The sequence below is a fragment of the Methylomonas sp. DH-1 genome (genome assembly GCF_046097555.1).
GTDB lineage: Bacteria > Pseudomonadota > Gammaproteobacteria > Methylococcales > Methylomonadaceae > Methylomonas > Methylomonas koyamae.
Map to the genome: position 1 here is coordinate 3,090,836 of NZ_CP143089.1, position 115,343 is coordinate 3,206,178.

General features: G+C 58.3%; 89 protein-coding genes and 3 pseudogenes (2 of these 92 running past the window's edge). 56 read left to right on the forward strand and 36 right to left on the reverse strand.

The genetic code is table 11. The features are described from left to right. The 6 genes from VXJ35_RS14130 to VXJ35_RS14155 form a co-directional block, all read right to left on the reverse strand. Positions 1-662, reverse strand: partial view of a GGDEF domain-containing protein gene (locus VXJ35_RS14130; protein ID WP_064022052.1) — the 5' portion only. The gene continues 226 nt to the left of window position 1, outside the view; 662 of the gene's 888 nt are visible here — the first part of the coding sequence; its start codon is at positions 660-662; its stop codon lies beyond the left edge, outside the window. Positions 663-815: 153 nt separating this feature from the next. Then, positions 816-1,364 carry a putative Fe-S cluster assembly protein SufT gene (gene sufT, locus VXJ35_RS14135; RefSeq protein ID WP_064022053.1) on the reverse strand — a complete coding sequence of 183 codons (549 nt, stop codon included), beginning with the start codon at positions 1,362-1,364 and terminating at the stop codon, positions 816-818. Between the two features lie 8 nt (positions 1,365-1,372). Further along, positions 1,373-2,101 (reverse strand): SDR family NAD(P)-dependent oxidoreductase, encoded by a 729-nt coding sequence (locus VXJ35_RS14140; RefSeq protein ID WP_064022054.1) that lies wholly within the window; start codon positions 2,099-2,101, stop codon positions 1,373-1,375. Beyond that, the gene (locus tag VXJ35_RS14145; RefSeq protein WP_064022055.1) at positions 2,092-2,763 is read right to left on the reverse strand and encodes an HAD family hydrolase; all 672 of its coding nucleotides are present in this window, start codon (positions 2,761-2,763) and stop codon (positions 2,092-2,094) included. The genes VXJ35_RS14140 and VXJ35_RS14145 overlap by 10 nt, the downstream gene beginning before the upstream one ends. 2 nt (positions 2,764-2,765) lie before the next feature. After that, positions 2,766-3,473, reverse strand: coding sequence for a bifunctional 2-polyprenyl-6-hydroxyphenol methylase/3-demethylubiquinol 3-O-methyltransferase UbiG (gene ubiG / locus VXJ35_RS14150; RefSeq protein WP_064022056.1), 708 nt, complete (start codon positions 3,471-3,473; stop codon positions 2,766-2,768). Positions 3,474-3,585: 112 nt separating this feature from the next. Then, positions 3,586-4,896: a TRZ/ATZ family hydrolase gene (locus tag VXJ35_RS14155; protein WP_064022057.1), complete on the reverse strand. Its 1,311-nt coding sequence runs from the start codon at positions 4,894-4,896 to the stop codon at positions 3,586-3,588. A gap of 116 nt (positions 4,897-5,012) precedes the next feature. Here VXJ35_RS14155 and VXJ35_RS14160 point away from each other — a divergent pair, with 116 nt between their 5' ends. Genes VXJ35_RS14160 through cysZ form a run of 5 tightly spaced genes read left to right on the forward strand, consistent with a single transcriptional unit; the run spans position 5,013 to position 13,902 of the window. Continuing rightward, on the forward strand, positions 5,013-6,122 hold the full coding sequence (locus VXJ35_RS14160) for a two-component system response regulator (protein WP_064022058.1): 1,110 nt from the start codon (positions 5,013-5,015) through the stop codon (positions 6,120-6,122). 27 nt (positions 6,123-6,149) lie between these two features. Next, a complete protein-coding gene (locus tag VXJ35_RS14165) occupies positions 6,150-10,445 on the forward strand; it encodes a PAS domain S-box protein (RefSeq protein ID WP_064022059.1) in 4,296 nt (1,431 codons plus the stop codon). A gap of 17 nt (positions 10,446-10,462) precedes the next feature. Further along, positions 10,463-12,109, forward strand: a complete 1,647-nt coding sequence (locus VXJ35_RS14170) for a bacteriohemerythrin (protein ID WP_064022060.1) — start codon at positions 10,463-10,465, stop codon at positions 12,107-12,109. 18 nt (positions 12,110-12,127) lie between these two features. After that, entirely contained in the window at positions 12,128-13,165 is a 1,038-nt protein-coding gene (mtnA, locus tag VXJ35_RS14175) for an S-methyl-5-thioribose-1-phosphate isomerase (RefSeq protein ID WP_064022061.1), read from the forward strand. Then, the gene (gene cysZ, locus VXJ35_RS14180; protein ID WP_064022062.1) at positions 13,159-13,902 is read left to right on the forward strand and encodes a sulfate transporter CysZ; all 744 of its coding nucleotides are present in this window, start codon (positions 13,159-13,161) and stop codon (positions 13,900-13,902) included. The genes mtnA and cysZ overlap by 7 nt, the downstream gene beginning before the upstream one ends. Positions 13,903-14,106: 204 nt before the next feature. Here cysZ and VXJ35_RS14185 read toward each other — a convergent pair whose 3' ends face one another. Beyond that, positions 14,107-16,551: a TonB-dependent siderophore receptor gene (locus tag VXJ35_RS14185; RefSeq protein WP_064022063.1), complete on the reverse strand. Its 2,445-nt coding sequence runs from the start codon at positions 16,549-16,551 to the stop codon at positions 14,107-14,109. A gap of 328 nt (positions 16,552-16,879) precedes the next feature. On the opposite strand from VXJ35_RS14185, the gene VXJ35_RS14190 reads away from it, so the two are divergent. Further along, a complete protein-coding gene (locus VXJ35_RS14190; protein ID WP_054762100.1) occupies positions 16,880-17,089 on the forward strand; it encodes a DUF1289 domain-containing protein in 210 nt (69 codons plus the stop codon). A 17-nt stretch (positions 17,090-17,106) separates the two neighbouring features. On the opposite strand, the gene VXJ35_RS14195 is transcribed toward VXJ35_RS14190, so the two are convergent. The 3 genes from VXJ35_RS14195 to nhaD are packed head-to-tail and all read right to left on the reverse strand — an operon-like array spanning position 17,107 to position 20,843. Continuing rightward, positions 17,107-17,805 carry a response regulator gene (locus VXJ35_RS14195; RefSeq protein WP_064022064.1) on the reverse strand — a complete coding sequence of 233 codons (699 nt, stop codon included), beginning with the start codon at positions 17,803-17,805 and terminating at the stop codon, positions 17,107-17,109. Beyond that, the gene (locus tag VXJ35_RS14200) at positions 17,802-19,364 is read right to left on the reverse strand and encodes a DUF4118 domain-containing protein (RefSeq protein WP_082880929.1); all 1,563 of its coding nucleotides are present in this window, start codon (positions 19,362-19,364) and stop codon (positions 17,802-17,804) included. Before VXJ35_RS14200 ends, VXJ35_RS14195 begins: the two co-directional genes overlap by 4 nt. A 30-nt stretch (positions 19,365-19,394) precedes the next feature. Further along, positions 19,395-20,843, reverse strand: a complete 1,449-nt coding sequence (gene nhaD / locus VXJ35_RS14205) for a sodium:proton antiporter NhaD (RefSeq protein WP_157198187.1) — start codon at positions 20,841-20,843, stop codon at positions 19,395-19,397. A 379-nt stretch (positions 20,844-21,222) separates the two neighbouring features. Here nhaD and VXJ35_RS14210 point away from each other — a divergent pair, with 379 nt between their 5' ends. Continuing rightward, a complete protein-coding gene (locus tag VXJ35_RS14210; protein WP_064022065.1) occupies positions 21,223-22,503 on the forward strand; it encodes an Nramp family divalent metal transporter in 1,281 nt (426 codons plus the stop codon). A gap of 12 nt (positions 22,504-22,515) precedes the next feature. Here the strand turns inward: VXJ35_RS14210 and VXJ35_RS14215 are convergent, their stop codons facing one another. Then, positions 22,516-24,924, reverse strand: a complete 2,409-nt coding sequence (locus VXJ35_RS14215) for a TonB-dependent receptor (RefSeq protein WP_064022066.1) — start codon at positions 24,922-24,924, stop codon at positions 22,516-22,518. A gap of 306 nt (positions 24,925-25,230) precedes the next feature. On the opposite strand from VXJ35_RS14215, the gene VXJ35_RS14220 reads away from it, so the two are divergent. Both VXJ35_RS14220 and VXJ35_RS14225 read left to right on the forward strand, forming a co-directional pair. Further along, positions 25,231-26,085: a ribonuclease T2 family protein gene (locus tag VXJ35_RS14220; protein ID WP_064022067.1), complete on the forward strand. Its 855-nt coding sequence runs from the start codon at positions 25,231-25,233 to the stop codon at positions 26,083-26,085. A 37-nt stretch (positions 26,086-26,122) separates the two neighbouring features. Beyond that, positions 26,123-26,344 carry a hypothetical protein gene (locus VXJ35_RS14225; protein WP_157198188.1) on the forward strand — a complete coding sequence of 74 codons (222 nt, stop codon included), beginning with the start codon at positions 26,123-26,125 and terminating at the stop codon, positions 26,342-26,344. Between the two features lie 459 nt (positions 26,345-26,803). Here the strand turns inward: VXJ35_RS14225 and map (VXJ35_RS14230) are convergent, their stop codons facing one another. From map (VXJ35_RS14230) to VXJ35_RS14240, 3 genes are all read right to left on the reverse strand, one after another. After that, a complete protein-coding gene (map, locus tag VXJ35_RS14230; RefSeq protein WP_064022069.1) occupies positions 26,804-27,550 on the reverse strand; it encodes a type I methionyl aminopeptidase in 747 nt (248 codons plus the stop codon). An 828-nt stretch (positions 27,551-28,378) separates the two neighbouring features. After that, positions 28,379-29,125, reverse strand: a complete 747-nt coding sequence (gene map / locus VXJ35_RS14235; RefSeq protein ID WP_064022070.1) for a type I methionyl aminopeptidase — start codon at positions 29,123-29,125, stop codon at positions 28,379-28,381. Between the two features lie 560 nt (positions 29,126-29,685). Next, positions 29,686-30,042 (reverse strand): hypothetical protein, encoded by a 357-nt coding sequence (locus tag VXJ35_RS14240; protein ID WP_064022071.1) that lies wholly within the window; start codon positions 30,040-30,042, stop codon positions 29,686-29,688. A 305-nt stretch (positions 30,043-30,347) separates the two neighbouring features. Here VXJ35_RS14240 and VXJ35_RS14245 point away from each other — a divergent pair, with 305 nt between their 5' ends. Continuing rightward, entirely contained in the window at positions 30,348-31,445 is a 1,098-nt protein-coding gene (locus VXJ35_RS14245) for an IS5 family transposase (RefSeq protein WP_064022072.1), read from the forward strand. Positions 31,446-31,793: 348 nt separating this feature from the next. After that, on the forward strand, positions 31,794-33,437 hold the full coding sequence (gene gpmI / locus VXJ35_RS14250; protein WP_064022073.1) for a 2,3-bisphosphoglycerate-independent phosphoglycerate mutase: 1,644 nt from the start codon (positions 31,794-31,796) through the stop codon (positions 33,435-33,437). Positions 33,438-33,561: 124 nt separating this feature from the next. Here the strand turns inward: gpmI and VXJ35_RS14255 are convergent, their stop codons facing one another. The 3 genes from VXJ35_RS14255 to VXJ35_RS14265 all read right to left on the reverse strand — a co-directional run bounded on the left by VXJ35_RS14255 (position 33,562) and on the right by VXJ35_RS14265 (position 37,946). Further along, positions 33,562-35,091, reverse strand: a complete 1,530-nt coding sequence (locus VXJ35_RS14255; protein WP_064022074.1) for a hypothetical protein — start codon at positions 35,089-35,091, stop codon at positions 33,562-33,564. A gap of 100 nt (positions 35,092-35,191) precedes the next feature. After that, positions 35,192-36,028: an HDOD domain-containing protein gene (locus tag VXJ35_RS14260; protein WP_064022075.1), complete on the reverse strand. Its 837-nt coding sequence runs from the start codon at positions 36,026-36,028 to the stop codon at positions 35,192-35,194. A 19-nt stretch (positions 36,029-36,047) separates the two neighbouring features. Beyond that, on the reverse strand, positions 36,048-37,946 hold the full coding sequence (locus tag VXJ35_RS14265; protein ID WP_064022076.1) for a GspE/PulE family protein: 1,899 nt from the start codon (positions 37,944-37,946) through the stop codon (positions 36,048-36,050). Positions 37,947-38,158: 212 nt separating this feature from the next. On the opposite strand from VXJ35_RS14265, the pseudogene VXJ35_RS14270 reads away from it, so the two are divergent. From VXJ35_RS14270 to VXJ35_RS14290, 5 genes and pseudogenes are all read left to right on the forward strand, one after another. Next, positions 38,159-39,138, forward strand: a pseudogene (locus tag VXJ35_RS14270) (IS5 family transposase). A 477-nt stretch (positions 39,139-39,615) separates the two neighbouring features. After that, positions 39,616-40,128: a hypothetical protein gene (locus tag VXJ35_RS14275; RefSeq protein ID WP_064022077.1), complete on the forward strand. Its 513-nt coding sequence runs from the start codon at positions 39,616-39,618 to the stop codon at positions 40,126-40,128. 219 nt (positions 40,129-40,347) lie between these two features. Further along, the gene (locus VXJ35_RS14280; protein WP_064022078.1) at positions 40,348-42,123 is read left to right on the forward strand and encodes an ATP-binding protein; all 1,776 of its coding nucleotides are present in this window, start codon (positions 40,348-40,350) and stop codon (positions 42,121-42,123) included. Positions 42,124-42,145: 22 nt separating this feature from the next. Further along, entirely contained in the window at positions 42,146-43,144 is a 999-nt protein-coding gene (locus VXJ35_RS14285; protein WP_082880931.1) for an HD domain-containing phosphohydrolase, read from the forward strand. A gap of 76 nt (positions 43,145-43,220) precedes the next feature. Continuing rightward, entirely contained in the window at positions 43,221-44,183 is a 963-nt protein-coding gene (locus VXJ35_RS14290; protein WP_064022080.1) for a GNAT family N-acetyltransferase, read from the forward strand. A 749-nt stretch (positions 44,184-44,932) separates the two neighbouring features. Here the strand turns inward: VXJ35_RS14290 and VXJ35_RS14295 are convergent. Beyond that, entirely contained in the window at positions 44,933-45,556 is a 624-nt protein-coding gene (locus tag VXJ35_RS14295; protein ID WP_064022081.1) for a glutathione S-transferase family protein, read from the reverse strand. Continuing rightward, positions 45,550-46,011, reverse strand: coding sequence for a hypothetical protein (locus VXJ35_RS14300; RefSeq protein WP_064022082.1), 462 nt, complete (start codon positions 46,009-46,011; stop codon positions 45,550-45,552). The genes VXJ35_RS14295 and VXJ35_RS14300 overlap by 7 nt, the downstream gene beginning before the upstream one ends. Before the next feature lie 399 nt (positions 46,012-46,410). Here VXJ35_RS14300 and VXJ35_RS14305 point away from each other — a divergent pair, with 399 nt between their 5' ends. Beyond that, entirely contained in the window at positions 46,411-48,012 is a 1,602-nt protein-coding gene (locus tag VXJ35_RS14305; protein WP_064022083.1) for a diguanylate cyclase domain-containing protein, read from the forward strand. 101 nt (positions 48,013-48,113) lie between these two features. On the opposite strand, the pseudogene VXJ35_RS14310 reads toward VXJ35_RS14305, so the two are convergent. Beyond that, positions 48,114-49,093 (reverse strand): annotated as a pseudogene (locus VXJ35_RS14310) (IS5 family transposase). A 22-nt stretch (positions 49,094-49,115) separates the two neighbouring features. On the opposite strand from VXJ35_RS14310, the gene VXJ35_RS14315 reads away from it, so the two are divergent. After that, complete coding sequence (locus tag VXJ35_RS14315) at positions 49,116-49,877, forward strand: bifunctional diguanylate cyclase/phosphodiesterase (protein ID WP_082880932.1); 762 nt, start codon at positions 49,116-49,118, stop codon at positions 49,875-49,877. A gap of 135 nt (positions 49,878-50,012) precedes the next feature. On the opposite strand, the gene VXJ35_RS14320 is transcribed toward VXJ35_RS14315, so the two are convergent. After that, positions 50,013-50,468, reverse strand: coding sequence for a hypothetical protein (locus tag VXJ35_RS14320; RefSeq protein ID WP_064023525.1), 456 nt, complete (start codon positions 50,466-50,468; stop codon positions 50,013-50,015). 522 nt (positions 50,469-50,990) lie between these two features. On the opposite strand from VXJ35_RS14320, the gene VXJ35_RS14325 reads away from it, so the two are divergent. From VXJ35_RS14325 to VXJ35_RS14350, 6 genes are all read left to right on the forward strand, one after another. Then, the gene (locus VXJ35_RS14325; RefSeq protein ID WP_064022085.1) at positions 50,991-55,910 is read left to right on the forward strand and encodes a response regulator; all 4,920 of its coding nucleotides are present in this window, start codon (positions 50,991-50,993) and stop codon (positions 55,908-55,910) included. Positions 55,911-55,913: 3 nt separating this feature from the next. Beyond that, the gene (locus VXJ35_RS14330; protein WP_064022086.1) at positions 55,914-56,912 is read left to right on the forward strand and encodes an HD-GYP domain-containing protein; all 999 of its coding nucleotides are present in this window, start codon (positions 55,914-55,916) and stop codon (positions 56,910-56,912) included. Positions 56,913-57,101: 189 nt separating this feature from the next. Further along, positions 57,102-58,559 (forward strand): FAD-linked oxidase C-terminal domain-containing protein, encoded by a 1,458-nt coding sequence (locus VXJ35_RS14335; RefSeq protein ID WP_064022087.1) that lies wholly within the window; start codon positions 57,102-57,104, stop codon positions 58,557-58,559. Next, positions 58,559-59,608, forward strand: a complete 1,050-nt coding sequence (glcE, locus tag VXJ35_RS14340; protein WP_064022088.1) for a glycolate oxidase subunit GlcE — start codon at positions 58,559-58,561, stop codon at positions 59,606-59,608. The genes VXJ35_RS14335 and glcE overlap by 1 nt, the downstream gene beginning before the upstream one ends. A 4-nt stretch (positions 59,609-59,612) precedes the next feature. Continuing rightward, positions 59,613-60,821 carry a glycolate oxidase subunit GlcF gene (gene glcF / locus VXJ35_RS14345; RefSeq protein ID WP_064022089.1) on the forward strand — a complete coding sequence of 403 codons (1,209 nt, stop codon included), beginning with the start codon at positions 59,613-59,615 and terminating at the stop codon, positions 60,819-60,821. A 261-nt stretch (positions 60,822-61,082) separates the two neighbouring features. After that, a complete protein-coding gene (locus tag VXJ35_RS14350) occupies positions 61,083-62,156 on the forward strand; it encodes an SGNH/GDSL hydrolase family protein (RefSeq protein ID WP_064022090.1) in 1,074 nt (357 codons plus the stop codon). Positions 62,157-62,313: 157 nt separating this feature from the next. Here VXJ35_RS14350 and VXJ35_RS14355 read toward each other — a convergent pair whose 3' ends face one another. Continuing rightward, positions 62,314-62,604: a hypothetical protein gene (locus VXJ35_RS14355; RefSeq protein ID WP_064022091.1), complete on the reverse strand. Its 291-nt coding sequence runs from the start codon at positions 62,602-62,604 to the stop codon at positions 62,314-62,316. 145 nt (positions 62,605-62,749) lie between these two features. Between VXJ35_RS14355 and VXJ35_RS14360 the strand changes: the two genes are divergently transcribed. Genes VXJ35_RS14360 through VXJ35_RS14380 form a run of 5 tightly spaced genes read left to right on the forward strand, consistent with a single transcriptional unit; the run spans position 62,750 to position 66,209 of the window. Further along, a complete protein-coding gene (locus VXJ35_RS14360) occupies positions 62,750-62,935 on the forward strand; it encodes a hypothetical protein (protein ID WP_064022092.1) in 186 nt (61 codons plus the stop codon). After that, on the forward strand, positions 62,932-64,518 hold the full coding sequence (locus VXJ35_RS14365; RefSeq protein ID WP_064022093.1) for an Eco57I restriction-modification methylase domain-containing protein: 1,587 nt from the start codon (positions 62,932-62,934) through the stop codon (positions 64,516-64,518). The genes VXJ35_RS14360 and VXJ35_RS14365 overlap by 4 nt, the downstream gene beginning before the upstream one ends. Next, positions 64,515-65,432 (forward strand): XamI family restriction endonuclease, encoded by a 918-nt coding sequence (locus VXJ35_RS14370; protein ID WP_064022094.1) that lies wholly within the window; start codon positions 64,515-64,517, stop codon positions 65,430-65,432. The genes VXJ35_RS14365 and VXJ35_RS14370 overlap by 4 nt, the downstream gene beginning before the upstream one ends. A 40-nt stretch (positions 65,433-65,472) precedes the next feature. Beyond that, positions 65,473-65,706, forward strand: coding sequence for an alpha/beta fold hydrolase (locus VXJ35_RS14375; protein WP_082880933.1), 234 nt, complete (start codon positions 65,473-65,475; stop codon positions 65,704-65,706). After that, positions 65,703-66,209, forward strand: a complete 507-nt coding sequence (locus tag VXJ35_RS14380) for an alpha/beta fold hydrolase (RefSeq protein ID WP_082880934.1) — start codon at positions 65,703-65,705, stop codon at positions 66,207-66,209. The genes VXJ35_RS14375 and VXJ35_RS14380 overlap by 4 nt, the downstream gene beginning before the upstream one ends. 32 nt (positions 66,210-66,241) lie before the next feature. Here the strand turns inward: VXJ35_RS14380 and VXJ35_RS14385 are convergent, their stop codons facing one another. After that, a complete protein-coding gene (locus VXJ35_RS14385; protein WP_064022095.1) occupies positions 66,242-70,705 on the reverse strand; it encodes a PAS domain S-box protein in 4,464 nt (1,487 codons plus the stop codon). Between the two features lie 221 nt (positions 70,706-70,926). On the opposite strand from VXJ35_RS14385, the gene VXJ35_RS14390 reads away from it, so the two are divergent. From VXJ35_RS14390 to VXJ35_RS14400, 3 genes are all read left to right on the forward strand, one after another. Then, on the forward strand, positions 70,927-72,639 hold the full coding sequence (locus VXJ35_RS14390) for an exo-beta-1,3-glucanase (protein WP_064022096.1): 1,713 nt from the start codon (positions 70,927-70,929) through the stop codon (positions 72,637-72,639). Then, complete coding sequence (locus VXJ35_RS14395) at positions 72,636-72,803, forward strand: hypothetical protein (RefSeq protein WP_172680372.1); 168 nt, start codon at positions 72,636-72,638, stop codon at positions 72,801-72,803. Before VXJ35_RS14390 ends, VXJ35_RS14395 begins: the two co-directional genes overlap by 4 nt. A 122-nt stretch (positions 72,804-72,925) precedes the next feature. Then, a complete protein-coding gene (locus tag VXJ35_RS14400; protein ID WP_064022097.1) occupies positions 72,926-73,357 on the forward strand; it encodes a desulfoferrodoxin family protein in 432 nt (143 codons plus the stop codon). A gap of 129 nt (positions 73,358-73,486) precedes the next feature. Here the strand turns inward: VXJ35_RS14400 and eutC are convergent, their stop codons facing one another. Continuing rightward, entirely contained in the window at positions 73,487-74,266 is a 780-nt protein-coding gene (gene eutC / locus VXJ35_RS14405) for an ethanolamine ammonia-lyase subunit EutC (RefSeq protein ID WP_064022098.1), read from the reverse strand. Beyond that, complete coding sequence (locus tag VXJ35_RS14410; RefSeq protein ID WP_064022099.1) at positions 74,266-75,645, reverse strand: ethanolamine ammonia-lyase subunit EutB; 1,380 nt, start codon at positions 75,643-75,645, stop codon at positions 74,266-74,268. The genes eutC and VXJ35_RS14410 overlap by 1 nt, the downstream gene beginning before the upstream one ends. 592 nt (positions 75,646-76,237) lie before the next feature. On the opposite strand from VXJ35_RS14410, the gene VXJ35_RS14415 reads away from it, so the two are divergent. Beyond that, the gene (locus VXJ35_RS14415; RefSeq protein ID WP_197495838.1) at positions 76,238-77,239 is read left to right on the forward strand and encodes an IS110 family transposase; all 1,002 of its coding nucleotides are present in this window, start codon (positions 76,238-76,240) and stop codon (positions 77,237-77,239) included. 444 nt (positions 77,240-77,683) lie between these two features. On the opposite strand, the gene VXJ35_RS14420 is transcribed toward VXJ35_RS14415, so the two are convergent. From VXJ35_RS14420 to VXJ35_RS14435, 4 genes are all read right to left on the reverse strand, one after another. Continuing rightward, positions 77,684-79,363 (reverse strand): DUF3732 domain-containing protein, encoded by a 1,680-nt coding sequence (locus VXJ35_RS14420; protein WP_197495840.1) that lies wholly within the window; start codon positions 79,361-79,363, stop codon positions 77,684-77,686. Between the two features lie 596 nt (positions 79,364-79,959). Then, positions 79,960-80,412, reverse strand: a complete 453-nt coding sequence (locus tag VXJ35_RS14425; RefSeq protein ID WP_082880935.1) for a three component ABC system middle component — start codon at positions 80,410-80,412, stop codon at positions 79,960-79,962. Further along, positions 80,409-81,545 carry a hypothetical protein gene (locus VXJ35_RS14430; protein ID WP_064022100.1) on the reverse strand — a complete coding sequence of 379 codons (1,137 nt, stop codon included), beginning with the start codon at positions 81,543-81,545 and terminating at the stop codon, positions 80,409-80,411. Before VXJ35_RS14430 ends, VXJ35_RS14425 begins: the two co-directional genes overlap by 4 nt. A gap of 224 nt (positions 81,546-81,769) precedes the next feature. Further along, a complete protein-coding gene (locus VXJ35_RS14435) occupies positions 81,770-81,973 on the reverse strand; it encodes a hypothetical protein (RefSeq protein WP_064022101.1) in 204 nt (67 codons plus the stop codon). Here VXJ35_RS14435 and VXJ35_RS14440 point away from each other — a divergent pair. The 8 genes and pseudogenes from VXJ35_RS14440 to VXJ35_RS14475 all read left to right on the forward strand — a co-directional run bounded on the left by VXJ35_RS14440 (position 81,957) and on the right by VXJ35_RS14475 (position 97,042). Then, positions 81,957-82,169, forward strand: coding sequence for a DUF6447 family protein (locus VXJ35_RS14440; protein ID WP_054763010.1), 213 nt, complete (start codon positions 81,957-81,959; stop codon positions 82,167-82,169). The two genes, VXJ35_RS14435 and VXJ35_RS14440, sit on opposite strands and share 17 nt — an antisense overlap. Positions 82,170-82,192: 23 nt before the next feature. Next, positions 82,193-83,032 carry an endonuclease/exonuclease/phosphatase family protein gene (locus VXJ35_RS14445; protein ID WP_064022102.1) on the forward strand — a complete coding sequence of 280 codons (840 nt, stop codon included), beginning with the start codon at positions 82,193-82,195 and terminating at the stop codon, positions 83,030-83,032. A 104-nt stretch (positions 83,033-83,136) separates the two neighbouring features. Then, a complete protein-coding gene (locus tag VXJ35_RS14450; protein WP_064022103.1) occupies positions 83,137-83,676 on the forward strand; it encodes a hypothetical protein in 540 nt (179 codons plus the stop codon). A gap of 417 nt (positions 83,677-84,093) precedes the next feature. Then, positions 84,094-89,115, forward strand: coding sequence for a PAS domain S-box protein (locus VXJ35_RS14455; RefSeq protein WP_064022105.1), 5,022 nt, complete (start codon positions 84,094-84,096; stop codon positions 89,113-89,115). An 18-nt stretch (positions 89,116-89,133) separates the two neighbouring features. Then, complete coding sequence (locus tag VXJ35_RS14460; RefSeq protein ID WP_157198189.1) at positions 89,134-93,348, forward strand: EAL domain-containing protein; 4,215 nt, start codon at positions 89,134-89,136, stop codon at positions 93,346-93,348. Positions 93,349-94,174: 826 nt separating this feature from the next. Continuing rightward, a complete protein-coding gene (locus VXJ35_RS14465) occupies positions 94,175-95,197 on the forward strand; it encodes a PIG-L deacetylase family protein (protein ID WP_064022107.1) in 1,023 nt (340 codons plus the stop codon). Positions 95,198-95,220: 23 nt separating this feature from the next. After that, a complete protein-coding gene (locus VXJ35_RS14470) occupies positions 95,221-96,336 on the forward strand; it encodes an acyltransferase (protein ID WP_064022108.1) in 1,116 nt (371 codons plus the stop codon). A gap of 263 nt (positions 96,337-96,599) precedes the next feature. After that, positions 96,600-97,042: pseudogene (locus tag VXJ35_RS14475) on the forward strand (transposase). A gap of 176 nt (positions 97,043-97,218) precedes the next feature. On the opposite strand, the gene VXJ35_RS14480 reads toward VXJ35_RS14475, so the two are convergent. Both VXJ35_RS14480 and VXJ35_RS14485 read right to left on the reverse strand, forming a co-directional pair. Beyond that, on the reverse strand, positions 97,219-97,797 hold the full coding sequence (locus tag VXJ35_RS14480) for a D-alanyl-D-alanine carboxypeptidase family protein (RefSeq protein ID WP_064022109.1): 579 nt from the start codon (positions 97,795-97,797) through the stop codon (positions 97,219-97,221). Positions 97,798-98,088: 291 nt separating this feature from the next. Then, the gene (locus VXJ35_RS14485) at positions 98,089-99,954 is read right to left on the reverse strand and encodes a sigma 54-interacting transcriptional regulator (RefSeq protein WP_064022110.1); all 1,866 of its coding nucleotides are present in this window, start codon (positions 99,952-99,954) and stop codon (positions 98,089-98,091) included. A gap of 288 nt (positions 99,955-100,242) precedes the next feature. On the opposite strand from VXJ35_RS14485, the gene VXJ35_RS14490 reads away from it, so the two are divergent. The 10 genes from VXJ35_RS14490 (at position 100,243) to VXJ35_RS14535 (ending at position 106,369) form a co-directional block, all read left to right on the forward strand. Continuing rightward, positions 100,243-100,518 (forward strand): DUF2282 domain-containing protein, encoded by a 276-nt coding sequence (locus VXJ35_RS14490; RefSeq protein WP_064022111.1) that lies wholly within the window; start codon positions 100,243-100,245, stop codon positions 100,516-100,518. Between the two features lie 12 nt (positions 100,519-100,530). After that, positions 100,531-101,412 (forward strand): DUF692 domain-containing protein, encoded by an 882-nt coding sequence (locus VXJ35_RS14495; protein ID WP_064022112.1) that lies wholly within the window; start codon positions 100,531-100,533, stop codon positions 101,410-101,412. Next, positions 101,396-102,163: a DNA-binding domain-containing protein gene (locus VXJ35_RS14500; RefSeq protein ID WP_064022113.1), complete on the forward strand. Its 768-nt coding sequence runs from the start codon at positions 101,396-101,398 to the stop codon at positions 102,161-102,163. The genes VXJ35_RS14495 and VXJ35_RS14500 overlap by 17 nt, the downstream gene beginning before the upstream one ends. 14 nt (positions 102,164-102,177) lie before the next feature. After that, complete coding sequence (locus VXJ35_RS14505; protein ID WP_064022114.1) at positions 102,178-102,654, forward strand: DoxX family protein; 477 nt, start codon at positions 102,178-102,180, stop codon at positions 102,652-102,654. Positions 102,655-102,657: 3 nt separating this feature from the next. After that, positions 102,658-103,068, forward strand: a complete 411-nt coding sequence (locus VXJ35_RS14510) for an SDR family NAD(P)-dependent oxidoreductase (protein ID WP_064022115.1) — start codon at positions 102,658-102,660, stop codon at positions 103,066-103,068. Between the two features lie 78 nt (positions 103,069-103,146). After that, complete coding sequence (msrP, locus tag VXJ35_RS14515; protein WP_064022116.1) at positions 103,147-104,079, forward strand: protein-methionine-sulfoxide reductase catalytic subunit MsrP; 933 nt, start codon at positions 103,147-103,149, stop codon at positions 104,077-104,079. Positions 104,080-104,082: 3 nt separating this feature from the next. Continuing rightward, positions 104,083-104,721 (forward strand): sulfite oxidase heme-binding subunit YedZ, encoded by a 639-nt coding sequence (locus VXJ35_RS14520; RefSeq protein WP_064022117.1) that lies wholly within the window; start codon positions 104,083-104,085, stop codon positions 104,719-104,721. Between the two features lie 19 nt (positions 104,722-104,740). Beyond that, positions 104,741-105,154 carry a gamma-glutamylcyclotransferase gene (locus tag VXJ35_RS14525; protein WP_064023527.1) on the forward strand — a complete coding sequence of 138 codons (414 nt, stop codon included), beginning with the start codon at positions 104,741-104,743 and terminating at the stop codon, positions 105,152-105,154. Then, positions 105,151-105,603, forward strand: coding sequence for a D-aminoacyl-tRNA deacylase (dtd, locus tag VXJ35_RS14530; RefSeq protein ID WP_064022118.1), 453 nt, complete (start codon positions 105,151-105,153; stop codon positions 105,601-105,603). Before VXJ35_RS14525 ends, dtd begins: the two co-directional genes overlap by 4 nt. Positions 105,604-105,799: 196 nt before the next feature. Beyond that, positions 105,800-106,369: a hypothetical protein gene (locus VXJ35_RS14535; protein WP_064022119.1), complete on the forward strand. Its 570-nt coding sequence runs from the start codon at positions 105,800-105,802 to the stop codon at positions 106,367-106,369. Between the two features lie 275 nt (positions 106,370-106,644). Here VXJ35_RS14535 and VXJ35_RS14540 read toward each other — a convergent pair whose 3' ends face one another. Next, complete coding sequence (locus VXJ35_RS14540) at positions 106,645-107,040, reverse strand: CBS domain-containing protein (protein ID WP_054760291.1); 396 nt, start codon at positions 107,038-107,040, stop codon at positions 106,645-106,647. A gap of 219 nt (positions 107,041-107,259) precedes the next feature. Between VXJ35_RS14540 and VXJ35_RS14545 the strand changes: the two genes are divergently transcribed. From VXJ35_RS14545 to VXJ35_RS14555, 3 genes are all read left to right on the forward strand, one after another. Continuing rightward, a complete protein-coding gene (locus VXJ35_RS14545; RefSeq protein WP_064022120.1) occupies positions 107,260-107,550 on the forward strand; it encodes a hypothetical protein in 291 nt (96 codons plus the stop codon). After that, the gene (locus VXJ35_RS14550; protein WP_157198190.1) at positions 107,547-109,220 is read left to right on the forward strand and encodes a right-handed parallel beta-helix repeat-containing protein; all 1,674 of its coding nucleotides are present in this window, start codon (positions 107,547-107,549) and stop codon (positions 109,218-109,220) included. Before VXJ35_RS14545 ends, VXJ35_RS14550 begins: the two co-directional genes overlap by 4 nt. Positions 109,221-109,292: 72 nt before the next feature. Continuing rightward, positions 109,293-109,559: a hypothetical protein gene (locus VXJ35_RS14555; RefSeq protein ID WP_064022121.1), complete on the forward strand. Its 267-nt coding sequence runs from the start codon at positions 109,293-109,295 to the stop codon at positions 109,557-109,559. 16 nt (positions 109,560-109,575) lie between these two features. Here the strand turns inward: VXJ35_RS14555 and VXJ35_RS14560 are convergent, their stop codons facing one another. From VXJ35_RS14560 to VXJ35_RS14575, 4 genes are all read right to left on the reverse strand, one after another. Further along, a complete protein-coding gene (locus tag VXJ35_RS14560; protein WP_157198191.1) occupies positions 109,576-110,523 on the reverse strand; it encodes an alpha/beta hydrolase in 948 nt (315 codons plus the stop codon). 292 nt (positions 110,524-110,815) lie between these two features. Next, positions 110,816-112,237 (reverse strand): sigma-54 dependent transcriptional regulator, encoded by a 1,422-nt coding sequence (locus VXJ35_RS14565; RefSeq protein WP_064022123.1) that lies wholly within the window; start codon positions 112,235-112,237, stop codon positions 110,816-110,818. Continuing rightward, the gene (locus VXJ35_RS14570; protein ID WP_064022124.1) at positions 112,230-113,690 is read right to left on the reverse strand and encodes an ATP-binding protein; all 1,461 of its coding nucleotides are present in this window, start codon (positions 113,688-113,690) and stop codon (positions 112,230-112,232) included. Before VXJ35_RS14570 ends, VXJ35_RS14565 begins: the two co-directional genes overlap by 8 nt. A 403-nt stretch (positions 113,691-114,093) precedes the next feature. Further along, complete coding sequence (locus VXJ35_RS14575) at positions 114,094-114,669, reverse strand: hypothetical protein (RefSeq protein WP_064022125.1); 576 nt, start codon at positions 114,667-114,669, stop codon at positions 114,094-114,096. A 184-nt stretch (positions 114,670-114,853) separates the two neighbouring features. Between VXJ35_RS14575 and VXJ35_RS14580 the strand changes: the two genes are divergently transcribed. Beyond that, positions 114,854-115,321: a hypothetical protein gene (locus VXJ35_RS14580; protein WP_064022126.1), complete on the forward strand. Its 468-nt coding sequence runs from the start codon at positions 114,854-114,856 to the stop codon at positions 115,319-115,321. 15 nt (positions 115,322-115,336) lie between these two features. Beyond that, positions 115,337-115,343: the start of a hypothetical protein gene (locus tag VXJ35_RS14585; RefSeq protein ID WP_064022127.1), read on the forward strand. Its footprint extends 359 nt past the window's final position; only the first 7 of its 366 coding nucleotides appear in the window; its start codon is at positions 115,337-115,339; the stop codon falls past the right edge of the window.

Genomic DNA, 115,343 nt, shown 5'->3' on the forward strand with positions numbered 1-115,343 from the left:
AGCAGAATCACGAATTCCTCGCCACCGTAGCGGTAAACCGCGTCGCTGCCGCGCACGCTCTCTTTCAGCCAAGCGGCCACCGAGGCCAAGGCCAAGTCGCCGCATTCGTGGCCATATTGGTCGTTGATCGATTTGAAATGGTCGACGTCGACGAAGATCAACGACAAATGGCTGCCGCTGCGGTGAGCGCGTTTGATCTCGCGCAGTAGACTGTCGTTGAACGCGGTACGGTTGTTGGCCTTGGTCAACGGGTCGGTGAAGGCCATTTTCAACGCTTGTTGAAACAGCGTGGCGTTGCGCAGCGGGTAGATCAAACAGCACAACAGGCTTTCCAGCAGTTTCAGCTCGTCCTTACTGAAACGTTGGCTGCGGGTTAACTTCAACTCGCCCAGTTGTTGTTCTTCCACTTTTAACGCATAAGAGCAGGAATGGCGGGCCAATACGCCGCGTTTGTATTCCAAGTCGAATTCAGGATTGGTATATTCGACGCCGTTATGCGGTATGGTGTGCTGAATCTTGTTGCAAAATATCGCGATCAGCTCGTCGAACTCCAAAGTGGTCTGCAACGCGCTACTGATATCGTAGTGGTGCAGATTAACGGCTGTCGACGCGGCAAAGGTTTTGTTGCTGACAACGGCTAATTCGGCGGCTTTCTCTTTCATGACGCTTCCTCGAATCTGGAATCAATGCTCGAGACCAATCAAGCCAACACCGTGCCAACACTATTTATTTTTTTAAAAACAAATAGTTAAACAAAATATATCCACCTCAAAAAAACGCAGCGGCAATTTTCCGCCGCTGTATATCTCGGCCGGTTAAAACAAGCCCAATTGGACCTGAGCCACTTCCGACATCATGTCCCGCGACCAGGGCGGATCCAGGACCACTTCGACCTGCACCGAGCTGACGCCGGGTAAAGCGCGGATCGATTTCTCGACATCGCTTTGAATCACCGGCCCCATGCCGCAACCGGGCGCAGTCAGCGTCATTCGGATATGCACGTCGTTACCGCCCGCGGCGTTGCCGGTGACTTCGCAACCGTAAACCAGACCCAAATCGACGATATTGACCGGAATTTCCGGGTCGTAGACGGTTTTCATGACTTCCCAGCAATTCTGTTCCACCGCCTGGCGGTCGGTTTCCGATACCAGGGTTTGCAGATGTTGCGGTTCCTTGCCCAACGCATCGGCATCGCTGCCGGCGATGCGGACCATGTGGCCGTAGTCGGTTACGACTGTGTAATTGCTGCCGAGCGATTGGTGTATCGTCACTTCCTGGCCCTTTTGCAAGGTACCGTGGTTGCCGTCCGGTATCGTGACGATATTGACGTCCCGGGTTAGAAAAACAACTTCTCTGTCTGCCATAACGATTCTTAAGGTTTGAAAGTCTGCGCGTCAATAATTTGACCGGTCACGCCGATACTGGCATCGCCGAATAGGTAAAGGTATAGCGGTTCCAGACTGGACATCGGCGGAATCGCGGTTTTGTCTTCCGCCGGATACGCCCGCTTCCGCAACGGCGAATCGACCGGTCCGGGACACAAGGTATTGACTCTAATCTTTTGCCCCGCCTCCAGCTCGGCTGCCAGGATCGCGGCGAAACCTTCCAACGCGATTTTCGACACGCCGTAAGCGCCGGAATAGGCTTGCGCCTTGCGCGCGGCCGAATCGCTGGTGAAGACGATGGCGGCATGCCGGCTGAGTTGCAACAACGGCAACAACACCCGGCACAGAATGAACGGTGCGTTCAGGTTGACGTTCAGCGCATGCCCCCAATCCTTGGTCTTGTAACTGGCGATCGGGCTGAAGGCGCTGAATTCGACTGCCGAATGCAGTAAACCTTGCAAGCTGCCGTATCGTTGCTCGATCGCGTCGGCCATTTCCTGATACTGCGCCTCGCTGGCGCCGGCCAGATCGAACGGATACATCACCGGTTCCGGCGCACCGGCCGCGACAATCGCATCGTAGATCCGTTCCAGCTTCGGAATATTCTTGTCCAGCAAAATAATTTGTGCACCGTGCCGGGCCAAAGCCAAGGCCGCAGTCGCGCCCAAGCCGCCGCCGGCGCCGGTGATTAAAATGACGTGGTCTTTTAACGGCATATCTGAGCCTGTATCCATTCCATCAGTTGTTGCGGCCGCTCGATCAAGCCATCGGCGCCCCAGGATTCGGGGACGTCGTCGGTTTTCAGATAACCGTAGACGGCGGCCAGCGTTTTCATGTTCGCGCGCTTACCGGCGGTAATGTCGTGGGCGGCATCGCCCAGGTAAACGCAATTTTCCGGCGCCACCCCGGCCTCGCGGCAGGCGGCGAACATCGGCTCGGGATCAGGTTTGCTACTCGGCGTCGAGTCGCCGCTGATCACGCAAGCTGCGCGTTGGCGCAGCCCCAAAGCCGCCAACAAGGGTTCGGTGAAACGGCGTTTTTTGTTGGTCACGACGCCCCATTTCAAACCCTTAGCCTCGATAGCCTGCAGACTGTCCGCCAAACCGTCGAACAGCCGGCTGTAATCGGCGATGTTGTCCTCGTATTGGTTCAACATGAATTCCAGCATCCGCTCGGCTTCGGCCTGATCCACCTCGGCACAGTGCCGGATCATCGCCAATGCGCCGTGGGAAATCAGCGGCCGCACGCCGTCTGCGGCCGCTTCCGGAAAACCGTGCGCCGCCAAGGTCCGGTTCAAACAGGCAATCAGATCCGGCGCGGTATCCACCAGGGTGCCGTCCAGATCGAACAATACGCAATCGAGCTTGAAACCGGCCATATCTAATCGGCGCGTTTGAAAGCGGCGATGTAATTGACCGAAACGTCTTTGCCCAAGTAAAACGCCTTGCTGAACGGGTTGTATTCGATGCCGACCATGCCCTGCAATTCCAGACCGGCCGCACGCGCCATCCGCCCCAACTCCGACGGCTTGATGAAGGTTTTGTAATCGTGGGTTCCTTTCGGCACCATTTTCAGCAAATGCTCGGCGGCAACGATGGCTAACAACCAAGCTTTCGGTTCGCGGTTCAAGGTCGAAAAAAACACCGTGCCGCCGGGCTTGACCAGCGTGGCACAGGCCGAGACGACCGACGCCGGGTCGGGGACGTGCTCCAGCATTTCCATGCAGGTCACGTGGTCGAAACCGGCCGGCTGCTCTGCGGCCAATTGTTCGGCGCTGATCTTGCGGTAACTGGCGGCAACACCGGTTTCCAGGCCGTGCAGATCGGCCACGTCCAGCAAATCCTGGCTTAAATCGATGCCCAGCGCGTCGGCGCCCAGCTTGGCCAAACCTTCGGTCAAAATGCCGCCGCCGCAACCGACGTCGACCACCTGCTTGCCGCGGATATCGGCGTATTCGCCGACGAACTGCAAACGCAGCGGATTAGCCTGGTGCAATGTCTTGAATTCGCCCTCGGTATCCCACCAACGCTCGGCCAAAGAGCCGAACTTGTGAATTTCGTGCGGATGAACGTTATCTGCTGTCGCCATAATGCCAAACCCTATCTAAGTGCCTATAGTTTACTGTATTACTAGGTTATTCGTCATGAGCTTTGCGCGCCAACGGCAACGCATTGTCGAGTACCGTAACGGAAACGGGGAGTTAACTGTGTAAACGCTGCTGCCAGACCGCAACCCGCTCATTGAGCGCGGCCAGATCCATCGTGGTCAACTGCCGGTTTTTCAACAGTTGCCGGCCGGCGACCCAGACGTCGCTGACTTGGCGGCGGTCCGCGGCATAGACGATTTGCGCCAGCGGATTGAACAAAGGCTGGGTTTCCAGTTCGCTCAAATCGATCGCGGCAACATCGGCTTGCTTACCGACGGTCAACGAGCCGATTTCCGCGTCCAAACCCAGCGCTTTGGCGCCGTTCAGCGTTGCCATCCGCAAAGCGGTGGCCGCCGACACCGCCCCGGCGTCGCCGGCCACCGCTTTGGCCAGTAACGCCGCCGTGCGCATTTCCGAGACCATGTCCAGATCGTTGTTGCTGGCGGCGCCGTCGGTACCCAAAGCCACGTTGATACCCGCCGCCAGACATGCCGCAACCGGGCAAAAGCCGCTGGCCAATTTCAGATTCGATTCCGGACAGTGCACGATATGGGCGCCGGTCTCGGCATAGGCCGCGATATCGGCGGCGGCCAGTTGCGTCATATGCACGCCGATGAAGGCCGGCGTCAACAATCCCAACTGCCGCAAGCGCTGCAACGGGGTTTGGCCGGTCTTTTGTCGCTGTGCTTCGACTTCGTGCGCGGTTTCGTGCAGATGCATATGCACGGTCAAATTCATTTCGTCGGCATAGGTCAGCACGCTGCGCAACGGCGCGTCGGACACGGTATACGGCGCGTGCGGCGCGAACGACAGGCTGAGCAGACTTTCGTGGCGCAGTTTTTCGTGCAAAGCCAGACCTTTGGCCAGATAGGCGTCGGCATTTTCGGCCCAGACCGTCGGAAAATCGAATACGATCAAGCCGATATTGGCGCGCATACCGTGTTGCACCGCCTGTTGCGCGGCAATTTCCGGAAAGAAATACATGTCGTTGAAGCACGTCGTGCCGCAGCGCAGCATCTCGGCAATCGCCAGGTCGACGCCGTCGCGGACGAAGGCTTCGCCGACCCATTTTTGCTCGGCCGGCCAGATGTGGTTTTGCAGCCAATCCATTAACTGCAAATCGTCGGCGATGCCGCGCAACAAGGACATCGCGGCATGGGTATGGCAGTTGACCAAACCCGGAATCAAAGCATGCCTTTCCAGAATCTCCAGTTGGCGCGGCTTATATTTCGCCGCTGCATCGGCAGCGGGCAGCAAATCGATGATCCTGCCGTCGTGCACCACCAGACTGGAATGCTCGAAAATTTGGCCCGCGGGTTCGACCGGAATTATCCAGCGCGCCTGAATCACGAGATCGACTTGCATATTCTGCTCCGGGTAATAAATCGGCGATTATACCCGTTAAGCCGGCGTCCTCGCCTGTTCGGCAAAAAACCATCTACAATGTAACACTATTGCCCCCGGCCGCCTCCCGACCAGCCATGACCCAACTCTACCCGACTCCAGCCCAGCCGGTAATCCTGATTGTCGACGACACACCGGAAAACATCACCGTGCTGGGCGAACTGCTACAACCGTATTACACGGTGAAAGTTGCGACCGACGGCCGGCGCGCGCTGGCTTCGGCTATGAAGCCGCCGCGCCCCGACCTGATACTGCTAGACGTGATGATGCCTGAGCTGGACGGCTACGCGGTGCTGGCCCGGCTGCGGGAATCTGCCGAAACCCGCGATATCCCGGTGGTGTTCGTCACCGCGCTGGACGCCAGCGAAGACGAGAGCCGCGGCCTCGAGCTGGGTGCCGCGGATTACATCACTAAACCGATTCGGCCGCCGATTGTGCTCGCCAGAGTCCGCGCCCAACTGGAACTGAAACAAGCCAGGGACCGCCTGCGCGACCAAAACCAATGGCTGGAAGGCGAAATCGCCCGGCGGCTGCAGCAAAACCAGAAAATCCAGGACGTCAGTATCCGCGCCTTGGCCAGTCTGGCGGAAACCCGCGATAACGAAACCGGGAACCATATCCTGCGTACCCAAGGTTACGTCGGCGTGCTCTGCGACGAACTGGCCGGCAGCCATTTTTCCGGCCGGCTCGACGCCCGCACGGTGGACTTGATTACCAAGGCCGCGCCGTTGCACGACATCGGCAAGGTCGGCATTCCCGACCACGTCCTGCTCAAGCCGGGCAAGTTGAACGACGACGAGTGGCAATTGATGCGCACCCACGCCAAACTGGGCGCGGAAGCGATCAGCCGCGCCATTCGCGGCGAACCCGACCAATCCTCGTTCGACTTTTTACATACCGCAATCGAGATCGCCCATTACCACCACGAAAAATGGGACGGCAGCGGCTACCCGGACGGCCTGTGCGGCGATGCGATACCGTTACCGGCCAGATTGATGGCGCTGGCCGACGTATTCGACGCCCTTATCAACCGCCGCTGTTACAAAGCGCCGATGGCAATCGAACAGGCCGCCGCCATCATCGCCGACGGCAAGAACAGCCATTTCGACCCGCGAGTGGTCGACGCATTCGCCAACCGCCTCGACCAATTCGCCACCATCGCCGAACGTTATGCCGACAAGAACTGAAATCGGCCGCCGACGCGCGGAAACAGCATGGCCGGCCAACCTGCAGTAGGGCCGGCCAAGCTGGCGCTGATTGCCGCGCTGTACGCGGCCGGCGGCAGCCTGTCGTTGTCTTATTTCACTTCCGCCGGCGCATCCAGCCTGTTTTTCATTCCCAGCGGTTTGGCGCTGGCCTGCGTACTGTTACTCGGCGAGACCTGCCTGTGGGCGATTTTCGTCGGCGCCCTCGCGCTGAATACCTGGCAATACGGCTCGATTTTGCTCGCGGTGCCGATTGCCGCCGGCAGCAGCGCGGCCGCCTGGCTGGGCGCCCGCCTGATCCGCGCCGATCCCGAGTTCAATCCGGATCTACCGCGCCTGCGCGACTACCTTGCGTTGGTCGCGCTGGGCGGCTGCCTGGCCAGCCTGGTATCGGCCTTATCCAGGACGCTGGCGCTCTCGCCGAGCGGCGCCAACATTCTTGACAGCCTCGGCCGCGGCGGACCATGGTGGATGGGCGACACGTTGGGCGTCGTATTGATCGCACCGCTGATTCTGGCCTGGAGCCGTCCGCTGCCGCAGCTAAGCCCACGGCAAGCGGTGGAAGCGGCGTTTTTGCTCGGTGCAAACGCGCTGGTCGGACAAATGGTATTCCTGAATTTATTCGACGGCGGCATCGGCGATTACGCCATAAGCCACTCGGCATATCTGTTTGTCACCTGGTCCGCACTACGCGGCGGCCCACGCCTGACCACGCTGGTGTTGGCCGTCCTCGCCGCCCAGGCCGCCGCCAGCTTGCACTGGCGGCGTTGGGCGTTTTCCGCTCCCGGCCTAGGCGACGATCCTCTGCTCGATTATTGGGCATTCATGGCCGCGCTGGCGCTGGTCGGCATGGCATTCAACTGCTACGTCAGCGAGCGCCGGCGAACGCTGGCAAGCTTGAGCGCAAAAGAGGCGTTATTCCGGACCCTGCTCGACTCGATGCCGGACGTGGTCTGGCTGAAAGATCCCGACGGCGCCTTTGTGCTGTGCAACCGCAGCTTCGAACGGCTATGCCGACTGCCGCGCGCCCAAATCGTCGGCAAGACCGATTACGAACTGATCGGCGCGGAACTGGCCGAGCGCTTTCGCCGCCAAGATCTGGATGCCATCGCCGGCGGCATGCCGCTGGCCAACGAACAATGGCTGGACCATCCCGACGGCAATCGGCAAGCCCTGTACGAAACCGTCAAAACGCCGGTAGCGGCGGCCGACGGCGGCTTGATCGGCGTGCTGGGTGTGGCGCGCGACATCACCCGGCTACGCAATGCCGAAACCGCGCTGGCCAACGAGCGCGAACGCCTGCAAGCCATTATCGACGGCACCCATGCCGGTACCTGGGAATGGAATCTGCAAACCGGCGCCGCGCTATTCAACGAGCGCTGGGCCGAAATTTTCGGTTACCGTCTGGCGCAATTGCAGCCGTTCACGACCCGTACCTGGGAGAAATTCGTGCATCCGGACGATTTGAAACGCGCCAATGCCCTGCTGAAAAGGCATTTGGCCGGCGAGACCGATTACTACGAGTGCGACCTGCGCATGCGCCACCAACAAGGCCATTGGGTCTGGATTGCCGACCGCGGCCGGGTCACCCGGCGCGATGCCGACGGCAAACCGGTGTTGGTCAGCGGTACCCATATGGACATCACCGAACGCCACCGGGCCGAGGAACGGCTGCGGCAAAGCGAGGAGCGATTCCGCCGCTTGTTCGAAGAAACCAAAGAAGCCGCGCTGCTGATCGAAGACGGTTATTTCGTCGACGCCAACCGGGCGGCGCTGCAGATGTTGGGCATGCAGGATTTTGCCGAGATCGCACCGCTGGCGCCGGCGCAAATCTCGCCGGAATTCCAAGCCGACGGCCAATTATCCAGCGTTAAAAGCCAGGAAATGATGCGAATCGCCGAGGCCTGCGGCGCCCACCAGTTCGAATGGGTACATCTGACCGCCCGCGGCGAGCCTTTCGATGCCGAAGTATTGCTGACCGTGATCCGGCAACAGGACAAAAATCTGTTGCACGTAGTCTGGCGCGACATCACCGAAAAAAAACGCGCGCAGCGCGAGCTGGACAACTACCGGAAACATTTGGAAGAACTGGTCGCCGAGCGCACCCAGGCGCTGGATGCCGCCAACCGCCAGCTCAAACGCAGCCAGGAATTGTACCGGTACGCGCTCGCTGCCAGTAACGACGGCATCTGGGACTGGAATATCGCCGACAACAGCAACTTCTGCAGCCCGGCCTATTTCGCCATGCTCGGCTACCGGCCCGACGAACTGGCCGGGGATGCCGACAGTTGCTGGCTGAATTTGCTGCATCCGGAGGATAAAGAGTCGATTCCGGCCCAAGCCAGACAAAAACTGGCCGCACAGGGCGGTTACGAACTGGAATTCAGAATGCGTACCCGCGACGGCGGCTACAAATGGATCCTGAGCCGCGGCAAAGTTGTCGAGCGCGACCAAGCCGGCAATCCGTTGCGCGCGGTCGGCACCCACACCGACCTGACCGCCCGCAAGCAACTGGAAATCGAATTGCGCCAGGCCAAGGACCAGGCCGAAGCCGCCAACCTCTCCAAAAGCGCGTTTTTGGCCAACATGAGCCACGAAATCCGCACGCCGATGAACGCGATTTTGGGACTGTCCGCGCTGTTGCAACGGGAATTGAACGATACGGCGCAATTGGAAAAGCTCGACAAAATCATGGCTGCCGGCAAACATCTGCTGGGCTTGATCGACGACATTCTGGATCTGTCCAAAATCGAGGCCAAGCGCCTGAAGATCGAACAAACCCCGCTCAACCTGGCCGCGATTCAGGACCGGGTCTGCAGCATGGTTTACGAAAAGCTGCGCGGCAAAGATTTGGCGCTGGTCAAGGACTTGGCGCCGGGTTTGGACAAGCTGGCCTTGTTGGGCGACCCGTTGCGCATCGGCCAAATCTTATTGAACTACCTAAGCAATGCCGCCAAATTCGCCGATAGCGGCCGGATCGTGTTCAGCATCCGCATCGAATGGGAAACCGAGTGCGAGCTCGGGGTGCGCTTTTCGGTGCAAGACAGCGGCATCGGCATTGATGCGGAACAGCAACAGCGCATTTTCGAAGCCTTCGAACAAGGCCAAAGTTCCACCTCCCGCCGCTACGGCGGCACCGGACTGGGCTTGGCTATCAGCCGGCATCTGGCGCAGATGATGGGCGGCGAAGTCGGCGTCGACAGCGAACCGGGCCGCGGCAGCACCTTCTGGCTGACCTTGGCGCTGAAACGCGACCCGCACCCGCAGCAACCGGCGTTAGCGGCCGCCGCCGGCGATTATCGCCGCGACGCCCGGATATTGCTGGTGGAAGATAACGAGATCAACCAGGAAGTCGCCCGCCGTCTGCTGGAAGCGGCCGGATTGCAGACCGACGTCGCCAACCACGGCGGCGAGGCGCTGGAGATGGCCCAAGCCCAGCGCTACGATTTGATCTTCATGGACATGCAAATGCCGGTCATGGACGGCCTGGAAGCCTGCCGCCGCCTCCGCCGACTGCCGGCTTACACCGGAACGCCGATCCTGGCGATGACCGCCAACGCCTTTATCGAAGACCGCGAAAACTGTCTGGCGGTGGGCATGGACGACTTTCTGCCGAAACCGGTCGATCCGGATTTGTTGCTGGCCGCGTTGGCGCGCTGGCTTCCCGCCCCCGCATGGCCGGACGCCGCCGCTGCCGCACCGCTGCCGCCCAATCCGGGCAGCGGACACCGGCAACCGGCGGCGCACCTGCTGCGCCACTTCCGCACCCGCCATGCGGCCGACGCCGGCAAGATAGCCGCCGCACTCGGCGCCGGCGACCTGGCACAGGCCAAGCTGCTGGCGCATGCGCTGCGCGGCGTCGCGGCGAATCTGGGTCTGGAACGAATCCAAGCCCAAAGCGCCGAGATCGAGACCGCCATCGGCCATTCGCCCGCCAGCAGCTTGGAACTGGATGCCCCTCTGGACGAACTGGCCCGGCTACTGGCCGCCCAGGCCGCCGAGATCGAAATCGGCGCAGAGCAGGCGGCCGGCTCCGGCGCGCTGCCGGACGCCGCCGAACTCGAACGCGATTTGGCCGCATTGCAAGACCTGCTGGCCGCCGACAACCTCGCCGCCACCCCAACCTGGCGCCGCCTGAAACCGGCACTGGCCGCAACGGTCGGCGAAGCCGCCCTTGCCGGCTTGTCCGAACAAATCGAGAATTACGATTTGCCGAATGCGCTGCTAAGCTTGCGCCGGCTATTGCAAACCCATCCCGGCTGGTCCGGCAACGTCAGCCAATCCGCCAAGCCTGCCGCCACCTGAATCCGAACGGACCGCTTATGACCTTCATGACCTGGAGCGACAATTACCTGACCGGCATCGAAGCGATAGACCGGCAACATAAAACGCTGGTCGCCATGATCAACGACGCCGCGCCGGAACTGGCCGCCAGCCCGGCATTGGACATCGAGGTGGCCTTGCCGCTGCTCGACGGTCTGCTGGATTACGTCGCGGGCCATTTTCAGACCGAGGAGCGGATCATGGCCAGCTCCGGCATCGATAGCCGCCATCTGCAACACCATCAAGCGATGCATGGCGAATTCCACCGGCAAGTGCTGGCGTTACGCCGGCGGGTGGAATCCGGCGACGATATCGACGGCACCGAAGTACTCAGGTTTCTGTCCAATTGGCTGGCGTTCCACATTCTGGGCGAAGACCAGCGCATGGCCCGCGAATTGGAAGCCATCGGCGCCGGCATTGCGGCCAACGAGGCCTACGAAAGCACCGAAGGCAGTAAGGCCGAAATCCTGCAAGGCGCCAACGACGTACTGGTCAATGCCCTGGTCAACCTGTTCAGCCAGATGACCGAACAGAACCGGGCGCTGGCCGAAAAGAACGCCGTATTGCAAGCCGCGCACCGGGAATTGGACAACTACCGCCGCACGCTGGAACAACAGGTGGAAATCCGCACCGCCGAACTGCGCCAGGCCAAGGAAGCCGCCGAAGCCGCGTCCCACGCCAAAAGCCGTTTTCTCGGCACGGTCAGCCACGAACTGTTGACGCCGTTGAACGCGATCCTCGGTTTCGCCCATTTGCTGGAGCAAGCCGAGATTCCGCCGAAAGCCAAGGAACAGGCAAACCGCATCGGCGCCGCCGGCAAGCGGCTGCAGGCCTTGCTCGGCGACGTGTTGCAGTTTTCCCGGCTGGAGGCCGGCGAAGTCAATATCGACTATGCGCCGTTCCAGGCCGCGACGCTGTTGGCACGGCTGCGGGAGCGCCTGGCCAAGTCGGCCTACCAGAAAGGCTTGACCTTGACCTGCGACTGCGCCCCGGCCCTGCCGGCGCTGCTCGGCGACCAGCATCTGTTGGGACTGGCGCTCGAAGCGCTGGCCAACAACGCCGTCAAATTTACCGAATCCGGCGCAGTGCAACTGCGGGCACGGCTGCTGGACCGTAACAACAACCGGCTGCTGCTGGGCTTCGAAGTCGAAGATACCGGCGGCGGCATTGCCCCGGAACGGCAACACCAGCTATTCGGAGCGTTCGAGCAACTCGACGCCACCACCAGCCGCCGCTTCGAAGGCATCGGATTGGGCCTGGCGATTGCCTCGCGCCTGGCCAAGTTGCTGGGCGGCGAGTTGACGCTGGACAGCACGTCCGGCGGCGGCAGCGTGTTCCGCATCAACCTGTGGCTGGCGGCGATCGACGAACAGGCCGTCCCGGCCGGCTCCGACACCGGCCGGGACTGGGACGCTACCAGCACGGTGCTGAACCAGCTTAAAATGGAGCTGAGCCAGGGCAATATCGTCGCCCGCAAACGTTTCGGCGACTTGCGGCCTTTTCTGAGTACGCTCGATGCCGCAGCCGCGCAAACCATGGCGCAGCAGATCGATAACTACGCTTTCGACGATGCCTTGCTGACTTTGAACCGAATCACCGCCGCGCTCGGGCCCACCCCGCCCGCCGACGGCCCGGCGGCCCCCTAACCATACCAACCGACCTACATGAGCCCAACATCGCAATTATCGGTCCAAGCCCTGCAATGGACCGGACACAGCCTGAAAGTGCTGGACCAGCGCGCGCTGCCACAAACCATCGCTTACGACGAATACCGCGACGCCGCCGGCGTTGCCGCAGCCATCGCCTCGATGCGGGTGCGCGGCGCACCGGCGATCGGCATCGCCGCCGCCTACGGCGTGGTTTTATCGGCCAAACAACATTATCCGCAAACCGATTGGCAAGCTGCGGTCGGCCGCGATATCGAGCAACTGGCCGCCTCGCGGCCAACCGCCGTCAATCTGTTCTGGGCCTTGGACCGGATGCGCGGCTTGCTGGCGGGCGACCCGGCCGACCCGGTCGCGGCCTTAACCGAACTGGCGCAAACCATCCACGCCGACGATTTGGCCGCCAACCAAGCCATGGGCGAACGCGGCGCCGACCTGATCGGCAAAGCCGCGACCGTGTTGACCCACTGCAATGCCGGCGCCTTGGCCACCGGCGGTTACGGTACCGCGTTGGGCGTAATCCGTAGTTTGCATCGCCGCGGCCAGTTACTGCGGGTTTATGCCGACGAGACCCGGCCTTGGCTGCAAGGCGCCCGGCTAACGGTGTGGGAATTGGCGCAGGACGGCATCCCGGCCACGCTGATCGCCGATTCGGCGGCGGCTTGGCTGATGAAGTCCGGCCGGATCGACTGGATCGTGGTCGGCGCCGACCGCATCGCCGCCAACGGCGACGTCGCAAATAAGATCGGCACCTATTCGCTGGCGGTGCTGGCCAAGCAACACGGCGTCAAAGTCATGGTCGCCGCGCCCTCCTCCACCTTCGATTTCAGCTTGGAAAACGGCGCCGGCATCGAAATCGAACAGCGCGATCCGCGCGAATTGCTGGCAGATTGCTATTTACACGAAGGTTCGCTGGTCGGCGCCTGGAATCCGGTGTTCGATGTGACGCCGGCCGAGCTGATCGACGCGATCGTCACCGAACGCGGCGCCGTTACCGATCCCGGCAAGCACGGCGTCAGGAGTCTGCAACCATGTTGAATTTGAAAAACGGCAACAGTCCGCTGTTTGCGGTGCAATGCCTTTGGGAAGGCGTGCGCATGCTGGCACGCCCGGAATTGCGCAATTACCTGCTGATTCCGTTGTTCATCAACATGGTACTGTACACCGGCGGTTTCGTGCTGGGTTACCACATGGTATCGGCCCTGATCCACCAGTTCATCCCGGACTGGCTGTCCTGGCTGAACTGGATTCTGTGGCCGCTGTTTTTCGTCAGTTTCCTGGTGGCCGGCTTTTTCAGTTTCGCGTTGCTGGCCAACCTGATCGCCGCACCGTATTACAGCCGGCTGTCCGCCAAAACGCTGGCCCTGATCAGCGGCCAACCGCTGCCGGCGGCGGAATTGGCCTGGGACAAAGTATTCTTCGGCGAACTGCACCGCATCGGCTACCTGCTGCTGCGGCTGTTGCCGTTATTGCTGTTGTTCGCGATACCGGTTGTGAACTTGTTGGCGCCGCTGTTATGGGCCGGGTTCGCCGCCTGGGGCATGGCGCTGGAATTCATGGCCTACCCGCTGGAACAGCGCGGCCTGGCGTTTGCCGGGCAAAAGCAGTTTTTACAGCAAGTGCGCTGGGGGGCGTTGAGTTTCGGCGGCCTGACCAGCCTGGGCCTGACGCTGCCGCTGGTGAATCTGCTAATCGGCCAAGCCGCCGTGATCGGCGCGACGATTTACGTCTACCGGCTTTCGGCGCCGGCTATCGAGTCCGCCGCCGGTTCCTGAGCACCGCAAAATATCGTTAAATTCAGCGTGCCGGTTCCGGCAGGGATAGCCTCAGGCGCAGACCGCGAAGCGAATCCGGCTCGCAGGATAGGTGGAGACGGCGTCATCCGTGGCAACTGGTCCTCCGCATTCCCTGCCGGGGTGACGTGCAGCTGTTAACTTACGGCAAAACCTGCCGGCATTACGCCGGCAGCCGCCAATCCGTCAATACTTAATCGTAACGCCGACGAAAGCCGAGCGGCCCATACCCGGCACGTTTCGGCCCCAAGGCACCGTGACGTTGGGGGCGGCGGTCGGATTCATGCCGTAACGGTCGCCGAGATACGAGCCGGCCAACGGATGGAAATATTGTTTATCCAGTACGTTGTCCAAACCCACGTCCAGCCTGAAATTGCCCCACTCGTAACCGGTTCTGGCATTGAGCAGAATATAGGACGGCGTCTGAACTTCGTTGCGGATTTGCTGGACATGGGATTTGCCGTCGACGAATTGCATTTCCAGCGCGCTTTGCCAACTGCTCAAACGATGGTCCAGGCTCAGTTTCATGTTGAACGGCATCATGTGGTACAGGTTGCCGCCGTCCATGCGTTCGCCGCGGACATAGCTCATCGTGGTATGGGCAGCAAATTCGCCGAGCGTTTGGTCTTTATACAGGCGGGTGCGGCCCGACACGTCCATACCCCACAGCCGCGCATCGTGGTTGGCGTATTGTAAATAGACGTACTGATTGTCCACCGTCAAGTTATTGATGGTGGGCCCGCCGGTATATGACGTTGCCGCGGTGCGGCAGCCGTTGGCATCGCGAGCCGGATTGGTGTTTACCAGACAGCGATCCGCATCGATGAAATTATTGACATAAGTGAAATAAGGCGTGACGTTGACTTCCCACAAATTGTTTTGCGGCTCGTGAAAGGCTGCGGTCAAACTGACGGTATGGGCGGTTTCCTCGGTCAAATCCATATTGCCGACATAGCCGTTGCCGTCGCCGAACCAGCCTATCATCGCCATATCCATTTTCCGCGCGCCCCACACGTAACGCTCGTATAAGTTCGGTGTACGGTTCTTGCGGGCATAACCCAATTCATACTGGCTCATGTCGTTAGGCGTAAACTGCACCAGAGCCGTCACATCGAAAGTGTCGTTGGTCCGCCCTTTATCGCGGGCATTAAAAGCGTTGGCCGCCGTCAAGGCTAACTTCGCCCCCGCCGGATCGGGATTGTTCGCCAGATTGCCATTGGTGCCGAGCAGATTCGGGTTGTAGGGGCTGACGTTACCAGTATCGGTGCTGGTGTGTTCGTAGCGCAAACCCAGCAAGCTTTTCCATTGTTCGTTCCAGCGCGCTTCCCATTCGCCGAAAAAGGCAACCCGCTCCTTCTCCGCATTGTTTAAATTGATGTAATTCTGCGGCGCCATCATCCAGTATGCCGGATTCGGTGTGGGGTTGGCCGGTCCGGGGTCGTTATGCACCGCCGGCCAGTAATCGTTCAGCTTGTTGGCGTGGTATTCGTTGCCGATTCTGAAGGTATCGCGCTTGCCGTAGGGGATTTCCGCCAGAATCTTGTAACCCAGGTTGCGGCCGCGGGTTTCCATCGGCATCCTGTCGTTCGGAAAAGCAAAACCGCCGCCGGCCGGGGTGCCGTCCAGATAGCGGTTGTGCTTGTCGTCGCCGATGTCCATGCTGTGTTGGGTCGATTCGAAGTAGAACTTACTTTCCAGCGTGCCCCAATCGAAACTGCCCTTGTGCATGATGTTGCCGAAGATGCTGTCGTTATTGGTCAGGTCCATGCGCTGGTTCGGGAACAGCTGGTACGGCATGTGCTGCTGCCCGCCGCGGACCACGACCAAATGATTGTCGGATTTAAAGGACAACGCAGCGGAATGGTTCTGGTTGACGTAAGCGGTGGAGTTGACGATTTGGCCGTTGCCGTCGTTGTAATTCATGCTTTCGGTATGCGAGCCGGTGTAGTCCAGCCGCACGTTCTGCGTAGCCACCCCGGCCGCGATACTGCCGCCGAAGGCGTCGCCGTTGCTGCGGTAAAACGACGATACTGACCCGTCCAGCAAAATATCCTTGCCCGGTTCGGCGAACACCGGCTCCGGGGTTTGTACCGAAATCGTGCCGCCGATGCTGTCGCCGCCCAGGCTGACCGGTGTGACGCCGGTCAAAATCGTGATTTTGCCGATATTGCTGCGGTCGATATACGACAACGGCGGATTCATGTGGTTGGCACAAGCCGAGCTCAAGGTCATGCCGTTGATGTCGATTTTGACCCGGTCGTCGTTCATACCGTGAATGACCGGCAGACTGGACACGCCGCCGGCCCCGTACAAACTGACGCCCGGCGTGTCCTCCAATAACTTGGCGGTATCGCTGACTGCGGCACGCTTACTTTCCAGAATATCGGCTTCCATTTCCGATGCGCCCAGGTTCTTAACGCTGGGAAACTTGTCGGTCACGATCACTTTTTCCAACACCACCTCGGTCTCGGTTCCGGCCGGTTCCGGCGCGGTCTCGGCAGCCAACGCCGAAGCTACGAAACAGAGCGATACCGTGCCGAGCCATGTTTCGCAACGCAGCCGGCTGCCGGATGGGTTAGCCGTGGGAGGGTTCGGAAAATCCGCCGAGAAATTTGAATTGAAATTGTTCATTGCTTGCCTTTCGAAAGTCTGAAATCGGGGCGAACGCCAGGGTTCGGCCAAAATTAAGTCAAGCAACAAGCGCACCAAATTGTAAGGCTTTGTAATATTATAAATTTCTAATTTAATGCTTTATGAATTCTCCGAAACTATGCTATTTGCCACACCCAAAATAGGTGATATGCCGCAACTCCGGCCGAAAGTTTCGGCTGCCTTGCGGCCCTGCCCGTGCAATCGCGCCGGTCGCAAAAGCAAATGGCCACGAAGCCGACTTTGCCGGAAACGGCGACGCAGACTTACAATAGCGCGCCTTCAATCACCTAATTTTTCGGAAAATACTATGAAATACAGCCCTTGCGTCGACCAATGCACCACCGACGGCACTCATTGCTCAGGCTGCGGCCGTTCGCACCAGGAAATCGCCGAAACCAAACAGTTGGTCAAATCGGTAGTGGATTTCATCCAAAAACAGGGTTACGACAACCCGGAACAGTTTGTCGACCGCATCGGCAAAAGCATTCTGAAAAAGCTGCAAAAAGCCAACGGCTGAGCGGCTGCCCGCCAGCGTCAGCCGCCGTCGGCAGCCAGGCGGTAACCGACGCCGACTTCGGTCAACAGGTAGCGCGGCCGGGCCGGATTGACTTCCAGCTTGTGCCGCAACTGGCCCATGTAGATGCGTAGATAATGCTGATCGTGAACATGCTCGGCACCCCAGACTTCGCCGAGTAATTGGCGGTGGGTCACGACCAGGCCGGCATGGCGCACCAGGATGCCGAGCAGGCGGAATTCGATCGGCGTAATCCGCACTTCGTTACCGGCGATGAATACTTTACGCCGCGCCAAATCGATTTTTAATTGCCCGGTTTCGAAGCTTTCGCTGGCCGCCGCACTGCGCGCAACCCGGCGCAACAGGGCCTGCAAGCGAGCGTGCAATTCGCCGCTGCCGAACGGTTTGGTCAGATAATCGTCGGCGCCGGCGTCCAGCGCCATGATCTTGTTCTGTTCCTGGCTGCGGGCCGACAACACCAGCACCGGCAAATCGGACAATTGCCGCACACGGCGCACCACAGCGATACCGTCCATGTCCGGCAACCCCAAATCCAGGATCACGCAATCGGGTTGCTCGCTTTTCAGCAGCGCCAGCCCGGTTTTGCCGCAATCGGCTTCGGCGATGCGCCAACCGCGGTTGGCCAGGCTGGTTTTCAGAAAACGCCGGGTCTGGCTGTCGTCCTCCACCAGTAAAATCAACGGCGCCGCCTGGTTCATCCGCCACGCTCCTCCGGCTCGCTCCAATCCAAAGCCGGCGGCTCGCGCAGCGGCAATTCGATGACCAGCGACGCGCCTTTGCCGGCAGCATTACTGGCCCGAATCCGGCCGCCGTGGGCGGCGACGATAGTCCGGCACAAAGCCAGACCCAATCCGACGCCGCCGGGTTCGGTTTCGCCGCCCAGCCGGTAAAATTTGTCGAAGATTTTGTCCTGCATGCCGTCCGGAATACCGGCGCCGTAATCGGTGACGGCCAATTGCAGGCCGTCCGCCGCCAGTTCCGCGCCGATATCGATCGGACTGCCGGGCGGCGTATATTTGATGGCATTTTCGATCAGATTGGCCAACACCTGCTCGAACAATACCGCATCGACCCAAAGCAACGGCAGACTGTCCGGAATTTGGATGCGCACCGGCCGTTCCCGCAACGCCTTATCGAGCCGGGCCAACGCGCTGCCGACGATTTCCTCCAGCGCATTCCATTCGCAATGCAGCGTAATTTCGCCGCTGCTGAGCCGGGCCATGTCCAGAATCTTGCTGGTCAATTCGGCCATCCGTTGCGCCTCGTCCAATACCGCCCGGTAAAACTCCTGGCGCTCGGCCGCGCTTAAGCGGTCGGCATTGTCGATCAACGCGCCGGCGGCGCCGCTAATCCGGGTCAGCGGCGTGCGCAGGTCGTGGGAAATCGCACTGAGCAAGGCGTTGCGCAACGCCTCGGCCTGCACCTGCAAGCCGGCTTCGCGGGCGCACTCTGCCAGATACAGCCGCTCCAAAGCCTGGCCGATCAGATTGCGGAAGGTTTCGAACAAGGCCAACGCTTCCGGATGCGCCGAACGGGTGAAGGGCTCGGCCTTGACCAGCAACACGCCGAATACGGCCTGCGATCCGGCCAGCGGGTAATAGACTGTGTCCCGGCACTGGCGCAGCGCGTTGGCCGCGAATGTCTGCCGGGCCGATTCCGGATCGAAATCCGGCCATGCCGCGAATGGCGACAGCGGCAGACTGCGGTTATCGTCGGCCGCCAGGATGGCCGCTGCGGTAGCGAATTCGTCGCGAATCCGCGCGGCGGCCAACGCCGCAATCGCCTCGCGGCTGTGGGCATCGGCCAGAGCCCGGCTTAACCGGTACAAGGCGTTGGCCCGGTTTTCCCGTTGCCGGGCAATTTCAGCTTGGCTGCGGGCGCGGTCCAACAAGTTGCTGGTCAGGCTGGCAACGACGATCATCACCGCCAAACCGACAATGTTCTCCAGATCGGAAATCGCAAACGAAAAAATCGGCGGCGCGAAATAATAGGCAAACACCGGCGGACTCATCAGCGAAGCGGTCAGCGACGGGCCGCGGCCGTAACGGCTGGCGACCAGGAACACGCCCAGCATGTAGCTCATCAGGATGCTGGCCGGTTCCAACACGCTACGGAACGGCCACGCGGCCAGCGTGCAGACAAACGGCGCGGCGACACCGCAAGCGTAACCGGTGACACGTTCGCGCCGGGTTCTGGCCGGCAATTGCGCGTCCGGGCCGAATTTGCCCGGCCACCGCCTGTTACCGCTAGCGAACATCGCCCTCACCCTTGCCGCCGGCCATCTGCGTCAGAAAGAATGGGCGTTGACCAGAAAATGCACGCCGATACTGGCGAAATAACCGAGCAGAATCACCGGACACCATTTCATGTGGTTGCTGAAGGTATATTGTCCCTTGGCCTGGCCCAACAAGCCAATCCCCGGTGCCGAACCGATCGCCAACAGGCTGCCGCCGACGCCCAGCGTCAACGTCAACAGCAGCCATTGGCCTTGGGTAATATCCGGGTGCATGGTCAGGATCGCGAACATCAGCGTGCCGTTATCGACGAAGGCCGAGCACAAGCCGATCGCGATATTGGCCAGGGTCGGGCTGAGTTGGCCGTAAAGCTGGTGGGAAACGGCATCCAGATAACCGATGTAACCCAAACCGCCGATACCCATCATCGCCCCGTAAAAAAACAATAGCGTGTCCCATTCCAGGCGGCCGACCTTTTCGAAAATATCGAAGCGGACCGCATTCGCCGTAGCGGCGTGGATATCGCCGCCGCCGAAAAACAGCGAGAACTCCGACTGGCTCAACGCTTGCGCTTTTTCGGTTTTACGCAGGTAGAAATAAAAGAACTGCAACAACGACAAACCGGCCATCATGCCGGCGGCGGCCGGCAAATGCAGTTGCATATCGAACACCACGGCCAACGCGATTGTCACGCCGAACAGGAGTAACAAGCGCTTGGCGCCGCGCGGCAGCTCGACCTGGGCCATTTCGATGCTGGGAATTTCCTTGGGCAGCGCAAAATGCATCGCCAGTGCCGGCACCAGGAAATTGGCCAGGCACGGTAAAAACAGTTTGAAGAATTCGGTGAAACCGAGGATGCCGTGTTGCCAGACGAACAAGGTCGAGATCCCGCCCAACGGGCTGAACGAACCGCCGGCATTGGTCGCGATGACGATGTTGATGCACGCCAACGACACGAAGCGCGGGTTGTCTTTACCGACCGCCACCGCCACCGCGCCCATCAGTAGGCCCGCGGTCAGGCCGTTGACGACGCAAGACAGGAAGAACACCAAAAACCCGGTAATCCAGAACAATTGCCGGTAACTCAAATGCTTGGTGACCAGCCAGACTTTCAACGCATCGAATATGCGCATGTCTTCCATCGCATTCAGATAGGTCATCGACACCATGATGAACAGCAACAGCTCGATGTAAGTTTGCAGGTTGCCGCGAAACGCGGCGACCGCCAGCTCGTCGCGGCCCTGTTCCCGGTAAGCCAGCACGATGACGAACCAGATCAAAGCCGCCGCCAGCAGCATCGGCTTGGATTTGCGCAGCTCGGTCACTTCTTCCAGCATCGCCGCGACATAAGCGGCCACCATAACCACCAGCGAAATGTAACCCGCCCAATGGCCGGTCAAATCCAAAGGTTGTAGACTTTGCGCCGCCTGGCCGGTATCCGCGGCGGCAGCCAATGCCGGCATCGCCAAGGCCGCCAGTCCCAGCAGGCCCGATATCATCATCCGCACTCATTTCTCCTTACGCTGCTTTGCAACCGATCCGAACAAGCGGACCGTTCCGCTAACCCCGGCGCGCCATCCGCCTTAATTTTTCCGCGGCTATCGCCGACGAATTCTAAGCAGGCGGGCGTAAAAAAAGCGTAAAGACCGAGCCCGGCAAGCCGGCGCGGTATGCGAGATTTGCCAAATCCCGGCAAATTTGCGGAAATGGGCGGTTTTTAGCCCGCACCGATAGTCAACACGATGAAAAACAAAGCCCTTGCCGACCTGCCCCGCCACAACGTCCCGGCGTTTCCCGGCTGGTGGGCCGCCTTGGGGCCCGGCGTGGTGTGGATGGCGCTGGCCCAGGGCAGCGGCGAACTAATCTGGTGGCCGTATATGTATGGTCGCCAAATACGGCCTGACTTTTCTGTGGCTGTTGGCGCCGGCCTGTTTGCTGCAATACCCGTTGAACCTGGAAATCGGCCGCTACACGCTGTTGACCGGCGAAAGCATTTTTCACGGCTTCATCCGCTTGAACCGCGGCTTCGGCGTGTTTTTGTGGCTGCTGATGACCGTGTCGTTTTTATGGTTCGGCGCGTTTGCCTCGGCCGGCGGCACGGCGATGGCCGAGCTGACCCATTGGCCGCAGGGCTGGAGCCAGCGCGGGCAAAGTCTGTTCTGGGGCTATGTCTCGATTGCGGTATTCGTTACGGCGATTCTGGCCAGCGGCGTGGTCTATACCCTGATCGAACGCTTCATGAAGTTGGTTGCCGTCGTCACCGTAGTCGGCCTGTTGTCGGCCTGCCTGCAAGCCGACGTATTGAAAGCCTTGCCGGAATTCGGCCAGGGCCTGTTCGGCCCGGTCGGCGACATGCCCCGGCCTTGGGATAACCAAGACGCCAGCAAATTGCTGACCGCCATCACCTTCGCCGGCCTCGGCGGCTTCTGGATATTGTTTTACTCGTACTGGCTGCGCGACAAGGGCGCCGGCATGGCCGGCTTGGTCGGCCGCATCACCGGCCTGGGCGGCGCCGAGGAAGCGGTGCTCAGCGACGGTTTTTTACCGGCAGATGCCGAACGCAGCGCGCAAAACTGGAAATCCTGGCGCCGGTTTTTGAGCGCGGACATCCTGGTCGGCATCGTCGGCAATCTGTTGACCACATTGATGACCTGCCTGCTGGCCTACGCGCTGCTGTTCCCGAAAGGCTTGCTGCCGCAGGAATACGAATTGGCCGTCGTGCAAAGCCAGTTCTTTGCCGTCAGTTGGGGCGAAATCGGCCGGCTATTGTTTCTGGTGGTAGCCGCGGCGTTTTTGACCGATACCTGGCTGGCAACGGCCGACGCGGTCAGCCGGATTCAAGCCGATATCGTATTGACGCTGTTTTCCAAGGCCCAGCGTTGGCCGGCCCGGCGCTGGTATTACCTGTTTCTGGCGCTGCTGACCGTAATCACCTCGTTTACCATGCTGCTCGACGCGCCGGGGCCATTGATTCTGACCAGCGCCGTGATCGGCTTCGCCGGCACCATCATGTTTCCGCTGGCTTTATATCTGTTGAATTACCGGCTATTGCCTCCGCACCTGCCGGCCTGGGCCCAACCCAAGGGCCGGCCCTGGCTGCTGGCATTGAGCTTTGTCGTGTATCTGCTGCTGGCGCTGCTGTATCTACGCGCCAGCTGGTAACGGCCAACCGGTTTAAAACTCGTATTTCAACGAACCCAATACATTGATCGGCGCGCCGGGGATCACGCCGAGATTGCTGCCGGCCGAGTTGGCGTAGTATTCCTTGTCCAACAGGTTGTTGATGTTCAACTGGGCGGTCAAACGGTGTTCGCCAACTTTGTGGGTATAAGCCGCCATCGCATCCAAGCGCACGTAACCGGGCAGCATGTAGCTGTTGTCGGAATCTCCCGGCCGCGGCCCGACCGCAACCGCGCCTAGCCCGGCCTTGAAGGCCTGGTTAAACTGCCAAGTGCCCCACAGGCTGCCCTGGTGGCGCGGCACGTTCTCCAGCCTGTGGCCTTGCAGCCCGTCGAAATCCTGGGTGTAATTGACCTGGGTATACGCATAGGTCCCCAACAAATGCAGCCGGTCGGTGACCTGCCCGGCCAGATCGAACTCGATCCCGCGGCTTCTGATTTGTCCCGCCAGGATTTGGAAATTGGGATCGGCCCGGTTCGGGTCGTCGGTCAACATATTGCTCTTGGTCAAATAGAAGAACGCCAACGTCGACGAAAAACGCTGGTCCGCCGACTCGGTTTTAATCCCCAATTCGTATTGCTTGCCGCGTTGCGGGTCGAATTTCTCGCCGCTGGCGCTGACGCCGTTATTCGCGCTGAACGATTCGCTGTAACTGCCGTACAGCGACAGCCAATCCTGCGCCCGGTACAACAGCCCGGCCCGCGGGCTGAAGGCGTCGTCGTTGGCGGGTCTGCGCCCCAATTCGGCTGCGGGCAACGAGACCGGCGAAAAATTCGCGCCGGTGGTAACGCTGTCGTAACGGCCGCCCAGTAAAATGTGCAACCGGTCGAACAAGGTGATCTGGTCCTGTAGATAGGCGCCGGCCCAGGATTCGCGCCGGTAAAAGAAGGCGTTCTCTCTGGCCAACGCATCGAAATCGACTTGGCCGTAGACCGGCGCGTAAATGTCGATCGGCGCGGTCGGCGCTTGCGCGGAATGGGCGTTGGTCAAGGCATGGAAGCCGTCGAAGCCGACCAGCAGATTATGTTTGCTGCCGAATATTTCGAACTTGCCGTTCAGGTCGATATTGCCGGAATGGGTCATGACGTCCTGCACTCCTTTCGACGCCACTCGGTCCAGCGTGCGCAAATCGGCACGCAGTCCGGCGAAGTTGAACAAGGTCGGCCCGCTCAAGCTCCAGTCCTTGAACAAATAACGCTGGGTAATTTTCCAGTCGTCGTTGAAACGGTAGGTCCAATCCACCGCAACCGAGGTGCTTTCCAGGGTTTGGCGGTGGAAGCCGTCCTTCAGATTGCGGGTGATCGGAATCGGCGCCGGCCGGCCGTTGATGGCCGGAATGCCGTAATCGGCATTGAATTGATCGTGTTTGTATTCCAGATCGACGTTGGTTTCGAAACGGGCATTCGGCCGCCAGGTCAAGCTGGGGGCGACGAAAAAGCGCTGGTTGCCGACGAAATCGCGAAACGATTGTTGGTCGGTATACGACGCATTCAACCGGTATAGTAAGGTCTTGCCGGCATCGAGCGGGCCGGTGGCGTCGAGCAAGGTGCGGTACTGGTCGAAGGAACCGAACTGCTGCTGCAACGAGTAATACGCGGTATCCAGCGGTTTCTTGGTCACGTAATTGACCAAACCGCCCGGCTCGATCCGGCCGTACAGCATCGCCGCCGGCCCTTTCAGAATTTCGATTTGTTCGATGTTGGCGATATCGTAAATGTCTTGGCGGTTGAACAGACCGTTGCGGTAGGCGTCGCCGAAGCCGGAGCCGGCCAAACCGCGGATCACGAAGTTGTCGTACAGATAACCGCCGCCGGTACGCCCCAACACGCCGCTGACGTGGCCGTTGACGGCGTCCGGCAAGGTCATGGTCTGTTTGTCGGCCAACACCGCTTTCGGCACGATCTGGATCGAGATCGGCGTTTCCATCACCGGCGTGTCGGTCTTGGTGGCCGTGGTCGCGTTGGGCCGGTTGTAATCCGGATTGTCCGGCGCGTTCCAGGCATAGACCGGCTTGCCGACCACGGTCATCGCCGGCATCAGCTCCGGGTGGGTTTGATTGTGCAATTCCGCCGGCCGCGGCTGGATCGTCACGGTGCCGTCGCCGGTGGTCTGCGCCCGCAGCGGCGAATCGGCCAACAGCAGATTCAGCGCTTCGGCGTCGGTATAGTCGCCTTGCACCGCCCGGCTACGCCAATGCTCGGCGACGTCGGTGCCGTAAATCAAGGGCTGCCGGCTCTGCTTGCCGAACTGCAACAACGCCTGGTTTAAAGCTTGGGCCGGAATGTCGAAATAATGTTTGGCGCCGACGTTTTCCGCCTGCGCCGCCGGGGCCAATGCCAGGGCCACCGACGCGACTAGCGAACGGCAGATAATAAGCGAACGGCAATACGTTGCGTGGGACATGAACACTCCTGATTTCGTCTCGGTTACGGGGCCGCACTGCGGCTGGTAACGGTAAAGACGGAATCGGCGCAAAAATCCACATTGGCCCGGCGTTAAATTCTGCTGCCAAGCGGCTAGCCGTATCCGGCTGCGACAACTTGCCCCGCACGGAACGCCCGGCTAGATAGGTGCGGGTAAATCACTTCAGCCCAACCTTTGGGCGGGAAAAAGTCTTCAAATTGTCGCGGCCTCTACGGCATAATCGACCTAGCGCGCGTCGTGCTGCGCTGCCGGCTTATACCTAAAACCATAATCAGGAGCGCCCCCATGTCCGGAACCAACCTGCTTGCCTGTATTTGCCTGACGCTCGCGGCCCTCACTGCCCGTGCCGACTGCGTCGACCCGAAAGACACTTACCAGGCCTACAACGAGGTCGCCGACGCCGTGCAAGACCGGCCGTCCGAATTTTACGTATTGTCCTACTCCTGGGCGCCGCGCTACTGCGCCGAGAAAGGCGAGAAACGCGGCCCCGGCCAAAAAGACTATCTGCAATGCGGCAGCAAAGCCCGTTTCGGTTACATCCTGCACGGTTTGTGGCCGCAAGGCACGCTGGCCAAACCCAACGACTACCCGCGAGCCTGCGCCGGCGACCAGCCCAAAATCGACCGCGCGTTGATGGCGAAATATTTGTGCATGACGCCCAGCGCCTGGCTGTTGCAACACGAATACGAGAACCACGGCACCTGCATGATCGACCAAAATTTGCGCACGCCGCAGGCTTATTTCGACAAAGCGCTGGCGCTGCATAGCGCGCTGCACCTGCCTAACCAACAAATCACCAACGAAACCAAAGGCAAAGCCTGGTTCGCGCAAAACAATCCGCAACTGTCTGAGGACAGCGTCTACTTCGACAACAAAACTAAGGAATGGCGGGTCTGCTACGACCGCAATTTCGCCGCCTTCGCCTGCCCCCGTCCCGGCGGCCACAACGGCGGCGGCGATTCGAACGGCGATAGCGGCGCCTGTCCGATCAAAGGCAACATCTCCGGCAAGAACCGCAAACTCTACTTCGACCGCTCGCATCCTGGCTATGCCGGCGTGGTAATCGACTTCAGCAAAGGCGAACGCTGCTTCGACACGGCCCAACAAGCGCTTGCGGCCGGCTGGGAAAAGGCGCCTTGATATATACGGGTTTTTGGCGTTTCCGGCGAGCCGAGGTTTGCCGGAAACGCTGCCGCTTATTCCGGCCTACGGAACTAACGAATGGCAGGTCTGCTACGACCGCAATTTCGCCGCCTTCGCCTGCCCCCGTCCCGGCGACCAAAACGGCGGCGGTTCGAACGGCGATTTCCTAGTTACCACGCGCCGCGTGGTAATTCAGATTCGCCGCGCTGCGGCGAATAGCAACCGCGGCGCGGGCAAGCCGAGGGTTCCCACGTAGCACGTGGGAACCAGAAAATGGTGTCGCTATCGCGACGGATGCTTTTTAATGCCGGTTCCCGCACCGGCAAGCGGAATACTTTTCTTTGCTTGTCCAAAGAAAAGTATCCAAAAGAAACGACACCCGGCATTCCGCCCTAATCCTGCGCTTCTCGATTTTGCCGAGGGTTTTCCGAAGGGGCTTCCCGCCCCTGCGGAAAACGCGATGCATCCATGCATCGCCCCTTCGGGCTAATCTCGTCAAAATCTGCGATGCTCGGGGCGGAATAACGGGAGGGAACCCCTCACCAAGTTTCGCGGTAGCCAGCGAATTGTTGAACAAGCCATTAAAGCCGGATAGTTGCTCCAAATCAGTATTGTTTATCCGGCCAAAATACGCAGCGCGCCTTGCCCTCCCCCGGCTGCGGCGAATTGCACCGCAGCGGCGGTCGGCTGGGACGAAGGATTAGGCCCCAAACATCTAGTGCTGCGTGACAACTATGGGCGCTCCCTTCGTAATGACCATTGTGTGCTCGTACTGCGCTGAAAGATTTCCGCGTACGCCAGCGAGCGTCCAGCCATCTGCCGTTTCAGTTACGACGCGGCTCTTCGTCGACAGGAACGGTTCAATCGTAATCACCATTCCTTCCTGAAGAATACGCTTGTCAGCCGGGTCGAAGTAGCCCGCAATGTGCTCGGGCTCCTCGTGCAGCGCACGGCCGACCCCATGGCTGCCGAGATTCTCAATGACCTTGAAGCCATAAGCCTTCGCTGTACGCTCTATGGCGGCACCGATCCCGTTGATCGGCTGACCGACTCTTGCTCTTTTCATCGCTTCCGCCAGAGCTACGCGAGTAGCGTGGCATAGGCGGGTCTTCTGAGGAGTTGTAGGGGGAACGATAGTGGTTCCGCCGGTATCGGCGAAATATCCGTCCAACTCCGCGGAAACATCGATGTTCAGAACATCGCCAGCTCTAACTATTCGACCGCCGGGAATTCCGTGCGCGGCCTGTTCGTTAATGCTGATGCAGGTCGTTCCGGGGAAGTTATATGTCAGCTTGGGAGCCGACCGGGCGCCATGCTCTCCTAGCAACCGTTCGCCAAGCATGTCGAGTTCCCGAGTGGTAATTCCGGGTTCTGCGGCATCAAGCATGCGCTGAAGTACCAATGAAACTATTCGGCCGATACGTTTCAGGCCGACAATGTCGTGCTGAGTTTGGATAGTCATGTGGAGCCTTGTGAAGAAAGGAAAGTAAGGGAGGATTCTGGCTCCCTAGTTACCACGCGCCGCGTGGTAATTCAGATTCGCCGCGCTGCGGCGAATTGCACCGCGGCGCGGGCAAGCCGAGGGTTCCCACGTAGCACGTGGGAACCAGAAAATATACAGGGTTTGGGCGTTTCCGGCGAGTCGAGGTTTGCCGGAAACGCTGTCGCTTATTCCGGCCTACGGCGCTCCAGCCGACATGTTGGCTTACGCTTCGCTATACAGTGTCGTTTCCTAGTTTTCCTAGTTACCACGCGCCGCGTGGTAATTCAGATTCGCCGCGCTGCGGCGAATAGCACCGCGGCGCGGGCAAGCCGAGGGTTCCCACTTAGCACGTGGGAACCAGAAAATGGTGTCGCTATCGCGACGGATGCTTTTTAATGCCGGTTCCCGCACCGGCAAGCGGAATACTTTTCTTTGCTTGTCCAAAGAAAAGTATCCAAAAGAAACGACACCCGGCATTCCGCCCTAATCCTGCGCTTCTCGATTTTGCCGAGGGTTTTCCGAAGGGGCTTCCCAGCCCCTGCGGAAAACGCGATGCATCCATGCATCGCCCCTTCGGGCTAATCTCGTCAAAATCTGCGATGCTCGGGGCGGAATAACGGGAGGGAACCCCTCACCAAGTTTCGCGGTAGCCAGCGAATTGTTGAACAAGCCATTAAAGCCGGATAGTTGCTCCAAATCAGTATTGTTTATCCGGCCAAAATACGCAGCGCGCCTTGCCCTCCCCCGGCTGCGGCGAATTGCACCGCAGCGGCGGTCGGCTGGGACGAAGGATTAGGCCCCAAACATCTAGTGCTGCGTGACAACTATGGGCGCTCCCTTCGTAATGACCATTGTGTGCTCGTACTGCGCTGAAAGATTTCCGCGTACGCCAGCGAGCGTCCAGCCATCTGCCGTTTCAGTTACGACGCGGCTCTTCGTCGACAGGAACGGTTCAATCGTAATCACCATTCCTTCCTGAAGAATACGCTTGTCAGCCGGGTCGAAGTAGCCCGCAATGTGCTCGGGCTCCTCGTGCAGCGCACGGCCGACCCCATGGCTGCCGAGATTCTCAATGACCTTGAAGCCATAAGCCTTCGCTGTACGCTCTATGGCGGCACCGATCCCGTTGATCGGCTGACCGACTCTTGCTCTTTTCATCGCTTCCGCCAGAGCTACGCGAGTAGCGTGGCATAGGCGGGTCTTCTGAGGAGTTGTAGGGGGAACGATAGTGGTTCCGCCGGTATCGGCGAAATATCCGTCCAACTCCGCGGAAACATCGATGTTCAGAACATCGCCAGCTCTAACTATTCGACCGCCGGGAATTCCGTGCGCGGCCTGTTCGTTAATGCTGATGCAGGTCGTTCCGGGGAAGTTATATGTCAGCTTGGGAGCTGAGCGGGCGCCATGCTCTCCTAGCAACCGTTCGCCAAGCATGTCGAGCTCCCGAGTGGTAATTCCGGGTTCTGCTGCATCAAGCATGCGCTGAAGTACCAATGAAACTATTCGGCCGATACGTTTTAGGCCGACGATGTCGTGCTGAGTTTGGATAATCATGTGGAGCCTTGTGAAGAAAGGAAAGTAAGGGAGGATTCTGGCTCCCTAATTACCACGCGCCGCGTGGTAATTCAGATTCGCCGCGCTGCGGCGAATTGCACCGCAGCGCGGGCAAGCTGAGGGTTCCCACGTAGCACGTGGGAACCAGAAACTATTCGGCCGATACGTTTCAGGCCGACGATGTCGTGCTGGGTTTGGATAGTCATGTGGAGCCTTGTGAAGAAAGCAAAGTAAGGGAGAATGCTGGCTCCCTAGTTACCACGCGCCGCGTGGTAATTCAGATTCGCCGCGCTGCGGCGAATAGCACCGCAGCGCGGGCAAGCTGAGGGTTCCCACGTAGCACGTGGGAACCAGAAAAGTGTCAGTGGCGTCAGAAATTTGGCATGCGTAGGGGCGAGAAGAACACCATCCCCGAGGTCGACTGATTCAGTCGCAAGCTCAAGGCCAGTCAAACCTGCGTGCAGATCGGCGTCGTCGAGTGGATGCATTGCAATGTTTAACGCCAGCGTAACGGGCCGGTTTGAAGCGCCAGCGGAAAACCGGTCACGTTGACGCAATCGTTAGGCATTTTTGTACTCCTTTACCAATTCAAAAAATCTAATAACAGATGATCTATGCTGCTCTTCTGTAACATTACACGAATATCCTTCCCATTTGATATTTGTTGGCGATAAACCTATTTCGATTGCTAGGATCATGTTTTGCCAACCAGCAGTAGATTCATAAAAGCCGAATTTCTTTGCAACCCAGTCATGAAACCCCTGAAAATTGCTCAGAAAATCTATTAGGGTTGTTTCATTCTCAACCGCAAAAGTATACCCATCCAAAAATGAACGAACATTAGATAACTTGCACTCTCCCGTATACATTGCAGTACGCGTGCTTATTAGTTCTATCAGTTCGTAAATATTTTTCATGCTTAATTTTGGTGCCTAACTAGTTATTAGAAAGATCTGTATATCCACCGCAAAATAATCTTCGACACGATAATTTATCGATCAGCATATGGTATTCCTTTCTGTATACCCTTCGGCGGAGCAATAATGACCGTTAACGGCCGGACTGCTGCCATTGAATCAGATCGGGCGATAGTCCGCAACGGGTCCAATTTCGCCATTCGCTGCCCTAACAGGCTGGTGAAAAACTCCCAAAGCTGCAGTCATCAAGGCGCATAGCCTCAGCAAACAAGTAAAATAGCGCATCTAAATTGGAGAAGCCCTCCATGCGCGGACACGATGCCATTCAAAATAGCTGGTTCAGCTACGTTAGCCTGGAAGACCGTATTCCCAAACAGCATCCGTTGCGTCGTTTACGGCTACTCGTCGATGGCGTATTGGCCTCTATGGATGCGGTCTTTGCCGAATGCTACTCCCATACTGGCCGCCCGTCGATTGCGCCCGAAAAACTGCTGCGCGCCTTGCTGTTGCAAGTGCTGTACACCGTTCGTAGCGAACGCCAGTTGATGGAACAGCTGGACTACAACCTGCTGTTTCGCTGGTTTGTCGGTCTGGGCATCGACGATGCTGTCTGGGAACGCAGCGTGTTCAGCGCCAACCGCGAACGGCTGCTGTCCGAAGCGCTGAGTCGCGAATTTTTTGAGCGGGTACTGGCCATAGCCGAATGGCAAAACCTGGTGTCCGACGAACACTTCAGTGTCGACGGCAGCCTCATTGAAGCCTGGGCCTCGCACAAAAGCTTCGTTAAGAAAGACGGCAGCGGCCCGGACAAACCCGCCGGCCGCAATCCCGAGGTCGACTTCAGCGGCGAAAAGCGCAGCAACGCCACCCACCAAAGCACGACAGACCCGGAAGCGCGGCTCTACAAGAAAGGCGAATACACCGAGGCCAAACTGCGTTACATCACCCATGCCTTGTCCGAGAATCGCAACGGCCTGATTGTCGATGTCGAAACCACCCAAGCCACCGGCACCGCCGAAATCGAAGCCGCGCAAACAATGATCAAACGCCGTGTGCCCAAAGGCGGTAGCGTCGGTGCCGACAAAGGCTATGACCAACCGGCTTTCGTCAACGGACTCAAGGCGCAAGACATCAAAGCCCATGTGGCCCGGAAAAAGACCGGCAGTGCCGTCGATGGCCGCACCGCTCGCGGCAAAGGCTATGCCCAAAGCCTCAAGCGCCGCAAAATCGTCGAAGAAGCCTTCGGCTGGATCAAGACCGTCGGGGGCCTGCGCAAAACCCGCCACATCGGCTTAGCCAAAGTCGCAGGTCAGGCCTTGTTTTGCTTTGCCGCCTACAACCTGACGCGCTTGCTCAACCTATTGGTGTTCACGCCGAAACCGGCGTGGAGTGCGCCCACCTAGGGCGAAGTGCGCCTGAAAACCGTCCACAGACGGCTTCAGGCGAATAAAAAGCCCTTGAAACAGGGGCAAAACGGTTGAAACTCGATGTCATGACCGATTTCAACACGAAAAAATCACGGAAACCGTGGGTAAGGGGAAATATCGGTGGGTTTTTCACCAGCCTGCTAAACCGACACTCGCACCAACCCAGCAGCCATCATCCCCTTCCCGATTTCCTTGATAGCGCTATCGGAGTTACCATATCCGGCTTGTTTGCTGGAGCGGTATCGTTCGGCAAACGGCTAGCCCGGCATGACGCCGGGCACCCTATTCCAACCGGTTTCTTTTTTCCATCGATCCGACAACAGTATGAAATTAGTAAAATCTTCCCGATTCTCCCCTTGCCCCGGCCCGGTCGTCACTATCGTGCTGGACGGCGTCGGCATTTCGCCGCGCGACGACGGCGATGCGGTCAAAGCCGCGCGCACGCCGATGCTGGACAAGCTGATGACAAACTTTCCGATGACGAAATTATTGGCGCACGGTAAGGCCGTCGGCATGCCCAGCGACGAAGACATGGGCAATAGCGAGGTCGGCCACAACGCCATCGGCGCCGGCCGCGTGTTCGCCCAGGGCGCGAAACTGGTCGCCGAATCCATCGCCAGCGGCCATCTGTGGCAAGGCCACGCTTGGCAGGAAGTGGTCGCCACCGCTAAACAGGGCGGCACGCTGCACTTTTTGGGGTTGTTTTCCGACGGCAACGTGCATTCCCACATCGACCATCTGACAGCGATGATCGAACGCGCCAAACAGGAAGGCGTCGGCAAGGTTCGGCTGCACATCCTGCTCGACGGCCGCGACGTCGGCGAAACCTCTGCTTTGGATTACGTCGATCCGTTCGAAGCCTATCTGGACGGCCTGCGTAGCGCCGATTTCGACGTGGCCATCGCGTCCGGCGGCGGCCGGATGAAAATCACGATGGACCGCTACGAAGCGGATTGGAGCATGGTGCAGCGCGGCTGGGACATCCACGTCAAAGGCGAAGGCCGCCAGTTTGCCAGCGCCCACGAAGCCATCGAGACCTACCGCAACGAACTGGGCGTGATCGACCAGGACTTGCCAGGCTTCGTCGTTGCCAAAGACGGCCAGCCGCTGGGTAAAATCGGCGACGGCGATGCCATGGTGTTTTTTAATTTCCGCGGCGACCGCGCCATCGAGATTTCCCGCGCCTTCACCGAAGAAACCTTCTGTCCGTTCCAGCGCGGCCTGCTGCCGAAAGTCACCTACGCCGGCATGATGCAATACGACGGCGACACCAAATTGCCGCCGCGCTTTTTGGTGGAACCGCCGGCAATCAGTCGGACCATGGGCGAATACCTGGCCAAAAACGGCGTGGCGCAATACGCGATCAGCGAAACCCAAAAATACGGCCACGTCACTTATTTCTGGAACGGCAACCGCTCCGGCAAATTCGACGACGCGTTGGAAACCTATGTTGAAATCCCCAGCGATGTGGTGCCGTTCGAGCAACGGCCATGGATGAAATGCGCCGAAATCACCGACGCGCTGATCGCTGCGATCCGTAGCGGCCAATACAAATATCTGCGGGTCAACTACGCCAACGGCGACATGGTCGGCCACACCGGCAATTTCGAAGCGGCGGTCACCGCGATGCAGGGTCTGGATTTGCAATTGGCACGCTTGATTCCGGCGATTATCGAAGCCGGCGGCGTGGCGCTAATCACTGCCGACCACGGCAACGCCGACGAAATGTACGAGCTGGACAAGAAAGGCAACGTCACCCGCGACGCCGAAGGCCGGACCAAGGCCAAGACCTCGCACACGCTGAATCCGGTGCCGTTCGTTTTGGTGTCCGGCGAGGCCGATCCGGCCTACAAACTGCGCAGCGATCTGGCGGCGCCGGGTTTGTCCAACATTGCCGCGACGGTGTTGAATTTGTTGGGCTACGAGGCGCCGGAAGATTACGATCCGAGTTTGATCGAGCCGGCATAAGACTCGGCGCCAATCGCTGCGGGCCAGCCGTTGTGCCCCGCAGCGGCAGCCATAGCGTTGGATAAGCTGCCGAGCTTAGCCACGCGCAAATGAAAAGGGCCGGAATTCCGGCCCTTTTTGTCGATTAGTCGGTTGCCGTCTTGAACCGGGCCGCGGCCCCCAACAAGCCGGTGACGAAGAAAGCCGTACCGACCAGAGTAAAGCGCAGATTCAGTTTCTCCAGCGCCAGATCGTCGGTCGCATACAGCATGAAAATCACGGCGATCCCGCCCCAGGCCAGAAAGCGCAACGCGGCGGCGATGGCGGTTTGGCTCAGGGTTTCCGCATCGCTGGCCGGCGCATCCATCCGGTAGGCGACGAAACCGCTGATCAGCGCCGGCATGATGCCCCAACGGGCATGGTCGAGGAAGCTGTCCAGAAACTTGAAATCGTCGCGGTGGTAAAAGGTCAATTCCAGGATGAAGGTCGAAATCGAGGTACTGACCACGAAGCCGACGAACATCATCGCCATGTAAAAACCGTAGTAGCGGTCGGCCGGTTCCTGCTGGTGGCGGAAGGCGACGCTGCGCAACACGAACACCAGCGCGATGGGCAGCACGTAAATCGCAATCGAATAGGCGATCCAGCGCAAGGTGGTATAACTGAAATGCGGCAACGGCTTGTCCGGAAACAGAAACACGTTGTGCAGCGCCACCGACACCTCGCGCCCCAAAATCACGCCGAACGCCGTCGCCGCCGCGAAAATCAGCAAGTACTTGTAGGTATGCTTCAGCCGCGCCTCGTGCACGTTTCCGCCCAATTCCTTGACGGTGGCCCAGATCTCGTTCTCGTTGGCGCTGCCGAATACGACCAGCGCGGCCAGCAATCGACACAGCAAACCGCTGAGCCGGTCCAGGTCCTTCAATAAATTGACGGTCTTGGTGTAGTGCGGCTCGGCTTCCTTCCACACCGCGACCTTTTCCGACATTGCGTTGTAGGAAATGCAGATTTCACCCCATTTCAACGACGGTTCGCTGAACAGCCGCCGGTACGACGACTGGTCGGCGTAATGCTGGATGCGGTCGAACAACAGGCTGTTATGGGCCCATTTGTATTCGACCGTGGCGCCGGCCTTGTCGAAATCGCCGGCGTCTACGCTTTGTACCAGCAGGCGGTCGGCGATTTGGCCCTTGATTTTGTCGTCCACCGCCGACAGCCGGGATTTGATCAAGGCGTTGTAGACTTCGACCGCTTTGGTCGGAATCGCAAACGCATCGTGAATGCTATCGCGCAAAATCAGCAGCGGGTTGAACGCACTTTCCCACGCGATCAAAAACAGTATGGTGCCGGCGGCGATCAGCGGCAACAGCTTATTGCCGTCCAAACCGGACAGCAGTTCGACCAGGCTGCCGGCCCGCAAATGGCTGACAATCAAGGTCACCAACGGCTCCAGCGGCAGCCATTGCCAAGTCAGCAAACAAAACAAAGCCGCCATCAACGCACAGTACAAGCCGATTCCGGTCCAGTACGTGCTGCGGCGGATGAAATATTGCGGCAGGGTCGGTTCCGCACCGAGCTGGATCCGCCGCTTTTGAAACGAGCGATAGGCCAGTACCGCAGCGGCGGCGGCACCCAGCAACTGAATCGCAAAATTAATCAGAAATTCGATGGTCATTGTTCCTACGGGTTGGTAGAGAGATGGAGCCGCGGCCTCATCCGCGGGCTATCGCGCATTCTAATGCAAAGCCGCCTTGGTTAGCGACCGTGTCGGCGTTTCAGGCCGACAGGGCCAACGAATCTTCCAGCGCGATTTCCAATTCGGCCAGCGCGATTTCCGACAAACCGAGCCGGGCCGCTTCCTCGCTGCTCGATACCACCAAATCCGGCTGCGGCCGGGCGGCGATACCCAACTTGTAAGCCACCATATCGGCCACCCGCACCACCAACTCGACGGTACCGGTTTCCTCGCTGACCGGCTGGTGGTGCGATTCGGCAACGCGGCAATACACTTCCGGCAAATTCCAGGAACGCAGCAGCCAGGCGCCCTTGGCTTCGTGCTGGCGAATCAACACTTCACGCTGCAAATCCTCCGGCAAATTCAGTGTCGGGTCCTTGGCCCGCAAATCGTCCAGACAACGCAACAGCAGCAGTTCGCCGATGTCGTGAAACAGGCCGGCCATGAATGCTTCCTCGGCAATCGCATGGAACGACAAGCGTTTTGCCAGCCACTCCGCCCCCAATGCGACTGCGACGCTGTGCTGCCACAGTTTGAGCATATATTGCTGGGTAGCGGCGTCTTTGGCGGTAAACATGCCCTTCTGCATCACCAACGTCGCGATCTGGACGATACGCGGCAGCCCGAGACGGACGACGGCATCCTTGACCGTGTTGACCGTACTCAAGCCGGCATAAAACGAGGAATTGGCCACCCGCAAAATCTGGCTGGCCAGGCTGGCGTCCATCGCCAGTTGTTTGGCGATGGCATCCAGCGAACGGTTTTCGTCTTGCAAGGCTTGGCGCAGCTCGGTGACGGCACGCGGAAACACCGGCAATGCGCCGGCGCCGCTGGCGATGGATTCGTCGATTAAAACGGTCAGTGATTTTTCGCTCATGGCATTTTATTAACAGAGTTCATCGGCTGCCCAACAAACGGCGCAGCTCGTACAGCGGGCGGGGTTTGCCGAAACGCGGCAGATTGCGCACCACCTCTTGCAACGAAGTCATACCGGCGGCGGCCTTGACCAAACCGTCTTCGACCAGGGTCACCAAGCCGGCGGTTTCCAGGCTGACCCGGCGGATTTCGTAGGAAGTCTTGCGCTGCAGGATCGCATCTTTGACCAACTCGTTCATCGACAGCAATTCGAACACGCAGACCCGTCCCGAGTAACCGGTGAAGCGGCATTTGTCGCAACCCTTGCCGAACATGAAATGGGCGCCGACCATATCGTCCGCCGTCAGATTCAAGCGCCGCAGCAAGGCCGGGTCGGGTTGGAACGGCTCCGCGCAATGGCGGCAGACCCGGCGCAACAGGCGTTGGGCGACCACCGATACCACGGTCGACGAGATCAGAAAAGCCTCGATTTCCATATTCAGCAGCCTTAACAGGCCGCCGATGCTGTCTTCGGTATGAAACGTGGTCAGCACCTTGTGGCCGGTCAACGCCGCCTGGATCGCCGTATCGGCCGAGAAGCGGTCGCGGATTTCGCCGAGCACGATGATGTCCGGGTCCTGGCGCACGATATGGCGCAAGGTCTCTTCGTAAGTCAGATTGATCTTAGGATTGATCGAACACTGGGCGACGCCGTCGATCACGTATTCGACCGGGTCCTCGGCCGAAACGATACTGACTTCCGGACCGTTCAAATAATCGACCGCACTGTACAGCGTCGTGGTTTTGCCGGAACCGGTCGGCCCGGTGATGATGACGACGCCGGTCGGTACGTCCAGCGAATCCTGCACAAACCGCTCCAACATCAGCGGCGCCATCCCCACTTCGTGGATATCCAGCAATTCGGTCTTGCGGTTCAACAAACGCAGCACGATTTTCTCGCCGTTGATCGTGCTGAAGAACGACGCCCGCATGTCGACCACGTGGTTGGTGGCGACTTGCTCGAACAACACCCGGCCATCCTGGTGCCGGCGCTTTTCGGCGATGTCGGCACCGGCCATGACCTTGATCCGGCTGATCAAAGCCTGGGCCATCTCTATCGGAAAATCCCGGAAGTGCACCATCATGCCGTCGATGCGGAAACGGATGCGCAGCTTGTGTTCCAACGGTTCGATATGGATATCGCTGGCCGATTGGCGGATCGCATCCTCGAAAATCTGGTTGACCAAGCTGACGGCGGACTGCTCGCCGACGGCGGCTTTGTCGGACCGGCTATTGCGTTCGTAATTCAGCAGAAAGCGCATGATCTGCGAATAGCGGCCGACGGCAGGAATTACTTCAGCGCCGAGCACGTGCCGCGCCGTTTCGATTGCAGACTGGTCCAGCGGATCGCCGAAGGCCACCAACACGCCATCGACTTGTTTTTCGACCGGCAGGAAACAATGCTTGTTGGCCGCTTTCAGCATCGGTTTATTCATCAGGCTTTGGTCGATGTTGGCGACGCTGAGGTCGATCACCGATATCCCCATCAAATCGGCCAGCACCTCCAGCATTTTCGCTTCGGAAATCAGGTTGCGTTCGACCAGGATTTCGCCCAGACGCTTGCGGCCGGCGTCCTGTTGCTGCTGCGCCAGCGCCAATTGCAAATCGGTGTTGCCGATAAAACCGAATTCGACCAGAAACAAGCCCAATTTGACTTTTACCGGATGGTTGCGGAACACCTCGACCAACTGCTCGTGCGTGACGAAGCCCAGATCGCACAGCACCACCAGAATCGGCTTGGGCGATTCCAGCTTGGCTTGCACGCGGCGGGCGTATTTGAGCTTGTCGGCATCGACCGCGCCTTGGGCGACCAAAAGCTCTAAAAAGGATTCGGTGAAGTTAGTGCCGGAACCGGGCGAACTGCCGTCGTTGAGTTTCATGATTGTTTCGAACTGGCGATCGGTCGGGATCGTAACGGATTGGACACGGGTTGGAATGTGCCGGCAAGTCGGCGGCCGGGAAATTACCACTAAGGTACTAATTTATGCCACGCAATACAACGTTATGTTATTCCCAGCTAGGGAGGCGCTGATTAAATCCCTCGTCAGGAGATGGGATAATATCCCCCATCTGATCGTACCGAGACAAGCCGATGAATGCCCCCACCCAAACCAGTTTTGCCGAACTTGAATATGCCAGCAAAAAACGCCAAACCCGGCGGGAAAAATTTCTGGCGGAAATGGAGCAAGTGGTGCCCTGGACATTACTGTTGGCCCAACTCGAACCGCATTATCCGCAGAGCGGTCGCCGCGGCCGGCAACCGATGGCATTGAATCGCATGCTCCGTATCTACTGCATGCAACAATGGTTCAGCTACTCGGACCGACAAATACCCACAGGGCACAAGTGGAAGATGCACTGTATGAAATCGAGAGCATTCGGCGTTTTGCCGGTTTTGGTAGCGTTACCGAAGCGCTGCCGGACGAAACCACGATTCTCAACTTCCGTCACTGGCTGGAGAAGCACAAGTTGACGGAGGTGCTGCTATCGACGGTCAACGACCACCTGAAAAACCAAGGCCTGTTGGTCTCCAAGGGTACGATGGTCGACGCCACGATTGTTCACGCGCCGAGCTCGACCAAGAATCAGGATCAAGCACGCGATCCGGCCATGCATCAAACCAAGAAAGGCAATCAGTGGTATTTCGGGATGAAAATCCACGTCGGCGCCGACGTCAATTCAGGGGCCGTACACAGTGTAACGGTGACCTCGGCCAACACGGCTGACATCGTGGAATTACCCAAGCTGCTCCGCGAAGACGATCAAGTCATCTTTGCCGATGCCGGCTACACCAGCGACGACTACAAAAAAGGCTCGCGGCATCTGGGACTGAGCTGGTGCGTCAACGACAAGCGCAAGCCCGGCAAAAACCTGTCGAGCCGCCAGCGTAAGCGCAACCGAAAATATTCGTCGGTCCGCGCCCGTGTCGAGCACATTTTTAGGATCATCAAGTGCCAGTTCGGCTTTCGCAAGACTCGCTACCGAGGCTTGGAGAAGAACACAGCCCAGGTGAACTGGCTGGTGGCTTTGGCCAATTTGTATCTGCTGCGCCGCCAGTTGATGGCGGCCTAGGCCGAAATCCGTCTACCGTGCGCCCAAACACGGTAGACGGGAATAAAAAACGCAGGAATTGGGGCTATTTGAACGATCCGTCAGCGCATGTTTGTAAAAAATTACGCTTGGGTCGCAAGGCGCGGCTTGCGGTTTGATTTGTTCAGCGCTTCCTTAGCAGTCGAAAGAACGTCATAGCCGATTGGCATGGATTCGCTTTTGCGCGGTTACGGGTGCCGGAACCCAGCGCACAAGCGTATGAAAAGACCTTAGCCCGCCGTGGCATCCGGGTCCGGGCAGTCCTGCCCGATGGGGATGCCGGGACGACATCGACCGTTAACCCGAACATCGCTTCATTTAACCCGGAGTTAGCCACTAAATCCGGCCTCTACCGAACTGGCGTCGATTTAATTGGACAGCGCGCGCCTTTCTGCGTTTGAATGGCTGCGCAGTTCCGTTTCGCCAATTCCTGTTAACGCTTTGAATTCGGAGGTTGTTATGGACAAAGTTTTATTGGGTTTCATTTTGGTTTTATTGCTGGCATGGGCGCCGAGCCACGTCTTCGCCGCCAGCGACACCGGCGCCGGCAGCGCTGTATCGGCCGCGGCTCCGGGCACTGCGCCCGCCGCAGCGGCAGCGAGCGGCAACAAAAACGAGATCGACGGTTTTTCCGGCGCCATCGGCTTGATTTATTTACTCAGCTTTGCCATCCAACAGTTAATCGAGCCGTTTAATTTGTGGTTCGAGTCCGTGGCCGAGAAATGGGGCCAAAAACGGCCCTGGGTCACCAAGAAAACCGTGATTTTTTGCTTCTCGTCGCTGGTCGGCACGCTGTTCGCGATGCTGGGCCAAATCGATTTGCTATCGGTCGGATTTCTGCAACACCCAGGCGGCAGCCTGTTCGGTTTTCTGGTAACCGGCCTGGTCATCGGCGCCGGCACCGAATCGGCCAATACCGCGCAGAAATATTTCGATTACGTCAAAAAGCAGAACAAGCCGGCCAAACCCTGAACCCGGCGGGCGCGGCCGGGCCCGGTCCACTGTCGACTTGGCTGGGCAATAGCCGCGCCGCAATCCCGCTCGCGCACCGGCATTTCCGCATTGGCGGGTACGGCAACCGGCGGCGGCCGCTCGCTAACCTTAACTCGATTAAGGTAATATTCGCCCAGGCGAGTCTGCCGACAGACGGACTCGGAAACCAACCCGCTGTTAACTTGGGAGGTAAGCAGCATGCAAGGCTTGGTGGATTTGTTCGGGATCAAGGGCTTCATGCCGCACGGCTACTGTCTGGCCTGGAGTCCCGGTCTGCTCTGGTTGACAGTAAGTTCGGACGCATTGATGACGTTGGCCTACGTGACTTACCCGGTCGGCATCGCCTATTTCGTCTGGAAACGTAAGGATCTGCTCTACCGCTGGTTGTACCTCGGATTTTTTATTACCTTCATCCTGACTTGCGCCGCGACCCACCTGCTATCGGTGGTGACCATCTGGCTCCCGCTGTATTGGCTGGACGCTTACGTCAAAGCGCTATCGGCGCTGGTTGCCGTCGCCACTTCATTTGCGATCTGGTGGGTAATCCCGCGTGCGTTGAAACTGCCGAGTCCGGCCGAACTGCAACGCGCCCGCGATCAGGCCGAAGCCGCCAACAAAGCCAAAAGCATTTTTTTGGCGAATATGAGCCACGAACTGCGCACGCCGCTGAATGCCATCCTCGGCTTCTCCAGCCTGGTGCAAAAAGATCCGCAATTCCCGGAAAGCCAGCAGCGGAATCTGGCCATCATCAACCGCAGCGGCGAGCATTTACTGAATCTGATCAACGACGTGCTGGAAATGGCAAAAATCGAGTCCGGCCGGCTGCAATTGGAGCAGACCCGCTTCGATCTCGGCGCACTGATCCGCGACGTCGGCGACATGATGTCGGTGCGGGCGCAAGACAAAGGGTTGCAGCTGTTGGTCGACCAATCGTCGGAGTTTCCGCGTTTCATTTACGGCGACGAAGCCCGTCTACGGCAAATTTTGATCAACCTGCTCGGCAATGCGCTGAAATTCACCCAACAAGGCGGCGTCACGCTGCGCCTGGGCAGCCATCGCAACAGCCACACTCACCTGATGATCGAAGTGGAAGATACCGGCCCCGGCATCGCCGAAACCGAGCGCGAACATGTCTTCGAGCCCTTCGTCCAGCTCGGCGAACAAGGCGACAGCAAGGGTACCGGTTTGGGGCTGACCATCACCCGCCAGTTCGTGCAACTGATGGGCGGGCAACTGACGCTGGAAAGCAGCGTCGGCAAGGGTTCGTTATTTCGTATCGACTTGCCGTTACAGGATACGGCCGAGCCGCAAACCCTGGTTCCCGCAGCGGACCGGAGCGGCGAAATCGTCGGGCTGGCGCCCGGACAGCCGCAATACCGGATTTTGATCGTCGAAGACCAATTGGAAAACCAACTTTTGCTCGGCCAGTTGATGGCCGATATCGGCATGCAGGTCGAAGTGGCCAAGGACGGCGCGCAAGGGCTGGCACTGTTCCAAAGCTGGCAGCCACATTTGATTTGGATGGACCGGCGCATGCCGAGAATGGACGGCCTGCAGGCCGCTCAAGCCATCAGGCAGCTACCCGGTGGCGACCGGGTCAAGATCGTCGCGGTCACGGCGTCGGCGTTTATGGAACAGCGCGAGGAAATGCTGCAAGCCGGCATGGACGGCTTTATCCGCAAACCCTACCGGGCCGAGGAAATTTATGCCTGCCTGGCCGAACAGCTCGGGCTCGAATTCGTTTACCGAAGCGACACTCCCGGCCCGGCACAGGATGACACTCTGACCGCAGAAATGTTGGCCGGCTTGCCGGCGGAATTGCGCCAGGAACTGCGCACGGCATTGGAAAGCCTGGAACATCCGCGAATAGCCCAAACCCTGGATCGGATCGGCGAATTAGATCGGCCGTTACAAAAAATCCTGGCGCAACTGGTCGAAAACTTCGACTATCCGACTATCCTTAAACACTTGTAAACCGCACCGGATATTGCTACCCGTGAACGGAAAAATCCTCGCCGTCGACGATACCCCGGCCTCGCTGAAGTTATTGACCCAACTGCTGCAAGCGGAGGGCTATGAGGTACGCTCGGCCATCAACGGCGAATTGGCCTTGCAATCGGCGCAGCACAATCCGCCCGAATTGATCCTGCTCGACGTGCGCATGCCGGAAATGGACGGCTTCGAAGTCTGCCGCCGTCTGAAACAGCATCCGCAAACCCGCGACGTGCCGGTTATTTTCGTCACCGCCCTGTCTGAAACCAATGAAAAAGTCGACGGTTTCAAATTGGGCGCGGTCGACTTCATTACCAAACCCTACCAGCGCGAAGAATTACTGATCCGAGTCGCGACCCATCTTGAGATGGCGCGCCTGCGCCACGGCCTGGAATGTTTGGTTGCCGAACGCACCGCCGAATTGAAAGCCAACATGCTGAAATTCGTTACCGCCATCGCGTCGACGGTGGAAATGCGCGACCCTTACACCGCCGGCCACCAACGCCGCACCGCGCACCTGGCGGCAGCGATTGCAAAAGAATTGGGGCTCGGCAGCGATTTGATCGAAGGCCTGAGCCTGGCCGGCGTCGTGCACGACATCGGCAAGATCAAAGTACCGGCCGAAATTCTGTGTAAACCGGCGCGGCTGGACGATTTGGAGTACGGCTTGATCAAACGCCACCCGCAAACCGGCTACGAAATCCTGAAATCGATCGACTTTCCCTGGCCGATTGCGCAAACCGTATTGCAGCACCACGAACGGCTGGACGGATCGGGCTATCCGCAAGGTCTGGCGGCGGCCGAGATTCTGCCGGAAGCCAAGATTCTGGCCATCGCCGACGTGGTCGAAGCCATGATTTCCCACCGCCCTTACCGGCCCGGCCTGGGCATAGACGCCGCACTGCAGGAAATTGCCACGCAGCGCAACACGCTATACGATGGCGCCGCGGTCGACGCTTGTCTGGCGCTGTTCCGCGACAAGCACTACCGGCTACCGGTTTGAGGCCGCGGCATAGCGTATACCCCGACTTGGCCGCCGACGGCGTTGGCTCCATCCGCCCCACGAGATCGATTGCACCATGAATATCCCGAGTTTTTATCTGGAACCCGCCAATTACGCGGCGGACTTTGCCGATCTGCAATACCTCAGAACCGAGGTCTTCGTCGTCGAACAAGGCATTCCGCCGGAAATCGAATTCGACGCGTTGGACCCGGATTGCCGGCATATCATTGCCCGCGATGCCGAGCGGCGGCCTATCGGCTGCGGCCGCCTGTCGCCGGCGGGCAGAATCGGCCGGATGGCGGTGCTGCCGGCATGGCGCCGGCAAAAGGTCGGAGCATCGCTGTTGCGCGGCCTGATCGAGCAGGCCGCCAACTTGGGCTTGAGCGAAGTCAGCGCCCATGCGCAGACCGCCGCGCTGGGGTTTTACCGCCGCTGCGGCTTCGAGACGGTAGGGTCGGAGTTTACCGAAGCCGGCATTCCGCATATCGCCATACGCCTGGCCATCGCCGCGCCGGCAGCGTTGCCGCGTCACGGCGCGGCCGCGGCGGAAGCTAGCGTAGCCGCCAGCCGGCTGCAGACAGTGGAAGCCGCGGCGGATGCAACCTTAACGTTGATCCGGCAGGCCAGGCGCCTGCTTTGCGTCTACAGCCGCAACCTGGACTACCGGTTGTTCGGCGAAGCGGCAACGGTCGAAGCGGTCAAACAATTTGCGCTGCGCAACCAGCGCGGCGCCGAAGTGCGCATCATCGTCCAGGAGCCGGAAACGCTCCGCGGCCAACAACACCCGCTGATCGATTTGGCGCAACGCTTGCCTTCTTATATTTCGATCCGGGCGCCGGTCGAGGCCGAGGATTTGAATTTTCGGCCGGCATTCATCGCCAACGACAGCGGCGGTTATTTATTCCAATTGCAGGGCGACCGCTACGAAGGCCATTGGAGCCCGAATTCGCCGCCGCAAAACCGGCAATTGGCGGAAGAATTCGAGCGGAGTTGGCAACGGGCACGGATATGCAGCGAATTCCGCGCCCTGGGCTTGTGAACGCGAACCCCTAACCGGCCTTCTCCGCCCTGCCGATTCCAACCGCGACGACCGGTACGGCTGATTGCCACGGGCAATGACGTTGAGTTAAGGATGGTAGGAGCGGGCCATGCCCGCGATCAAGCACCTACGGCCGCAGGCATGGCCCGTTCCTACAGGATTTGCACCAGCCGGTTTGTCGCTTAACTTAACGACATTGGTGCCATGGGCAGTTGCTTTAAACTAACCTGCTGCGTGAATTCGATCGAGGTCGGCTCCGCCGACTCTCAACGCAACGCCTATGCTGCAAACCCTGCCATTGCCTTCCGGACCGCCGCACGCGACGCAAACGCTAAATCCCGGCATTAAAGCAATAAACTTCGGCAAATACCACCCGATATTGTTCTATAAAAAGAAACAAACAATGAATTCCAGGCGGTATTGTAAATTAATCCAACCGCGCTATAGTGAAGCCGTACCCACCTCAGCCCCAGTTCGATAAGGAGCTTGCCATGAACCCTTCGCATCGACGCCAGCCAAACCCGATGGCCGGATTATGGAACTTGTTATCCAACCGGTTCAGGCAAGCGATCTCGGTTTTCAACGGCTATTTTCCAACCGGCTATCCGCCTGCCGCCGTACCGATCCGCGTACCTTCCCGTCGCTCACAGCGGTGAACTCCTGCACCGCGCACTCTACAGCCTCTATCGCTGCCTGATAGAGGCTCTTTTTGCGCCGGCCACGGCAAACGCCCGCGAAAACCCGGCCGATCAATCCGGACGATACCCCTCCTCCATTAACACCCGCCTGACCGCCGGGCGAGACAACATCAGTCGGTAGTGTTTCCGGCAAGTTTCCGGTAAAGCGATGCCCGACTTATCCGCCCAGAATTCCACGTAAAACAACGCGGCATCGGCAATACCGAAATCGCCCAAGGCATAGCCCTGCTCCGGCAGGCTGCGCGCCACCACTGCCAAAGCCTGGTTGACGATGTCCGTCCCCTGCCGTTTGACCCGTTCGTATTCGGCCGGGCCGGCAGCGTACTTTTCCGGCACGAACAGGCGTTGGAAACCCTGGCCGTGCAGGGTGCCGACCACAAAACCGGTCAATTCCAGCGCGGCGGCGGCCGCGTCCGCATCGGCCGCCAACAGGCCGGCCTTGGGATACTTGCGCGCCAACCAATAGGCGATGGCCTGGAATTCGGTCAGCGCGGAACCGTCGTCTTTGACCAAAACCGGTATCGTCGCCTTCGGATTGATCGCCAAAAACTCCGGCCGGTGCTGGTCGCCGGCCAACAGATTGACGATATGGGCTTCGAACACCAGCTCCAATTCCTCCAGCAAAATATGGATGCCGGTCGAACAAGAACCCGGCGTCATGTACAGTTTCAGCATCGTTCCTCCAGCAAATGCCGGTTCAGATCCAGCGCGAAGTTTTGCCATAACTCGGCTATTTCCCGGCGCGTCGCCTGCAGATAATCCAGGTCCGGCTTGTGTTCGTCCGGAAAATTGGACAAGGCGCAGGAGGTGCGGTGCTTATCGACCGCAAACAGTATCAGCTCGTCGCTGAAGCCGGCAAAGGCGGCCAACAGCTCTGCGGTCAAACCACTCATACCGTTCACGACCGGCGCTTGGCCGGCGTCGAACGGCATGGCTTTAGCCTGCTGTAAAGCCTGCCGGTAAAACCCTGCCAATACCGCCAACAGGTTGCGCTGAAAGCAGCCCTGCCATTGTTGCCGTGCCATATCGGCGGCCAGGCGCTGTTGGTATTCGCGGTGCAATATCGGTTTGGCTTCGGCGACGAAACGGCTGAAGCCGCGCAAAAGCCCGGCGTTGTCTGGAGCATTCATGGTTCGATCCGTTTGTGGCGATACCGAACGCCAATCAAGATACGGACCAGTTTTCCGGCCGGCCGCCGGACGCTAGCGCAAAGGCCGACCGCCGAAAATAGAGGATTAAAATCAATCCGTTAAAATCAAGACTGCTGCACCTTGGCCGCCTACGGCCGCCGCCGTCCGGCGACAAGCGACAAGCTCCGCCCGACAACGCGGCTGGGATTGCAGGGTTTACGACATCGGCTTAGCGTTGGTCGGCCCATATTGCAGCGATTGCCGCACCCCGCCGCCGGCATGAACAGGCACCGGCCGACCAGGAAAAAGCCGGTGCCGCATCGCGGAACATTGCATATACTTAATGTCGGCGATCGCGTTAGCGCGTTCGCGATTCTTTAGCCCCGTATTGCGCCAATTATGCTGAATGATGGATTATCCGCGGCGAATGCCGAATTTTGCACGCTGACCGGCGCAGAGCAGGAGAAAATTCTCCGCCTGCAGCAATCGATATTGGAATCGGTTACCCATGGCGATAGCTATTTGGACGTGATCGGCCAGGTTTGCAAACTGGAAGAGCAACTGCTACCCAATTCGATTGGCTCGGTCATGCTGCTGGACCACAGCGGCGAAGTGCTGAACGTGCTGGCCGCGCCCAGCGTACCGCCGGAAGGCATCTCCCAACTAAACGGTTTGCGGCCGGGACCCGGCGGCGGTTCCTGCGGTAACGTGATTTACACACAGCAACCGCAATTCGTCAGCAATACCTTTACCGATCCACGCTGGGAGAATTTGCGGCATTTGGCCTACAACTTCAACCTGTGCTCGTGCTGGTCGGTTCCGGTGTATTCGCGGCAACGCAAAGTCATCGGCACCTTTGCCCTGTCCAGTTTCGAGCACCGCTCGCCCAGCCCTTTTCATTTACGGCTACTGGAAATCGGCGCCTCTATCGTCAGCATCATGCTGGACCGCAACCGGTCGCAGGAATCGTTGCGCCTGTTCGAACAAGTGTTCGAAGGTGCCGAGGAAGGCATCATGATTACCGACGCCGACATCCGGATTCTGTCGGTCAACAAAACGTTCACCAAAATTCTCGGCTATACCCAGGACGAGTTGCGCGGCCAAACGCCGAAAGTATTTTCCTCCGGCCAACACGGCGCCGATTTTTACCGGACGATGTGGAAACAGATCGAGGCCAAACGCTATTGGCGCGGCGAAATTTGGAATCGGCGCAAGAACGGCGAAATTTTCCCGGAATGGCTGTCGATCTCCGCCGTTTACGACCAGTCGGAGCAACTGACCCATTACATCGGCATCTTCAGCGACATCAGCGAACTGAAAAACGCCGAGGAACAGATCCAATACCTGTCCACCCACGACATCTTAACCGGCTTGCCCAATCAAACCGCCTTCAAGGACCGGCTGCAACAGGCCATCGCCCTGGCGGCCAACCGCCCCGGCAAAGTCGCGGTGCTGAGCCTGGATCTGGACAACTTCAAATTGCTGAACGACTCGCTGGGTTTGCATGCCGGCGACGAATTGCTCAGACGGGTGGCGACCGTTCTGAAAAGCTGCATCGCCGACACCGATAGCCTGTGCCGGATCGGCAGCGACGAATTTCTGCTGGCACTGCCCGGCTGTAACGATACCGAAACCATCAGTACCGTGGTCGATAGCATGATCGAAAAAGTGCGGCAACCGATCCGGATTGCCGAGCAAACCTTATCGCTGTCGTGTTCGGTCGGCATCGCCGTTTACCCGGACGACGGCAGCCAATACGACAGCCTGGTGATGCGCGCCAGCGAGGCCAGGCGCAAGGCAAAAAAAGACGGCGGCAACGGCTACCGCTACTGCACCGAGCAGTTAAACAGCAACAGTTTCGAATTCTTGCGCCTGGCGCACGAATTGCGCGACGCGGTGTCGCTGAAACAGTTCGTGCTGCACTTTCAGCCGCAAATCGATCTGGCTAGGGAAGCGCTGAACAAATCAAACCGCAAGCCGCGCCTTGCGACCCAAGCGTAATTTTTTACAAACATGCGCTGACGGATCGTTCAAATAGCCCCAATTCCTGCGTTTTTTATTCCCGTCTACCGTGTTTGGGCGCACGGTAGACGGATTTCGGCCTAGGCCGCCATCAACTGGCGGCGCAGCAGATACAAATTGGCCAAAGCCACCAGCCAGTTCACCTGGGCTGTGTTCTTCTCCAAGCCTCGGTAGCGAGTCTTGCGAAAGCCGAACTGGCACTTGATGATCCTAAAAATGTGCTCGACACGGGCGCGGACCGACGAATATTTTCGGTTGCGCTTACGCTGGCGGCTCGACAGGTTTTTGCCGGGCTTGCGCTTGTCGTTGACGCACCAGCTCAGTCCCAGATGCCGCGAGCCTTTTTTGTAGTCGTCGCTGGTGTAGCCGGCATCGGCAAAGATGACTTGATCGTCTTCGCGGAGCAGCTTGGGTAATTCCACGATGTCAGCCGTGTTGGCCGAGGTCACCGTTACACTGTGTACGGCCCCTGAATTGACGTCGGCGCCGACGTGGATTTTCATCCCGAAATACCACTGATTGCCTTTCTTGGTTTGATGCATGGCCGGATCGCGTGCTTGATCCTGATTCTTGGTCGAGCTCGGCGCGTGAACAATCGTGGCGTCGACCATCGTACCCTTGGAGACCAACAGGCCTTGGTTTTTCAGGTGGTCGTTGACCGTCGATAGCAGCACCTCCGTCAACTTGTGCTTCTCCAGCCAGTGACGGAAGTTGAGAATCGTGGTTTCGTCCGGCAGCGCTTCGGTAACGCTACCAAAACCGGCAAAACGCCGAATGCTCTCGATTTCATACAGTGCATCTTCCACTTGTGCCCTGTGGGTATTTGTCGGTCCGAGTAGCTGAACCATTGTTGCATGCAGTAGATACGGAGCATGCGATTCAATGCCATCGGTTGCCGGCCGCGGCGACCGCTCTGCGGATAATGCGGTTCGAGTTGGGCCAACAGTAATGTCCAGGGCACCACTTGCTCCATTTCCGCCAGAAATTTTTCCCGCCGGGTTTGGCGTTTTTTGCTGGCATATTCAAGTTCGGCAAAACTGGTTTGGGTGGGGGCATTCATCGGCTTGTCTCGGTACGATCAGATGGGGGATATTATCTCATCTCCTGCGGAGGGATTTAATCAGCGCCTCCCTAGCGGCCAGTTGGTGGGTGCCGAAGCGCTGGTGCGCTGGAACCACCCACGCGACGGCCTGGTGTACCCCGGCAGGTTCATAGACATTGCCGAGCAGACCGGCCTGGTCGCCGAGTTGGGCAATTGGGTACTGCGGGAAGCCTGCACCCAAGCCGCCGTTTGGCGTACGCTCGGCTTCGGCCCGATCGTGACCGCGGTCAACGTCTCCGCGCTGCAACTACGCCGCGGCGATATGGTCGGCGTCGTCGAACACGTGCTGCGCCAAACCGGCCTGCCGCCGCACTGCCTGGAACTGGAGCTGACCGAGTCGATCCTGATCGAAAACGTCGAGCAAACCTTGGCCCAGTTAAACCAACTTAAGCAGCTCGGTATCAAATTGGCGATAGACGATTTCGGCACCGGCTATTCGAGCTTGGCGTATTTGAACAAATTCAACGTCGACCGCTTGAAGATAGACCGCTCCTTTGTCGGCCAAATCGGCAACCCGGCCAACGACGCCATCATCCACGCCATCGTGCAAATGGGCCACGCCCTCGGCCAACGCGTAATTGCCGAAGGCGTCGAGACCGCCGCCATGCGCGGCCATCTGCTGGACTGCCACTGTGACGAAGCCCAAGGCTATCTGTTTGCCAAACCGTTACCGGCCGCAGAATTTGCCAAGCTGTTGGCCGGCTATCGCCAAGAATTCGATCGTCAAACGGGTCCCGCTTAAAGCCGGCTGTATCCGATGGTTGCCGAAAGGCTGAGGCGGATTCGCTAAAGCAATCCGCCTGCCCCTTTTTCAAACCGGGAAACTATTTGTCACGCGTTTTAAACCGGTTCGCGCAACTTACCCAAAACCGCCGTATCAGGCGTAATACAGTTTGCGCAATTCCAGCATCGACTTGGCAACCAGTTCGGCGCCGTCGCTGGCGCGTTTTACTGCATAGCCGGCCTTGTCCAGCGTGATCTCTTCGCCGGCGCCGGCATAACCGACGACATTATGGGCCGTGTCCAGCTGCCTGCGGTGCAAACCGCCGAACTGGCTGTTGAAATCGGCCAGAATCCCGGCGTGCGGCGGATTCATCACCGAACTCCACCACGGCAATTGGGCGACGTCGTGACTCCAGAAATCGCCGACCGCTTCCGGCGGCAGGCAGCGTTCCACCAAGCGGTCGCCGACCACCGCGTACTGGCGGCGGCTGATTTTCCCCGGCTCTTCGCCGACGGTATCGCGGCATTCCAAAACCTCGCCGTTAACGAAACTGTCGGCCGCCGGCAGCACCCGGTTCCATTGGCCATCTAATGCGTTGTGCTCGAACATATTGCCTTTCTCCACTTACAGTTGAACGAAACCCACGGGAAGGCGCGCAGCGGCATTCCCGAACATCGACACTGCAAGCAAATTCGCGGCCAATTCTCGGTGCCGCCTACAGTGCAATCAAGGCTGCCGAGACACGTTTAAAAACAAATATTTAGCGATTATCCGTAATATAATAAAGGTATTAACCGGCCCATAATAACCCGCACCTAACCCCGTTTTGCGCGTGCGGTTCCGACAATTTGTCGGCTTTGCATTACGCGCCGATCCGGTACCGGGCGTTACGCCGCGCCGGCCGGCACAAGCAGGTCCAATCGCTGCGCGCCGCGAATTCCTTGGGCCGGCGGCGTATTCGGGTCGAATCCAACAGCGGCGGATAGGCAACGAAACCTTAAACAAGGCGGCGGTCGCTACGGCTGGTTTTCGACCATGTCTAGGCCAGACTCCGATAAAACAATTTCGATAACCCGCTAAAATTCTGTTCTTCCGATAAAGGTAGGAATAATCCGACAGGCGTTACGAATAATGAATGCTTCCATCCCAACCCATGACGATTTGGATTTTCGCTTACTGTTCGAATCGTCGCCCGACCTCTATCTGGTCTTAAATGCGAATCTGGAAATCGTCGCCGTCAGCGATGCCTATACCCGCGCCACGCTGACCCGGCGGGAAGACATCTTGGGAAAAACGATGTTCCAAATATTTCCCGACAATCCCAACGATCCGACCGCGGAAGGCCAACGCAATTTACGCGCGTCATTGCAGCGGGTGTTGCTGTCCGGCAAGCCAGACACGATGCCGGTGCAAAAATACGATATCCCCAGAGCCGACGGCGAGGGGTTCGAGGAGCGCTATTGGAGCCCGATCAATATCCCGATTCTCGGCAAGGACGGCAAGGTAGCCTATGTGCTGCATCGGGCCGAAGATTTGACCGAGTTTATCCGCGTCAAACAATTGGGCGTAGAGCAAAGCCAGCTCAACGACACTTTGCGCGCCCAGGCCGTCAGAATGGAAGTCGAGCTGTTCGCCCGCAACAAAGAGGTCGCATCCGCCAGCGCCGAGTTGAAGGCGGCTAACCAGGAATTGTCGCGCCTGTATGCCAAAACCTTGGAACTGGACGAGTTGAAGACCCGATTTTTTGCCAACGTCAGCCACGAATTTCGTACGCCGCTAAGCTTGATGCTGGGTCCGCTGGAAGAGCTATTGGCCCGCTTTGCCCCGCAAGGCCAGAGTCCTGCCGCAAGCGAATACGAGCAGCTCAGCCTGGTGCATAGAAACGCCTTGCGTTTGCTGAAATTAGTCAATTCGCTGCTCGACTTTTCCCGCATCGAAGCCGGGCGGATGGAAGCGGCTTACGAGGCGACCGATCTGGCCGCCTATACCGCCGAGCTCGCCAGCCTATTTCGATCGGCCGCCGACAAGGCAGGTCTGCGGCTTACCATCTCCTGCCCCGCCTTGCCGGAACCGGTGTATGTGGATCGGCAAATGTGGGAAAAGATCGTACTCAATCTTTTGAGCAATGCCTACAAACATACCTTTGCCGGCGAAATCGAGGTGGCGCTGCGCTGGCGCGGAACAGCGGTCGAACTGGCCGTGCGCGACACCGGCGTCGGCATTGCGCCGGATCAGCTAGGCCAGATATTCGACCGCTTCCATCGGGTGCCGAACGTGCGCTCGCGCAGCCATGAGGGCAGCGGCATCGGTCTGGCTTTAGTGCAGGAACTGGTCCGCTTGCACGGCGGCGAAGTCGGTGTAACGAGTACGCCGGGCGTCGGCAGCATTTTTTCCGTAACCATTCTTACCGGCACCGCACATTTGCCGGCGGAACAGCTCCGTCCGTCGCAAACGGCGCAAGCTCATCCGCTGGGCGCCGATTTTTTTGCCGAGGAAGCATTGCGATGGGAGCTGGGAACGGAACACGAACATGACAACGGCCAACAAACCGGAACGGACAACTCGCCGGAATTCAATTCCGCGATAAGCGCGCACATCGTGGTTGCCGACGATAACGCCGACATGCGCGGCTATGTCGCCCGGCTGTTACGAAAACAGGGCTACGCCGTTACAGCGGTTCGCGACGGCCTAGCGGCGCTAGCCGCGGTACGCCAACGCCGGCCCGATCTGGTGTTGACCGACATCATGATGCCGGGCCTGGATGGCATCGGTTTGCTGAGCGCGCTGCGCGAAGATCGGGATACCAGTACCATTCCGGTCATTTTGCTGTCGGCCCGGGCCGGAGAAGAAGAACGCATACAAGGCTTGCGCCACAATGCCGACAGCTATCTGACCAAGCCGTTCGGCGCGCGCGATTTGCTTGCGCATGTAGGAGCCTGCCTTGAAATCTCGCGGTTGCGCAACCAAGAGGCCGACCGCGAATTTCGTTCGCTGGCGGAGACGATGCCGCAAATGGTCTGGGCCACCCGGCCTGACGGCTGGAATATCTACCACAACCAACGCTGGGTGGAATATACCGGGCTTACAGTCGAAGAAAGTTACGGCCACGCCTGGATCTCCGTGTTGCACCCGCAGGATAGGCCCTACGCGTGGGAAGCCTGGCAACGCGCGACCCAGAATAACGACAGCTATTCCATTGAATGCCGCATCCGCCGGGCGGACGGCGTTTACCGCTGGTGGCTGATCCGGGGCGTGCCGCTGTTAAACGAGCAAGGCCGGATTCAAAAATGGTACGGCACCTGTACCGACATCCAAGATTTAAAAGAAGCCGAAACCGCTATTCGGGAAAGCGAAGCAAGGCTGCATTTTGCGTTGGAGATATCGAATACCGGCGCCTGGGAAGTCGATTTGGAAACGCAGGCGGTTTATCGCTCTATCGAACACGCCCGCATCTTCGGCTATACCGACACCGAGTCGGCATGGTCGACCGACAACTTTTTGGAACACGTGCTGGACGCAGACCGACCCAAGGTCGCGGCATTACTGCGGGAGGCGTTTGCCGGCGGTGGCGAAAAACAATTCGAATGCCGGATTCGCCGCACGGATGGCGAAATCCGCTGGATCATGGTCGCAGGCCGCTATCGCGTCACCAGAACCGACGGCAAAAGCCAGGTCGCCGTAGGCGTTATTCAAGACATTACCGAAACCAAGCGCGCCCAGGACGAGCTCAAGCAGCACCGCGACCAACTGGAAACGCTGGTCGCCAGCCGAACCGCCGAACTGGAACAAGCCATGGCGTTGACGGACGCCGCCAACCGGGCCAAGAGCGCCTTTCTGGCCAATATGAGCCATGAAATCCGCACGCCGATGAATGCCGTGCTGGGTTTTTGCTATCTATTGGAACAGCGCCATTTGGACGCCGAATCGCTGGCCTTGGTGCGCAAAATCCACAACGCCGGGCATACGCTACTATCCCTGATCAACGATATCCTCGACTTTTCCAAGATCGAGGCCGGGCGGCTGGAAATCGAGCGAGCGCCGTTTAGGCTAACCGAACTGCTGGACAACCTCGCCGCTATCATGGCAACAGCCGCCCATAATAAAGATTTGGAATTGGTTATCACTCCGCCCGCCGACATCGACGCGTTGGTTGGCGATGCCTTACGCCTTCAGCAAATATTGATCAACTTGCTCAGCAACGCGATCAAATTTACCGAACGCGGCGAAGTCGAGTTACGCGTTAGCGTGGAATCCACGGACAAACAACAATGTAAGCTGCGTTTTGGGGTGCGCGATACCGGCATCGGCATTACCAGCGCACAGCAGCAACTGATTTTCTCGGCTTTCGGCCAAGCCGATAGCAGCATCAGCCGCCGATTCGGCGGTACCGGCTTGGGCTTGAGCATCAGCTTGCAACTGGTGGAACTGATGGGCGGCCACCTACAAGTAAGCAGCGAAGTCGGCCAGGGCAGCGAATTCTGGTTCGTGCTGCCGTTGCAGCGCGACCAACGCGTGGAACGCCGGCCTACCGAACTGGCCCGGCTCGAACTGCTGATCGCGGATGACTGCGCCAGCGTGCGCGAGGCACTGGCCGTTGTCGCCAACTCCCTGGGCTGGCTGGCCGATACCGCCGCTTCCGGCGAGGCTGCCCTGATGCAAGCGCTAACCAGGCTGAACGGCAAACGTTTTTACGATGCTATCGTGTTGGATTGGAAAATGCCGGGGCTGGGCGGACTGAATGCCGCCAAGGCCATACGGCAAGCGTTGAAGGACAAACGCCGAGACATCGACCCGCCGATACTGCTCATGGTCGCCGCCCATTTGCGCGAAGACCTATTGGCCCAACCGGGTATCGCGGAAGTGGCCAAGGTAATCAGCAAGCCGATTACCGCCTCAACGCTGTATTCCGCCGTCGCCGACTCGCTGCACCAAGCTGGGCCGGGAGGTTTGCTGCCGGCCCCGACGCCTATCGCCGCCGGCAAGCGCCGCATTCCGGGCGTACGCGTGCTGGTGGTGGACGATAGCGACATTAACCGGGAAGTAGCCAAAGGCGTCCTGGAAGCGGATGGCGCGCTGGTCGCTACGGCCTGCGACGGCCAGGACGCGCTGGAATGGCTAAAAGCCCATCCCGATGCGGTGGATATCGTATTGATGGACCTGCAAATGCCGCGCCTGGACGGCTATGCCGCCACGCGCTTTATCCGCGAGGATAAACGCTGGCGGGAGCTACCCATCGTCGCGCTGACCGCCGGCGCCTTCCAGGAATTGCGCGATGCGGCGCAGGAATCCGGCATGAGCGATTTTATCGCCAAGCCATTCAACGTGGCGCAGATGATGGAAACCATCCAGCGCTGGACCGGATGCGTAGCCGAGAAGACCAATTCGGACGCTAGCGGCGCAAGCGCAACCATAGGCTCAGCAAGCGCATCGCCGCCGGTGCCGGCGGCCGGTGCTGGCGAACCCGAGTTGCCGGCTATCGATCTGCCGGCCGCGCGCGGCCTATGGGGCCAGCTCGACGTCTACCGCACTTATCTGGATAAATTCGTCGCCGCTTATGCGCAGTGCGGATCGGCCATTGCCGACGCCTGCGGCGAAGGCGACCTGAAAGCCGCCGCGGCTCTGGCGCATAAATTGAGCGGCTTGGCCGGAACCTTACGGCTGCACCAGGTTGCGGAATTGGCATGCAAACTAGAAATGCGCTTGAATGCGGGCGAAGCGGGCTTTAAACTGGCGGCAGACCTGCAAACCGCGATCGACCGGGTATGTGCGGCGGTCGCCGCCTGGCAACAAGCCGACCATCCCGGCGCCGTGCCGGAGCCGGTTGCCGCGCCACTCGGGGACAGCTTGCCTACGTTGTTCGCGGGCATGCTGGAAGCGCTGGACCGTAACGATCCCGATGCCGCCGAAATCTGGCTGGGCCGGCTGCGGCGGCATTCGAATCCTATCCATCTGGCGGAGTTGGACGCGCTACTGGCCGATTTCGATTTCCGCGGGGCGGAAGCTGCCGTGCGTAGCCTGATGCAGCGCCTGAATTTCTCGATACCGGAGTAAGCCATGCCTTACGGTCCCATCCTCATCGTAGACGATGAGCCCACCAATTTGGCGATCCTGCACCAAATACTCAAAGACGAGCATAGGCTGATGCTGGCCCGAAACGGGTTAGAAGCGCTGGAGTTGGCGGGCAAGCACCATCCCAGTCTGGTCCTGCTCGATATCCAGATGCCGGACATGGACGGCTATGCGGTCTGCCGCGCCCTAAAAGCCAATCCGGCCACCGAAGCCATCCCGGTGATTTTCATCACCACACTGTCCGAATTGGAAAAAGAAGAAGCCGGCTTCGACGCAGGCTGCGTCGATTATTTGATCAAACCGGTTTACCCCCGGATCGTGCGGGCGCGGGTGCGGACCCACCTATCGCTGGTGCAGACCAAACTGTTGGAGAGAACGTACGGCGAAGCCATCGCCATGCTCGGTAAAGCCGGCCATTACAACGACAGCGATACCGGCCTCCATATCTGGCGCATCGCCGCCTACGCCCGGCATCTGGCCGAGACGATCGGTTGGTCCAAGGAGGATTGCGTTCTGCTGGAACAAGCCGCCCCCATGCACGACACCGGAAAAATCGGCATTCCCGACTCGGTGTTGCGTAAACCCGGCCAACTGGATGCCGACGAATGGGCGATTATGCGCACCCATTGCCGGATAGGCTACGAAATCCTGTCCACCAGCGACGCACCGGTATTCGTATTGGCCGCCGAGGTTGCGCTGCGCCACCACGAGAAGTGGGACGGCAGCGGTTATCCCGATGGTTTGAGTGGCGAAGCCATTCCCGAATCGGCGCGCATCGTCGCGCTGGTCGACGTGTTCGACGCACTGACCATGAAACGCCCTTACAAGGATGCTTGGCCGTTGGAACAAGCCCTGGAAACCCTGCGCAACGGCGCGGGACGCCATTTCGACCCCACAATGGTCGCCGCATTCGAAACCTGCCTGCCGCGTATTCTGGAAATCAAGGCCGATTGGGACAGTCGCGAAGCGCAGCAAGGCGCCTGATGCCGCCGCCAAGGTCGAATTTGCGTGTTTGCTAATCGGCCTAATCGGCACCGCCACTGCGCCCCCTCCGATAACCGCAAATAAGGAAATCCAAGCCTAACTATTCCGCATCCGTCAAAAAACAGGTGGAAGCTAACCTCCGTATTCATACCCTGGCCGCCGCTCGCCAAGTTGTGGTTATAATCCGCCATGCCTTTATCTGCCGCCTTTACCCAACTATGCCTGGACTTGCTCGGCGCCGCCAACGTCGTTACCGAGCCCGAGCGCTTGCGGGTTTACGAATGCGACGGCCTGGCAGCCTACCGGACGCCGCCGGACTTGGTGGCCTTGCCGGAAACGGCCGAACAAGTCTTAGGCTTGATGCGCTTATGCCGCGAGCACCGGGTGCCGGTGGTACCGCGCGGCGCCGGCACCGGTCTGGCGGCCGGGGCAATGCCGGTGGCTGGCGGCATCGTGGTCGGGCTGAGCAAGATGAGCCGCATCCTGGCGCTGGATCCGCTGAACCGCACCGCCACCGTACAACCCGGCGTCAGAAACCTGGCCATTTCCGAAGCCGCCAAAGCGCACGGCCTGTTTTACGCGCCGGACCCGTCGTCGCAAATCGCCTGCAGTATCGGCGGCAACATCGCCGAAAATGCCGGCGGCGTGCACTGCCTGAAATACGGCCTGACCGTGCACAACGTGTTGCAGGTGAAATTGGCGACGATAGACGGCGAACTGCTGACGCTGGGCGGCCCCGGCCTCGACGCGCCGGGCTACGACCTGTTGGCGCTGGCAATCGGTTCGGAAGGTTTGCTGGGTATCGTGGTCGAGGCCACGGTCCGGCTGCTGCCGTTGCCGCCGGCGACGCGGGTGCTGCTGGCGGCGTTTCCCAGCGTCGAACAGGCCGGCGCCGCGGTGGCGGCCGTGATCAGCTCCGGCCTGCTGCCGGCCGGGCTGGAACTGATGGACAATCCGGCCATCCGCGCCACCGACGCCTTCGTTCATGCCGGCTACCCGCTCGACGCTGCGGCGTTGCTGCTGTGCGAATTGGACGGTTTGCCGGAACAAGTGGCAGCCGACAGCGAGCGCGCCGTCGCGGTATTGGCCGCTGCCGGCGCCAGCGAAATCCGGATCGCCGACGACGCAGACCAGCGCAAACGCTTCTGGGCCGGACGCAAGGCCGCGTTTCCGGCGGTCGGCCGCATCGCCAGCGATTACTACTGCATGGACGGCACGATTCCGCGCAAACACTTGGCCCAGGTATTGCGCCGAATTTCCGAGATGTCGGCCGAATTCGGCCTGGCGGTGGTCAACGTATTCCACGCCGGCGACGGCAATTTGCATCCGTTGATTTTGTACGACAGCGGCAGCGACGGCGAATTTGCCAAAGCCGAGGCCTTCGGCGGCAAAATTCTGGAACTGTGCGTCGCGGTCGGCGGCACCATTACCGGCGAACACGGCGTCGGCAGCGAAAAAATCCCGTATATGTGCGTGCAGTTCGGCGCCGGCGAGTTGCAGCAATTCCTGCGTTTGAAACAGGCTTTCGATCCTGACGGCCTGCTCAATCCGGGCAAGGCGGTACCGACCTTGCACCGCTGCGCCGAGCTGGGCCGGATGCATGTCCACCGCGGCGAACTGCCGCACCCGGAACTGGAGCGGTTCTGATGGCCGCCGACTTGAGCGCCGAGTTGCGGGAACATATCGAGCAGGCGGCAGCGAGCCGCGCAACGCTGCGCATCGTCGGCGGCAATAGCAAAGCCTTTTATTCCCAGACGGCGGCAGACGCCGAAACGCTGGCAGTGGCCGGACACGTCGGCATCGTCGATTACGAACCCAGCGAATTGGTAGTCACGGTCCGCGCCGGCACCCGTCTGGCCGAATTGGAAGCCGTGCTGGCCGAACACGGCCAAATGCTCGGCTTCGAGCCGCCGCATTTCGGCGCTACGGCTAGCGTCGGCGGTACGCTGGCTTGCGCATTTTCCGGCCCGCGCCGGCCCTTCGCCGGCAGCGCCCGCGATTTCGTGCTGGGCTGCAAAATCGTCAACGGTCTCGGCGAGGAGCTGAATTTCGGCGGCCAAGTCATCAAAAACGTGGCCGGTTTCGACGTGTCGCGGTTGATGGTCGGCGCCCGCGGCAGCCTGGGCCTGCTGTTGCAGTGTTCGCTGCGGGTATTGCCCAGGCCGGAAACCGAAGCGACCGTGGCTTTTCCGATTGCCGAGCCGGCCGCCGCCATCGAATTCATGAACCGTCTGGCCGGCCGGCCCTGGCCGTTGTCGGCGCTGGCCTACGACGGGGTATCGGTCAGGGCCAGATTGTCCGGTGCCGCAGCGGCGGTACGCGCTGCGGCCGCCAACATCGGCGGCGAGTTCGACCTTGGCGGCGACTCATTCTGGCAAGACCTGCGCGAACAACGCTTGCCGTTTTTTCAGCGCCCCGGCAATTTGTGGCGGGTTACTACCGCGCTGGCCGCGACCCAGCCCGAGCTAGCCGGCGCTTGGCTGATCGATTGGGGCGGCGCCCAACGTTGGCTGAAAACTGCCGAATCGGCCGATTCGGTGCATCGCGCCTGCGCCGCATCCGCGGCGCGAGCGACGCTGTTTCGCGGCGACGGCAGCCCCAACCGAGCGCCGCTAACGCCGGAATTGGCCGCGTTGCAACAGCGGGTGCGCGATGCCTTCGATCCGCTCGGCGTGTTCGCCACTTATCCGGACTAAGCCGATGCAAACCCAAATCGATCCGAGCCTGACCGGCCATCCCGACATCGCCTCCGCCCAAGCCGCGCTGCAGCGCTGCGTGCATTGCGGTTTTTGCAATGCCGCCTGCCCGACTTACCGTTTGCAAGGCGACGAATTGGACGGGCCCCGCGGCCGGATTTATCTGATCAAACAACTGCTGGAGGGCCAAGCCGCCACCGCATCCACCCAACACCATCTGGACCGTTGCCTAAGCTGCCGCGCCTGCGAATCGGCCTGTCCCTCCGGCGTCGAATACGGCCGCTTGCTCGACGCGGGCCGGGCAGTCGCCGCCGGCCAACTGCGCCGGCCGTGGCGGCAACGCTGGCTACGCCGGGCCTTGCTGACGATACTGCCCTACCCGCGCCGGCTGGCGCCGCTGGCCGCACTGGCGCGGCTGGCGAAGCCGCTGTTACCTGCCGTATTGCAGGCCAAAATCCCGGCCAAGCCGGCGCCGGAAACCTGGCCGCCGTTACGCCACCGGCGGCGGATGCTGATGTTGCAAGGCTGTGTGCAGCCGGCGCTGGCGCCGGGCATCAATGCCGCAGCGGCGCGGGTGCTGGACCGGCTCGGCATCAGCGTTATCCAAGGCCAAAGCGGGTGTTGCGGCGCGTTGGCCCACCATCTGGACCAGCGCGACGCGGCGCTGGACGCGGTTCGGCAAAGGATCGACGCTTGGTGGCCGGCGTTGCAGGCCGGGGCGGAAGCCATCGTTATCACCGCCAGCGGCTGCGGGACCATGGTCAAAGACTACGCTTATCTTTTGCGCGACGACCCGGACTATGCCGACAAGGCCGCGCGAGTTTCAGCCGCAGCCAAGGATATTGCCGAAATCGTCCAAGCCGAGGACACGGCCAAATTGGCGGCCACGCCGCGCAAAATCGCGTTTCAGGCGCCTTGCAGCCTGCAACACGGCCAGCCGTTGGCCGGCGTCGTCGAAAGCCTGCTGGCCGGCCTGGGTTTCGAATTGGCGCCAGTAGCCGATGCCGGTTTATGCTGCGGTTCTGCCGGCAGCTACTCGCTGTTGCAACCGGAACTGTCCAACCGCCTGCGCCAGGCCAAATTGCTGGCGCTGCAAGCCGAGCAACCGGAGTTGATCGCCACCGCCAACATCGGCTGTCTGCTGCATCTGCGGGAAACCGGACAAGTGCCGGTGCGGCACTGGATTGAATTGCTGGACGGCCCGAATCGGTAACGTCTCGACGTCAAGATAGCGCCTGTATTGCCTGGCTAACCACCGGACATATAGAGATAGAGGCGCAGATGAGGGGTATTAGCCAAAGCCGAATTTCACCGGATTGCCCGGCCGGAGACGGGTGCAGTACCAGCTAACCGGAAAGCTAAAGCTTGGTTTAACACCTAAAACCAGCCGGTGCCGCCATCGCTAAGCAGTAACGAACTCAGGAGCAGTCTTTGCCGGGAAGGCCTAACCCAAACATTCAAAAGGGAGATTCCTATGAACAACAAACTATCCGTCGCCGCCCTGTTGCTGCTTGCCGCAGTCGGCGTAGGCCGCACCGAGGCCGCCAATTTTTCCAGCGTTTACGCCTTCGGCGATTCGTTGTCCGACAGCGGTAAAAGCAGCTCGTCGGTTTGGAGCATTTACAATTTTCTGAACGGTTATCCGGGGCCGGTCAACCCGAACGGCAATTGCGACGCCAGCCATCCTTGTCCGCCCTATTTCGAAGGCCGCTATTCCAACGGCCCGGCTACTGTGGAGCGGATTGCGAATGCGCTGTTGCCCGGCGGCGCCAACGCCGGCAATTTTTTCAATTACTCGGTAGCCGGCGCCACCAGCGGCATCGGTAACTTCGGCGACGGCGGCTCGCAGTCAGCCCCCGGCGGTTTCGCGCTACCCGGCATGGCCCAGCAAATCGGTTTTTATCTGAATAGCGCCACGCCGACCGCAAATGCGCTGTATTTCGTCTGGGGCGGCGCCAACGACTATCTGACCGACGTCTACATCCCGTTGGCACAGCAACCGAGCCTCGATGCCAGCGCGGTTGCCAGAAGCGCGGCGCAAACCGCCGCAACCAATATTGCCGGTTACGTCGGCGCTTTAGCCGGATTCGGCGCGGAAACCATTCTGGTGCCTAACCTGCCCGATTTGGGCTTGACGCCGTTCGTTGTCGGCCAAGGCCAGGACGTGATCGACCCGGCGCGGGAATATTCGCTGACCTTCAACCAAACCCTGGCCAGTCTATTGGGTCTGGTCGACAACAAGTTCGCCGCCACCGATATCGTCGAATTCGACTCGTTCGGTTTATTCAACGCTATCGTCGCCAATCCGGCCGGATTCGGCTTCGGCGATGCGGTCAGCGCCTGCGTTGCCCTGCCCGACGCTTGCGCCGATCCGGATAATCACGTGTTCTGGGACGACTTCCATCCGACGGCGGCAATGCACGCGCTGGTCGCCGACGCCATGGTCAGCCAGGTGCCGTTACCGGCAGCGGTCTGGCTGTTCGCCGCCGGCTTGTTGACGCTGTTCGGACGCAGACCGTTTGCCGCCTCGGCAACCCGCGCTGCGTAAACTGTGGTTGGTTGCGAGCGCGGCCGACACGGCAACGACGGTGGCTATCGATCGGACTGCGTTGGTTTTAATTGCTCGCTTTGGATTTATCGCGTGTTCCAGCATATGGCAGGAAAAACGCGTAGCGAAAAATGCCGCAGGCATGGCTTTTGTCTCCTTACACCGCCCCGAGCATCGCAGCCTTTGGCGAGAATAAGCCCGCATGGGGCACGGCAAGAAGGCCGCGCATTTTCGGAGGGCTAAGACAGCCCTTCCGAAAACCCTCGCCAAAACCGAGAAATTTGCCTGGAGCAAATTTGAACAGCCAAAAGGCTGGCCCGCAGGGCGGAAACCAGGAATGGTTTTCTAGAAGCGCAGGATCAATGCGGTGTGGAGCGGCCTTTTCTTTGGCTTCTTTCTTTTCGACTGCATGGATGCTGGAGCAATTGCCGAGGCCGGACAAAAGCAAGAAACTCGGCTGTCGGTCCGAAATGTCGGATGACCTATTAATGAAATAGGTGCCACGTTAGTGAAAACCTAATGACACAAATTATGAAAAATTTGGGCAGGTAGTATGGATACACAAACGTGTATCCATCTGCTAAGATTTCGACATGTCTATTAAAGATTCAGGAATGCGCATACGGGTGGAAAAGGAACTGCGCGATGCGTTCGTAGCGGCTTGCCGCGAACAAGATCGCGTTGCGGCGGATGTTCTGCGCGAATTTATGAGAGTGTTCGTTGACAAACAACAAGGCCAAGTGGATTTATTCGTAGAAGTGGCGCGAAGACCAAAGTGAAAATTCGGACTGAATTAGAACTAATCGCTGCCTGTGTCGGGCTACTTGATGACCGCACCAATCTATCTGGCGTAGAGCGAAAAATAATACGGTTTGTTTCGGCCAAAAGTTTACCTGCGCATGATATTGACTCGATTCGCGAGTCGATTTTGCAAGGAAACGATCCCCTCGGCGAAGCCTTTTCAATAATCCGGCCCGCGCACCATCGTCGCAGTATCGGTGCCGTCTATACCCCCTCGCCCATCATCCACTCCATGATGGCGTGGTTAAAAGAACAAGGAATACCCACTCGTATCGTCGACCCTGGGGCCGGGTCCGGCCGCTTCATCATTGCATCGGGTGAAACGTTTCCAAATGCCCAACTCATCGCCATTGAAATAGATCCTCTGGCGGCGTTAATGCTAAGGGCTAATTTAGCGGTGCGCGGCTGGACGGCAAGAGCCACCGTATTGGTTAAAGACTACCGTACCGTGAAACTTCCCCGTTGTGCCGGTGTAACGGCTTTTATCGGTAATCCTCCTTACGTTCGCCACCACCAGATTGCCGAGGACTGGAAGTCTTGGTACACATCGCGTTTCGCGGAATTCGGCATTAAGGCCAGCGCCCTGGCGGGACTACATTTACACTTTTTCTTGCAAACGCGCTTATTGGCTAAGCCCGGTGATCTGGGCGCATTGATTACTTCTGCCGAGTGGTTAGATGTGAATTACGGCTCGGCTTTGCGCCGGCTTCTGCTTAGCGAATTGGGTGGTGTCGCAATTCATGTTTTGGAGCCCAAGGTCGAGGCATTTCCTGGAACAGCAACAACAGCCGCAATTACTTGTTTTCGTGTTGGCGAAAAAGAGATACCGGTAAGGGTTCGCTCGGTCGACGAACTCTCCAGTTTGAATGGCTTGAACAAAGGCGAGGATGTCGAGCGCGAGCAATTGAGAGCGGCGCCGCGTTGGTCAATCGTCGTTCGGCCGACCGGTCATTCTCAGACTGGCGGGAGCGAACTCGGCGAACTGTTTAGGGTGCATCGCGGCCAGGTCACCGGCGCAAACGGCATCTGGATTGCCGGCGAACGCGCGGAACGTTTGCCGGAGCGCGTTAAACTCGCCGCAGTCACTAAAGCCAAGGATTTAATCGACGCCGGCCAACGTTTACAGTCCACCGCCCAACTGCGTCGCGTCATTGATTTACCGGCCGAACTGGACGATTTCACCGAAGAAGAGCGTCGGTGCATCGATCAATTTCTTTCTTGGGCAAAAACCCAGGGTGCAGACCAAGGTTATATTGCCCAACACCGCAAAGCCTGGTGGTCGGTCGGCCTTAAGGCCCCGGCACCCATCCTCTGCACTTATATGGCCCGGCGACCGCCACAATTTACCATTAACTTGTGCGAAGCCAGACATATCAACATTGCGCATGGCTTGTATCCGCGCGAGCCACTGCCGGAAAACGTGATTGCAAATCTGGTTGTTTGGCTCAATAACAACATCCATACCGGTAGCGGTAGAACATATGCCGGTGGCTTAACCAAGTTCGAACCGAAAGAAATCGAGCGCCTACGGATCCCAAACCTGGAAACGTTTTTTGCATGACGAATGCACCGCCACAATGGACAGAGGAAGAACTTGCCGAAGACTCTTCCATTGCCGCCGCGCAATTCCGCTCGGAGCGATTGGCGGTATCAGATTCATGGGACAACCACTACCATCAAGCAAGAGGCAAGTTCGAGCTACTTTTCGACAAGCTTGGGAATCTCGATCCCAGCGCAATTACTGATGCCAATCTGGCAGACGCCTATCACCTCGGACTCGGCGAAGCATTACGCTATCTAGCCGGCCCACCAATTTCAGACGACGATCTGAGGGTTATTGCCGATGTTGACTCTCTTGCGCCTGGAGTGCTGCGGAAAGACCCTGATGCGCTACGCAAAGTTTTCGATGTTATCTCACGCGTCATTGATCCTCATCGTTTTCCCTGGATCAAAGCGAATAGGACACCAAATGACCAAGAGCGTGAGGCGGCGTTGTTAGCGTCAGCGGTTCTTCTGGCCGCGCAACGCATAGCGACCGAACGGCGAAATGAAGGCAAGGATAATCAGGAAACCAAAGTAAAAGATTACCTACGCGGACTCGGCTTCGTTGAAGTACCACCCGTGGCTATCAACACAATAGTCAAAGGACCGCAAGCCATGCAATTTTGTGCGGAGTGCCTGCTTGGCGAACGCAAAGCAGACGTGGTCGTGAGATTGCACGACACACGGCTGATGGCTATTGAATGCAAGGTATCGAATAGCGCGACCAACAGTGTCAAACGCCTAAACAACGATGCCGCTGTCAAGGCTGAATATTGGATTAAGCAATTCGGTATCGCGCAGGTCGTGCCCTCTGCCGTTCTTGCTGGCGTATTTAAGGTTCTAAACCTCGAACAAGCCCAAGAACGCGGTCTATCTCTATTTTGGTCACATGATTTAGAGAAACTGGGCACATTCATCGATTCGACTCGATAGCTCGCGTAGTGATTTGCCTTCATATTTAGGCGGGCAAACCATGGTATTCGTGCCCGACTTCGGCACCGATCAAAATGCTTGGCATAAAATCGTGCCGGCATTCGCCGACGCCTACCGCATCGTGTTACTGGACCATCTCGGCTCGGGCGCGACAGATAGCTCGGCGCTTGCGCTATGCCATTATCTGAATTTACAACCCTATGCCGACGACTTGGCCGACGTGTTGGCGCATCTCGACGTTAGCGGCACCGTCCTGGTCGGCCATTCGATGTGAGCCATCGTCGGCGTGCTGGCCGCGCTGCAAGCGCCGCAGCGAATTACGAAATTAGTCCTGCTCGGCGCCAGCCCGCGCTATTTGAACGACGGCGGTTACATCGGCGGTTTCGCCAAAAAGACATCGACGAGATTTACGCCGCAACCACGCAAAGCTATCCCGACTGGCTGGCAAGCTTCGCTTCCGCCGCGATGGCCAATCCGGACCGGCCCGAACTCGGCCGTTATTTCACCGATTGCCTGAACGCTTACCCGCCGGAGCGGTTGTTAACCGTGCTGTGTTCGGTACTGCAGACCGATTACCGGCAGGAAATCGGCCAACTCGACATCCCTACCCTGATCCTACAATCCCGCAACGACCTATTCGTGCCGCTGGCGACCGCCGAATATCTGCGAAGCCAAATCAAGCACAGCGTGTTGCAGCTTATCGACGCCGACGGCCACTTCCCGCACCTCAGCGCGGCGCAACAGGTGATCGGCGCGATGCGCAGCTTTCTCGGCTAGCCGGGTACTCGCCGGCGCCTAGCCGTCGGGCATCAACCCGGACGACCCCGCGCCAATTCGGCCAAAGCCCGCTGCAAGGCGTCGATCAACTCGCCGGTCTGGCGCAACGCATGTTCGTCGCCAAGCCGGGCCGAGCGCAGCACCCGGATCGAAACCGCTTCCAGCTCCGGCGCACAAATATTGCCGGCCATGCCTTTCAGGTTATGCGCGATCCGCTCCAGCGCCTTTAAATCGCCGTTTGCCGCCGCATCGCGCAACGGTTCGGCGTCGCCGGCGTGGCAATCGACCGCCATCCGTACCAGCCGATCGACGAATTCGGTTTGGTTAGGAAACTTTTTCAGAAGCGCCGGCCAATCGACGGTCGCAACCGGCACCGGCTCGGCCAAAGCCGGCACCAACGCCGGCTGTGGCTGCTGGCCGCCGGTTTTCCCGGCGTATTCGAGCACGGCCGCCACCAGCATTTCGATATCGAGCGGTTTGGTCAACGTCGCCGCCATGCCCGCCGCCAGACAACGCATATGTTCTTCCTTCAGGGCATGGGCGGTCTGGCCGACTACCGGCAACGCCGGCGCAATGCGTTTGATGCGGCGGGTGGCCTCGTAACCGTCGAGCTCCGGCATCTGCACGTCCATCAATACCAGATCGAAATCCTGCGCAGCCTGCTGCACGGCCGCCACCGCCAAAAGGCCGTTGCCGACCATATGCACCTCGGCGCCTTCCTGGCGCAAAAAGTCTTCCAATACCATTTGGTTGATCGGATTATCCTCGGCCGCCAGAATCCGCAGCCCGCGGAGACGCCGGTCGCCGGAGGTACGCGGCAGCTCGGCCGAACTGGCCGTTTGGTCGCTTTCCGGAAGCGGCAAGCGTAAGGTAAAGGTGCTGCCCCGCCCTAACGCACTCGCCACGCTGAGCGTGCCGCCCATCAAATTCGCCAGCCGCCGGCTGATCGCCAGGCCCAGGCCGGTGCCGCCGAACTTGCGGGTGGTGGCACTGTCGGCCTGCTCGAAGGCTTCGAACAAACGCGCCTGATCCTGTGCGGCGATGCCTATCCCGGTGTCGCGGACGCTGAACACCAATTCGCCGTGTTCGCGGCCGGCGGCTAGGCAAATTTCGCCGGATTCGGTGAATTTGACGGCATTGGACACCAGGTTGATCAGGATTTGGGAAACCCGGACCGGATCGCCGAGGCAGGCCTTGGGCAATTCATCTTTGCGGGCGTACAGTTTCAAGCCCTTGGCGGCGCTGGCTGCGGCAAAATTTTGCAACAATTCGTCGACCAGATAGCCGGGGTCGAGCGGCACGCTTTCGATTTCGAGTTTGCCGGCTTCGATTTTGGAAAGATCCAGAATGTCGTTGATGATGGTCAGCAACAGCTTGCCGGAATCGAGAATGCGGGAAAATATCTGCTGGGTTTCGCCGCGGCCGACGCTATCGCGGTAACCGATTTGCGCCAGTCCGAGTACGCCGTTCAGCGGCGTGCGAATCTCGTGCGACATATTGGCCAGGAACTCGCTTTTCATCCGCGCCAACTGTTCCGCCGCGCGCCGAGCTTCCTCCCGGGCCTGGTCGGCCAGATAACGCTCGGTGTTGTCGTAAAAACTCATCACCGCGCCGGACAACCGGCCGCCATCCCAGATCGGGTGAGTCGCGACCGATACCGGAATCGCGCGCGCTTGCGCGTGCCAGAACACTTCGCCGTCCAGCCGCAACACCTTGCCGCCGACCACGGCATTGAATAATTGGCAATCGGCAGCGACGCACGGCGAGCGGTCGGCCCGGCGGTAATGGATCAGATCGTGGACGTTGCGGCCGAGGAAATCCTCGGCGCGGTAGCCGAGCAAGCGCACTGCGGCCGGATTCGCCATCCGCACCGCGCCTTGGGCGTCGAGTTCCAATATGCCTTCCGCACTGGACTCCACCACTTGCCGGTAACGCTGTTCTGCCTGCCTGACTTCCTCGGTGCGGGCCTCGACCAGGCGCTCCAAATGGAAGCGGTGTTTCTCCAGTTCGGCTTCGGCCCGCTTCAAATGGGTCACGTCGGAGACGATGGCATAGAATCCGCAAACGCGGCCGTCGCGGATATCGGGCAGGTATTGCACCAGGGCATGGCGGCCGGGACGGCCGTTGCGAGCCGGATATTGCTTGTCGAACACTTGTTTTTCGCCGCGCAGCACGGCCGCGATATGCGGCAAATTATCCTGATACATCTCGTCCGCCAGGATTTCCCTGACATGTTTGCCGGCCATGCTGGCGGTATCGATGCCGAACCAATCGGCATAGGCGGCATTGCCGAATCCGTTGACCAGTTCCCGATCCCAATAGCCGATCAACGCGGGGACATTGTCGAGAATGGTGCGGTAAAAATTTTCCCGAGCCGCCAACTCCGCCTCCTTGGCTTTGATCTCGCGCAAATCGAAAATTGTCGTCATCAGCCCGAGAAACACGCCGTGCTTATCACGAATGCTGGTTACCGTCAAGAACACCGACACCAGGCTGCCATCCTTGGTCCGACGCACGACTTCGCCGGCGTAGCCGCCCTGGGCAAAGGCCTGGCGCATGATTTCGCGTTGTTCGGCTTGAACCTCGGGGTCGTCCGGCGCCAAAAAACTCGGATGGCGGCCGCGGACCTCGTCCTCGGTGTAACCGAATAATTGCAGAAAGGCCGGGTTGACAAACTCGATGGTGCCGTCGGCAGCAGTAATCAGGTTCGGCGCAGCGGATTGGCGCAACGCTTCCGACAAGCGGTAGCGTTCGCTTTCGGCGGCTTTGCGTTCGCTGATGTCCTCGGTGAAGATGACGATGCCGCCGACCGAGCCATCGCGCGCCGGCCAGGGCCTGACCTCCCATTTCTGCCATTGGCCGCTGCCGTCGCTGCGCGGGAAATAGGCTTCGTCGTCACGCACAACCTCGCCGGACAGGCCGCGCCGGTGCACGGCTTTCAAATCTTCGCCGATCTCCGGAAACACGGCATAGTGCGACTCGCCGTAAAGTTGGCGGCCGCCCAAGCGGTAATCGTCGCGCCAGCGCTTGCTGGCGACCAAATAACGCATATCGCGGTCGAACATCGCCAACGCCGCCGGCGCATGCTCGATCAGCACCCGCAAGCGCTCTTCGCTGTCCGCCAAATCGGCTTCGGCCCGCTTGCGCTCGGTAATATCTAACGCCGCCAACAACATTTCGTCGCCCAAGCGAACCCGGCTCAGCAATACCGTTTTCAGGCTGCCGTCCTTACAACGCACCGGCAACTCGGGTTGGACCGATTCGGTTTCTGCCGGATCGTGCCAGTGTCGTTCGCAGATTTCGAATTGTTGCGAACGCTGTTCCGGATCGGCGATGACTTGGTCGCGCCAGGCCTGGACCGTGGCCAATTCGTCCGCCGCATAGCCGAACAGCTTGACGAACTCGCGGTTCATCGACAGGAATTCGCCGTTGCGGTTGCTGGTGGCTAAGGCAATCGGCGATTGTTCGTATAACTGGCGGAAGCGGGCTTCGCTGGCCGCCAACGCCGCACGCTGTTGCTCGATGGTATCGATCAACCGCTTGCGTTCGGTGACGTCGCGGCCGACGGCGAACATGCCGACCGGCAAGCCGTTGCCGCCGAAGATCGGTCCCTTGATGGTCTGGAATTCCAGCACCAGCCCGTTCCGGTTCTCCAAATGCTCGTCGACCATGATGGTTTTGCCGGCCAGCATCGCGGCGCGATCGTTCGCCATGAAGGCCTGGCCGATCTCCGGCGGGAACAGCGCCAGATCGTCGTTGCCGATGATGTCCTCCAACGGTTTGCCGACCAAGTCGCAGGTGGCGGCATTGGCCAGCAGGTAGCGGCCTTGGGCATCCTTGACGAACACTGCGTCCAAGGTGCCGTCGACGATGGCTTGCAGCATGTAGCGGGTGGATTGCGCCTCCTGCAACGAGCGCTGCAGCCGGCCGCAGAGCCAGGATACGGTAATGCCGGACACCGCAAAAATAGCCAGTTGCAAACCGTCGACGGCCGATGCCACCGCCTCACTTTGAAACGGCGCGAAGCCCCAGTAATCGACGCAGGCGACCGAGATTAAGGTCGCGGCGAATCCGGGGCCGCTGCCGCCGAGCAAGGCACTGAACACCACCGGCAGCATGAATAACACCAACATCGGCCGCTCGCCGAACGGCACAACCAGCGCCTGCCTGACCCACAACGTCGCCAACGTCACGCCGACGGCAAACAGATACATCGGCCAGCGCCGCGGTTTATCCAGAAACCGGCCGGCCGCGGCAGCCAGACCGGCTTGGGCTTCGGTTTGACCGGGTAGCGCCGCCGGCGGCACTGCGTTCAATGCGAAAAACAGAAAACCGGCGGTGGCGACGACGAACAACACCCCTTTCGCGGTCGATAACCAGACCAGCGATTCGATATCCGGGATATACGCCAACAGGCGGTCTGATAGAAATATCCAAGCCAGGCCGAACAGCAGATACGCCGCTGTCGCCAATAAAATAAAGGGGTTTCGTGCCATGGCAAATGATCGAAAGGTTGCGGAACGTGAGGTCGCCTTCTCCGGGCGCGCCCGAGCCCTTCGAATACCGCTAATTTTGGCACAGTTTGCAATTCCGGCAGCGGCGGTAAGGATTAAGCCCAACCAAAGCGGCCGACGCGTTGGCCGCCTGCCGGCGAAGCCAGGCCGCGCGCCGGCCGGTGTATAATGCGGCTTCGCCCTTGATTACCCGCATTTGCCGCATGTCGCTGCTGAAAATTCCGTTTTGCCTGTTATTCGTGTTTCTCGCCCACGCCGCGCTGGCCTGGTACCAAAACCAACCGCAAGCGGCCGGCCCGGACGTACCGTCCGGCAAGTTGCGCAGCCTGTCGTTCGCGCCCTACCACGCCGGCTTCAGTCCTATCGCCCAGAAGTTTCCGTTGCCGGAACATATCGAGCACGACGCCCGGCTGATCGCCGACAAAACGTATACGATCCGGACCTATTCGGTGCGCGGCGGCATGCAACCGACGCCGGATTACGCCCGCCAATACGGCCTGGACATGATGATGGGCGCCTGGCTAGGCGACGGCCATCCGGAAAACCGAGTGGAAATCCAGACCCTGATCCAGGCCGCCAACCAACATGCGGACGTGGTGAAACGGGTGATCGTCGGCAACGAAGTGTTGCTGCGCAAGGACATGGACATCGACACGCTGATCGGCTACATCCGCCAGGTCAAACAAGCGGTGCAGCAGCCGGTGACCTATGCCGACGTTTGGTCCAGTTACCTGCAATATCCGCAACTGTTCCGGGAAGTGGATTTCATTACCATCCACATCCTGCCCTACTGGGAAGACGAGCCGGTTGCGATAGAACACGCGGCGGAGCACGTCGAGAAAATCGTGCGCCAGATCGAAGACAAAGCGCACAGCATGGGCGTGGATAAACCGATTCTGATCGGCGAATCCGGTTGGCCGTCGGTCGGCAGACAGCGCGGCGCGGCGGTGCCCGGCGTGGTCAATTCGGCGCGTTACATCCGCGATTTGATCCAGGTCGCCAACCGCCACGGCTTCGATTACAACATCGTCGAGGCCTTCAATCAGCCCTGGAAAAGCCATAACGAAGGCGTGGTCGGCGCCAATTGGGGCTTGCTCGACATCGACCGCGAGCCAGTATTTCCGCTGACCGGGCCGGTACGGGAAAATCCGGACTGGCTGGTGCAGTTCGGCTGGGCGGCGGCGCTGAACCTGGCGGCGGCCGCTTGCGCTTGGCGCAGCCTGCAACGCCTGCCGGCGGCCAAACTGGCGGCCTACCTGGCGCTGGGCCAGTTATTCGGCGCGGGTCTGGTGCATCTGGCCGACCTGTCCTGGGAAACCAGTTACAGTCCATGGCAGCAGGCGTATTCACTGGCCTTGGTTGCCGCCAATGCGGCGCTGGCCGGGTTACTGTTGGTCCAGGCCCACGCGGCGGCGGCCGGCAGCGCCGTTGCCGGCCCTTACCGCAAAGCACTGCAAACCGCTTACCTGTTTTTCATGGCTTTGGCCGTGGTTAAGACCTATTTGCTGGCGTTCGACGGCCGTTATTTGAGCTTTCCGGTCGAACAATTCGCGATTCCGGCGCTGGGCATTTTCCAATTGGCGTTTTGCCGGCGCCTGAACCATCTGGTAGCGGCCGCCGATTCGGACGCCGTTGTCGGCAAACACAGCAGCCGCCTGGCCTTGTTGCTGGGTATCGGCAGCTTCGGCGTCGTCGCCGGCGAAACCTATTCGTTTATGTCGGCCTACGACTTCATCCAGGCCCACCCCAGCTTCGGCGAGGGCCTGCCGGTCGCGCTCGGTTACGTGGTGCAAAACCGGCAATTGCTGAGCTGGCTGCTGTGCATCCTGATTCTGGCGCTGCCGTTCTGGCGCAGACCGGACGCCAAGCAGCAGGCGCAGAACGGCGGTATCCGGATCGGCGGAGAAAATCGGTGAAAACATCGACCGGCGCCCGGCTCAAATGCGCGGCCGTATTCGTGGTATTCATTATTTTCAGCATCGGACCGATTCCGATCACCAGCGCGCTGGGCTTGTACGTGGTTATTTTTCGGCCGCGCTGGTTCAAGGAACTGGTGGCCAAAGTCTACGCCGACGACTGAGCTCTGCTTTGCTCGCCGCATCCGGCCCGGATCAGCGGTTTACCCGGCCGGGTTTATCCTTTATCGTTAGCCGCCGGGCTCAAGCGCCCGCATCCAGCCACCATCAACCCAGGAACATCACTATGGAACGTCGCGATTTTATTAAATTCAGCGCGGCCGGCGCGGTCGCCGGTTTGGCCCTCTCCCACACCGCGCCGGCGGCTGCCGGCCCGGTGCCGACGCCACCCGGCGACCTGTACTACACCAAGGACGCCCAAGGCCGCTGGGCCGGCAAAGCCGCCACCCATTTGCCGGTAATCGAGGCTAATAAAGAAGGCGGCAAAACCACGGTGAAAGTCACGACGCCGCACGAAATGAAAGGCTACGAACATTACATCGTCAAACACGTGCTGCTGGACAAGGATTACAAATTCCTGGCCGAACACATGTTCGACCCGGCCAAAGAGCCGGTGCCGGTATCGACGTTTACCTTGGATAGCTACAGCGGCGCGCTGTATGCGCTGAGCTTTTGCAACAAGCACGATTTGTGGGTTAGCAGCGCAGAGATAGCCTGAACCGTTCGCACCGACTCGCCCCGGATATCGAGACCGATATCCGGGGTCCATTCCCGCTCAGCTCCGGCCTACCTGTTCTGCGGCCGCTCCCCCAATTTCTAGCCGGACCTTGTTAGCCCAACGCTGCGGTTAAGGCTTATCCCAAGCCAAGCCCGCATCTGTGCCGATATCGGCTTGGTTAAGGTCGTCTTTCAAGCCCACCCCGGACAGTTGCCGTTGCAGGGCCTGGCCAGTCAGATAGGCCAATTTGGCCGCTGCCGCAGAATAAACCATTCCGGCCGGCGGCCGGATATTGGACAGGCAATTGCGTTCGGCGTCGGTGCGGCCCGGTTGCGGGGCGTAGGTCAAGTAAATGCCCAGGCTGTCGGCCGCACTCAGGCCCGGCCGTTCGCCGACGATAATCGCTGCCGCTTTCGCACCCAACAACGCGCCGATTTCGTCGGCGACGGCGACGCGGGCATTCGGCACCAAGCAGATTGGGCCGATACTTAACGAGCGCTCCGCGTAGGCTGCGACAACCGCAGCCAATAACGGCAAGCCGTGCTGTTCGACCGCGGTGGACGACAGGCCGTCGCTGACCACCAGCGCCACGTCAGCCGCCGGCAAGGCCAGGGTTTGCAGGGTAGCGCGGCTGGCTTGGTCCAACCGGCGGCCCAGGTCGGGCCGCTGCAAATAATGCTGGCGGCTGTGGATCGGCGTTGCCAGTTGCAAGCTAGGCCAACCTTTCTCCGCCAACGCCTCGGCAAACGCGCCGACCTGCCAGGGCTGGTGTACCGCATCCCGCGCCAGCGCATGCGCCAATTGGAATTCCAGTTGCGCTTTGCTCGGCGTGGCGCAGCCGGCTCGGCCCTGGCCGATGCGAGCCTGGGTGTAGCGTCTGAGTTCGAACCACGGGTCGGGCGCGGACATTATTCGATCAAGGCCGCAAGCCGGCTCAACAACGGGGTTTTCGCGCCGTGGTCCACCAGGCGGTTTTCGCCGTCGAAAATACCCATCTTTATCAACCAGGCTTCGAACTCCGGCGCCGGCCGCAAGCCCAGCACCTGGCGCAGATACAAGGCGTCGTGAAACGAGGTACTTTGGTAGGCCAGCATCACGTCGTCGGCGCCGGGTATGCCCATGATGAAGTTGCAGCCGGCGACGCCGAGCAAGGTCAATAAGTTGTCCATGTCGTTCTGGTCGGCTTCGGCGTGGTTGGTGTAACAGACGTCGCAGCCCATCGGCAGGCCGAGCAATTTGCCGCAGAAATGGTCTTCCAGGCCGGCGCGGATGATTTGTTTGCCGTCGTACAAATACTCCGGGCCGATAAAGCCGACCACGGTATTGACCAGCAACGGCGAGAACTCGCGCGCCACGGCATAGGCCCGTGCCTCGCAGGTTTGGGCGTCGACGCCGTGGTGGGCGTTGGCCGACAGCGCGCTGCCCTGGCCGGTTTCGAAATACATGACTTGTTGGCCTACCGTGCCGCGATTTAGGGACTCGGCCATCGCTTTGGCCTCGGCCAACAGCGCCAAGTCGATACCGAAGCTGCGGTTGGCCGCCTCGGTACCGGCGATGGATTGGAACACCAAATCGACCGGCGCCCCGCTTTGCATCAGTTCCATCGCCGTCGTCACATGGCACAGCACGCAGGATTGGGTCGGAATGTCATAGCGGCGGATCGCGTCGTCGAGCAATGCCAGCAAGGTGCGCACGTTGTGCAGATTGTCGGTGGCCGGATTGATGCCGATCACCGCGTCGCCGCTGCCGTACAGCAAACCGTCGATAATGCTGGCGGCGATGCCGCGCGGATCGTCGGTCGGATGGTTGGGTTGCAAGCGGGTGGCCAGGCGTCCCTGCAAGCCCAGCGTGTTACGAAACCGGCTGACCACTCGGCAGCGCCGGGCCACGGCGATCAAGTCCTGGTTGCGCATGATCTTGCTGATGGCGGCGACCATTTCAGGCGTCAAACCGGCGGCCAATGCCGACAAGTCGCCGGTATCGGCCAGCAGCCAATCGCGAAATTCGCCGACCGATAACGACGCCACCGGCGCGAAGGCGGCAGGATCGTGACGTTCCAGAATCAGCCGACTGACTTCGTCGCGTTCCGGCGGAATAAGCGGTTGCTCCAGAAACTCGCGCAGCGGCACGTCGGCCAGAATTTGCTGAGCCACAGCTCGCTCGACTTCCGATTCCGCCGCCAGGCCGGCCAACTCGTCGGCTGCCCGTCTGGGCGAGGCTTTAGCCAACAAAATGCGCAAATCCGGGAAACGAACGCTTCTGCCGTGTACGGTTGCCGAATAGTGCATGCTCGAAATCGGCTTGCGCCGGTAGCCATAATGATCCGAGCGAGGATACGCCCGTCAGATGACCGATTTATGACGACGGCACGCTAACGGCCTATTCCAGTCTAAACCAGCCGCCTATTCCGAGTGAAAACTGCCGGCTGCTCCAATCCACAGTCGGCCAGGAATGTCGATAGCGGCACCATTACTGGTGCCGAGGGAGTTTTGCTGGTTTGGTTGAAGGCTGGGTATCGGCCATTTACAGTCATAGAATGCACACCAACCAATGGCGGCAAACCATCTGTGTCCAGTCAATTATCTGATTTGTCTAATAATCCAGACGTAGGGTACGCATCGCGTACCATTAAAAGGCCGTCATGGTGGCGAAAGCCAGAAGGTACGCGTTGCGTACCCTTGTATCTTACTTGTCGCCATGGTTAGCTACCTTGGCACTGAGACAGAAAGAGCTTGTGCGTACCCTTAAGGTTCGACCTTGGCATGTAGATTAAGCCTTCTGTCTCGCTTCTGATGCCAACGAAGACACTGAACGGTAGCCAAGGGCAATGACCCTGTATGCACAAGGCAAGTGGGCTCGGTTGGTTTATTTTGTTTCTTCATGCTGAATCACTCTATGTTTTTTATCGGTATCGATGTTTCTAAAGCCAAACTTGATTGCAGTCTGTTATTGGATGTTGCCACTGCCAAACGCCGTGCGAAATCCGTTACCAATTCCAAAGCGGGCGTCGACGATCTGCTAGCTTGGTGTGTAAAGCAACAGGCCACACCTGACACGCTACACGCTATCCTGGAAGGGACCGGCGTTTATCACGAACAGGCTGCACTCGCCTTGAGCGATGCAGGCGTCACGGTCTCGATTGTAAATCCCGCTCAAGCCAAAGACTTTGGCCGCAGCCTGGGTGTGCGCACCAAGACCGACGGCGTCGATAGTCTGGTGTTGGCCCGTTACGGCGCGTTGTTGAACCCCAGGCCTTGGACACCTCCAACTCCAGAAGCTCGCACCTTGCAAGCCCTGTTATCCCGCCGTGAAGCGATCGCCCAGGATTTGCAACGCGAACGCAACCGCCTGGAAAAAGCCCGGGCCACCGATACTCCGGCACTGATTCACCAATCCCTACTCGACTCTATTACTTTCCTGGAAACTCAACTCTCTAAACTCCAGATCGACATCGACGACCATATCGATCAGCACCCTGAACTGAAGGCGGACCGGACGCTGTTAATCAGTATTCCCGGCGTCGGTCCCCAGGTTAGCAATCACTTGTTAGCGGTGATGCACAATCATCACTTTCAATCCGCCGAACAACTGGCCGCTTACCTGGGTTTGGTGCCCGTGGAACGACAGTCCGGTTCGTCGATTCAAGGGCGGCCCCGACTATCTAAAGCTGGCCCCGCCCGTATACGCGCCATCCTTTACATGGCCACCGTGGTCGGCGTTCAATACAACCCTCATCTCAAAGCACTCTATCTGCGTTTGCAGGCACGTGGAAAAACCAAAATGTCTGCTCTCGGTGGTGCTATGCGTAAACTCGTACATTTGTGCTTTGGTGTCCTGAAAACTCGCGAGCCTTACCGAGCCGACTATGCTCTCCAAAGTTGACTTTTAAGACGGTATCTACTTAGCTATCGCTGGCGCCGAGGGAGTTTTGCGGGGTGGGTTGAACGCTCGGTATCGGCCAAAAGCTGTCGCACGCTATTATTAAACGAATAGCAGTTAAACATCGAAAGCTGCCGCTAACAGGTTGGTGAAAAACTCTTTTTTGCAACCAATCAGACCTATATTTAGTACTACAAGATTGATTCAGCACTAAATAAAGGCTTCTTCTAGCTAAATTAGTGGCTGGAATATGGTTTTTCACCAACCTGCTAACACCCAATTCTGCGGCAAGTTTGGAGAGTAACGGGGTATTTGCCTGACAGCGGAGCGATGTTATACGCCACCTTCGTCTTCCTCAAACAGTTCAAATGCGGCCAAAATCGAACATTATTTTAATCCGCCCCCCCCCAATCGCGTGAATTGCCCCATATGCTTGTTAGCGTGTATTTATACTTCTGTATGATGAATTAAGCCGCGTGTTCGCCATCTGTTGCCGTTAACCAAAGATTCAAACGATACACCGTTCGACAACGTCAAATTGTCCGCATGATCAGTCACGATGATTTGTGGACTGAAACCGTTCTTCTGCTCAAGCTCATTACAATAAATAGAGAGCTGGCTGAATAGATTTTCGACAGCTTTAATATCTTCATCGATATTCTGTTCAACATGTAGTGTCTTACGCTGTTCCGCCTCTTGGGTTTTTTGTTCTTCAAAAGTTTCCGAGTTGTCTCGATTAAAATTAGGGAAATACACCTGAGTTGGTTGATCAAGAAATAGTATTGATGGAATAGCGCATTTATCACCCAGCTCAGAAAAATATTTGTGCAATGCCAGAAATAGTGTCACATGGCAATATAACCAGTTTGCACCGCTTCCCATTGATCGCAGGTAGATTCTCTCGTCATTTGGCGATAAATGGTAAAGGTCAAATGTCTCAAAAGAAAAGTTAAGATTGATAGGTTTATAGCTATCTTCAAACTCAAAATGGCTGCCAATTTCAGCCATATATTCATTTACTTTTGCAGACGCGTTTTCTAGTCCTTTTTGCACATCATATTGCTTCAATTCTTTATTAATGGCTACCAGCTGTTTGTTTAGTTCCTTAATTTGCTTTTCAATCTCTACATCATTGGCCATATTGAGCGTATCTAAAAGCATATATAACTTGGCCTTTTGCATCAAAATGCATTCATAAAGGCTTTTTTGTTCAGCCAACTGCTTTTCTGCTTTCTCTATTTCCGTTATTTGCTGGTTTAGTGCTGTAAGCTCTTTATCAAAAACCTCAATGTTACGTTGCACTTCAACCAAGGACGATTCAAACTTTGCTTTCATTGGGCGGGCTTGTGCGAGGTTTCCCGATACTTTCGTAATAGCTTGCCGTAATTTTTCTGCACTTTCTCGCAATGTGTCTTTTTCAGTATGGCAAAACGGGCAGACTGAAGCTGATATATGGACATGCTTTGGCGAGCTAAACTGTTTTAAGTTATCAACAAGACGTTCTTCTTCTCGAATATGTTTGTTAGTTGACGCAGCTTGTCGCTGCAACTTTCTAAGCTCGGCAGTCTTTTGAGTGCGTTCCAACTTAAGTTGATTGTAGCGTTGAGTAACAGCATCGGAGGTATAGTTAATTTTTTCAGGCACGATAACGCCGTCTAGCTGGTCTTTGGCGTCTTGTGGGTGGCGCAGTACCTGTTGCAAAGATAGTGGCTCATCTTTAAACCCCATCGAAGCATACAGCTGGCTTAAAACAGGGCCAACGCTTTGCTTGTAGTTTTCAGAGGTACGTTTACTTATCTCTTTCTGACGCTCCAAGCGTCTAACATCGGCGCTTAACCGTTCTTTTTCTTGTAACAGGTGAAAGTATTTCTGATCAACCAACCCTAAAAATATCTTGGTATGGTCAGTCACTTGATCACGTTTTTCCTTTTCATCGAATCGGTAAAATAGCGCATGTTTATTAGCAATAAGATTTTGATGCTGAAGAATAAACGATGAAAAGCTGCGTATTGATGGAGTAGCAGCTTTAGCCCTTCGGTTAGCTCTAGCAGCCAACGACTCATCAACATCATCCATGTCTAAGAAAAAATCAGTTAGCAGGTTGGTGAAAAACCATATTCCAGCCACTAATTTAGCTAGAAGAAGCCTTTATTTAGTGCTGAATCAATCTTGTAGTACTAAATATAGGTCTGATTGGTTGCAAAAAAGAGTTTTTCACCAACCTGTTAGGTGCTTTTTAAACTCTTTTAATGGACGAAAATATATACCACTAAAATAATCGCGATCAATATCGTCAGAATTGAACGATTCGGCTCTGCGAAAAAAGCCCTTACTTGCTATTTCTGGGTCACGGGCAATCACCATATCTTGGTCGTTGACCGAGAGCGCAACATAGTAAATGGCGGCGCTGGCGGTTATGATCCCTTTGGGAATTGTGTTTTCAGAACTACCTAAGCAATAGTCGAAAATTTCAATCAGGGCGCTTTTTCCCGTCGATGACTTTCCGGTGACGACATTTAGCAGGTTGGTGAAAAACTCTTTTTTGCAACCAATCAGACCTATATTTAGTACTACAAGATTGATTCAGCACTAAATAAAGGCTTCTTCTAGCTAAATTAGTGGCTGGAATATGGTTTTTCACCAACCTGTTAGCCCCTTTTTAAAATTAACTGGATGTTTATTCCCTTGCTTATCAATAACGCCAATTTCATGAATCAATGTTTTCATCGCGGTTTCACTCCTAAAAACGCATAAATCTCGAACACTGAGTGCTCCCTAAATAACCTTCCTAACTTCTCTGCACTTTTTTGATTGGTAAATACCGCATCAGATTCATGAACTGCACGAAGGGCTAAACTTTGTTCGTCTATTGATAGCCAGTCATTGACTAAACAATATTGAATGCATTGCTCTGTTAACTCTTGAAATCCATCTATTCGTTCTTGTAGGTCATAGAGTTTAATGCGATCGTCAAAAACCGACCAGACAGAGCTTCTAACGTTAGAGTTGAATAACTTTTGGCCAAAAACAGGATGACTGCAAAGTGGGATTACCAAAGGGGCAAGTAAAAGATTATTTTCTGATTCGCCTACTGCTGTGTAAAACGATACTAGATATACCCCATACTCGAACGGGTTGTACCTCAACTCATAAAGGGCATCAACAATGCTGCTCATGGCTCAACCCTCCATTTTAAATCTCGTTCTTCATCATCCATTGCGTCGTGTATTAGGCCGTTTCTAAAGACGAAATCAGGATTTGGATAGCCATCGATACCAAATGGTGCCTCGCTAATTACCTGATCGTACAGATATTGTGAAATCAGTTTTGAGCTACCCTGCTTACGACTGGCCGAGCGATATTTTGCAAAAAATGCGCGAATCCACTGTTCCCGGTATCGCTCAACCATTTTCATATATTGTGGATGCCCGTGGAGTTCTTCTATTGATGAGTTTATAAAATCCAGCCAATCACCAATAGCTTCTGGCAAGACGCGCTCATACTCAATCTCACAAATTTTCTGGGCAAAAAGAGCGGTGATATGAGTTTCTATTTCTTCTTCCGTTGCATCTCTTTGGGAAAAATTGGGAATAGTAAATGGCGTAGGCCCCCATTTAGCCGTTAAAGCCTCTCGCTTTTGGTCAAACTCCGCCTTTTCAATTATCCATTCAGTACTATTTGCCTGTTCATATACAAAGCCAATCAACCCTTCAGCAAAAGCCTGTCTATTTACTATAGGTATGTAGCCACTTAATTTGTTGTAATAACTATTTTTTAAAGTATTCAGGTCTTCTGACTCAACATGCAACACTACTTTGGCTAGAACTGCCAATAATTCCTCATCAGATGAACCTTCCATTACCGCTTTTTGCAGTTTTATAACTTCTGATAGCTTTTCAGCATTCAATTGAGCTTCGGTTCTTTCGGAGAAAATATCTTTTAAAACTTGCAGGCGTTGTTCCCCATTTTGCGAATTCCAGTCTTTTAGACGAGTAGTAGCTCCAAAAGCTTGGGTGGTGTGAAGCACCAAAACACCATATTGAGCGTGATTAAATTCTAGTGCCAGCCAGTTCTTTAACGTCTTCCAAAAGTTTTCGTGGTGGTCTGTAAGAGGTGCAGCGTAGTCTTTTACTTCGGTTTGTGTTGATTCCAAAACACCTGGAGAAATCAAACTAACGTCACCGTCTTTTTCGAACCACACAGACTGGCCGTCTTTAAGTGAAAAGCACTTATCCAAGCCAATCAACACTTGGTAATGAAACGCTAAAGCAGTTGTTAACACTGCATTTTTGGTTTGGTTTCCGCTCATGCCTGTCCGTTCCTTTATTTTTCTGAAGATTCTTGGGGTAGTTACCTAATTAACGTTTACTTCGAGTCAAATGCGGACAATTTTCCTCTGTATAACGTTGGATAAAATGCTTGTGTGCTTATAAATGCCTGCGCTTTCATACTGCTGCCATTCGGAAGTTTTATCGACAGTCTGCTTGAGGTCGATTACGACAGTTCTCAGCCGCCAACAACCTTTTGTCGTACTCACGCAATCATATCGGAATAGTTGGTGGTTCGGCGCTTGAAATCCCTGGCCAGTTTTGGCTTGGAATCAGTGACTGGTTTAACCGGAACGCGCACTAACCAAGCTGTAACATTTTGCTGGTAGACTGAAATACGGTTCGGCGCAGCAAGCGGACCGGCATTTTCGACTACTTTCAGTAAAATTTCGATGACCGACGCAAACACCGCAACTCCAACCCTGACCATAGGCGACAAAACCCATCCTATCGATAGCCTCAGCGACCTGGCCAAAGCCCAACTGGCCAATCTGCAAATCGTCGATGCCGAAATCCAGCGCTTGCAACAACAATTAGGCATAGCCCAGGTGGCGCGCGAGACCTTTTTGGCCACGCTGCAAACCGAATTCGCCAAATTGGGTTAAGCCGCACGGCTGTCGGAGCGCCGGTGTTTTCGCTGTTGACGCTGAATCTGCATACTTACCAGCAGCACCCGCGCCACAACTGTTTCGAAACCATGCACCTGTACGAACGCGAGGTGCACATCATCGCCGAGGCGGTGGCTCAGCAAGGCATAGACGCGATTTGTTTTCAGGAGGTCGGCGAATACCGGCACGACCCCATCGCCCAGCCTTACGGCGAGTCGCCGTCGAACATGGCGTTTCGGATTTGCCGGCGCTTGCGGGAATGGGGGCATTGGTTCTACATCCACCAGGACTGGAGCCACATCGGCTTTCAACGGTGGCGGGAAGGCACGGCGATTTTGAGCCGGCATCCGCTGCGGCACAATTACTCCGCTTACGTCTCGCACAATTGCAGTAAAGACCACTACATGTCGCGCAACGTCACCGTCAGTTGCATCGACCTGCCCCGCTTCGGCTTGCTGCACATCGCCAACGTGCATTTAAGCTGGGCCCACCACGGCTTCCACCAGGAATACGCCAACCTGAAGCGGCTGATCGCCTCACGTTACCACTTTGGGGTCAGAGGCGACCTGATCGTCGGCGATTTCAACGCGCCGGCCGGCGAACAGGCTTACCAACACATCGTCGGCAACGGCGAATACATAGACCAGTACCACGAACTGTACCCGCAGCGGTTTTACGAGCCGACCTTTTGCGGCCAGATCGACGGCTGGCGCCACAGTCCGCCGCGGCGCATAGATTACATTTTCAAACGCAACGGCCATCCGCTGCGCGTGCGGGAAATGACGCCTATTTTCAACGGCGAGTTTTATCCGAGCGTATCGGACCACTTCGGTTACCTGGCCCGCTTCGAATTGTTTTGAGCCTGACCGGGCCGGCCGACGTCAACTAACCGTAACCGGACCTTAATCGTGCTGTCATGGCCGCCTCCTAAAATCCTGGCTTTGCCGCCGCCGGACCCGATGCCATGACACTGCGCGTTCTAATTTTTTTGGCGATAAGCTGGCTTGGGGGTTGTGCCGCCGAGCCGCTGCGCCAATCCGTTTGGCCGGAAACCTTGCCGGCCCAAGCCGAGTTTGCCGAGCATTACCGGCAAGACCGGCGCAACGCCGAGCGGCAAAGCCTGGAACAATACTTGACCTGGGTCGAACGTTTTTACCAGGGCTGGGAGCTGTATCCGACCGGCTGGAACCGAATCAGCCAGGATTTGGCGGCCAAAATCGCCGACCCGGCCGCCAAACCCGAGATAGCCGCCAAACTACGCCGTTTGGGCATCGCCATCGCCGCGGAATGGGCTAAGGACAATGCCGTGCGCCGCATCACGACCCGCCATGTCGGGATCTGGGGTAACGCTCTGCAGAAATCGGCCGAGCGCGCCGAAATCTCGGCCATCGTCGACCGCGTGCTGGACGACGTCGACAATCTGCTCAACAACCGCATCGCCGCGGATATCATTACCGAAAACCGCTTTTACACCGAAGAAGACGTGTTAAACCAAATCAACTGAGCGCTTGAATTAGACGGTGGCTGACAGACACCGGCGCTGAGATGCCGGTTAGGTGCGGTCAATGCACCATCGGCGTTGCGCTAGCGGCAAATTGGTCCGTCCCGCGCTTACCCAAGACCAAGCTCTACCGCGCAAGCCGCTCAGCTTTGCCGCGGTTCCGCCGAGTCGCTCCCATGCCGCCGGCGGTTCCAAACAAATCCAAGCGGAACGCAAAGCTCGCCGCCACCCGGGGTTTATTCCACTGCCCTTTCCGTTTCATCGCGCTCCTTGCTAAAGTCTGTCGATAGCTGAGCTATGCTTTGCTTTCATTCCGGAGCCCATGACTCAAGGACCTTGATGGCTGGATACCCAACTTTCGACGATTATTTGCGCAATATAGCGTTGCCGATGCCGCTAAGGTGGCTTGCGGTTGCGGCAATGTATTGGCTAACGGCCAGATTGGCTTTGCTGTACTTTGCCCCGAACGGCACCGCCAGCGTATTTTTTGTGGCGAGCGGATTTGCGTTAGCCGCGCTGTTGCTGGGCGGCTGGCGCTATGCCTCCGCGATATTGCTGGGCGCGTTGGCGCTGAATGTATTGCAGGGCAAGACATGGCTGGCAGCAGCCGTGATCTCGCTCGGCAGTACCGCCGGCACCTGGCTGGGCGCCTGGTTGCTGCGCCGTATGCAAAATTTCGACCACAGTTTGCCCACGCTGCGCGATTATTTGCTGCTGATCGGTTTGGGCGGGGTATTGGCCTGTTCGTTGCCGGCGATTGTCGGATCGTTGACCTTGTTGAACTCGGGCATCATTAGCCCGCACAATTTCCTGACCACTCTGTTGCATTGGTGGATGGGCGATACGCTGGGCGTGATTTTGACGACGCCGCTACTACTGGTATGGAACAAGCTTCCAGGCAAACTGCATGGCCGAACACGCTTGTTCGAGGCGGTTTTGATCGTGGCGATGAATGTGATGGCCGGCCAATTGGTATTCCTGGATTGGTTCCACGATAGCCTCGGCAGCTATGCCAAAAGTTACTGGATATTTTTGTTTGTCAGTTGGGCGGCGGTCCGGTTGGGGAGCCGCGCCACGACCTTGATCCTGGTCATTACCGCCAGCCAAGCAATGTCCGGTTTAGTACGGCAACGCTCGGGGTTTATCGACCCCGGCCTCGGCGACAACCACGCGCTGAATTATTGGTTTTTCATGGTGGTGCTGTCGGTGGTCGGCATGGCGCTGGCTTGCTATTTTTCCGAACGCCACAAGGCGCTGGAAACCCTGGCCGACCGCGAGGAATTGCTTAGAACCCTACTGAAAGCCATGCCGGACAAGGTCTGGTTGAAAAACCCGGAAGGCGTTTATCTGCTGTGCAATCCCAGTTTCGAACCGCTGTTCGGCACTACGGAACAGCATATTGTCGGCAAAACCGATTACGATTTTGTCGCTCCCGATCTGGCCGATTCCTACCGGCGGCATGACCTGAAAGCCCTGGCCGCCGGTAAGCCCAGTAGCCATCAGGAATGGCTAAGCCACGCCGACGGCAGCCATACCGCGCTCTACGAAACCATCAAGACCCCGGTGAATAACAGCGAGGGCAAATTGATCGGGGTATTGGGCATGGCGCGCGACATTACCCAACTGCGAGAAACCCAGATTGCCCTGGGCGAGCGAATCAAAGAGCAGAAGTGTCTGCACGCGGTGTTCCGTGCCACCGAGGATTTGCAAAAACCGCTAGCGGACGTGTTGCAAGCGGTCGCGGCATGTTTGCCGGCGGCATGGCCCGAGCCGGAAACCACTGCGGCGGGTATCGAATGGGACGGCCAGCGCTACGCCACCGATGGTTTTAAACATCCGCTCGCGGTGCAAACCGCCCCGATTCGCATTGACGGTGAGGTGCTGGGCTGCGTCACGGTGGCTTGTTCGGTTCCAAGTCCGGCGCCGCAGCCCGGTTTGTTTGCAGACGATAAACGCGGCTTGTTGGAGGCGGTGGCGGAGCGACTCAGCGATTTCATCGGCCGCCGGCGGCGGGAAGAATCGGCCCGCAATCGCGAACGCATTTTCAGTTCGATTGTCTCGCAGGCCACCGACGCCATCACCTTGATCGATGCGCAAACGTTCGAATTCATCGAATTCAACGATGCCGCCTGTTCCAGTTTGGGCTACAGCCGCGACGAGTTTGCCCGCTTGCGCCTACCCGATATTCAGGGTGAGTTCGACGCCGACACCGTCGCCAAGATGACAGACGACTTCATGCAAGCCGGATCGGCCCAGTTCGACACCTTGCGCCGGCATAAGAACGGTTCGCTGCGTAACGTCCATGTCAGCCTGCAGGTGATAGAGATTCGCGGCCGCAAGCATCTGTCCTTGATCTGGTCGGACATCACCGAACGCAAACAAATCGAGCAGCAGTTTCGCCACCTGTTTGCCCATAACCCGGCACCGATGTTGATCTACGAACGCGGCTCGCTGGCCATGGTGGCGGTCAACGACGCATTCAGCGCGTTGTACGGCTACAGCCAGGAGCAGGCGCAGACATTGAAACTGACCGACCTGTATCCGGACGAACAGAAACAGGCCATTGCCGATTTGGCAGCCGGTTTGCGCGGTTATGCCAATATCGGCGAATGGCGGCATGTTCGCCGGGACGGTTCGACGATAGACATCATCTCCCGCTCGCATGACATTACCTTTTCCGAGCGCAATTGCCGGGTGGCGGTGATTACCGACATCACCGAGTTGAAACAAGCCGAATCGGAACTGCGTAAACTGTGGCTGGCGGTGGAACAGAGCCCCAACAGCATCGTGATCACCAACCTGAATGCCGATATCGAGTATGTAAACCGCCGATTCAGCGAAGTAACCGGCTACCAGCGCGACGACGTAATCGGCAAAAACCCGCGCATTTTACAGTCGGGACACACCAGCCAAGCCGTCTACGATGCCATGTGGGATACGCTGACCCAAGGCAAAAGCTGGTCCGGCGAACTGGTCAACCGGCGCAAGGACGGCAGCGAATACGTCGAATGGGCGCAGATTACCCCGGTGCGCCAGCCGGACGGCAAAATCACCCATTACCTGGCGATCAAAGAAGACATTACCGAGAAAAAACGGGTCGCGCAGGAGCTGGAATCGTATCGCCATCATCTGGAAGATTTGGTGGCGGCGCGCACCCGTGAGCTGGTTCAGGCGCGTCAAGCCGCCGAAGCGGCGACGCTGGCCAAGAGCCAGTTTTTGGCGAACATGAGCCACGAAATCCGTACGCCGATGAATGCCATTCTGGGCATGCTGTATCTGGCTTTAAAGCAGGAATTGCCTGCCGGCTTGCACAACCATCTCAGTAAAGCCCAGAGCGCGGCGCATTCGCTGCTGGGCATCATCAACGACATTCTGGATTTTTCCAAAATCGAGGCCGGCAAGCTGGAGTTCGAAGCCACCGAATTTGCGCTGGACGGCGTACTCGAGCAAATCACCGATGCCATCGGCTTGCAAGCCGAACAAAAAGGGGTGGAGTTTCTGATTCGCTACGACGTCAACATCCCCAACATGTTACTGGGCGATCCGTTGCGCTTGAAACAGATCTTGCTGAACCTGTGCGGCAATGCCCTCAAGTTTACCGAACGCGGCGAAGTGGAATTAGGCTTCAGATTGCTCGGCAAAAAAGAAGATGTGGCGACGATCCAAATTTCGGTGCGCGATACCGGTATCGGCATGGATCGGGAACTGCAAGGGCGGCTGTTCCAAAAATTTACCCAAGCCGACCAATCCACGACCCGTCGTTTTGGCGGCACCGGGCTGGGCTTGGCGATCAGTAAACATTTGGTCGAGATGATGGGCGGCCGGATCTGGATCGAAGATTCGCAGTCCGGCAAGGGCACCACCATGTGTTGCACGATTCAATTGCCGGTCTCGTTGCAGGCCGAAGCGCACCGCCACGAATTGTATTTGCAAACCGGTCCCTTGCTGAGAGGGCTGCGGGTGTTGGTGGTCGACGACAACGAAGTCTCCCGCGAAATTTTGGCGGAGATGCTGGGTTATTTCCAACTGGAGGTCAGTGTCGCCACCGGCGGCTTGGCGGCTATTCGGCAATTGGAAGCGGCAGCCGACCGGCCGTTCGATCTGGTATTGATGGATTGGCGCATGCCCGGCATGAATGGCGACGAAGCGACGCTGCGCATTCACGCCAACAGCGCGATTGCCCGGCAACCGAAGGTCGTCATGGTCACTGCCTATGGCCGGGAAGATGTGATGCTGCTGGCCCGCCAAGCCGGCGTGGACGGCTTTTTAGTCAAGCCGGTATCGCCTTCGGCATTGCTGGACACCATTTTGTCGGTGCTCGGCCGCGGCCGCCTTCCCGACCAACCGGCGCATAGCACGGCATCGGCCGGCCGGCCGGCCGCCGCCCCCAATTTTTCGGGCTGTTTGGTACTGTTGGTGGAAGACAATGCCATCAACCGCGAGTTTGCTATCGAGTTGTTACGCAGCGTGGATATACAGGCGGATCAGGCGATGGACGGCGAGGAAGCCCTGAGGATGGTGCAGCAGCAACGTTACGATTGTGTGTTGATGGATATTCAGATGCCGGTCATGGACGGATTGGAAGCCAGCCGGCAGATTCGGGCATTGGCGCAGCAAACCGGCGATGACTACTATGCCCGCTTGCCGATTATCGCGATGACGGCGTTGGCGATGGCCAGCGATACCGAGCATAGTCTGGCCGCGGGCATGAACGACCATATCAGCAAACCGGTCGAGCCGGAGCGTTTGTTCGCCTGCCTGCGTAAATGGTTGCCAAGCAAGGCGGCTGGCGATGCGACGCCGAGTAGTGCTGCGTCGCCGCGAACCGGCCCTTGTTCGGCCGATTTGCTGGCGCTGCAAAGCTTGCAAGTTGGCGAAGGCTTGCGCCGCATCGGCGGCAAGGAAGCGGCGTACCGCAAACAATTGAAACGCTTTCGCGAACATTACGCCGATGCGGTTTCGGAACTGCGGCGCTTGTTGCAAGCCAACCAACTGCCGGCGGCGGAAAACTATTGCCATGCGCTGAAAGGCGTGGCGGGCAATCTCGGCGCCAACAAGTTATACGAATCCGTCACTCAAATCGACAGCCTACTGAAGCGGCAACAAATTCCGGAAAACGCCGATATCGACCGCCTGCAGGAATTGTTAGGCCAGGTAATCGACGACATCGACAGTCTCGCCGAACAGCCGCTGCCCGAGCCGCCGGCCGGGACGCGGCGGTCTCAGGCCGAAATACTGGCTATAATCCATGCGCTGGCGGCCGTGTTGGAAACCGATTTGGGAGCCGCCGAAGCGCTAATGGCCGAATTACGCTTGGCTGCGGCGGGCGGACAATTCGAATCTGAAGTCAATCAGATTGCTGCTCAGGTCGATGCGTTTAACATCGATCAAGCCCTGATCCTACTGGCCGGCTTACAACAACGCCTGACTAGCCGGCACTGATTGAATCGCAAAAATCACATGGCAGAGTCCAACCATAGCAAGCCCCGCATTCTGATCGTCGACGACGTCAACGAGAATCTGCACGCGCTATTAAGCATCCTGCGCGACGATTACGCCGTGATGGCCGCCACTACGGGCGAAAAGGCGCTGGAATTGGCCACGCGCCTACCCGGCCCGGAACTGGTGTTGCTGGATATCAAAATGCCGGGCATGGATGGCTACGAAGTATTGCGCCGGCTGAAAGCCGATCCGAGTACCGCCGACATTCCGGCGATCTTCGTCACGGCCTTGTCGGAAACCGCCGACGAAGCCGAGGGACTGAGATTGGGGGCCGTCGATTACATCACCAAACCGGTCAATCCCGACCTGCTAAAGCAACGCATATTGACCCAGCTCGAGTTGCGCCGCTATCGCCGCAAGCCACTGCTATCGTTGAGCGAACGCATCGCGATCCGGGAAGAGCGCCCGGCCTTGCTGCTGGTTGACGACATCCCGGATAACATTCACGAATTGGCGGAGGTATTGAAAACGGAATACCGGATCATGGTCGCCAACAACGGCTACCGCGCGCTGGACATTGTCAACGGCGCCAACCCGCCGGACCTGGTACTACTCGATATCGTCATGCCCGATTTGGACGGTTACGAGGTGTGCCGGCGGATCAAGGCCACCGCCATCGGCACCCGCATTCCGGTAATTTTTGTCAGCGTGGTCGATGCAACGGCCGACAAGGTACGCGGTTTCGCGATCGGCGCCGCAGATTACATCACCAAACCCTTCGATATAGACGAAGTGCGGGCGCGGGTGCGCACCCACTTGGAACTGAGCCGGCTCAACCACCAATTCGAGCAATTGGTCGAGCTGCGCAGCGCCGAACTGCGCCAGTTGGAAGCGATCGTCAGCCGCTCGCCGGTGATCGCGATGACCTGGTGCAATGTCGAAGGCTGGCCGGTCAATTATGTCAGCCGCAATAGCGTAGCCTGGGGCTATACGCCGGAGAAGCTGCGTTACGGAACCTTAGCATTCGATGAATTGGTCCACCCGGACGACCGTGCACGGATCCATGCCGAAATCCACGAGCACATTGCCGCGGGAACCGACGAGTTTCGCCAGGAGTATCGGCTGCGCCATGCCGACGGCCACTGGCTGTGGCTGGAAGACTTTAAACGGCTGACTCGAAACGCCCATGGCGAAGTGGTAGAGATACACGGCTTATTGCACGACATCACCGCCCGGCTCGAAGCGGAACGGGCACTGAGCGAACACGAAGCGCAATTGCGGGCCATCGGCGACAACCTGCCGGAAGGCTATGTCTACCGCTACGAACTCACCCCGGATGGACAGGCCAGATTTCGCTACCTTAGCGCCGGATTTGAAAAATTGCATGGGCTAAAGCCGGCGCAGGTGCTGAACGACATGACGCTGTTTACCCGCCAGATCGCGCCGGAATCGCTTGCCGACCACAATGCGGCGGAATCCAAGAGCTCTCTCGAGTTAAGCGTCTACCGCGGCAACTATTTGTTTAACTTGGCGGACGGTTCCCAGCGTTGGGTGGCGTTCCAGTCCAGCCCGCAACGGCAGGCCGATAACGGCGTGGTTTGGGATGGGGTCGGCATCGACGTCACCCAGCGGATCGCCAACGAACAACAACTGATTTTACAGGCGCGGCGCGCCCAAGCCCTGCTGGAGCTACCGAAAGCGTCGGAAGAACTCAGCGAAGTCGCGTTGATGCAGCACGGCCAGGCGCTGGCGGCACAACTGACGGCCAGCCGGAGCGGATTTATCCATTTTGTGCATGAAGACGAGCAGATGATCGAATGGGTGGCCGGACCGCAGCAAGCCCAGGTGCCGGATTGCCCCGCCGCTCTCGGTAACCGCTATCCGCTCAGCCAGACCGGGATTTGGGCGGATTCGCTCAGGCAACGCCGGCCGGTCGTGTTCAACGATTGCAGGCCGGTTAGCGACGGCGCGGCGGCGGTCCTGTCCGACCTGTCGCGTCTGATCTCGGTGCCGGTTATCGAAAACGGCAAGGTCGTCATGCTGGCCGGGGTTAGCGATAAGCCGACGGATTACTCTGAGCTGGATATCGAGACCGTCCAGTTAATCGCCAGCGCAATTTGGCGTATCGTTCAGCGCAAGCGCGCCGAAAATAAAGCCGCCCGCTTCAGCCAGGTGTTGGAACGCTCCACCAATGAGATTTATACCTTCGATAGCCGCAGCTTGCGCTTCATCGACGTCAATCAAGGCGCCCGCAATAATCTGGGCTATTCGCTGCAAGAATTGGAGCGGATGACGCCGCTGGATCTCAAGCCCGAGTTCAGCGCGGAAAGCTTCGAAAAGTTGGTCGCGCCACTACGCGCCGGAAGCAAGCGCCACTGCGATTTCATCAGCCGGCATCGGCGCAAGGATGGCAGTTACTACCCGGTTGACGTGCGGCTGGAGATCAGCGCCGACCAACCGCCGCTGTTCGTGGAGATAGTCAACGATCTGACCGAAACCCAGGCGATGCAGGCCCGCATTACCGAATTGTCCCGTTACGATACGGTGACCGGTTTGCCGAACCAGCCCTATTTCGAGGAGTTGTTGTCCGCGGCGATCGATCTTGCCGCGAGCCAGGACTATGAGATTGCCGTGGTGCGGCTGGATATCGAAAGCTTCCACACCATCGACGACAGCTACGGCTATGAGATTGGCGATCAAACCCTCAAGATTGTCGCCAGCCGACTGGTCAAAACCGCCGGCAACGAAGGTATCGTCACCCGCATGGCCAAAGACAACTTCGCCATCGCCTTTCCGTTGGTCAAGAGCGTGCTGGAGGCCAAGGAGTTTGCGGAGAATTTGCAGTTGGCCGTGTCCGAGCCGGTGCTGTTGGCCGAACACGAGATTCATCTCGAAGCCAAAATCGGCATCAGTTTCTATCCGACCGACGGCATCGCCGCCCACCAATTGGTGCAGCGCGCCGGCATTGCCTTGAATCATGCCAAGGCGGACAAGGTCTCCGGTTTGCGCTTCTTCGAACGGGAAATGAACGACTTGTTGCTGTCGAAAATTGCCCTGACCAACGATATGCGCCACGGCATAGAGCGCGGCGAATTCGAGCTGTATTACCAACCCCAAGTATCCCTGGCCACCGGCAAAATCGTCGGCCTGGAAGCCTTGGTGCGCTGGAACCACCCGGTGCAAGGCTTTCTGCCGCCGGGTAAATTTGTCATGCTGGCCGAAGAGTCCGGATTGATTCTGCCGCTGGGCGACTGGATTTTGCAGCGGGCCATCGGCCAGATGCGGGAATGGCAGGATGCCGGATTGGCCGACCAATTTTTCACCATCGCGGTTAATGCCTCGGCAATGCAAATGCAGACCGGTTGTTTGGTCGATTCGATTCAAAAACTATTGCACGATTTCGGGCTGCCGGCCCGCTGTGTGGAGCTGGAACTGACCGAAAGCCTGCTGATGAGCAACGTCAGCGAAACCAAAAATCTGTTGCAAAGGCTGAAGGCCTTGGGTATCCAGCTCTCGATAGACGATTTCGGCACCGGCTATTCGTCGCTGGCGTATCTGAAACAGTTTTCGGTAGACAAGCTGAAGATCGACAAGAGCTTCGTCGACCATTTCACGACCGACCCCAACGATGCCGTCATTGTCCAAGCCACGATTGCGATGGCGCACAGCATGGGGCTGACGGTGATCGCCGAAGGCGTGGAAACCCAAGCTCAGGCCAATTACCTACGCGCCTTGAAATGCGACCAGATTCAGGGCTATTACTTCAGCCGGCCGCTACCCGCCACCGAGGTATCCCGATTAATCCAATCCGGCACCTTGCTAGACCTGCCTGTCCCGGAACACAAACAACATATCCTGTTAGTCGACGACGACCGGAATATCTTGTCGGCACTGAAGCGCTTGTTTTATCGAGACGGCTACGAGGTTCTGATGGCACGCAGCGGCGAAGAGGCGCTGGATTTGATGGCCAATCATGTCGTGAAAGTGATTATCGCCGACCAGCGCATGCCCAACATGACCGGTACCGAGTTTTTGGCGCGCGTCAAAGTCATGCATCCGCGCACGGTGCGTATGGTTTTATCCGGCTACACCGATTTGTCGACGGTGACCGAGGCTATCAATCGCGGCGAGATTTACAAATTTCACACCAAGCCCTGGGACGACGACGCCTTGCGCAACGATGTCCGCGATGCGTTCTCGCATTACGAATCGCTTGGCCAGGCGTTAAATTGACGATCCTTGCGGGCATCGAGGCTACCAGCGCCAAGTACTCTGCTTGGAGGTTGGCAGCGATTGCGGCCGCTCGAACGCGCTGCTCGACGAAAATATTATCCTGCCGGTTTTCCATACAATTTGGCGCATATCCCCCTCCCACACAATCTCACATCATTTCAATCCGGCATGGCTGAAACTGGCAGTTCGAATATTGGCGACGAAGTAGCTAAATTTGTTATCGATGCCGGCCACCGCTAGTTATTGGTTGATCTGCACCAATCACTATTTCCGCAAGCGGTGGATTTGGTAGCGGATAGCGGAAATCACCTGTTTTAAAGGCTACCGGACCTCACTATTCCAAACGGCATAATTGGGGCCAATCTCTGGAAGATTGGTCGCGCATTTAGCAGGACGGAGCGCATCGGGATTAAGTCGATGTCCGATTAGGGCGGCCATTCGAAAGGCGTTTCACGCTGGGCTGCGATTAGATCGGCCCGCAACAACGAGATACCAATGTAATTGCGCCGGGACAATCGATCAGGTATTTCGAGCTGCCAGAACAGAGTTGGCGAAAATTTTGCTTTGCTGTTTGCGGTTGATATCGAATGCACTTGGGTTGCCGGCTTAGAAAACATACCGTCTGGGAGGCCGTCAATGGCTTAGCTGTTATTGCTTGTCTATGAAAACTCCGAACAGGCGATCCAAGCCGGCGAATGTTGGCGAAATTTCGCAGGCTTAAGTTCCGTGCTGGCGAATCGGTTTGGCGTAGGTGAATTTAACGTTCGGTTCGCGAGCAACGCATTAGCCGGATCAAGTAATTTAGGGATTGCAGTGGAGGTTTATCATGAGACGGGGTAACGGATTTGGCATTGTCGCGTGCTGGCTGGTTTTGACCATAGCGCCGGCTTTGGCGCAAGAATCGAAATTGGAAGTCGGCAACGGCGAACGTTTGTTGGTGTTGGCACCCCATCCGGACGACGAGAGCCTGAGTTCCGCGGGTTTGATCCAGCGCGTGTTTGCCAAGGGCGGATCGGTAAGGGCCGTCGTCGTCACGTCGGGCGATGCCTACGTTGATGCCGTCAAAATGGACACCGGGAAAAGCCGATTATCGCCGGCCGATTATTTGGCGTTCGGCGAGAAACGCCTGGACGAGTCGCGCCGCGCAGCTCAGATTTTGGGCGGCAGTTTCCTGCACTTGGATTTGATGGGGTTTTCCGACGGCGCGATCTACGCCGCCCTGGTGTCGCATTGGCGGCGTAACAGCCCGTTTCGATCCCGATTTACCGGCTTCGACCACGTGCCGTACCGCGATAGCCTGGATTGGGGCAATGCCCAAGACGGCAAAGATTTGGTCGGCGAATTGGTGGCGATCATGAAAGAGACCCAGCCGACCATCATCAGTTTTCCGGACGTTATGGAGGACGATTCCGACCACGCCGGTTTGGGTATGTTTGCCTTGCTGGCCGTACACGAATGGCGCGCGCAAACGCAAAACGAACGCAGCAACCCGAAAATGTTGGCCTACTTGGTGCACTGGCCGCATTGGCCCAAGGGTTCGGATTGGGGTATAGCCCAGGATTGGAGTAACGAACCGATGCATTTGCCTGACAATTTACCGGCGCGCGGGCATCGCCGGGTTTGCCTGGATTTGACCCAGGCCGAGATTGCCGGCAAGCACGATGCGATTGCCCAATACCTTACCCAACAACGCATCATGGCCGACTTTTTGGCGTCCTTCGTCCGCAGTAGCGAGTGTTTTACTCAGTTGGCACCGACCAATGCCAACCGGATCGAGACAGTCATTGAGCATTGGCAGCAGGCGCGTAAGGCGTTTAACAGCCATCCGCTGGATAGGCGAAAAATTTAGCGCCCGCGGCAGAGGTAAGGGTTGTGGCGAACAATAACCACGTTGCTTATTTGGACAGTATCCGCGGCTTGGCGGCAATGGCAGTGATTACCGAACATTACATAATCGCATACGGCTTGCCGTGCCGCGATGCGCTTTGCCAGCGTGTGTTGGACATGCCGCCCTTCAATTTCTGGTGGGACGGCGGCGCGGCGGTTTCGATGTTTTTTGTGCTGAGCGGGATGGTCTTGTCGCTGAAGTATTTTCGACTCGGTTGCCATCCGGACCTGCAACATTTCAACTTGGTCAATTACACACTCAACCGTTTGTTTCGACTGTGGCCGCCCTATTTGGTGGTGCTGGGGCTCAGTGCCGCGTTATATCTCGCCGCCACCGATGTACCTTTTACAGATAACGCGTTACCGCCCAGTTCTTGGCTTACCGATACCTGGCGCGCGAATCCGTTAAGCGCAACGGATATGTTGCGCGAGGCGGTGCTATTGAAATTGCCGGAAAACGTCGTGTTACTGCCGCAGGCTTGGACATTGACCATAGAACTGGCCTTGTCCTTATTGCTCCCGGTCGGCCTGTTATTGGTGGAACGCGGAGCGGTCTGGCTAGTTTTTTTTGCCTGTTTAGTAGTTTCGCTGCTGGGCGTGTCGGCTTTTTTATTGCACTTTTTGCTGGGCTTGCTGATCGCCAGAAATTACCGAGCAATAGCCGGATATTTCAAAACCAGAGTCTTACGGCGCAGGCTGTTGTTGCTGATCGGCTTTGCGCTGTATACCTCGGGCGGACTAAACCAGAACAGCCAAATGCCGGAGAGTATCGTCTGGGCCATATCGGGATTGGGGGCTGGCGCATTGTTAATGTTCGCGGTGGCATCGACAAGGTTACAAGCCCTATTATCGCTGCCGTTGCTGCGGCAAATCGGTCGCGTCTCGTACAGCGCTTACCTGATTCATATGCTGGTGCTGTTGTGCGTTACGCCGAGGATACTGCATGGGATGCAAGCCGTAACCGGTAACCGCTCCCTGTTGTGGCTCGGAGGCTACGGCTTATCCGTGGCTGTTGTATTGTTACTATCCTGGGCTTGCTACTATTTGCTGGAGGTTCCCAGTATCGCTTTGGGTCGCCGCACCATCGGAATGTTTTCTTGACCGGGGCCGGAGGATGCCGAACAGCGCGAAGCGCATCGGTCGCGATTGGTGCGGTTGGTAAATTCACGACACCCTAAAGCTGATTTCGGCCGGACAGGCTTTGTTGCATTAACCCGATGACATCCCCATGTTAAGGTCAAATTGACTGACCAAACGCCCTGATGCCGCAGCCCCGACCCACGAAATATCGAACCACGAACTGGCGAGACTACAACCAATCCCTGAAACAACGCCGTTCGCTGTTGCTCTGGATTGATAAAGAGATGAATTGGCTTGCGCCTGGCAGTGGCAAGCCAGGTCGGACAGATAAGTTTTCCGATGCCGCCATACAGTTTTGCCTGATGATCAAGAACCTGTTTGGTCTAGCGTTATTACGCCAAGCCAGTGGGATGGTGACCAGTTTGTTGAAGTTATCGGGTCTCGATTGGCGACGCCGGACTACTCGACCTTATGTCGCCGCCAGCAACGCTTACAGGTCTGCATTGCCTATCGTCCGAATCCGAAGGGCCTGCATTTGCTTGTCGATAGCACCGGCGTGAAGATGCTGGGCGATACCCAAGGGCATAAAAGGCGAATACCCAAGGGCACAAGTGGAAAACTAAAAAACATGGCGCGGAGTATCGTCGCCAATGGCGCAAGGTTCATTTGGGTATCGATGCCGAAACCCTGGAAAATTGCCGGATCGGCAAACTACCGGCCATATTAGCCGTGGATGCTGTAAACGACCCACACCGCCGCGTTCGCGACCGGATATTTGGCTTACAGCCGCGCTGAACTATTAAGTGTCATCGGCCGGCCAATGACGGCCAATATTTCATTCGAAATAGTGCGCTAACCGCCGGAAGGTGAACCGGCTCAGGCCAGCCGACGCCTCAGCCTGCCTCAAATGGCGCCGCTTATTTTCTCCAGCCACAAATCCTCTTCGGACTCCCGAAAACACCAATGCCAAGGTTCGTATCGATAACCCGATGCGTTGCCCGGCGGGTAGGACATAACGAAGCCGAAGCGGCCGGCGTTGGCCTGTAACCAGGCGCAGGCTGCGGTCAGTTCGAATCCGAGTTGCATCGCCGGCGCATCCGGGCAGGTTAAATCCACCGCGCGGCCGGTATGGTGTTCGCTGTAGCCCGGCGGTGCCAGCACGGTCAGAATGTCACCGATGGCCGCCCCTGCATCAAGTTTGGCGCGGATCAGCTCGGCCTGGCGTGCCACGCTGCGGTAGGCGGAAATCAAATAAATCTCGACACCGTCGGCCGCTGCGGCGGCTTTCATTGCTTGCCAGGCGCGGCCGGCTGCCGGAGTCATGAAAAACGGCCTGCCGTTGCGATCGACATCGGCGACGGCCAGCCGCTCCGCCGCGGGATACAGGCGCAGGCCGCGGGCTTCGACCGCTGCGACGGCAATCCCCAGCGCTTGGCAAATCGCGCGCGGATCGCAGGTTTCGGTTTCCGGGCAATGCGCCATGTCCGGACCGGTTAGCCGTGCACTTGAGCGAATCGGCCGCTAGCGGCCAACAGTCCACCGGCACTAAGCGTCGTTGCCGGCGATTTCGCAGCAGCCGTCTGAAAGGCACGCGACAACTGGCCCCACCGGGATATACCGATCGGATTAAGCTGCCGATTTACTTCTTTCATCTCCACCCCCTGCCAAAGCCAATTCCCAAGTCGCCGCAGCGGCTTGGATTTTGCCCAAATCAACAGCATGGTCCCTACCGCGGGAGACAAGGTGCATTTTGCTAGCACTCGATCCCAACGATTAGCCCGGCTTACGAATATCCAGTTTCCGCATCCGATAGCGCAAAGTGCTGGGTTTGATCTGCAAGCGCTGCGCCGCCCCGTGCGGGCCTTCTATGACCCAACGGGTTTGCTCCAGCACCTGCAGGATATGGTCGCGGGCGACCGCATCCAGGCTGGCGGCAGCGTTTCCAAGCGTCACGGATGAAATATCCGTGACGCTGCCCGGCAATTGCTCGGCGCCGATCTCCAGCCATGGCCCATCGGCCAGAATAATCGCGCGTTCGATGATGTTTTCCAGTTCGCGGATGTTGCCCGGCCAATGGTAACGCTGCAAGCGCCGCATCGATTCGGCGCCGATGCCGTTGATTTTCTTGCCGAGTTTCGGGGCGAATTTGCCGATCAGGAAATCGGCCAGCAGCGGAATGTCTTCCAGCCGCTCCCGCAACGGCGGCGTAGCCAGCGGAAATACGTTCAAGCGGTAGAACAGATCTTCCCGGAAATGTTTGTTCGCCACCTCCTGCAGCAAATCGCGGTTGGTCGCAGTGATGACCCGCACGTCCATTTTGATCGGCGTCTGACCGCCGACCCGTTCGAATTCGCGCTCCTGGATGACCCGCAATAATTTGACTTGCACCTCCAACGGAATCTCGCCGACTTCGTCGAGAAACAGCGTGCCGCCTTCGGCCAGTTCGAAACGGCCGATGCGTTTGTTGATCGCCCCGGTGAAGGCGCCCTTTTCGTGACCGAACAATTCGCTTTCGATCAGGCTGGCTGGTAACGCCGCGCAATTGACTTTGATCAGCGGCCGCTGCTTGCGCTTGCTGGCGGAGTGGATGGCACGGGCGACCAATTCCTTGCCGGTGCCGGATTCGCCTTGAATCAGCACCGAAGCATCGGTTTGTGCCACGCGTTGGACCTGATTCAGCAACGAACGCAGCGCCGGGCTGCGGCCGACGATTTCCTCGAAATTGTGCTCGGCCTTAATTTCTTCCTGCAGGTAACGGTTTTGCTCCTGCAATTTGGCCTGTTCCTGCTCCATCAGGATTTGGGCGGTGATGTCGATGAACATCGTCCTTAGAAACCGGCCGCTGGGATCGGTTTTCGACCACCACCGAATCCAAACCGGCCGGCCGTCGTCCTTACGCCGCAATTCCAGTACCACGCCGGCGCTGTCGGTGCCTTTCTCGACCGAGGCGAAGGCTTCCCGCAAGCGGGCTTGGGCTGCCGGCGTATTCGGCACCAGCGAAATGCCTTGGGTGCTAGGAACCTGCTCTGCGGTCAAACCCAATATCCGCAACGCGGCCTGATTGGCCTGCAGAAAACGGGTGTCCTTGTCTTCGTGCACATAGGCAATCGGCGCCTCGTCGAACAATTCGCGAAAACGCTGTTCGCTCAGCCGCAGTTGCTGCTCGATGCGCAAGCGGTTCAATTCCGCCGCGGCGCGGGAAGCAAAGATTTTGAAGACATAGAACAGATTGTCCCGCTCCGGCATCGGTTGCCGGTCGAACAGCGCCAGATGGCCGAGCACCTCACCGGCGCCGTCCCGTAACGGTACCCCCAAATAACTTTCCACCCCCTGCTCGTGCGGAAACAACTGCGAGACGCCGGAGGGGTAATGGCAGAAATTGCCGCGCAACACCTCCTCGCACGGCGTCCCGGGCAAGTCCCATTCCTGGCGGTCCAGAAAATCGCCGTCCATCCAGAACGCCAGGGAGCGCACCCGGGTCTTGGCCTCGGCGAACTCGGCGACAAAACCGTTCGCCACGCCGGTCGCCTGGCACAGGTTACGCACCAGCGAGCGCATGAAATCGCCGCCGGTAGCTTGGGCGGTACCTTCGACTACTGCCTTTAAAACCGAAAATTCGCTGGAATCTACCGGGTGCATAGTGAGGCAAAGATTGAATGAAAAGACAGTAACGAGTCGGCTGCATACAGCCCCGCCACATTCTAGCCCCCGCCGCCAAACCAAGCCACCATATTTGGCGGCACCCGCAATATACCGAGGCTTAATCCGACCCGCTACGGCCTACCGCCACAACAGAACACAGACAACAGATTGATTTAATTGCAATAAACCACTAAAGCACAATCTGGCACGGCGCTTGCCATATTCATTTCGCCGGACGGCGCAGGCTGTCGGTACTCGATCCTATTTAACTAACGGAGACTACCTATGAAAAATCCAAACACCGTCGTCAGCACCGCTTTGGCTTCCATCCTTGCCATGAGCGCCTTAGGCTTGGCGTCCGGCGCCGAAGCCGCCGAAAAAACCGATATGGAGAAATGCTACGGCGTCGCCAAGGCCGGCAAGAACGATTGCAAAACCTTGTCCAATGCGTGTGCCGGCCACGCTATGACTGACAACCAAAAAGACGCTTTCATCGCCTTGCCGGCCGGCACCTGCGAGCGCATCAGCGGCGGTAGCCTGCAAGCTCCGGCCGGCATGTAATACGGATCGGCCATGGCGCAACCCGACACAACCTTATCCTCTGGCGCCGCTAACGCTTCGATTCCGGCTGCAGCCGGAATCGGGCTCCGTTCGCCGCATTACCGCGACGCGTTGGCCAGCCCAGCCAAACCGGCCTGGCTCGAAGTCCACAGCGAAAACTATTTCGGCGCCGGCGGCGCACCGCTGCGGATTCTGGAAAGCCTGCGGCGGGACTATCCGCTCAGCCTGCACGGCGTCGGCATGTCCCTGGGATCGGCAGATAGCCTGGACTGGCGCCATTTACGCCGATTGCAACAGTTGATCGACCGCTTCGAGCCGGCTTTGGTGTCCGAGCATTTGTCCTGGAGCGCGTTCGGCGGCCGCTATCTGAACGATCTGGCGCCGCTTGCTTATACCGAATCCGCGCTCGACGAATGGGTGCGGCGAATGTCGCAGGTGCAGGATTTCCTGGGCCGGCAATTGCTGCTGGAAAACCCGTCCAGTTATCTGCAATTCGAGTGCGGCGACTACAGCGAAGCCGAATTCCTGAGCCAACTGGCCCGCCGCAGCGGCTGCGGCATATTGCTGGACGTCAATAACCTGTACATCTCCTGCCACAACCACGGCTGGGATGCGTTGGACTATCTGCTGAGCCTCGACGCCGAGCGCATCGCCGAATTTCATTTGGCCGGCCATAGCCGCAACCGGATCGGCAACGGCTTTATCCTGATCGACAGCCATAACGGCCCGGTGGCCGAACCGGTATGGCAGTTGTTCCGCATGGTTTTACAGCTGGTCGGCAGCCGGCCGACATTGATCGAATGGGATGCGGACCTACCCGATTGGCAAACCCTGGTCGGCCAAGCCGCACGCGCCGACCGCTATTTGAGGCAAAGTTATGTACAAGCTGCATGAACTGCAACGCGACTTTGCCGGTTTCGTTTTTGGCGATTCCGGCAAAATTCCGCACGGCATTATCGCCAACGGCATCGCACCGGAACGGCGTCTGGCCGTTTACTGCAACAACACGCAAACCGGTTTGAGCCAGGCCTTGCGCGACACCTACCCGGTGGTGAACCGTCTGGTCGGCGCCGGTTTTTTCGACCGGCTGGCTCGGGCCTATCTAGCCGAACATCCGCCGGCGGCGGCTTGTCTGATCGAATTCGGCGCCAATTTCGCCGACACGATTGCCGGCTGCGCCGCCGCCAGCCTGCCCTATTTGGCCGACGTGGCCAGTTTGGAATGGCTTTGCCACTCGGCCTACCACGCGGCCGACTCCAGCCTGCCGGATTTAACCGGTTTGGCCAATGTCGCTGCAGCCGATTGCGGCAAGCTGACGGTAGCCTTGCATCCCAGCGCCGGTTTGATCGAATCCGAGTATCCGCTACAACAAATCTGGCTCAGCAACCGAGCCGATTTTGACGGCGACCCGCACGTCGAGCTGAATGGCGGCGCTTGCCGCTTGCTGGTGTTCCGGCCGCAGTGGGAAGTCGAAATCCGGCCGTTGGCATTGGCGGAATACCGCTGTTTGGCAGCTTTGGCCGGCGGCGAAGGCCTAACCGTCGCAGTCGGAACCGCTTTGGCAGCCGATCCGGGATTCGCCGTCGAACCCTGGCTGCTGGCCGGGCTATGCAGCGGCCTGATCGCCGATATCGAGTTACCGTAACCGAGGTTAAATCCATGAATACGCTGATTTCTCATCCTGCCCCGGCCGCGCCCGGCAAAGCCGCCAACACATTAACCCAGAGATTGCTCCGCGTGCTGACGCCGCTCGCCGACTTACTGTTGCGGGCTTGGGTCGGGTACGCGTTCTGGATTTCCGGTTGGATCAAGTTAAACAATTGGGACAGCACCTTGTATCTGTTCCGTTTCGAATATGCGGTGCCGCTGTTACCGAGCCCCGTGGCAGCGGTGCTGGCCACCGCCATCGAACTGTTGGGTCCGCTGTGTTTGTTTCTGGGACTTTACGCACGCTCGGCGGCGGCATTATTGTTCGGCTTCAATATCGCCGCGCTGGTGTCGTACCCGGAACTGGGACCGGCGGGCCTGGAACAACATCGAATTTGGGGATTGCTGTTGCTGGCGCTGATGGCTCACGGCCCCGGCAGTTGGTCGCTGGATTTCTGCTGGGCGCATTTTCGGCGCCGGCCGGGCTGAGCCATGCCGATTGCCAATACCCGCTTGCCCCTGTTCGGTAAAACCGCGCTGGTGATCAACGCCACTTGCGCCGCAGGCGAGGCCGCCGCGGAAGCGCTGGCTCTGGCCGGCGCCAGGGTCATGTTGCATTACCCGGATCGGCGCGACGCCGCGGAGCGGCTGGCGGAACGCATCCGCAACCGCGGCGGCCAAGCCATGGCGTTTCGCGCCGATCCTATGGTTTCCGGCGAGCTACGCAGCCTGTGCGACGTGCTGCTGGCCTATTGGGGCCAGCCGGACATTTTGGTAGGCGACGCTAGCCACGGCGCGGCGTTATTGGCGGCGCTGGGCCAAACCGATCCGCCGCCAGTACTGTTGAGTTACGCCGCCGTTCCGGATTTTTTGGCGGCGGCGAAAGCCGGGCGCCGAAACTAAGCGGAACTTGCCGGCAAAATCCTTATCACTGATCAACCCAATTCGTCTGATATTTTAATTCCGGACCAGAAGCCACTTATGAAAACCTACCGCTATCCCAAAATCCCGGCCGGCGAAATCACGCCGAAACCGCTATTTCTGGCCCGGCGCAAGTTCATGCAAACGGCGGGCGGCGCGGCCCTGGCAGCACTGTTACCGCAACCGTTGTGGGCGGTGGGCGGGTTCGGCGAACTGAAAAAATCGGAATTCGGCGCCGGCGAAGAGCTGACGCCGTTGAAATCGGTCACCGGCTATAACAATTTTTACGAATTCGGCACCGGCAAGGACGATCCGGCCGCCCGCGCCGGCAGCTTAAAGACCCGGCCCTGGACTGTCAGCATCGAAGGCGAAGTCAAGAAGCCCATAACCTTGGATATCGACCAGATCTTGAAAATGGCGCCGTTGGAAGAACGGATTTACCGCTTGCGCTGCGTCGAAGCCTGGTCGATGGTGATTCCATGGATTGGCTTTCCGTTAGCCGAACTGGTCAAACGCGCGGAACCGACCGGCAACGCCAAATACGTCGAGTTCGTCAGCCTGCACGATCCGGCACAAATGCCCGGCCAAAAATCGCCGGTGCTGGAATGGCCCTACCGCGAAGGCTTGCGTATCGACGAAGCCATGCATCCGTTAACGTTGTTGACCGTGGGTTTGTATGGCGACGTGTTGCCGCCACAAAACGGCGCGCCGGTGCGGGTCGTGGTGCCGTGGAAATACGGGTTTAAAAGCGCCAAATCGATAGTCGCGATCCGTTTTCTGGAACAGCAGCCGACTACCAGTTGGATGCAGGCCGGCCCGCAGGAATACGGGTTTTACGCCAACGTCAATCCGGAGGTGGACCATCCGCGCTGGAGCCAGGCCAAGGAGCGCCGCATCGGCGAATTCCTGAAGCGCAAGACCCTGATGTTCAACGGCTACGCCGAACAGGTCGCGCCGCTCTACGCCGGCATGGACTTGGCCCGCTACTTTTAGCGTATGCCGAAACCCTCGCTGAACGCCAAAACCCTGGCCTGGATAAAAGTCGCGACGTTTTTGTTGGCCTTGCTACCGCTGGCCAAACTGGGCGTCAATGCCTATCTGGACGATTTGGGCGCCAACCCGATCGAAAAGATCACCCACGTCACCGGCTACTGGACCTTGACCATGCTGACGATTACCTTGGCGGCGACGCCGTTGCGCCGGCTGTCGGGCTGGAATTGGCCGATCCGGCTGCGGCGCATGCTCGGCCTGTTCGCATTCGGTTACGGCTGCCTGCATCTATCGACCTATCTGGTGCTGGACCAATTCTTCGACTGGGACGCCATCGTCGAGGACATCATCAAGCGGCCTTATATTACGGTGGGATTTGCCGCGTTCGTGGCGATGGTACCGTTGGCGATCACTTCCACCGATAATATGCTGCGCCGGCTGGGTGGAAAGAATTGGCAGCGTTTGCACCGATTGGCCTACCTGTGTGCGGTGGGCGGCGTCGTGCATTATTGGTGGTTGGTGAAAAAGGACCTGAGCAATCCGATTGCCTTCGCTTCGGTTTTGGCAGTGCTGCTTGGCGTCCGTATCGCCTACCGGCTCGGCGGAGCGCTTGTCCGCCGGCCGGCTGCAAGCCGATCAACCTGAATTTCCAGTTAACGACTTGGTGAACCCAATCCGCGATTACCTGTTCGTTTACGGCAGCCTGCGCCGTAAACCCGGAGCTTGCAGCAACCACCCGCTGTTGGCCGGCTGCGAATGGCTCGGCCCGGCGACGCTGGCCGGCCGGCTTTACCGCTTGGACGCTTACCCCGGCGCGGTCGACGCCGGCCGCGGCCGAATCCAAGGCGAAGTCTACCGTCTGCGCAACGGCCGCCGGACATTGGCCGCGTTGGATCTTTACGAAGAATGCACGCGGCAGTTTCCGCAGCCACACGAATATCGCCGGGTTTGCCGTCCAGTGCGTTTGGCCGGCGGCCGGGTTTTATCGGCCTGGGTTTACCTTTACAATCGCCCGACCGCCGGCTTGAGCGCGATAGCCGGCGGCGATTATTTTTCTCCACACTCAGGAACCGCATGATCAGCGTCATTCAACGCGTCACCCAGGCTAAAGTCACGGTCGACGGCATCGATATCGGCATTATCGGCCCCGGCATCATGGCCTTATTGGCGGTGGAAAAGGCCGATACGCCCAAACAGGCCGACCGCCTGCTGGAACGGATTCTGAATTACCGGATTTTCGCCGATGCCGACGATAAGATGAATTTGAGCTTGCGCGATATCGGCGGCGGCCTGCTGTTGGTGCCGCAATTCACATTGGCCGCCGACACCGATAGCGGCAACCGCCCCAGCTTCGCATCGGCCGCGCCGCCGGAACTGGGCCGGGAATTGTTCGAATACGCCCGGCAACGCGCCGCGGCAATCTACCCCCATTGCCAATTCGGCCGTTTCGGCGCCGACATGCAAGTGTCGCTGGTCAACGACGGCCCGGTGACATTTACCCTCCGCTGCCAGGATAAAGCCCGCTAAACGCCGGCCGCCCCGGCCGCATGCGCAGGCGCCGCGACGGCTTCCTGCCGCCGAACGGAGCCGCGAGGAATGGCCCGCCCGCAGCTACCGAATCGGCAATAAAAAATGAACTATGTTAAATAACGTAATTTAATTTGCAGCGTAGCCCGCTTGCTACTAAAATCGCGCCACCTTAATCAACCATAGAGATATGCTTATGAAGAATCGTCATTTATTGCTGGCCCTGGTGTTACCTGCGCTGTTTGCCGTCAGCGGTTGCGAATCGGCGAAACCGGTCGACGAAACCAACGCCGAACCGGCGCTAGTGGCACCGGCTGCCGTTGCACCGAACCCGGCTCCGGTCCCCGCCGTGGACAGCGCGCCAGCAGTAAGTCCCGAACATTGCGCCAAACACAAAGCCGATGCGATGCACGACTGCGAGGCGCATTGCAAAAAAAGCAAGGGCAAAAAAAATAAAGCCTGCCTGAAACACTGCGCCGACAAAGCCTTGGCCGACCACGATTGCGCGAAACATTGCGCCGACCATCCGCACGCCAAAGACGCCGTCTGCGCCAAACATTGTTCGGGCGATGCTAAAGCCCAGCCTCATCAATGCGGTAGCGAACACTGCGCTCACCACGAAGCCGACGCGGCCAAACATTGCGATGCCGGCCATTGCGCCCACCACCACGGTGCAGCCGCGCATGAATGCGGCGCCGAACATTGCCAAAAACACGGCGGCAACATGGCGGACTGCTGCGGCAGCGGCCATAAATGCGAGAAGTAAGCTAATACCCCAATAAAGCAGCGCTTGCCCGGCGGGATAAGCGCTGCCGCGATAAGCGAAACGGCTCGGCGCGGATGCGTTCGGGCCGTTTGTTTTTTAGGCGTCGGATCGTTCCGAATCGGCCGACCATTGCATCGTTCTTTGTATCAAACAGCGCTGCATGGATACAGGACGGCAACGCTTGGAGTTTGTTGCCGTAGGGGCTGTGGGGAGATTTTTTTAAACAAATCGCCCCGCCCCCTTTTAAAAAGGGGAAATTATTTGCAGCGAGACCCTTAGCGGATAGCCAGCAAGGCTCGCAACACGTCGATCCGACTGATCATGCCCGCCAGCTCGCCGTTCTGCATCACCGGAAAACTACGGGTAGCCGATTCCTGAAATTTGGCTGCCACGTCGACCAGACTGTCGTCGCCGTTAACGAGTTGCGGGTCTTTGGTCATATATTCGCCGACAGTACCCTCCAATGTCTGGTTGTAAGCCGAGCCGACAAACACTTTCATGCCTTCCTTTTCGGAAAACACGCCGACCAATTTGCCGCGCTCGTCCACTACCGGCAAACTGGTGATTTTATGGTCCAATAACTTTTTAACGGCCTGAGTAATCTCGGTATCAGGAGTGACGGTAATCATTTTGGCCGACATGTAATCGGCCACCGCAATTTTGGCTAACATGGTAAACCTCCTGCGCTTATTATTGTTGTCGGCACAACGCCGGCTCGGGCTTGGCGCGCCGGAATCGGTTTCTGTACCGTAAGCGATTATTATCAATATTCGGCCGGGTATCCAGCTTTATTATCCGCCGCCGGCGCGACGGCCAAATCGGTGCGCGCGGTTAGCGGCCTAGGCAAATCCGGCTAAGCTTGTCGCAGGCAATTTCGACTAGAGACGACCATGGCGATGCACGATCAAGGACATTCGGCGGCAAACGGCGAATTCTCGTTACGCAGGCTGTTAGTTGCCGCGCCGCTGACCGTCGGCAACGCTGTCGTCTGGCTCACTCACGACCGGCTGGTAGCCGCCGAGATCGACAAATCCCGTCTGACCGATGCCTCCGCAGTCGGCGAACCCATAGCCGACGCCTACTTCCGCGACGGCCACGCTGCCGGCAATACCATTATGAAAGCGCCTCAGACCGGTTTCGATGCGGCATCGGCAACGCAACCAGCCTGCTGGCGATCATGAAAAACATGGGCCACGAATTGTCCAAGCACATGCGCCAAATCGACACGGTCAGCAAGCAGATCGGCCAAGCCACGCAGCAGTTGCGTCAGGTATCGGCAGAAGTGGACCGTTTTACCGGCACGATCCGGGAACGGACTCAGGAAACCCACAACACCGCGCAACAAATTTTGGAGGCCACCGCCGCGCAACTGGACAACGTCGGCCAGTTGCAAGCCCGGGTCGAGGCGCTGTTCGAAGCTCTGGGCCAAAACGAATCCAAGGCTCCCATCACCCGCACCATCAGCGACGACCTGTACCAAGTCGCCGAAAAAATGCGCGAGATGTTGGAGCACTTTATCGAGGAATTCGAGACGCAAACCCCCGCTGAACTTGGACGGCAAGATCGTCTGCTACAAGAAAATCGACGGCAAACACCATTACGGCGTCAAATTTGCCGAGTATCCGTCGCCGGAGGCCACGCGCGGCCTGCAATCCTGCCTTCGACTGTTTCAACCATGCCGCAACCTACGAGACCTAAGCGGTTCCGGCTGCGAACCGGCGCCGCGCTGGCTTGCCTGCTGGCGCTGAACGCGGCAACGGCCAAGGATTGGTATGTGGGGCCGCAACGGACGCTGAAGCTGCCCAGCCAAGCGGCCCGCTTGGCCGGGGACGGCGACACGGTCCATATCGATGCCGCCGTCTACTCCGGCGATGTCGCAGTGTGGCCGCAGCATCGCCTGACTCTACGCGGCAGCGGCGGCTGGGCGCGGCTGCACGCCAACGGCCTCAACGCCGAAGGCAAGGCGATTTGGGTGATTAAGGGCGACCGGGTCGAAGTCGAAAACATCGAATTCACCGGCGCCGAAGCGCAGGCCTTGAACGGCGCCGGAATCCGTTACGAAGGCCGTTCGTTAACCCTCCGCCACTGCCACATCCACCATAACCAGATGGGCTTGCTGACCGGTGCCGACCCGGAGCGGGAGATCCTGATCGAGGGTTCCGAATTCAACGACAATACCGTCGATTACCGTTTACACGGCAAGTTGGGCCACAACGTCTATATCGGCAATATCAAGCGTTTCACGCTGCGGAACTGTTACATTCACGATGCTGCGACCGGCCATAACGTCAAATCCCGCGCCAAGTTCAATTTCCTGCTCTACAACCGCATCGGCGACGAACAGCGGGCTTCGAGCTACCTGGTGGATTTGCCGGACGGCGGCGAAAGTTATCTGATCGGCAACCAACTGTACCAGGCGGCCGACAGCGAGAATCCGGCGATGGTTTCTTTCGCCGCCGAGCACAACCAAGCCGAACCATACACGCTGTATCTGGCGAACAACACGCTGGTCAACGCCAAAGCCGGCAGCTATTTCCTGCACAACCACAATGTCGCCGAGGCGGTGCTGATCAACAACCTGCTGGTCGGCCAAGCCGCGACCATCCAGGGTCCGTTTCGCGCTACCCACAACGTCTGGGCAGAACAAGAGCTGTTCGCCGATGGCGGACGTTTCGACTACCGTTTACGGGCCGGAGCCGGCGCAATCGACCAGGGCACCGATCCCGGCATCTCCGCGACCGGCGCGGCCTTGGCGGCCGAATTCGAATACCGCCATCCGTTGGGCTTGGCGGCTCGGCCAAGCAACGGCCCAATCGATGCCGGCGCCTACGAATTCGGCGGCAAACGTTAAAGCCTTTTAATTGGAAAGGTTTTTCGGCACAATCGTTTGCCTACAACTCATTCTTACCGACGGGTAACCGCTATGCCGCAACAACGCCGCTCTCCAAGATTAGCCCGAACCTTACTCAGCCTATCGCTGCTGCTCGGCCTGCCTGCCGCGTCGGCCGCCGCCGACGCCCCGGCCAAGACCGGTTACGAAGTCGACGGCCGAACCTCGGCATCGGTATTGGCCGCTAAACGCGCCCATACCCCGGCCAAGACCGAGGAAACCGGTTTGGCGGTGTACTCGGGGGTGTTTGCGATTGGCTTGATCATCTTTTTCGCCCAGTTATTGAACGATAAGAAGTAAGCGATAGAGCGGCCTGTCACAGCCGATTGGCGGCAGCTTGCAACTCGGCGCGTTGCAAGTTACGGTCTATCCAGGCGTTGATGTCGCGCCAGATCACCGGCGCCTGCAAATCGCGCAGTAGCATGTGGTAACCGTTCTGATAGTAAGCCACAGTTTTGTTGTCCGGCCGGCCCGACAATAACGCCTCGACAAACAGATTGGTCGGTTCCGCTGGCACGATCTGGTCTTTTTGCCCGTACAACAGCAAAGTCTCGTCGTCGAGTTTTTCTGCGGCACCCAGCGCGTTATCCATCAAATTGGCCAAGCCGTAAATCGCATCGACCCGGGTTTCCTTGATCACCAGCGGATCGCGCCCCAACGCCCGCAACATCTCGATATTGTCCGACGGCATGATCTTCAGACCTTTGCCGGTCAGCGTCATCCAGGGTACGGTATGGTAGAGCGTCCACAGTAAAGAAGTTTGGTACCACGGCATGGTATCCCTGCCCCAGACCGCGGGCGCCGCCAAAATCACGCCGGCCACCGCCGGCTTGCCCGGCCGGGTCATTGCATTGATCACGACCGCGCCACCCATGCTTTCGCCTAACAGGTAAACCGGCACGCCAGGATGGCGGGCCTGCACCAGCCGGGTAAATTGGCCAAGGTCGTCGGCGTAGGTGGCGTCGCCAGCCCACAGCCCGGGCGTGCGGCTTTCGCCGAATCCGCGCTGGTCGTAGGCGTAACTGGCAATGCCCTGTTGTTGCAGAAATTCCGCGGGCGTCGCGAAAAACTTGCGGTAATCGTTAAAGCCGTGCAAGGCGATAACGATGGCCTTGGGCTGCGCGACCGGCCAGACGCTCAAACCCAGCGCTTCGCCGTCGGCGGTCACGAAACGCTGGTCTTCCAACCGGGCACTGCCGGCATCGGCAACCGGCGAGACCGGCGCCACCAAAGTCGGCGCGCAGCCGCTAATCAGCAAAACCATAACCAACGCCGACAAGCAGCGGCGAACCGAATCAGACGAGCTTAAAACAGCAGACATGGACAACTTCCAACCAAGACCATACAACAGGGCAACAGATTAAACCTTTTACCCGCCACTGCAAGGACAGTGCCGGCATAAATAAGTGCCGCCACGGCAAATAAGGATTAAGCTTTCGCCCTGGGCGCTGCCGAAGAGCAAATGGTTGAGCCGCTCATAGTTCGCAAGGCTATCCTGAGCAAAAACCGAGGCGATCGAGCGGCATTGCCTTAGCGACTCGGCCAAGATCCCGACCTTAGCGCAAATTGTATTTTTCGATCCGGTAGCGGATTTTTTCCCGCGTGGTTTTCAGGATGCGGGCCGCTTCCATCACATTGCCGTGACATATTTCCAGCATCTTGCGCACGATCTCGCTTTCCATGTCTTCCAGTCCCATGCTGCCGTCGGTGGGAAATTGCAGATCAAGCCTGGCTTCGCCGCCGGCCGCATCGAGACCGGCGGCAGCCGACGACTGAAAATCGGCAGCAGCCGTTCCGCCGTTCAGGCCTTCGTTCGGCAACCACTGCTCGGGCAACTGCTGGGAGCACGACAAAATCACGCTGCGTTCCAAAACGTTGCGCAGTTCGCGGACGTTGCCGGGCCAACGGTAACACTTCAGCAACTGCCAGGCCCTAGCCGATACCTGACTGACTTTTTTACCGGCCTGCAAATTGAATTCGGCGATCAATGCCGGCACCAAATCGTCCAAATCGCCGATCCGTTCGCGCAGGCTGGGCAGCCGCAGTTCGAATACGCTCAAGCGGTAATACAGATCGGAGCGAAAACTGCCGTTTTTGACCTCGTCCTGCAAATTCCGGTTGGTGGCGGCGATGATGCGAATGTCGACGTTGATTTCCTTCTCGGCGCCCAAGCGGCGCAGTTTGCGGTCTTCCAGCACTTTCAACAATTTGGCCTGCAAATCCAGCGGCATCTCGCCGATTTCGTCCAAAAACAAGGTGCCGCGATGGGCCTGTTCGATCAAGCCCCGGTGGCGGGCTTTGGCGCCGGTAAAAGCGCCGGCCTCGTGGCCGAACAATTCCGACTCTAACAAGTCCTTCGGCAGCGCCGCGCAATTCAATTCGATCAAGGGTTCCTTGGCCCGCTCGCTGTTGTAATGCAGGATTCTGGCCGCCAAGCCTTTACCAGTGCCGGTTTCGCCGGTCAAAATCAAGGCGCTGTAAGGCACCTGGCTGAATTGGCGCAGCATCTCGGCGGTCTGCCGGGTGACGGCACTATTGCCAAGAAAAGTCTCCGGCGCATAACGCTTGCCGGCGTTGACCGAGTCGGTCAGTATTCGCCGTTGCGCCTGGGCGCTACGCAATGCGCTGCGCACCACCATATCCAGTTGTTCCTGCACGCAAGGTTTGATCAGAAAATCGAATGCCCCCAAACGCAAAGCCCGCACCGAGTCCGGCACGTCGCCGTAACCGGTCAGAAACACCCATTCGCAATCGGTAAGGCTGCCGCGAGTCTCCTCCAACAAATCTAGGCCGCTACCGTCCGGCAGGCTCAGGTCGGACAAAATCAAGGCCGGCCGCAGGTCCGGGTTGTAGAGGATCGCGCGCGCCTGGCCGCAATCGGCCGCCCACAACGCTTCGAAGCCCAGGCGCGCGTAGTAACGCTGCAACTCCGTACCCAATAAGACTTCGTCTTCGATGATTAAAATGGTGTCATTCATGGTGTGGAGCGATGCAGTTGAGGATAATTTCGACGCAGGCGCCGTGCGGCTGCCGGTTATACAGTTTGATCTCGCCGCTCAGGTTACGGACGAAGCGCTTGACCATCGACAAGCCCAAGCCGGTACCGTCCGCCCGCCGGCTGACGAAATCGCGGATACCGTTTTCCAAAAACTCTCCGGAAAAACCGTGGCCGTCGTCGCACACCGCCAGCGTCATGCGCCGGCCGTCGGTAGCCGCCGAGATTGCGATTCTACCGCTATTGCCGTCCATCGCCTGTTGCGCATTCAAGATCAAGTTCAGCAAGGCCTGGCGAAACTCGGTATCGGGTAAGCGGCATATCAGGCCCGGACAGCCGCGGTATTCCAGTGTAATGGATTTCGGCAACTGATAGCGAGCCAACATCAATAACTCGCTAACGGCTTGGTCGACCAAAACCGCCCGGAGCGGCTCCGGTTCGTGGTTGGCGCCTTGCAGGCATCGGTTCAGCGTGCTGATGATGCGCTCGATTTCGGCGATCACCAGACCGATGCGTTCGGCCGCGTCCGGCTGCACCTCGCCGATTTGCAATGGCTGTTGTAGGTTGATGCACGCCATCTTGATACCGGCCAGCGGATTGCGTAATTCGTGTACCAAACGGGCGCTGATCTCGCCCAAGGCCGCGAAACGCTCGGTTTGCGCCAAATTGCGCTGCTGAGCGATCAAAGTGCCTGCGGCTTGTTCCACCAACAGCTCCAGATTCTGCCGGTTTTGCAGGTGTTCCGCTTCCAATTCCGACAGGCGGACCACCATGCTGTTGTAATTGGCGAATATCGGCGCGAACGCCGGATCGATCCGGTCCAACGGAATTTGCTGGTAGCGGCGTTCGCCGAGCAATTCCATCATGTAACCCATTTGTTGCAGCGGTTGAAAAATCCGCCGCCGCATCAGGTAAAACAACAACACCGCACTCAACGGCAAAGCCAAGGTAATGCCGATACCCAATTCCACCTCGAATTTGGCCGCCGCCGCGATCGATTCGGTTAGTTTGCCGTGCGCAGCCGCTTCTTCGCGGAAAATCCCGCGCAATATTTTCAGCGTCTGCAGCAAGCGCAACTGCGGTTCCGGCGTATCGGCAGCCAGCACCTTAAGTGCCGCGCGTAAGCCGTCCGGCGTATTCGCCGCCAAGTGGTTGCCGCGCTCCAACAATTCCTGCAGATAGCGTTGTAACCGGCTTTGAATGGCCGGATCGGCCGCCGCGTTTTGTCCATCGGTAAGCGCCAGACTTTCCTCGGTATCGAACAGCGCACTCTGCAACCGCTCCAAATGGGCAATGTGCTTGGGCAGCGGCAGAATCCGCTGATAGGCCTGCCAGGCCATCGCCAATTGAATCATCAGCGAAATCATTAACAAGCCGCTCAGCAACGAGACGGTTATCCAAATCGGTAAATTGGCTTCGCGCCGTTCTGCCCGCATGCACTGCCCTCCGTACGGTATGGTTCGCGCTGCTTCGGTACAGGCCATAGCAACCGGAGCCCGCGCAGATCATCGATTCGGCCGTTATTTGCTTTGCCCGTTCGCCCCTAGCTGTTCGGTTGTGCTCAGGACCGGCTTGTCGAAGGGCTTCCCACCCTCAGCTTCGACAGGCCCGAACGGAATATCCACAATTGGAACAGCCGGTTTAATCATACGGATTCGTGACGCAAGATTGGTGCCGCTTGCCAGCCCCACTGCCGCCGCAGACTATGCTTGGCAATTCCCGCCGGCCCGATACCGACCGGACGCCCCCGCCTTCAGCCGAGTGGGGAAAATTACCGCCAGCATTGGTTGATATTCACCAGCAAACTGCCGTTTTTCAATCACTGCAAAGACGGCCAGTTCATTCCACCGAATCGTCGGCCACGCGTTCGGCAACGGCCCGATCCAGGCTTTTCGCCAGATAGTGGTACAGCACCAGCATCGCCGCGGCCGAAGCGATCAGTACCGCAACGTAGTGCTCCATGTAAGCCACCATAATCAGATTGAAGCCCAGAAAGATGCCCAGCAAGCGGAACAACCAGCCGGTGGTGATGCCGGCTAGAAAAGTCCCCAAAGCCAACAATAACAACAAGATCAAACCGGTCGCCTGATTGTCCAGACTGCCGATTTCGCGGAGTTTGAAAGCCAGAAAAAACGCCACCAGCACGCCCAGCCAATGCTGGGTTTGCCAAAGCAGGATATCGCGCAAGGCTTTACCGCTGTGGCGGATGGCTTGCCATTCCAGGAAAAAACAGGCGGCAAAATAGACCGGAACCATCGCGATCCAATACCAATGCGCCGGCGTTTCGAAGGCGTCGGCTATGCCGACACCTAAAATCGACAGGAAAATCAGTACCGCAAAAATGTAAAAGTCCAGGCGCAGGGTTCTTAAGCCCTTGATCAGGGCTGGTTCGGACTGGTTCGGGCGTGTATTCATGACGGTTTCTCCTGGTTTGGCGGATTGTTTCCGACGCCAACCAGCGATATTTATGCCAACCTCCGATCATCCATCTGCCTGCTTCGGGCTGCAGCATCGCGCTTGGCAATCAAATGTGGCATGGAGATTTCATGGACAACACCAAGCATCGTCGCCCAGCTCGTTTCGACACAGGAGAACGCAAATGCAAAACAGACATTATTTCGCCGTCGCGTTGGCGGCCTTGTGCTACTCGGCCGCTTGCCTGGCGGCCGAATCCAGCCCGATTCCGTTCGAGCAATTGCCGGAGCCGGTACAAAAAACGGTGCTGGAAATTCTGGACCGGCCGCAGATCAGCAAAATCAACCGCATCAGCGACAACAACCTGTTCCAGTTCGAGATCGAGGCCGACAAAACCGAGAATAATCAGGAGCTGATGACTTGGGATATCGTGGTCGCCGCCAGCGGCAAATTGATGAAATTAAGTAAGGAGGTGCCCTACTTCGCGCTCAGTTATCCGCAGATGCAAACCATCGAAGCGCGTTATCCGGGAATCAAAGTTACCGAAACCGAATCGGTGGACCTGCATTTTTACAACGTGGTCGGCGAAATCAACGGCCGGCCGGTTAAATTCAAACTCTACGAAGACGGCTTTATCGAAGAGCAACCCTAACCGGAGGGACAAACCATGCCGC

Coding starts and splice junctions, on each gene's coding strand:
- VXJ35_RS14485 (WP_064022110.1), bottom strand. CDS start 99,954: ATGCACCCGGTAGATTCCAGCGAATTTTCGGTTTTAAAGGCAGTAGTC.
- VXJ35_RS14165 (WP_064022059.1), top strand. CDS start 6,150: ATGGCCGGCCAACCTGCAGTAGGGCCGGCCAAGCTGGCGCTGATTGCC.
- VXJ35_RS14335 (WP_064022087.1), top strand. CDS start 57,102: ATGCCTTTATCTGCCGCCTTTACCCAACTATGCCTGGACTTGCTCGGC.
- ubiG (WP_064022056.1), bottom strand. CDS start 3,473: ATGGCGACAGCAGATAACGTTCATCCGCACGAAATTCACAAGTTCGGC.
- VXJ35_RS14210 (WP_064022065.1), top strand. CDS start 21,223: ATGGTCGCCAAATACGGCCTGACTTTTCTGTGGCTGTTGGCGCCGGCC.
- gpmI (WP_064022073.1), top strand. CDS start 31,794: ATGAAATTAGTAAAATCTTCCCGATTCTCCCCTTGCCCCGGCCCGGTC.
- VXJ35_RS14240 (WP_064022071.1), bottom strand. CDS start 30,042: ATGAAAAATATTTACGAACTGATAGAACTAATAAGCACGCGTACTGCA.
- VXJ35_RS14520 (WP_064022117.1), top strand. CDS start 104,083: ATGCCGAAACCCTCGCTGAACGCCAAAACCCTGGCCTGGATAAAAGTC.
- map (WP_064022069.1), bottom strand. CDS start 27,550: ATGACTATCCAAACTCAGCACGACATTGTCGGCCTGAAACGTATCGGC.
- VXJ35_RS14575 (WP_064022125.1), bottom strand. CDS start 114,669: ATGAATACACGCCCGAACCAGTCCGAACCAGCCCTGATCAAGGGCTTA.
- VXJ35_RS14200 (WP_082880929.1), bottom strand. CDS start 19,364: ATGTTCGCTAGCGGTAACAGGCGGTGGCCGGGCAAATTCGGCCCGGAC.
- VXJ35_RS14440 (WP_054763010.1), top strand. CDS start 81,957: ATGACCGACGCAAACACCGCAACTCCAACCCTGACCATAGGCGACAAA.
- VXJ35_RS14360 (WP_064022092.1), top strand. CDS start 62,750: ATGTCTATTAAAGATTCAGGAATGCGCATACGGGTGGAAAAGGAACTG.
- VXJ35_RS14295 (WP_064022081.1), bottom strand. CDS start 45,556: ATGCTGAAACTGTACATGACGCCGGGTTCTTGTTCGACCGGCATCCAT.
- VXJ35_RS14535 (WP_064022119.1), top strand. CDS start 105,800: ATGAAGAATCGTCATTTATTGCTGGCCCTGGTGTTACCTGCGCTGTTT.
- VXJ35_RS14545 (WP_064022120.1), top strand. CDS start 107,260: ATGGCGATGCACGATCAAGGACATTCGGCGGCAAACGGCGAATTCTCG.
- VXJ35_RS14255 (WP_064022074.1), bottom strand. CDS start 35,091: ATGACCATCGAATTTCTGATTAATTTTGCGATTCAGTTGCTGGGTGCC.
- VXJ35_RS14320 (WP_064023525.1), bottom strand. CDS start 50,468: ATGTTCGAGCACAACGCATTAGATGGCCAATGGAACCGGGTGCTGCCG.
- VXJ35_RS14500 (WP_064022113.1), top strand. CDS start 101,396: ATGTACAAGCTGCATGAACTGCAACGCGACTTTGCCGGTTTCGTTTTT.
- cysZ (WP_064022062.1), top strand. CDS start 13,159: ATGTTGAATTTGAAAAACGGCAACAGTCCGCTGTTTGCGGTGCAATGC.
- VXJ35_RS14390 (WP_064022096.1), top strand. CDS start 70,927: ATGTCGCTGCTGAAAATTCCGTTTTGCCTGTTATTCGTGTTTCTCGCC.
- VXJ35_RS14145 (WP_064022055.1), bottom strand. CDS start 2,763: ATGGCCGGTTTCAAGCTCGATTGCGTATTGTTCGATCTGGACGGCACC.
- VXJ35_RS14580 (WP_064022126.1), top strand. CDS start 114,854: ATGCAAAACAGACATTATTTCGCCGTCGCGTTGGCGGCCTTGTGCTAC.
- VXJ35_RS14570 (WP_064022124.1), bottom strand. CDS start 113,690: ATGCGGGCAGAACGGCGCGAAGCCAATTTACCGATTTGGATAACCGTC.
- VXJ35_RS14305 (WP_064022083.1), top strand. CDS start 46,411: ATGCTGAATGATGGATTATCCGCGGCGAATGCCGAATTTTGCACGCTG.
- VXJ35_RS14460 (WP_157198189.1), top strand. CDS start 89,134: ATGGCAGAGTCCAACCATAGCAAGCCCCGCATTCTGATCGTCGACGAC.
- nhaD (WP_157198187.1), bottom strand. CDS start 20,843: ATGATGATATCGGGCCTGCTGGGACTGGCGGCCTTGGCGATGCCGGCA.
- VXJ35_RS14495 (WP_064022112.1), top strand. CDS start 100,531: ATGGCGCAACCCGACACAACCTTATCCTCTGGCGCCGCTAACGCTTCG.
- mtnA (WP_064022061.1), top strand. CDS start 12,128: ATGAGCCCAACATCGCAATTATCGGTCCAAGCCCTGCAATGGACCGGA.
- VXJ35_RS14385 (WP_064022095.1), bottom strand. CDS start 70,705: ATGGCACGAAACCCCTTTATTTTATTGGCGACAGCGGCGTATCTGCTG.
- VXJ35_RS14370 (WP_064022094.1), top strand. CDS start 64,515: ATGACGAATGCACCGCCACAATGGACAGAGGAAGAACTTGCCGAAGAC.
- VXJ35_RS14410 (WP_064022099.1), bottom strand. CDS start 75,645: ATGCACTATTCGGCAACCGTACACGGCAGAAGCGTTCGTTTCCCGGAT.
- VXJ35_RS14480 (WP_064022109.1), bottom strand. CDS start 97,797: ATGGCGCATTGCCCGGAAACCGAAACCTGCGATCCGCGCGCGATTTGC.
- VXJ35_RS14550 (WP_157198190.1), top strand. CDS start 107,547: ATGAAAAACATGGGCCACGAATTGTCCAAGCACATGCGCCAAATCGAC.
- VXJ35_RS14195 (WP_064022064.1), bottom strand. CDS start 17,805: ATGAACCAGGCGGCGCCGTTGATTTTACTGGTGGAGGACGACAGCCAG.
- VXJ35_RS14315 (WP_082880932.1), top strand. CDS start 49,116: ATGGGGGATATTATCTCATCTCCTGCGGAGGGATTTAATCAGCGCCTC.
- VXJ35_RS14290 (WP_064022080.1), top strand. CDS start 43,221: ATGAATATCCCGAGTTTTTATCTGGAACCCGCCAATTACGCGGCGGAC.
- VXJ35_RS14540 (WP_054760291.1), bottom strand. CDS start 107,040: ATGTTAGCCAAAATTGCGGTGGCCGATTACATGTCGGCCAAAATGATT.
- map (WP_064022070.1), bottom strand. CDS start 29,125: ATGATTATCCAAACTCAGCACGACATCGTCGGCCTAAAACGTATCGGC.
- glcE (WP_064022088.1), top strand. CDS start 58,559: ATGGCCGCCGACTTGAGCGCCGAGTTGCGGGAACATATCGAGCAGGCG.
- VXJ35_RS14565 (WP_064022123.1), bottom strand. CDS start 112,237: ATGAATGACACCATTTTAATCATCGAAGACGAAGTCTTATTGGGTACG.
- VXJ35_RS14260 (WP_064022075.1), bottom strand. CDS start 36,028: ATGAGCGAAAAATCACTGACCGTTTTAATCGACGAATCCATCGCCAGC.
- VXJ35_RS14400 (WP_064022097.1), top strand. CDS start 72,926: ATGGAACGTCGCGATTTTATTAAATTCAGCGCGGCCGGCGCGGTCGCC.
- VXJ35_RS14490 (WP_064022111.1), top strand. CDS start 100,243: ATGAAAAATCCAAACACCGTCGTCAGCACCGCTTTGGCTTCCATCCTT.
- VXJ35_RS14170 (WP_064022060.1), top strand. CDS start 10,463: ATGACCTTCATGACCTGGAGCGACAATTACCTGACCGGCATCGAAGCG.
- VXJ35_RS14300 (WP_064022082.1), bottom strand. CDS start 46,011: ATGAATGCTCCAGACAACGCCGGGCTTTTGCGCGGCTTCAGCCGTTTC.
- VXJ35_RS14155 (WP_064022057.1), bottom strand. CDS start 4,896: ATGCAAGTCGATCTCGTGATTCAGGCGCGCTGGATAATTCCGGTCGAA.
- VXJ35_RS14455 (WP_064022105.1), top strand. CDS start 84,094: ATGTATTGGCTAACGGCCAGATTGGCTTTGCTGTACTTTGCCCCGAAC.
- VXJ35_RS14330 (WP_064022086.1), top strand. CDS start 55,914: ATGCCTTACGGTCCCATCCTCATCGTAGACGATGAGCCCACCAATTTG.
- VXJ35_RS14375 (WP_082880933.1), top strand. CDS start 65,473: ATGGTATTCGTGCCCGACTTCGGCACCGATCAAAATGCTTGGCATAAA.
- VXJ35_RS14465 (WP_064022107.1), top strand. CDS start 94,175: ATGAGACGGGGTAACGGATTTGGCATTGTCGCGTGCTGGCTGGTTTTG.
- VXJ35_RS14215 (WP_064022066.1), bottom strand. CDS start 24,924: ATGTCCCACGCAACGTATTGCCGTTCGCTTATTATCTGCCGTTCGCTA.
- VXJ35_RS14280 (WP_064022078.1), top strand. CDS start 40,348: ATGCAAGGCTTGGTGGATTTGTTCGGGATCAAGGGCTTCATGCCGCAC.
- VXJ35_RS14415 (WP_197495838.1), top strand. CDS start 76,238: ATGCTGAATCACTCTATGTTTTTTATCGGTATCGATGTTTCTAAAGCC.
- VXJ35_RS14560 (WP_157198191.1), bottom strand. CDS start 110,523: ATGGTTTTGCTGATTAGCGGCTGCGCGCCGACTTTGGTGGCGCCGGTC.
- VXJ35_RS14425 (WP_082880935.1), bottom strand. CDS start 80,412: ATGAGCAGCATTGTTGATGCCCTTTATGAGTTGAGGTACAACCCGTTC.
- VXJ35_RS14220 (WP_064022067.1), top strand. CDS start 25,231: ATGTCCGGAACCAACCTGCTTGCCTGTATTTGCCTGACGCTCGCGGCC.
- msrP (WP_064022116.1), top strand. CDS start 103,147: ATGAAAACCTACCGCTATCCCAAAATCCCGGCCGGCGAAATCACGCCG.
- VXJ35_RS14450 (WP_064022103.1), top strand. CDS start 83,137: ATGACACTGCGCGTTCTAATTTTTTTGGCGATAAGCTGGCTTGGGGGT.
- VXJ35_RS14555 (WP_064022121.1), top strand. CDS start 109,293: ATGCCGCAACAACGCCGCTCTCCAAGATTAGCCCGAACCTTACTCAGC.
- VXJ35_RS14325 (WP_064022085.1), top strand. CDS start 50,991: ATGAATGCTTCCATCCCAACCCATGACGATTTGGATTTTCGCTTACTG.
- VXJ35_RS14140 (WP_064022054.1), bottom strand. CDS start 2,101: ATGCCGTTAAAAGACCACGTCATTTTAATCACCGGCGCCGGCGGCGGC.
- sufT (WP_064022053.1), bottom strand. CDS start 1,364: ATGGCAGACAGAGAAGTTGTTTTTCTAACCCGGGACGTCAATATCGTC.
- VXJ35_RS14245 (WP_064022072.1), top strand. CDS start 30,348: ATGCGCGGACACGATGCCATTCAAAATAGCTGGTTCAGCTACGTTAGC.
- eutC (WP_064022098.1), bottom strand. CDS start 74,266: ATGTCCGCGCCCGACCCGTGGTTCGAACTCAGACGCTACACCCAGGCT.
- VXJ35_RS14190 (WP_054762100.1), top strand. CDS start 16,880: ATGAAATACAGCCCTTGCGTCGACCAATGCACCACCGACGGCACTCAT.
- glcF (WP_064022089.1), top strand. CDS start 59,613: ATGCAAACCCAAATCGATCCGAGCCTGACCGGCCATCCCGACATCGCC.
- VXJ35_RS14350 (WP_064022090.1), top strand. CDS start 61,083: ATGAACAACAAACTATCCGTCGCCGCCCTGTTGCTGCTTGCCGCAGTC.
- VXJ35_RS14510 (WP_064022115.1), top strand. CDS start 102,658: ATGCCGATTGCCAATACCCGCTTGCCCCTGTTCGGTAAAACCGCGCTG.
- VXJ35_RS14185 (WP_064022063.1), bottom strand. CDS start 16,551: ATGAACAATTTCAATTCAAATTTCTCGGCGGATTTTCCGAACCCTCCC.
- VXJ35_RS14265 (WP_064022076.1), bottom strand. CDS start 37,946: ATGAAACTCAACGACGGCAGTTCGCCCGGTTCCGGCACTAACTTCACC.
- VXJ35_RS14160 (WP_064022058.1), top strand. CDS start 5,013: ATGACCCAACTCTACCCGACTCCAGCCCAGCCGGTAATCCTGATTGTC.
- dtd (WP_064022118.1), top strand. CDS start 105,151: ATGATCAGCGTCATTCAACGCGTCACCCAGGCTAAAGTCACGGTCGAC.
- VXJ35_RS14505 (WP_064022114.1), top strand. CDS start 102,178: ATGAATACGCTGATTTCTCATCCTGCCCCGGCCGCGCCCGGCAAAGCC.
- VXJ35_RS14275 (WP_064022077.1), top strand. CDS start 39,616: ATGGACAAAGTTTTATTGGGTTTCATTTTGGTTTTATTGCTGGCATGG.
- VXJ35_RS14430 (WP_064022100.1), bottom strand. CDS start 81,545: ATGAGCGGAAACCAAACCAAAAATGCAGTGTTAACAACTGCTTTAGCG.